General features: G+C 41.4%; 121 protein-coding genes (1 of these 121 running past the window's edge). 13 read left to right on the forward strand and 108 right to left on the reverse strand.

Annotated elements, in window-relative coordinates:
* Positions 1 to 320 precede the first annotated feature (320 nt).
* Complete coding sequence (locus tag MH215_RS04900; protein WP_239288711.1) at positions 321 to 698, forward strand: hypothetical protein; 378 nt, start codon at positions 321 to 323, stop codon at positions 696 to 698.
* 180 nt (positions 699 to 878) lie between these two features.
* Here MH215_RS04900 and MH215_RS04905 read toward each other — a convergent pair whose 3' ends face one another.
* From MH215_RS04905 to MH215_RS04930, 6 genes are all read right to left on the reverse strand, one after another.
* Positions 879 to 2,273 carry an ATP-binding protein gene (locus MH215_RS04905; RefSeq protein WP_239288713.1) on the reverse strand — a complete coding sequence of 465 codons (1,395 nt, stop codon included), beginning with the start codon at positions 2,271 to 2,273 and terminating at the stop codon, positions 879 to 881.
* 196 nt (positions 2,274 to 2,469) lie between these two features.
* Positions 2,470 to 2,685, reverse strand: a complete 216-nt coding sequence (locus tag MH215_RS04910) for a helix-turn-helix domain-containing protein (protein WP_239288715.1) — start codon at positions 2,683 to 2,685, stop codon at positions 2,470 to 2,472.
* 11 nt (positions 2,686 to 2,696) lie between these two features.
* Entirely contained in the window at positions 2,697 to 3,173 is a 477-nt protein-coding gene (locus MH215_RS04915) for a DUF2975 domain-containing protein (RefSeq protein ID WP_239288716.1), read from the reverse strand.
* 187 nt (positions 3,174 to 3,360) lie between these two features.
* Positions 3,361 to 5,418: a beta-galactosidase gene (locus tag MH215_RS04920; protein ID WP_239288717.1), complete on the reverse strand. Its 2,058-nt coding sequence runs from the start codon at positions 5,416 to 5,418 to the stop codon at positions 3,361 to 3,363.
* A gap of 140 nt (positions 5,419 to 5,558) precedes the next feature.
* Entirely contained in the window at positions 5,559 to 7,079 is a 1,521-nt protein-coding gene (locus MH215_RS04925) for a response regulator (RefSeq protein ID WP_239288721.1), read from the reverse strand.
* A 19-nt stretch (positions 7,080 to 7,098) separates the two neighbouring features.
* Positions 7,099 to 8,868, reverse strand: coding sequence for a sensor histidine kinase (locus MH215_RS04930; RefSeq protein ID WP_343224521.1), 1,770 nt, complete (start codon positions 8,866 to 8,868; stop codon positions 7,099 to 7,101).
* 200 nt (positions 8,869 to 9,068) lie between these two features.
* Here MH215_RS04930 and MH215_RS04935 point away from each other — a divergent pair, with 200 nt between their 5' ends.
* The 3 genes from MH215_RS04935 to MH215_RS04945 all read left to right on the forward strand — a co-directional run bounded on the left by MH215_RS04935 (position 9,069) and on the right by MH215_RS04945 (position 12,177).
* Positions 9,069 to 10,379 (forward strand): ABC transporter substrate-binding protein, encoded by a 1,311-nt coding sequence (locus MH215_RS04935; protein WP_239288723.1) that lies wholly within the window; start codon positions 9,069 to 9,071, stop codon positions 10,377 to 10,379.
* A gap of 93 nt (positions 10,380 to 10,472) precedes the next feature.
* On the forward strand, positions 10,473 to 11,345 hold the full coding sequence (locus MH215_RS04940) for a carbohydrate ABC transporter permease (protein WP_239288724.1): 873 nt from the start codon (positions 10,473 to 10,475) through the stop codon (positions 11,343 to 11,345).
* A 1-nt stretch (position 11,346) separates the two neighbouring features.
* Positions 11,347 to 12,177, forward strand: a complete 831-nt coding sequence (locus tag MH215_RS04945; protein ID WP_056691626.1) for a carbohydrate ABC transporter permease — start codon at positions 11,347 to 11,349, stop codon at positions 12,175 to 12,177.
* An 87-nt stretch (positions 12,178 to 12,264) separates the two neighbouring features.
* Here MH215_RS04945 and MH215_RS04950 read toward each other — a convergent pair whose 3' ends face one another.
* The 6 genes from MH215_RS04950 to MH215_RS04975 form a co-directional block, all read right to left on the reverse strand.
* A complete protein-coding gene (locus tag MH215_RS04950; protein WP_239288725.1) occupies positions 12,265 to 12,900 on the reverse strand; it encodes a hypothetical protein in 636 nt (211 codons plus the stop codon).
* A 139-nt stretch (positions 12,901 to 13,039) separates the two neighbouring features.
* Complete coding sequence (locus MH215_RS04955; RefSeq protein ID WP_239288727.1) at positions 13,040 to 13,687, reverse strand: hypothetical protein; 648 nt, start codon at positions 13,685 to 13,687, stop codon at positions 13,040 to 13,042.
* Between the two features lie 87 nt (positions 13,688 to 13,774).
* Positions 13,775 to 14,503, reverse strand: a complete 729-nt coding sequence (locus MH215_RS04960; protein ID WP_239288729.1) for an amino acid ABC transporter ATP-binding protein — start codon at positions 14,501 to 14,503, stop codon at positions 13,775 to 13,777.
* Positions 14,496 to 15,947, reverse strand: a complete 1,452-nt coding sequence (locus MH215_RS04965) for an amino acid ABC transporter substrate-binding protein/permease (RefSeq protein ID WP_239288731.1) — start codon at positions 15,945 to 15,947, stop codon at positions 14,496 to 14,498. Before MH215_RS04965 ends, MH215_RS04960 begins: the two co-directional genes overlap by 8 nt.
* Before the next feature lie 476 nt (positions 15,948 to 16,423).
* A complete protein-coding gene (locus MH215_RS04970) occupies positions 16,424 to 17,110 on the reverse strand; it encodes a hypothetical protein (protein WP_239288733.1) in 687 nt (228 codons plus the stop codon).
* Positions 17,111 to 17,469: 359 nt separating this feature from the next.
* On the reverse strand, positions 17,470 to 17,886 hold the full coding sequence (locus MH215_RS04975) for a hypothetical protein (RefSeq protein ID WP_239288735.1): 417 nt from the start codon (positions 17,884 to 17,886) through the stop codon (positions 17,470 to 17,472).
* 81 nt (positions 17,887 to 17,967) lie between these two features.
* Between MH215_RS04975 and MH215_RS04980 the strand changes: the two genes are divergently transcribed.
* Positions 17,968 to 18,609, forward strand: a complete 642-nt coding sequence (locus tag MH215_RS04980; RefSeq protein ID WP_239288737.1) for a hypothetical protein — start codon at positions 17,968 to 17,970, stop codon at positions 18,607 to 18,609.
* Between the two features lie 72 nt (positions 18,610 to 18,681).
* Here MH215_RS04980 and MH215_RS04985 read toward each other — a convergent pair whose 3' ends face one another.
* The 4 genes from MH215_RS04985 to MH215_RS05000 all read right to left on the reverse strand — a co-directional run bounded on the left by MH215_RS04985 (position 18,682) and on the right by MH215_RS05000 (position 23,719).
* On the reverse strand, positions 18,682 to 22,350 hold the full coding sequence (locus MH215_RS04985; protein WP_239288741.1) for a multicopper oxidase domain-containing protein: 3,669 nt from the start codon (positions 22,348 to 22,350) through the stop codon (positions 18,682 to 18,684).
* A 10-nt stretch (positions 22,351 to 22,360) separates the two neighbouring features.
* Positions 22,361 to 22,645, reverse strand: coding sequence for a hypothetical protein (locus tag MH215_RS04990; protein ID WP_239288743.1), 285 nt, complete (start codon positions 22,643 to 22,645; stop codon positions 22,361 to 22,363).
* Between the two features lie 15 nt (positions 22,646 to 22,660).
* Positions 22,661 to 22,981, reverse strand: a complete 321-nt coding sequence (locus MH215_RS04995; RefSeq protein WP_239288745.1) for a hypothetical protein — start codon at positions 22,979 to 22,981, stop codon at positions 22,661 to 22,663.
* A gap of 75 nt (positions 22,982 to 23,056) precedes the next feature.
* Positions 23,057 to 23,719: a hypothetical protein gene (locus MH215_RS05000; protein ID WP_239288747.1), complete on the reverse strand. Its 663-nt coding sequence runs from the start codon at positions 23,717 to 23,719 to the stop codon at positions 23,057 to 23,059.
* Between the two features lie 176 nt (positions 23,720 to 23,895).
* Between MH215_RS05000 and MH215_RS05005 the strand changes: the two genes are divergently transcribed.
* Positions 23,896 to 24,408, forward strand: coding sequence for a hypothetical protein (locus MH215_RS05005; protein ID WP_239288749.1), 513 nt, complete (start codon positions 23,896 to 23,898; stop codon positions 24,406 to 24,408).
* A 170-nt stretch (positions 24,409 to 24,578) separates the two neighbouring features.
* On the opposite strand, the gene MH215_RS05010 is transcribed toward MH215_RS05005, so the two are convergent.
* From MH215_RS05010 to MH215_RS05050, 9 genes are all read right to left on the reverse strand, one after another.
* The gene (locus MH215_RS05010) at positions 24,579 to 25,121 is read right to left on the reverse strand and encodes a TlpA family protein disulfide reductase (RefSeq protein ID WP_239288754.1); all 543 of its coding nucleotides are present in this window, start codon (positions 25,119 to 25,121) and stop codon (positions 24,579 to 24,581) included.
* A gap of 12 nt (positions 25,122 to 25,133) precedes the next feature.
* A complete protein-coding gene (gene ccmA / locus MH215_RS05015; protein WP_239288755.1) occupies positions 25,134 to 25,847 on the reverse strand; it encodes a heme ABC exporter ATP-binding protein CcmA in 714 nt (237 codons plus the stop codon).
* On the reverse strand, positions 25,840 to 26,661 hold the full coding sequence (locus MH215_RS05020; protein WP_239288757.1) for an ABC transporter permease: 822 nt from the start codon (positions 26,659 to 26,661) through the stop codon (positions 25,840 to 25,842). The genes ccmA and MH215_RS05020 overlap by 8 nt, the downstream gene beginning before the upstream one ends.
* A gap of 28 nt (positions 26,662 to 26,689) precedes the next feature.
* On the reverse strand, positions 26,690 to 27,259 hold the full coding sequence (locus MH215_RS05025; RefSeq protein WP_239288759.1) for a nitrous oxide reductase accessory protein NosL: 570 nt from the start codon (positions 27,257 to 27,259) through the stop codon (positions 26,690 to 26,692).
* On the reverse strand, positions 27,256 to 28,719 hold the full coding sequence (locus MH215_RS05030) for a right-handed parallel beta-helix repeat-containing protein (protein WP_239288761.1): 1,464 nt from the start codon (positions 28,717 to 28,719) through the stop codon (positions 27,256 to 27,258). Before MH215_RS05030 ends, MH215_RS05025 begins: the two co-directional genes overlap by 4 nt.
* A gap of 247 nt (positions 28,720 to 28,966) precedes the next feature.
* Entirely contained in the window at positions 28,967 to 29,623 is a 657-nt protein-coding gene (locus MH215_RS05035) for a response regulator (RefSeq protein ID WP_239288762.1), read from the reverse strand.
* Positions 29,620 to 30,465: a sensor histidine kinase gene (locus tag MH215_RS05040; RefSeq protein WP_239288764.1), complete on the reverse strand. Its 846-nt coding sequence runs from the start codon at positions 30,463 to 30,465 to the stop codon at positions 29,620 to 29,622. The genes MH215_RS05035 and MH215_RS05040 overlap by 4 nt, the downstream gene beginning before the upstream one ends.
* 172 nt (positions 30,466 to 30,637) lie before the next feature.
* Complete coding sequence (locus MH215_RS05045) at positions 30,638 to 31,870, reverse strand: beta propeller repeat protein (RefSeq protein ID WP_239288766.1); 1,233 nt, start codon at positions 31,868 to 31,870, stop codon at positions 30,638 to 30,640.
* A 19-nt stretch (positions 31,871 to 31,889) separates the two neighbouring features.
* The gene (locus tag MH215_RS05050) at positions 31,890 to 32,258 is read right to left on the reverse strand and encodes a hypothetical protein (RefSeq protein WP_239288768.1); all 369 of its coding nucleotides are present in this window, start codon (positions 32,256 to 32,258) and stop codon (positions 31,890 to 31,892) included.
* Positions 32,259 to 32,415: 157 nt separating this feature from the next.
* On the opposite strand from MH215_RS05050, the gene MH215_RS05055 reads away from it, so the two are divergent.
* Complete coding sequence (locus MH215_RS05055; protein ID WP_239288770.1) at positions 32,416 to 33,195, forward strand: DUF817 domain-containing protein; 780 nt, start codon at positions 32,416 to 32,418, stop codon at positions 33,193 to 33,195.
* Positions 33,196 to 33,418: 223 nt separating this feature from the next.
* Here the strand turns inward: MH215_RS05055 and MH215_RS05060 are convergent, their stop codons facing one another.
* From MH215_RS05060 to MH215_RS05115, 12 genes are all read right to left on the reverse strand, one after another.
* Positions 33,419 to 33,898, reverse strand: a complete 480-nt coding sequence (locus MH215_RS05060) for a GNAT family N-acetyltransferase (RefSeq protein ID WP_239288772.1) — start codon at positions 33,896 to 33,898, stop codon at positions 33,419 to 33,421.
* 101 nt (positions 33,899 to 33,999) lie between these two features.
* Positions 34,000 to 35,187, reverse strand: a complete 1,188-nt coding sequence (locus MH215_RS05065; RefSeq protein WP_239288774.1) for an aminotransferase-like domain-containing protein — start codon at positions 35,185 to 35,187, stop codon at positions 34,000 to 34,002.
* A 182-nt stretch (positions 35,188 to 35,369) separates the two neighbouring features.
* Entirely contained in the window at positions 35,370 to 35,705 is a 336-nt protein-coding gene (locus MH215_RS05070) for an antibiotic biosynthesis monooxygenase (protein ID WP_239288776.1), read from the reverse strand.
* 156 nt (positions 35,706 to 35,861) lie between these two features.
* On the reverse strand, positions 35,862 to 36,302 hold the full coding sequence (gene aac(6') / locus MH215_RS05075; protein ID WP_239288778.1) for an aminoglycoside 6'-N-acetyltransferase: 441 nt from the start codon (positions 36,300 to 36,302) through the stop codon (positions 35,862 to 35,864).
* Positions 36,303 to 36,361: 59 nt separating this feature from the next.
* Positions 36,362 to 36,844: an NUDIX domain-containing protein gene (locus MH215_RS05080; protein WP_239288780.1), complete on the reverse strand. Its 483-nt coding sequence runs from the start codon at positions 36,842 to 36,844 to the stop codon at positions 36,362 to 36,364.
* A 67-nt stretch (positions 36,845 to 36,911) separates the two neighbouring features.
* Positions 36,912 to 37,433, reverse strand: coding sequence for a DNA topology modulation protein (locus tag MH215_RS05085; RefSeq protein ID WP_239288782.1), 522 nt, complete (start codon positions 37,431 to 37,433; stop codon positions 36,912 to 36,914).
* A gap of 65 nt (positions 37,434 to 37,498) precedes the next feature.
* The gene (locus MH215_RS05090) at positions 37,499 to 38,047 is read right to left on the reverse strand and encodes a GNAT family N-acetyltransferase (RefSeq protein ID WP_239288784.1); all 549 of its coding nucleotides are present in this window, start codon (positions 38,045 to 38,047) and stop codon (positions 37,499 to 37,501) included.
* A 4-nt stretch (positions 38,048 to 38,051) separates the two neighbouring features.
* Complete coding sequence (locus MH215_RS05095) at positions 38,052 to 38,513, reverse strand: VOC family protein (protein ID WP_239288789.1); 462 nt, start codon at positions 38,511 to 38,513, stop codon at positions 38,052 to 38,054.
* A 20-nt stretch (positions 38,514 to 38,533) separates the two neighbouring features.
* Positions 38,534 to 39,526 carry a phosphotransferase enzyme family protein gene (locus MH215_RS05100; protein WP_239288791.1) on the reverse strand — a complete coding sequence of 331 codons (993 nt, stop codon included), beginning with the start codon at positions 39,524 to 39,526 and terminating at the stop codon, positions 38,534 to 38,536.
* 65 nt (positions 39,527 to 39,591) lie between these two features.
* Positions 39,592 to 40,488, reverse strand: coding sequence for a PhzF family phenazine biosynthesis isomerase (locus tag MH215_RS05105; RefSeq protein WP_239288797.1), 897 nt, complete (start codon positions 40,486 to 40,488; stop codon positions 39,592 to 39,594).
* Between the two features lie 252 nt (positions 40,489 to 40,740).
* Positions 40,741 to 42,216 carry a DUF4179 domain-containing protein gene (locus MH215_RS05110; RefSeq protein ID WP_239288799.1) on the reverse strand — a complete coding sequence of 492 codons (1,476 nt, stop codon included), beginning with the start codon at positions 42,214 to 42,216 and terminating at the stop codon, positions 40,741 to 40,743.
* On the reverse strand, positions 42,203 to 42,730 hold the full coding sequence (locus MH215_RS05115; RefSeq protein ID WP_239288801.1) for an RNA polymerase sigma factor: 528 nt from the start codon (positions 42,728 to 42,730) through the stop codon (positions 42,203 to 42,205). Before MH215_RS05115 ends, MH215_RS05110 begins: the two co-directional genes overlap by 14 nt.
* Positions 42,731 to 42,894: 164 nt before the next feature.
* Here MH215_RS05115 and MH215_RS05120 point away from each other — a divergent pair, with 164 nt between their 5' ends.
* Positions 42,895 to 43,461 (forward strand): cysteine hydrolase family protein, encoded by a 567-nt coding sequence (locus MH215_RS05120; protein ID WP_239288803.1) that lies wholly within the window; start codon positions 42,895 to 42,897, stop codon positions 43,459 to 43,461.
* Between the two features lie 250 nt (positions 43,462 to 43,711).
* Here the strand turns inward: MH215_RS05120 and MH215_RS05125 are convergent, their stop codons facing one another.
* From MH215_RS05125 to MH215_RS05200, 16 genes are all read right to left on the reverse strand, one after another.
* Positions 43,712 to 44,137, reverse strand: a complete 426-nt coding sequence (locus MH215_RS05125) for a MarR family winged helix-turn-helix transcriptional regulator (RefSeq protein ID WP_239288805.1) — start codon at positions 44,135 to 44,137, stop codon at positions 43,712 to 43,714.
* 70 nt (positions 44,138 to 44,207) lie between these two features.
* Positions 44,208 to 44,552, reverse strand: coding sequence for a DoxX family protein (locus MH215_RS05130; RefSeq protein ID WP_239288807.1), 345 nt, complete (start codon positions 44,550 to 44,552; stop codon positions 44,208 to 44,210).
* A gap of 453 nt (positions 44,553 to 45,005) precedes the next feature.
* On the reverse strand, positions 45,006 to 45,680 hold the full coding sequence (bshB2, locus tag MH215_RS05135; RefSeq protein ID WP_239288809.1) for a bacillithiol biosynthesis deacetylase BshB2: 675 nt from the start codon (positions 45,678 to 45,680) through the stop codon (positions 45,006 to 45,008).
* Between the two features lie 19 nt (positions 45,681 to 45,699).
* A complete protein-coding gene (locus MH215_RS05140) occupies positions 45,700 to 46,044 on the reverse strand; it encodes a YojF family protein (RefSeq protein ID WP_056691728.1) in 345 nt (114 codons plus the stop codon).
* A gap of 110 nt (positions 46,045 to 46,154) precedes the next feature.
* Positions 46,155 to 46,406 carry a type II toxin-antitoxin system HicB family antitoxin gene (locus MH215_RS05145; RefSeq protein WP_239288811.1) on the reverse strand — a complete coding sequence of 84 codons (252 nt, stop codon included), beginning with the start codon at positions 46,404 to 46,406 and terminating at the stop codon, positions 46,155 to 46,157.
* Positions 46,406 to 47,320 (reverse strand): hypothetical protein, encoded by a 915-nt coding sequence (locus tag MH215_RS05150; RefSeq protein ID WP_239288812.1) that lies wholly within the window; start codon positions 47,318 to 47,320, stop codon positions 46,406 to 46,408. The genes MH215_RS05145 and MH215_RS05150 overlap by 1 nt, the downstream gene beginning before the upstream one ends.
* Positions 47,321 to 47,418: 98 nt before the next feature.
* On the reverse strand, positions 47,419 to 48,057 hold the full coding sequence (locus tag MH215_RS05155) for an NAD(P)-dependent oxidoreductase (protein WP_239288813.1): 639 nt from the start codon (positions 48,055 to 48,057) through the stop codon (positions 47,419 to 47,421).
* A gap of 98 nt (positions 48,058 to 48,155) precedes the next feature.
* A complete protein-coding gene (locus MH215_RS05160; RefSeq protein ID WP_239288814.1) occupies positions 48,156 to 48,464 on the reverse strand; it encodes a hypothetical protein in 309 nt (102 codons plus the stop codon).
* 168 nt (positions 48,465 to 48,632) lie between these two features.
* Positions 48,633 to 49,418 (reverse strand): copper amine oxidase N-terminal domain-containing protein, encoded by a 786-nt coding sequence (locus MH215_RS05165; RefSeq protein WP_239288815.1) that lies wholly within the window; start codon positions 49,416 to 49,418, stop codon positions 48,633 to 48,635.
* Between the two features lie 633 nt (positions 49,419 to 50,051).
* A complete protein-coding gene (locus MH215_RS05170; RefSeq protein WP_239288816.1) occupies positions 50,052 to 51,455 on the reverse strand; it encodes an outer membrane protein assembly factor BamB family protein in 1,404 nt (467 codons plus the stop codon).
* Between the two features lie 157 nt (positions 51,456 to 51,612).
* Positions 51,613 to 52,071: a hypothetical protein gene (locus MH215_RS05175; protein ID WP_239288817.1), complete on the reverse strand. Its 459-nt coding sequence runs from the start codon at positions 52,069 to 52,071 to the stop codon at positions 51,613 to 51,615.
* Positions 52,072 to 52,116: 45 nt separating this feature from the next.
* Positions 52,117 to 52,452, reverse strand: coding sequence for an HIT family protein (locus MH215_RS05180; protein WP_239288818.1), 336 nt, complete (start codon positions 52,450 to 52,452; stop codon positions 52,117 to 52,119).
* 60 nt (positions 52,453 to 52,512) lie between these two features.
* Positions 52,513 to 53,238: a DUF1361 domain-containing protein gene (locus MH215_RS05185; protein WP_239288824.1), complete on the reverse strand. Its 726-nt coding sequence runs from the start codon at positions 53,236 to 53,238 to the stop codon at positions 52,513 to 52,515.
* 70 nt (positions 53,239 to 53,308) lie between these two features.
* Positions 53,309 to 53,929: a histidine phosphatase family protein gene (locus tag MH215_RS05190; protein WP_239288825.1), complete on the reverse strand. Its 621-nt coding sequence runs from the start codon at positions 53,927 to 53,929 to the stop codon at positions 53,309 to 53,311.
* A 250-nt stretch (positions 53,930 to 54,179) separates the two neighbouring features.
* The gene (locus MH215_RS05195) at positions 54,180 to 55,178 is read right to left on the reverse strand and encodes a Gfo/Idh/MocA family protein (RefSeq protein WP_239288826.1); all 999 of its coding nucleotides are present in this window, start codon (positions 55,176 to 55,178) and stop codon (positions 54,180 to 54,182) included.
* A 1-nt stretch (position 55,179) separates the two neighbouring features.
* Positions 55,180 to 56,199 carry a Gfo/Idh/MocA family oxidoreductase gene (locus MH215_RS05200; RefSeq protein ID WP_239288827.1) on the reverse strand — a complete coding sequence of 340 codons (1,020 nt, stop codon included), beginning with the start codon at positions 56,197 to 56,199 and terminating at the stop codon, positions 55,180 to 55,182.
* Between the two features lie 179 nt (positions 56,200 to 56,378).
* Here MH215_RS05200 and MH215_RS05205 point away from each other — a divergent pair, with 179 nt between their 5' ends.
* Positions 56,379 to 57,245, forward strand: coding sequence for a MurR/RpiR family transcriptional regulator (locus MH215_RS05205; protein WP_239288828.1), 867 nt, complete (start codon positions 56,379 to 56,381; stop codon positions 57,243 to 57,245).
* Between the two features lie 93 nt (positions 57,246 to 57,338).
* On the opposite strand, the gene MH215_RS05210 is transcribed toward MH215_RS05205, so the two are convergent.
* Together MH215_RS05210 and MH215_RS05215 are read right to left on the reverse strand one after the other, a co-directional pair.
* Complete coding sequence (locus MH215_RS05210; RefSeq protein ID WP_239288830.1) at positions 57,339 to 57,938, reverse strand: hypothetical protein; 600 nt, start codon at positions 57,936 to 57,938, stop codon at positions 57,339 to 57,341.
* 271 nt (positions 57,939 to 58,209) lie between these two features.
* Entirely contained in the window at positions 58,210 to 59,151 is a 942-nt protein-coding gene (locus tag MH215_RS05215; RefSeq protein ID WP_239288832.1) for a helix-turn-helix transcriptional regulator, read from the reverse strand.
* 122 nt (positions 59,152 to 59,273) lie between these two features.
* Here MH215_RS05215 and MH215_RS05220 point away from each other — a divergent pair, with 122 nt between their 5' ends.
* Entirely contained in the window at positions 59,274 to 59,729 is a 456-nt protein-coding gene (locus MH215_RS05220; protein WP_239288834.1) for a VOC family protein, read from the forward strand.
* A gap of 523 nt (positions 59,730 to 60,252) precedes the next feature.
* Here the strand turns inward: MH215_RS05220 and MH215_RS05225 are convergent.
* From MH215_RS05225 to MH215_RS05260, 8 genes are all read right to left on the reverse strand, one after another.
* Positions 60,253 to 61,287: a phosphotransferase enzyme family protein gene (locus MH215_RS05225; RefSeq protein ID WP_239288839.1), complete on the reverse strand. Its 1,035-nt coding sequence runs from the start codon at positions 61,285 to 61,287 to the stop codon at positions 60,253 to 60,255.
* 449 nt (positions 61,288 to 61,736) lie between these two features.
* Positions 61,737 to 63,107 carry a sensor histidine kinase gene (locus MH215_RS05230; RefSeq protein ID WP_239288841.1) on the reverse strand — a complete coding sequence of 457 codons (1,371 nt, stop codon included), beginning with the start codon at positions 63,105 to 63,107 and terminating at the stop codon, positions 61,737 to 61,739.
* Complete coding sequence (locus MH215_RS05235; RefSeq protein ID WP_239288843.1) at positions 63,104 to 63,778, reverse strand: response regulator transcription factor; 675 nt, start codon at positions 63,776 to 63,778, stop codon at positions 63,104 to 63,106. Before MH215_RS05235 ends, MH215_RS05230 begins: the two co-directional genes overlap by 4 nt.
* Before the next feature lie 222 nt (positions 63,779 to 64,000).
* The gene (locus MH215_RS05240; RefSeq protein ID WP_239288845.1) at positions 64,001 to 64,861 is read right to left on the reverse strand and encodes an amidohydrolase family protein; all 861 of its coding nucleotides are present in this window, start codon (positions 64,859 to 64,861) and stop codon (positions 64,001 to 64,003) included.
* On the reverse strand, positions 64,858 to 67,992 hold the full coding sequence (locus tag MH215_RS05245; RefSeq protein WP_239288847.1) for a GNAT family N-acetyltransferase: 3,135 nt from the start codon (positions 67,990 to 67,992) through the stop codon (positions 64,858 to 64,860). Before MH215_RS05245 ends, MH215_RS05240 begins: the two co-directional genes overlap by 4 nt.
* Before the next feature lie 175 nt (positions 67,993 to 68,167).
* Entirely contained in the window at positions 68,168 to 69,322 is a 1,155-nt protein-coding gene (locus MH215_RS05250) for an NAD(P)/FAD-dependent oxidoreductase (RefSeq protein WP_239288849.1), read from the reverse strand.
* Positions 69,323 to 69,473: 151 nt separating this feature from the next.
* Positions 69,474 to 70,205 (reverse strand): SAM-dependent methyltransferase, encoded by a 732-nt coding sequence (locus MH215_RS05255; protein WP_239288851.1) that lies wholly within the window; start codon positions 70,203 to 70,205, stop codon positions 69,474 to 69,476.
* Positions 70,192 to 71,352: a type III polyketide synthase gene (locus tag MH215_RS05260; RefSeq protein ID WP_239288853.1), complete on the reverse strand. Its 1,161-nt coding sequence runs from the start codon at positions 71,350 to 71,352 to the stop codon at positions 70,192 to 70,194. Before MH215_RS05260 ends, MH215_RS05255 begins: the two co-directional genes overlap by 14 nt.
* A 286-nt stretch (positions 71,353 to 71,638) precedes the next feature.
* Here MH215_RS05260 and MH215_RS05265 point away from each other — a divergent pair, with 286 nt between their 5' ends.
* Positions 71,639 to 72,913, forward strand: a complete 1,275-nt coding sequence (locus MH215_RS05265) for a stalk domain-containing protein (protein ID WP_239288858.1) — start codon at positions 71,639 to 71,641, stop codon at positions 72,911 to 72,913.
* Positions 72,914 to 73,042: 129 nt separating this feature from the next.
* On the opposite strand, the gene MH215_RS05270 is transcribed toward MH215_RS05265, so the two are convergent.
* The 24 genes from MH215_RS05270 to MH215_RS05385 form a co-directional block, all read right to left on the reverse strand.
* A complete protein-coding gene (locus MH215_RS05270) occupies positions 73,043 to 73,414 on the reverse strand; it encodes a DUF7674 family protein (RefSeq protein WP_239288859.1) in 372 nt (123 codons plus the stop codon).
* Between the two features lie 306 nt (positions 73,415 to 73,720).
* A complete protein-coding gene (locus tag MH215_RS05275) occupies positions 73,721 to 74,101 on the reverse strand; it encodes a hypothetical protein (RefSeq protein ID WP_239288861.1) in 381 nt (126 codons plus the stop codon).
* Between the two features lie 682 nt (positions 74,102 to 74,783).
* Positions 74,784 to 75,026, reverse strand: coding sequence for an Imm3 family immunity protein (locus MH215_RS05280; protein ID WP_239288863.1), 243 nt, complete (start codon positions 75,024 to 75,026; stop codon positions 74,784 to 74,786).
* Positions 75,027 to 75,113: 87 nt separating this feature from the next.
* Positions 75,114 to 75,596 (reverse strand): hypothetical protein, encoded by a 483-nt coding sequence (locus MH215_RS05285; RefSeq protein WP_239288864.1) that lies wholly within the window; start codon positions 75,594 to 75,596, stop codon positions 75,114 to 75,116.
* 15 nt (positions 75,597 to 75,611) lie between these two features.
* Positions 75,612 to 75,812 (reverse strand): hypothetical protein, encoded by a 201-nt coding sequence (locus MH215_RS05290; protein WP_239288865.1) that lies wholly within the window; start codon positions 75,810 to 75,812, stop codon positions 75,612 to 75,614.
* 253 nt (positions 75,813 to 76,065) lie between these two features.
* Entirely contained in the window at positions 76,066 to 76,554 is a 489-nt protein-coding gene (locus MH215_RS05295; protein ID WP_239288866.1) for a hypothetical protein, read from the reverse strand.
* Positions 76,555 to 76,904: 350 nt separating this feature from the next.
* Positions 76,905 to 77,588 (reverse strand): Imm3 family immunity protein, encoded by a 684-nt coding sequence (locus MH215_RS05300; RefSeq protein ID WP_239288867.1) that lies wholly within the window; start codon positions 77,586 to 77,588, stop codon positions 76,905 to 76,907.
* Positions 77,589 to 77,593: 5 nt separating this feature from the next.
* Positions 77,594 to 78,031, reverse strand: coding sequence for a deaminase domain-containing protein (locus tag MH215_RS05305; protein WP_239288868.1), 438 nt, complete (start codon positions 78,029 to 78,031; stop codon positions 77,594 to 77,596).
* A gap of 101 nt (positions 78,032 to 78,132) precedes the next feature.
* Positions 78,133 to 78,435 (reverse strand): hypothetical protein, encoded by a 303-nt coding sequence (locus MH215_RS05310; protein WP_239288869.1) that lies wholly within the window; start codon positions 78,433 to 78,435, stop codon positions 78,133 to 78,135.
* 475 nt (positions 78,436 to 78,910) lie between these two features.
* Positions 78,911 to 79,438 carry a hypothetical protein gene (locus tag MH215_RS05315; protein WP_239288870.1) on the reverse strand — a complete coding sequence of 176 codons (528 nt, stop codon included), beginning with the start codon at positions 79,436 to 79,438 and terminating at the stop codon, positions 78,911 to 78,913.
* 315 nt (positions 79,439 to 79,753) lie between these two features.
* Complete coding sequence (locus MH215_RS05320) at positions 79,754 to 80,278, reverse strand: hypothetical protein (protein ID WP_239288871.1); 525 nt, start codon at positions 80,276 to 80,278, stop codon at positions 79,754 to 79,756.
* Positions 80,268 to 80,459 (reverse strand): hypothetical protein, encoded by a 192-nt coding sequence (locus MH215_RS05325; RefSeq protein WP_239288873.1) that lies wholly within the window; start codon positions 80,457 to 80,459, stop codon positions 80,268 to 80,270. Before MH215_RS05325 ends, MH215_RS05320 begins: the two co-directional genes overlap by 11 nt.
* Complete coding sequence (locus MH215_RS05330) at positions 80,459 to 80,902, reverse strand: hypothetical protein (RefSeq protein ID WP_239288875.1); 444 nt, start codon at positions 80,900 to 80,902, stop codon at positions 80,459 to 80,461. The genes MH215_RS05325 and MH215_RS05330 overlap by 1 nt, the downstream gene beginning before the upstream one ends.
* Positions 80,839 to 81,195, reverse strand: coding sequence for a hypothetical protein (locus MH215_RS05335; protein WP_239288876.1), 357 nt, complete (start codon positions 81,193 to 81,195; stop codon positions 80,839 to 80,841). Before MH215_RS05335 ends, MH215_RS05330 begins: the two co-directional genes overlap by 64 nt.
* Before the next feature lie 533 nt (positions 81,196 to 81,728).
* Positions 81,729 to 82,223: a SitI3 family protein gene (locus MH215_RS05340; protein WP_239288877.1), complete on the reverse strand. Its 495-nt coding sequence runs from the start codon at positions 82,221 to 82,223 to the stop codon at positions 81,729 to 81,731.
* Positions 82,224 to 82,240: 17 nt separating this feature from the next.
* Entirely contained in the window at positions 82,241 to 83,119 is an 879-nt protein-coding gene (locus tag MH215_RS05345; RefSeq protein ID WP_239288878.1) for a CdiA C-terminal domain-containing protein, read from the reverse strand.
* Between the two features lie 382 nt (positions 83,120 to 83,501).
* On the reverse strand, positions 83,502 to 84,323 hold the full coding sequence (locus MH215_RS05350) for a hypothetical protein (protein ID WP_239288879.1): 822 nt from the start codon (positions 84,321 to 84,323) through the stop codon (positions 83,502 to 83,504).
* 24 nt (positions 84,324 to 84,347) lie between these two features.
* Positions 84,348 to 86,972, reverse strand: coding sequence for a hypothetical protein (locus MH215_RS05355; RefSeq protein WP_239288880.1), 2,625 nt, complete (start codon positions 86,970 to 86,972; stop codon positions 84,348 to 84,350).
* Between the two features lie 256 nt (positions 86,973 to 87,228).
* A complete protein-coding gene (locus MH215_RS05360) occupies positions 87,229 to 87,717 on the reverse strand; it encodes a hypothetical protein (protein ID WP_239288881.1) in 489 nt (162 codons plus the stop codon).
* A gap of 16 nt (positions 87,718 to 87,733) precedes the next feature.
* Positions 87,734 to 91,030: a phage late control D family protein gene (locus tag MH215_RS05365; RefSeq protein ID WP_239288882.1), complete on the reverse strand. Its 3,297-nt coding sequence runs from the start codon at positions 91,028 to 91,030 to the stop codon at positions 87,734 to 87,736.
* A 22-nt stretch (positions 91,031 to 91,052) separates the two neighbouring features.
* Positions 91,053 to 91,754 (reverse strand): PAAR-like protein, encoded by a 702-nt coding sequence (locus MH215_RS05370; RefSeq protein ID WP_239288883.1) that lies wholly within the window; start codon positions 91,752 to 91,754, stop codon positions 91,053 to 91,055.
* Positions 91,726 to 92,268, reverse strand: coding sequence for a hypothetical protein (locus MH215_RS05375; RefSeq protein WP_239288884.1), 543 nt, complete (start codon positions 92,266 to 92,268; stop codon positions 91,726 to 91,728). The genes MH215_RS05370 and MH215_RS05375 overlap by 29 nt, the downstream gene beginning before the upstream one ends.
* A gap of 11 nt (positions 92,269 to 92,279) precedes the next feature.
* Positions 92,280 to 93,419 (reverse strand): pentapeptide repeat-containing protein, encoded by a 1,140-nt coding sequence (locus MH215_RS05380; protein ID WP_239288886.1) that lies wholly within the window; start codon positions 93,417 to 93,419, stop codon positions 92,280 to 92,282.
* Between the two features lie 19 nt (positions 93,420 to 93,438).
* Positions 93,439 to 95,016, reverse strand: a complete 1,578-nt coding sequence (locus MH215_RS05385; protein WP_239288888.1) for a contractile injection system protein, VgrG/Pvc8 family — start codon at positions 95,014 to 95,016, stop codon at positions 93,439 to 93,441.
* A gap of 343 nt (positions 95,017 to 95,359) precedes the next feature.
* On the opposite strand from MH215_RS05385, the gene MH215_RS05390 reads away from it, so the two are divergent.
* Positions 95,360 to 95,707 (forward strand): MmcQ/YjbR family DNA-binding protein, encoded by a 348-nt coding sequence (locus MH215_RS05390; RefSeq protein WP_239288890.1) that lies wholly within the window; start codon positions 95,360 to 95,362, stop codon positions 95,705 to 95,707.
* A gap of 15 nt (positions 95,708 to 95,722) precedes the next feature.
* Here MH215_RS05390 and MH215_RS05395 read toward each other — a convergent pair whose 3' ends face one another.
* The 11 genes from MH215_RS05395 to MH215_RS05445 all read right to left on the reverse strand — a co-directional run bounded on the left by MH215_RS05395 (position 95,723) and on the right by MH215_RS05445 (position 105,140).
* Entirely contained in the window at positions 95,723 to 95,941 is a 219-nt protein-coding gene (locus MH215_RS05395; RefSeq protein ID WP_239288892.1) for a hypothetical protein, read from the reverse strand.
* 51 nt (positions 95,942 to 95,992) lie between these two features.
* Entirely contained in the window at positions 95,993 to 97,168 is a 1,176-nt protein-coding gene (locus MH215_RS05400; protein ID WP_239288893.1) for a Ger(x)C family spore germination protein, read from the reverse strand.
* Positions 97,156 to 98,298: a GerAB/ArcD/ProY family transporter gene (locus tag MH215_RS05405; protein ID WP_239288894.1), complete on the reverse strand. Its 1,143-nt coding sequence runs from the start codon at positions 98,296 to 98,298 to the stop codon at positions 97,156 to 97,158. Before MH215_RS05405 ends, MH215_RS05400 begins: the two co-directional genes overlap by 13 nt.
* A 38-nt stretch (positions 98,299 to 98,336) precedes the next feature.
* A complete protein-coding gene (locus tag MH215_RS05410; RefSeq protein ID WP_239288896.1) occupies positions 98,337 to 99,740 on the reverse strand; it encodes a spore germination protein in 1,404 nt (467 codons plus the stop codon).
* A 204-nt stretch (positions 99,741 to 99,944) separates the two neighbouring features.
* A complete protein-coding gene (locus MH215_RS05415; RefSeq protein WP_239288898.1) occupies positions 99,945 to 100,772 on the reverse strand; it encodes an SPL family radical SAM protein in 828 nt (275 codons plus the stop codon).
* A gap of 15 nt (positions 100,773 to 100,787) precedes the next feature.
* Positions 100,788 to 101,693: a protein-ADP-ribose hydrolase gene (locus MH215_RS05420; RefSeq protein ID WP_239288900.1), complete on the reverse strand. Its 906-nt coding sequence runs from the start codon at positions 101,691 to 101,693 to the stop codon at positions 100,788 to 100,790.
* 46 nt (positions 101,694 to 101,739) lie between these two features.
* On the reverse strand, positions 101,740 to 102,585 hold the full coding sequence (locus tag MH215_RS05425) for an SIR2 family NAD-dependent protein deacylase (RefSeq protein ID WP_239288902.1): 846 nt from the start codon (positions 102,583 to 102,585) through the stop codon (positions 101,740 to 101,742).
* A gap of 97 nt (positions 102,586 to 102,682) precedes the next feature.
* On the reverse strand, positions 102,683 to 103,099 hold the full coding sequence (locus tag MH215_RS29015) for a MarR family winged helix-turn-helix transcriptional regulator (RefSeq protein ID WP_275446010.1): 417 nt from the start codon (positions 103,097 to 103,099) through the stop codon (positions 102,683 to 102,685).
* Between the two features lie 351 nt (positions 103,100 to 103,450).
* Positions 103,451 to 104,017: a TetR/AcrR family transcriptional regulator gene (locus MH215_RS05435; RefSeq protein WP_239288904.1), complete on the reverse strand. Its 567-nt coding sequence runs from the start codon at positions 104,015 to 104,017 to the stop codon at positions 103,451 to 103,453.
* A 79-nt stretch (positions 104,018 to 104,096) separates the two neighbouring features.
* Positions 104,097 to 104,705, reverse strand: a complete 609-nt coding sequence (locus MH215_RS05440; RefSeq protein ID WP_239288906.1) for a GNAT family N-acetyltransferase — start codon at positions 104,703 to 104,705, stop codon at positions 104,097 to 104,099.
* Between the two features lie 84 nt (positions 104,706 to 104,789).
* Positions 104,790 to 105,140: an Asp23/Gls24 family envelope stress response protein gene (locus tag MH215_RS05445; RefSeq protein WP_239288908.1), complete on the reverse strand. Its 351-nt coding sequence runs from the start codon at positions 105,138 to 105,140 to the stop codon at positions 104,790 to 104,792.
* A gap of 223 nt (positions 105,141 to 105,363) precedes the next feature.
* On the opposite strand from MH215_RS05445, the gene MH215_RS05450 reads away from it, so the two are divergent.
* A complete protein-coding gene (locus tag MH215_RS05450; RefSeq protein ID WP_239288911.1) occupies positions 105,364 to 105,897 on the forward strand; it encodes a 2'-5' RNA ligase family protein in 534 nt (177 codons plus the stop codon).
* Positions 105,898 to 106,015: 118 nt separating this feature from the next.
* Here MH215_RS05450 and MH215_RS05455 read toward each other — a convergent pair whose 3' ends face one another.
* The 10 genes from MH215_RS05455 to MH215_RS05500 form a co-directional block, all read right to left on the reverse strand.
* Positions 106,016 to 106,909: an alpha/beta hydrolase gene (locus MH215_RS05455; protein WP_239288912.1), complete on the reverse strand. Its 894-nt coding sequence runs from the start codon at positions 106,907 to 106,909 to the stop codon at positions 106,016 to 106,018.
* A gap of 33 nt (positions 106,910 to 106,942) precedes the next feature.
* Positions 106,943 to 107,530 carry a sugar O-acetyltransferase gene (locus tag MH215_RS05460; RefSeq protein ID WP_239288919.1) on the reverse strand — a complete coding sequence of 196 codons (588 nt, stop codon included), beginning with the start codon at positions 107,528 to 107,530 and terminating at the stop codon, positions 106,943 to 106,945.
* Positions 107,531 to 107,705: 175 nt separating this feature from the next.
* Complete coding sequence (locus tag MH215_RS05465) at positions 107,706 to 108,686, reverse strand: aldo/keto reductase (RefSeq protein ID WP_239288921.1); 981 nt, start codon at positions 108,684 to 108,686, stop codon at positions 107,706 to 107,708.
* Between the two features lie 297 nt (positions 108,687 to 108,983).
* Entirely contained in the window at positions 108,984 to 109,403 is a 420-nt protein-coding gene (locus MH215_RS05470) for an organic hydroperoxide resistance protein (RefSeq protein ID WP_056691897.1), read from the reverse strand.
* A 219-nt stretch (positions 109,404 to 109,622) separates the two neighbouring features.
* On the reverse strand, positions 109,623 to 110,075 hold the full coding sequence (locus MH215_RS05475; RefSeq protein ID WP_239288922.1) for a hypothetical protein: 453 nt from the start codon (positions 110,073 to 110,075) through the stop codon (positions 109,623 to 109,625).
* A 276-nt stretch (positions 110,076 to 110,351) separates the two neighbouring features.
* A complete protein-coding gene (locus tag MH215_RS05480) occupies positions 110,352 to 110,756 on the reverse strand; it encodes a DUF2752 domain-containing protein (protein WP_239288923.1) in 405 nt (134 codons plus the stop codon).
* Positions 110,731 to 111,087: a DUF4234 domain-containing protein gene (locus MH215_RS05485; RefSeq protein ID WP_239288924.1), complete on the reverse strand. Its 357-nt coding sequence runs from the start codon at positions 111,085 to 111,087 to the stop codon at positions 110,731 to 110,733. The genes MH215_RS05480 and MH215_RS05485 overlap by 26 nt, the downstream gene beginning before the upstream one ends.
* A gap of 317 nt (positions 111,088 to 111,404) precedes the next feature.
* On the reverse strand, positions 111,405 to 113,420 hold the full coding sequence (locus tag MH215_RS05490) for a glycosyl hydrolase 115 family protein (protein WP_239288925.1): 2,016 nt from the start codon (positions 113,418 to 113,420) through the stop codon (positions 111,405 to 111,407).
* 263 nt (positions 113,421 to 113,683) lie between these two features.
* Complete coding sequence (locus MH215_RS05495) at positions 113,684 to 114,610, reverse strand: cation diffusion facilitator family transporter (protein ID WP_239288926.1); 927 nt, start codon at positions 114,608 to 114,610, stop codon at positions 113,684 to 113,686.
* 322 nt (positions 114,611 to 114,932) lie between these two features.
* Positions 114,933 to 115,343, reverse strand: the end of a protein-coding gene (locus MH215_RS05500; RefSeq protein ID WP_239288927.1) for an NADH:flavin oxidoreductase. It continues 630 nt past the right edge of the window; the window shows 411 of its 1,041 coding nt (coding positions 631-1,041); its start codon lies beyond the right edge, outside the window — the gene reads right to left on this strand; the stop codon is at positions 114,933 to 114,935.

Consider the following 115,343-nt stretch of genomic DNA (forward strand, 5'->3'; position numbering starts at 1 on the left):
CTCATGGTGGATTCTCCTTGTGTGAATGTGGTGTAGGAACCTTCATTCTACACGAATCCGGCCATGGGCCCTTTTTTATTTATTTTCAGTAGGTGTCGCACTTCATATTACAATCCGTCATGTATAATAAAAATATTAATAGTAGTTTACATAATAATTATGTTGTTAACAATCACTACTCTAAGTTTATTACTCTATCTTTCTCTATGCTTTTGACAGGTTAGATTCGTCCACGCGTTTGTCATCTCACTTACATAGGATGTCTCATGGCATCTCCTATATCCAGGATGCGTGCCTACTATGTTAAGGAGGTATTCAATATGACTAACAAAAATGCTTCAATCTCTCAGATCATCTATCCCCGCTTAACCGTGTATAGTGAAGAGAATTTCAGGGGATTAAGAAGAGTCTACCGTGGCAACCTTGGCATTCGAGATATTGATTCAGTCCTGACAGGTATTGAGAGTTTGCGCTTCTTCTCTACCAATCCGAACGCAACTCTTGTCTTGTTCGATCGTTCTAGCTTCAGAGATAATTTCGTTGTACTGCGTGGCAACCGCAGCATTCGAGAATTGGATGATTTTCTGCGCAGAGGGGATGTTGAATCTCTAATCGCTTCCAATGAGCGACTGACACTGGCTCAGATTCGCAAAATTAGACGTACAGGCAACTTGCCCCCTGGCTACCGTCTGATCTAAGTTCAGAATCCCATTTTAATAGGTGCAGCCAACTCTCCTATAATTCCGAAAATCACACTCGCTGATCTTAAACGAACACTCTAACTAGCGTCGCAATGAGCCTCATCACCAAACAAAAAGGCAGTTCGTTCTTTAAGAACGACTGCCTTTCCTCTATTAAACTAGTATGGTGGTGCCAGTTCAGAGATCAACCTCAAGATATGCATTGAATTCCGCTGTAAACGTGATTGTGGTACCTGGGATGTCCTTGTGCTCATCTTCTAAGCGTATTTCCCCATTCATCAGCTCGATGATCCGTTTGCAGATCGCTAACCCAAGACCTGTTCCTTCTGTTCGTCGGGTAATACTGTTATCCACTCGGGAAAAAGGTAGAAACAGCTGGCTTCGCTTGTCCTGGGGGATTCCAGTCCCCGTATCCTGTATGGTGACTTGCATTTTAAGCTTGTTGTCATCGGTATTCAGAAGCACAACATCAATGTCGATGCTTCCTGCCGGTGTAAATTTCACGGCATTTCCTAATAAATTCAGCAATACCTGTCTGAATCGACCATCATCTCCAACAACAATCTGCGGAATTCGAGTATCCATGGAAATATTCACTTGAAGATTTTTATCCGAGATGGCGGTATGAAGGATATCTAATGTTTCCTTAACGGATTCACGAGGATTGAAAGGCTCAATCAGTAATTGATCATAGCTAGATTCCAACTTATTAAAATCCAAGATGTCATTTACGATACGAAGTAGAGACTTCCCGCTGCTTTGTATCGTGGTGACATACTCTCTTTGTTCTGCATTCAGATCCGTAGCTGCTAACAATTCCGAGATGCCCAGCAATCCATTCATTGGTGTTCTAATCTCATGATTCATCGTTGTAATGAAATCACTTTTAACTTGGCTAGCCGTTTCAACGGCTTCTTTTTCGATCATCAGATGCTTTTGTTCATCCAACAACTGGCTTTGTACCGATAACGACGGAAAAATAACGTCATCCGAAGCTTTGTAATGATACAGAGGTGACTTCACGAACTCCAGATCTGTCATCATGTATTCATGTTCTCTCATCAATTTAGTCTGTACAGAAGAAGAGATCATTTCCGTATTGTACGCACAGACCGATAACATTCCATAGTCTTGAACAACGCATGTCGTTTGCCGTTCATAGGTGACTAAATTATCTAGAATCTGCTTTTCCGGATGATCTCCCCATGTCATCACATTTGCCCACGTTCGAATAGGTTTGTTTTGCTCCTGTATGTCGCCCATGATATCTTCAAAATGGGAAAGAATGTGTTGGAATTCGAAATTACCATGTTCTCCATAGTATTCTATATTGTTAGCATAATGAAGATATTGAAGCTGATCATGAGGTACACTTCCTATAAGCTTATGCAGAATCTTATGGTATGTGGCAGTTTGCTCAATAAGTAATATATGATGGCCTTGATCGATCCCTGTCATGATGTAAGATACGGCATTATCAACATAACAATTGAAATCCTCAAAAAAATAAATAATATGTCCCCCGTTCGTGACCTCAGTCAACGAATTCAAAGGAATGGCTTGTTTGCTCATATAAGGACTCCTTAATGCTTGTCATTACTATCTACTACTATAGAGGATAAAACAAGATGCGTCTAATTGATTTTCACTTCATTTAGGTGATATATCGCATTTCCATACTAAAAAAAAAGGATGATTCCTAATATTATAGGGATCATCCTCCAAATACTTAAAGCACTATTTTCTATTTTTTATTTGCATACATTTCTCATTCGTCTTCATCAGCTTGGTATTCCAATATATCACCCGGCTGACAATCTAGCGCCTTACAAATGGCTTCTAAAGTGGATAATCGAATCGCTTTTGCCTTACCATTTTTTAAGATAGACATATTAGCCAAGGTAATTTCAACCTTCTCAGAAAGTTCTGTTACGCTCATTTTCCTTTTTGCCAACATGACATCAATGTTGATTATAATGGCCATGCTATTTCACCTCAAATAATTAAGTCATTCTCTGATTTGATCTCGATCGCTTCTTGTAAAAGCATTTGTAGAACTGCAGCAAAAATGGCAATGACCATCGAAGCGAAAATCGGTACCAAGCCCATAATAATGAGTCCTGGAGCATCGTCTTTCTCTGCTACGAGAAAAACGAATGGTAGTATGACGACGTACAATGCGGTAATTATAGTTGCACAAAATTTTATTTTCTTCAAAGCCAGCACAGAGTTGTTCGAGAACGCATTATTTTTATCAATATAAATCAGAAGGCGGAATGCATGATACAACGCTACAAAGAATGGAACTAATGTTACGAACAAGATGATTAAAATAGGATACAGTAACCCGGCATAGACTGGATTCACAGGGTGGTTAGCTAACCAAGGTATGCCTAGTACACATAGAGCAAGCGCCGGCATTCCAATAAAAAAAACAGCAATCTTCAACAAAAAAGTAGATCCTCGTTTCATCTTAAGCACCTCACACAAAATTATATTCTAAATGTAACAGCTAATTTATCGTTTTACAATAAATATTTATTATACATCATTATATTATTGTTGTTATTATCTTATACTCACTATTCACACCAAAACACAAAAAGAGCATTTCTTATCATAAGAAATGCTCTTGATCTGCTTCAAGGTATTAGGATGTTTATTTTTTCAGCACCCATACTCCATAAGGCTCCAGTGTAACCGTCCCCTGAAGCTGGCTGCCTTGAAGCAACTCTTCTGTTGGCATATGGAGTTTAATCTCGGCTTCTTCACTACTGTAATTCAGTAAGAATACGAGTTCTTCCTGATCATCTGCACGTATAGCGACCTCAACCGTATCAGGTAGCTCGCACCAGTTTTTGAGCGGAGACACAATCTGAAGCTCACTTAACAACTGGGCAGCTATGGACAGATCAAAGGCAGCTCCCCAATAATAAACCTTGCCCTCACCAACCTGATTAACCGTTAGTGCTGGTTTACCTTTATAATAACTAGAAGCATACGTACCTAAGACTTTAACTGTATCTGCGTGTACCCGCAGGATATCATTGAAACTTGGAGCGTCAAACAGGTTCGTATGCTGGTTCAGCTGTACACTAACTGGACTAGCTGTGCCGTTAACCATTGTAAAATCCTCAACCTGTATGCCACTAAGTTCTGCAACGGGACCTGGCAACGGCTGCATACGGCAATGACCAGACTCATTTTTATACCCTGTCCGGCAACCAAATACAACCGACCCACCATTCTCTACATATTTCTGAAGCATTGCGGCTGTATCCTCTCGTAAAATAGCAGGATGAGGGTAGATTAACACCTGATATTTGGTAAGATCCTGCAGTTGTTCTGTTTCAGCTCCAGGACGAACGGTCACTACGTCTGTTGGGATATGTGCATATTGAAGCGCTTTAAACCAACTTAACTCGCTTGGTCTCGTTAATGATCCGTGCCATTGATCCAGCTCTCCATCCCATTCGTTGTCATAATCACGCAGCATGGCTACTTGCGCAACATAACGCTTGCCAACAATACGTTCTCCCACCTTTTGCAATTCCTTACCCACAAGCCCAGCTTCTGCAACCCGACGATTCGGCTGATTATGATAGTCATTAATTCCATGCCAATATATTTCGGTTCCAATCGTAGCGGTTCTCCAGCGGAAGTACAATACCATATCAGCACCATGAGCAATACTCTGATACGTCCACAAACGCATTTGCCCTGGATGTGGGGATGGCATTTGCATTCGGTTCACCCAGCCACCAGGACCCGATTGCTGCTCTAGTACAGCAAAATTCGGTGATATATCTCTGACATTGCTCAGGGAAAGGCTCCATTTCCGATCAAGCAATGGCTGTTCTCCCGAATCAGGGTAGATGGTGCTGAATTGCGGATAAGAATCATACGACATGAAATCCAAAATCTCATCGGACATTCGGTGGCTATCTAGATGCCCAAAGAGGCCATTGGTTGTAACCCATTGGTTAGGTGCTTCTGCTCTTAGAATGTCACCTTGGAGTTTTGCAAATGAAATCGTATTATCCGAAATAAAGCGTTTCTCGTCCAATGCCTGATGTGGATTAGGTGAATCGGATACAGTTGGACGAATGAGGTGCACCTGATCCCAATGATCATACGTCTGATTCCAAAAGACTGTACCCCACGCTTGATTCAGGCTTTCCAATGTGCCGTATTTTTGTTGCAGCCACCGCCGAAATGCAAGATGATCCGCTCCTGCATAAAATACGTTTGTCTCACAATTCAGTTCATTATCAATCTGCCATCCAATAATCGCAGGATGATCCTTGTAGTGCTGAGCCATTTCTCTTGTAATCCGCGCGCAAAGCTCTAAATATATAGGACTACTATAATTATAGTGTCTGCGCTGTCCATGATGATATGTAGTGCCTTCCATTGAGACGTTTAACACTTCAGGATACTTATGTGTAAGCCATGCTGGTGGCGTAGCAGTCGGTGTTCCCATAATCACCTTCATATCCAATGTAATCGCTTGCTCAAGAAAGCGGTCGAAGAATTCGAAACTGAACTGCCCTTCCTGTGGCTCAAAAATAGACCATGCAAACTCTCCGATTCGAATCAGATCAAAGCCCATTTCCTTCATTCTTCCTAGATCATCTGCCCATAACGATTCATCCCAATGCTCAGGATAGTAACAAGCTCCCATATAAAATTGTTTTAGATCCAATGCATTTCGCATAATATCAGTCTCCCTTAACCAGGTTGCTATATTTATTAACAAACCATTTAACTATTGAACCTTATTTAATATTAAGGCATTCTATCCAAATTTCAAGGCATTTGGTCACGAAATACTTCTGTGTATTCATCACTGCATTGTCATTCGGGATTTGTGCTAAGCAAGCGTTCCTTATATTCCGTCGGACTAACGCCTGTATATTCCTTGAATACTTTGGAGAAATAATGCTGATCGCTGAACGACAACAGCTCCGATAATTCTTTGAATTTCATGTCGGGTTGACTAGCCATCAATCTGCAAGCTTCCTTCATTCGAAGTTCGGTATAATATTGTACGAAAGTACGTTGTGTGACCTGTTTAATGATCCTACTGATATATGAAGGGCTGACATGAAATTTCATTGAAATATCGCTTATGGATAACGAGGCATAACGATTCGTTTTTACGTATTCATCAATCTGCTCGAACAGCAGCTCACCACTCTTTCGCCCCTGGGATTGCAGCATGTCGAAGCATTGAGCTGTCCATTCAAGTAGCTCACGGCCAAAGTCCTCATACGTCTTCACTTCAAGTAACTGTTTGGCTCTAAGCTCCAAAGCTAATCGCATGCCTGATCCTCGTTCCTCATAGAGATGTGCGAAGGTGTCCACCACAAGTGCTACAAAACGGTCAATTTCTGTCCAATGTACATTCTCCTCAGCCCAACGATTCATCAGTTCAGACAGCTTGAGCGCAAATGCTTCCTTCCGACAAGCTTGCATCATATGAACAAAAGTAGATTCTAACAAGGAGTCCATACAGCTTGTTTCTGATCTTGCCATCGAGACGGGATTTCCCGTATCCAGCGCTAGCCCATGCTTTAATCGCTGCTGGGTCGTTAATATTGAAGTGATCCGGTAATAGAGCTCGGGTAACTGATCCACATCAGCGGACATCAGCTGTCCCCCTATGATTCCATCCAGCCCCTCTTCATACAGATGCCGCCGTAATGATTCAAGACATTCATGCATGGAAGAATACCAATCCAGTGCTCCTCTGTTAGCCAAAATAATATATTGGTACGAAGTTTGTGTGAGTAATATCCGGCATGGCTGAGCACGGAAAAACTCCGCTAAACTTCGCTCTAACGTCTCCGAAGTCCAACGATCCATTCCCAGACTGAAAGGTTGCTTGCGTAGAATGATCATCATATGAGAGTAAAGCGGGAATTCCTCGCCAAACGTAAGTTCAGCATAACATTCTGGGTCAACGATCTCTTGCAACTCTTGTAAGCTTCTGGATATGACCCGATCAAGCTGCTCCACGATCCTTCCCATCACTTCCTCCAATGCCTCTCGCTCTATAGGTTTTAATAAATAGTCGAACACCTGCAGATTCAATGCTTTGCGTGTATACTCAAAATCGCTGTAGCCGCTGATCAACACCACCTTGAGATAGGGGTTCGCAAGCTTGGCTTGCTCAATTAACGATAAGCCATCCATCTTAGGCATTCTAATATCCGTTAACAACAGATGAATCGGTTCCTGCCGAATGATCGCCAGTGCCTCCTCTCCGTTGGTTGCCGTAGCCGTCACTCGAAGCGGTAAGTTCAATGTGTCCAGATGTGTTCTGATATTGCGCAATATCGGTTTACTATCCTCGACAATCATAACGTTATACATTGGTGTCTGCCCTCCCCATTTAATAAAAGTCCTTGGTTAACGAGCCGATGATTTGAATCGTTGCTCCCTTTGCTCCATGCCCTTGATTGTTAAAAATATTAAAAAATAGCCGGTTGCTATACATCAGTTTGAGCCGATTAACGCTATTAACAATACCCATATTGCCAAGTGCGGTCTCTTGGTTATTCATCATGTTGGTTCCCGAGCGGGATTGCTGAATATTCGCGAGAATCTCTTGAATCTTCTCAGGCGTGAAGCCGTCTCCATTGTCTCTGATCTCTAGCGCCCATAAGCCGTTATATTGCTTCACCGTAATCTGGATATGCCATGGCGGAGATGTATGGCAAAAGGCATGTTCAATGCAATTCTCTACAAAAGGCTGGATGACCAGGCGTGGTAAACGGACCTCTTTCGCTAATAGATCCGCATCGATATCCCACTCCAGGTCGTCTTCATATTTTTGCTGAACCAGTGATAGATAATGTCTTGTATGCTCAAGTTCTTCGGATAAGGTCACATGTGCGTAAGGAGAAGATACGATATAACGCAGGCTCTCTGACAGATGCTTACACATATCCGACACCACCTTTGTTTTGCCCTCTTGAGCAGCAATGCTGATCAAATAAAGAACGTTATGGATAAAGTGTGGCGCTATTTGAGCTTGAAGTGCTGAATTTCTTGCTTTTACCTCTTCATGCAACGCTGTTTTCTCACGGTCAATCGATTGTTGTAGCCGTTCCATTAGATCCTGGAATGCTTCATTCAGCAACAGGAGATCATTGTTTTTGGGCCGATCATCAACCTTTAGGTTGAGATTGCTGTAATTGATACGCCAAATTTGACTGCGAAGTTTACGGATTGGAAGCAATAGATTGCGAGTAGATAAGTAAATATAGACGAAAGAAATAAGCATTAATGCTGTAATCAGCATAATCGAGATGGTCTGAACCTTCTGGATCGAACCAAATACCGACTTGCTAGGCGTAACAATATATGTAATCCAACCGGTGCTAGGAGATGTGGAGTACGTGATGTAATTGTTAAGTTCATCTACCTCCAGTCCCTCCTCCAATTGTGGCTTTGTCCATTGCATCCCTTTGGTTCCAATCTCAATACCTGTCATCTGTTCCCCTTGCTGGTTCAAGATATAAACTTCACCGGCTGAGATGCCTTCGGTAAAACTCTGAATCACCCCTTGATCCATCTGGATGCACAGATAACCGTAGACTTTACCATTCTGATCATTTACCGTACGAACAAATGAGATCGTATCTCCTTGGCGGAGTAGAACAAAGCCGCTTCCTACCCACCCTCGTCCAACCTTACTATCTCCCAGCAATGTGTGAATAGATACTGGCGGTTGACCTGAACCTAAGTATGACGTAAGAAGTATACCTTGCTTGTCATATATGGACATGTCCTTAATATTCATACTCGGCCCGATTGCTTGAAAAATAATATCTTTAAGCTTCCGAATTTGTTTCAGCCGCTCGTAATCACTATGTGCTGAAGAACTCTTGTCCATCGTGGCAAAGATGTCTTTGCTGGACAAGATCCGCTGCGAGAGCTGATTCTGTTGATCCATGTACAGATCTACTTGTTCTCTCACTTTAGTCGTAGTCACCAGTGTATCCTGCACTGTTTTTTGTTTCAGCGGGCGAATGACAACGACATTAACATATACAAGAAAACAACATAGAACAAACAAAAGTAATGCCAAAAAAGTTAGAAAAACCTTGGTTTGCAAACTGAATTGCGTGGATCTACGTATGAGTTTTGTCATTTTCATTGCGATTCTCCTTTCACATCTAGATGTCCCTTCATTCGTTCACGCTTAACTGTATCATGGGATTATATGAAATGATAGCGATTTCAAGTTCAGGATATTACACATCAACCTTCAAGCACAGACATGTACCTAGGGGAAGGAAAAATTTATAATCGGGGATGTAAACGGATTCAATCATATGTAATAGAGGGGGATTCACATTGAAGATACTTAAACGAAAAAAGGTAGCTACGATGATGCTGGCTAGTTTACTAACCATCTCTTTAACCGCTTGTGGAGCTGGTGATTCCAGTACGGGAGGTTCGTCAGGTGGGGACAATAAAGCAAAGGTCACACTGGAATTAGCCATTTCCAAGAGCTCTCAGGATTCAGCCTTTATCCAACAAGATATCCTTGATGAGTTCGAGAAGCAGACGAATGTACGCGTCAATCTACAATTAATCCCTGCAGAGCAGACAACTACTGTGCTTCAGACAAAACTTGCGGTAGACGAAACGCCAGATATCATCCAATACAATCTAGCGAGTGCAGTGACCGATCTTAATCTTGAACGCAATTTCGAGATTCTCGATGACGAGCCATGGGCGAGCCGTATTGTAAATAAGGATGTACTTTCGGCTGGTGGTCACATCTACAGCTTCCATGTCAGCCAAGATACGGGGATGCAAGGCGTCGTTTATAACAAACAGATTTTTGAAGAACTTGGTATAACAATCCCAACCACCTATGAGCAGTTTCTCGCGGTCTGCGAAAAAATCAAAGCTAGCGGCATTACACCCGTATTCATGCCGTACAAGGATGCTTGGGCTGCCAACATCTGGCCTGCTGCCGCTTTTGCTGATTTTGTAGCGAAGAATGAACCGACCTTTTTTGATGACCTGAATAGCAACAAGAAGAAGTGGTCTGACATTCCAGAATTCAAGACCTTCTTGGAACAGCAGTACGAAGTGTACACCAAGGGGTACACCAACACCGATGTGCTCAGCGACAGCTATGATATGGCCGTGGGTAAATTCCTGAACAAAGAAGTGGCTATGATGTTTATGGGTGATTGGTTGATTGAAGGCGTTGCTGAGCAGGATCCAAGTATGGAGCTAGGTGTATTCCCGATTCCATCGACTGAGGATGCAAGTCTAGGGGCAAGTCCACTGGGCGGACAGTTATTTATTCCGAAGAAATCCAAACATCTGGAAGAGGCTAAACAGTTCCTCGACTTTATCGCTTCCAAAGATGTAGCTCAACAGATCGTAGATTCCAAAGGCTATGTATCAAACTTCAATGATGTGACAACACCGGAACTGCCGGCATACAAACAAGATATTGTAGACAACTATATTACGCCGAAGAAAACAGTTCTGACGACAGATGCATACATGTTAGTGGATCGCAGCGAACTGTACCGTTTGTTGCAAGATCAATTCGCAGGTGGCTTAACGCCAGAAGAAGTACTGCAATCATGGGATGAGAAATTCAGCCAATTGATGCAGGATAAAGGTGTAGCTGGATTCTAAGAAATACACCATTGTTGAAATATAGGGCAGTATGACAGGGTCGTATGAAACCGATCAGAGGTTATGCTGCCTGGCTATAACGGAGCGTGAGATATGAAAAGAACCAAAAATTTATATTCGTACTACATGATATTTCCCGCACTGATCATTTACTCTATCTTTTTCGTTGTACCTGCCATTGCGGGCTTCTATTATTCGTTCACGGACTGGCGGTTGGATCGATTAGAGCTGACTTTCATCGGCTGGGATAACTTCAAGAAAATTTTCTCTGACAAAACACTTATCCTGGCACTGCAAAATACGGCGATCTTCGCTATTGTTACAGTGGTCGGCAAAAACGTTATTGGTTTGTTGCTCGCAGTAGGTCTTAATATGCGACTGCGGACCAAAAACTTGCTTCGTGCCATCTTCTATTCGCCTTCTATACTCAGCATCCTTGTAATCAGCATTCTGTTTACCCCTATGCTTCGCACCGAAGGTACAATTAATCAGTTGCTAGAGGCTGTCGGGTTGCACTCCTTAAGCCAAGCATGGCTCACGAACCCATCCATTGTGATCTGGACCATTGCGATCGTGTCGATCTGGCAGAGCGCAGGATTCCAGATGGCCATCTATCTGGCCGGTCTTCAGTCTATTTCTCAGGAATACTACGAGGCAGCCAAGATTGATGGGGCTAGCTCATGGAGAAGTTTTTTCAAAATTACACTGCCTCTTCTCCTGCCAGCGATTAACATTAACCTGATGTTAACATTGATTGGTGGTCTGAAAGTGTTCTCCGAGGTATACGTCATGACTGGCGGTGGACCAGGTAATGCGTCACAGGTTGTAGGTACGATCATTCTGCGTGCCTTCGGTGAAGGTAACTGGGGTCTAGGTACCGCAGTGAATACACTGTTATTCGTGGTTGTTACCATTATCGCTATACCGCTATTGATTTTCATGCGGCGTAAGGAGGTTACGGAATAAGATGGGCTATACACGCAAACTTGCCATCCGCAATTATATCGTGGAAGGGTTCCTCATTCTGGCCTCCCTGATCGTATTGTTGCCGCTTGTCATCCTGATCCTCGGATCATTCAAAACCAGCGCTGAAGTGCTCAGCTTCTCTCTGCATTTACCTGACACTTGGCAGTTCTCAAACTATGTTCGAGTCTTCCAAGAAGGCGGTCTATCCAGGGCATTTCTCAACAGTATCTGGATCACAGGTATATCGTCTATCATCAACATCGTGGCCTCTTCGGCAGCAGCATTCATCCTAGCACGTCGGGAAACGAAATTATCGGGTACGCTCTATATGTATTTCTTCATGGGTCTCATAGCTCCGATGTCGATCATTACAACGATTCGAGTGGTTCAGGGATTAGGTTTCTATGGCAGTATCACAAGCGTTATTCTGATCTATGCCGCGCTCAATACAGCCTTTAGTGTATTCTTGTACAGTGGCTTTATCAAAACAATTCCAAGAGCGCTGGACGAGGTAGCGTTTCTGGAAGGAGCAAGTGTGTTCGGTGTGTTCTTTCGCATCGTCACGCCGCTAATCCTACCTGTTAATGCTACGGTTGCTATTATGGTATTTATGTCGGTGTGGAATGATATTACCATTCCTGTATACTTCCTGACAGACAGCTCGACGTGGACGATGCCGCTGTCGATTTATAACTTCTACGGCAAGTACAGCCGAGATTGGAATTTAATTTTTGCTAATCTTGTACTTACGTCACTGCCTGTATTCATCTTGTATCTGTTTGGCCAAAAATATATCGTCAGCGGATTAACGGCTGGTGCAGTTAAAGGTTGACCTCAACGTCATTATGAAATCGAGACTAATTTAATATTCAATCTTTAGTAGGTTATGGAGAGACCATGAATCATCTCATGGTCTCTATTAGTCTATATTCTCAATACCCCATTCACCATCTTGGTTCTTCGTGAAAAAGTACGTGATTCCTGTGTTGTCGATACGTCCATCCGAACTCTTCTGGGCAAAACGCACACCGACTCGAATCTGTTCACGTTCATCGATGTTTACTTTCTCAAGGATATCGAGATCATAAAACATAAATTCTTTCCCTTTTTCACTTTCGTTAATGTAGTAGGAGTGGTACTTATTAGTTGCTGCGGAGTCCTTATTCAGATTCTCCTTGAATTTCTCTGGGTTTTTCTCCACTACAGCTTCGATATTCCCCTTGAATTTGGATATGATCTCATCGTCGAAGAAGCTTTGTTTATACTGATCAAAATCGATGAACACACCTTGCTTGAAATCCTCTACAGTGATGTCACTGATCTCCTTATGCGCTGGATCAATCAATTGCTCCGAATCAGGGATGGCATCCGTGGATGTCGTGATTGCATTCATCGGCTCCTCTTGAGTAGATGGTACCTGATTAGTATTCGGGCTCGATCCATTGATTGCTTCACCGATCGTCGTACGCTCAGGGTCATCTGTATGCCCACATGCTGACAGAAGTACAGCTCCACTTACACAGATAGATAAAATACCATGGGAAAGTTTCTTCATATAATGCGGTTCTCCTTGTACGTTTGGATTCATAATGCTTGTCATATCTCGCCCCTACAAGTAATAAACGCATTGAATCACAGCATAGTTACACGAACTGCTCCAAACGACCATATTTATTCAGTCTGTACAAGTTCAATCATTGCGATCTGGCATATTGTAAGATCGCCTCCGCTGCACGAACACGTATGTTGATATCCTCACTGTCTAAAGCTTGTCTCATCACATGCAGAGCTGCATCAATTGTAGCTTTATTGACCTTCGTAGTCGGAGAGCTCTTTCCTTCCGTTCCCTCCGTTCCTTCCGTTGGTTCACTCATATCTGTGAGATAACGATCTAACTGTGCTTGTGATACTCGATGTTCAAATTGAGCCAGCGGAGCAGCCTGATGAATTAGGGCTTGTACTTTGTCGTTTAAATCCTCCAAGGGTATCCTTCCCAGCCAGGTAACACCTCGCCGGTGGCATATGAAGTCTTCTTCTACTCCCAAGGAATCATCGTAGTAATAATCGCCCAGATCTCCTACATATGCCCACTCATCATCCTTTATAATAACGTAGTCCCCATCTTGCATGGTATGTACAAACGCATGAAGATCCTTCATCACACCTGCTAGCTCTGTGTCTTCTAACCTGTAATGTCCCCTCAACCGCTCATTCCATTCCTCTGGTGACATCTCTTCCAAATCTCCTGTACCAGGCCATGTCATACCAATAAAGTTATCCTCTAAAAATGAAGCTACATGGCTCATACCACGTATAGTTGACTGGATATAAAATAAGTTCATCTGACTTGCGTCCCCCATTCTTCATTATGTTATCTTCATATTAAAAAACCTTCAAGAGCAATGTCTTGAAGGTTAAGCATTATAATATTAGAGCACTTTTTCCAAGAAGCTGATTGTACGTTCATTCTTAGGATTCCCAAACACTTCTTCAGGGCTTCCTTCTTCTACGATGTAACCACCGTCCATGAAGATCACCCGATCGGCTACTTCACGTGCAAATCCCATCTCATGCGTAACGATCATCATCGTCATACCTTCACGAGCGAGATCCTTCATTACACCAAGCACCTCACCAACCATCTCAGGGTCAAGCGCCGAAGTTGGTTCATCGAACAACATCACATCTGGCGTCATAGCAAGCGCACGAGCAATGGCCACACGTTGCTTCTGACCTCCAGAGAGCTGGCTCGGGAAGCTGTTCGCTTTATCTGATAACCCTACACGGTCTAATAATTTTAGCGCCGTATCACGTGCCTGAGCTTCATTTAATAAACCAAGTTCTCTTGGTGCAAACGTAATATTTTTCAGTACATTAAAGTGAGGGAACAAGTTAAAGTGCTGAAATACCATACCGATATTTTCACGCGCCTTATTAATGTTTGTTCTGGAATCATTGAGATCCTGATCATCCACAATCACTCGACCCTCAGTTATTTCTTCTAGCTGGTTAATGCAACGCAAAAACGTACTTTTGCCTGATCCAGAGGGTCCAATGACGCATACAACTTCACCCTCATTGACGGACATATCAATTCCTTTCAGAACATGATTCGTTCCGAAGCTTTTCTTCAATCCTTCAACTCTAATTTTACCCACGGCGAACCCTCACCTCCAGATAGTCAGCAACTTTGGTCAATGTGATAATAACAATCAGATACATAACCGCAACCGTTAACCAGATGTCAAAAGAGGTAAACGTTCTAGCGATAACAATCTTACCCGACTGAGTCAATTCAACAAGACCGATAACAGACAAGATCGACGTATCTTTCAATGTGATTACCATCTGATTGATAAATGAAGGAATCATCACTCGAATTGCTTGTGGAATAACAATCTTCATCATTGCCTTACGATAAGGCAGGCCTAATGAACGAGCTGCTTCCAGCTGTCCTGGATCAATCGATTGAATCCCGCCCCGAATAATTTCGGTTACGTAAGCTCCTGCGTTCAAACTAAGTGTTAGGATGGCTGCCAAGAACAGTGGCATCGTAAAACCGAATGCTTGTGGAATCCCGAAGTAAATAAAGAAAGCCAGAACAATCAATGGAATACCACGGAACACGTCAACAAAAACGGTTGCAATTCCACGAAGGATCTTATTCTGTCCTACCTTCATAAATCCAAAGATCAGACCAATGATAAAGGCAAAGAACAGAGATACAATCGTGTACAATAATGTATTCCCTAACCCCTTGAACAGAGCTGGCAGTGAATTCTGAACATTCTCCCACCGGCTTGTTTCTCCAGCAGTTGGAGCATTGTCACCAACATATTTCTCCAAAATTTGGTCATACTCACCACTTGCTTTGATGTTCACGAGTCCTGCATCAAACATCTGAAGCAATTCTTGGTTCTTACCCTTACTTACCGCAAATCCGTAAGAGTCTCCTTCTTCTTTCTTGGTTACAATTTTCAATCCATTATTTTGTTTAACCCCATAAGCAAGAACAGGCTGATCCTCGAAACATGCAATAGAATTACCTGTTATTACGTCCAGATACATCTGTGCAGAGTCCTCAAAAGGTACAATGGTAAAGCCATACTCGGAGGCGATGGATTCAGCAAAGTTATATCCAGCCGTTCCCGTTTTTACGGCAACCTTTTGTCCCCGAAGATCTTCATAACTTTTCACTGTATCGTTATTCGCGCTAATCCCCATAACGACACCTGATGGATAATAAGCTTCCGAGAAATCAAATACTTTCTTTCTCTCGTCCGTAATGCTCATCCCTGCGATGACGCCATCAACTTGATTCGACTCAAGCGCTTGAACGGCTGCGTTAAATCCGAGAGCCTTGATCTCGTACTTGAAATTCTGATCCTTGGCAATGGCGGCCATTAGATCCATATCAATACCTACAAAATCGCCATTCGAATCCTGGAATTCAAATGGGGCAAATGTAATGTCTGTACCGATGACATAAGTTTTGCCTGAATTCGCTTCTGTTGCGGATGCTCCCCCTGCCCATCCAGATAACCCTGTCACTAGGAGCAAAATCAGGGTAAGTACAAAAAATGAGACCTTCGTTGTTTTCATATGTCCTCCTCTTCTCGGTCTCCTCCGAATCATGTTTATTATTCATTGGAGTTGGTATCAGTGTTACACTTTTTTTGTCAGACGTATTGCCCATTATACATATTATTTTATATTGAGAAAATAAAATTTTAAGTATTTGTTGTTTTCAAAAGCTGATCGTATGTTAACAACTGCATTTCTACATCATGGCTGACCAAATGGTTCAAGTAAAGTTAATCTGACCTATATGAAGGCTTCATATACAGGGAACAATATAAAGTATGAAGGCGTTTAAGTTCGCCTTTTACATTCTCTGATCGCATGGTAAAATTTTGTTAATTGAATTCTCTTAAAGGAGCATAACCCATGCTAAATTTCTTTTCGAAATTGTATTCGGAATATTTAGTCATTCCACGATGCATTCGTTTGTTGATCCTATGGGGATGGATCATTTTGTTTATCGTAACAGGCATACGATTGGGGTGGTTCAGGATCGGTTAAAAATTTATTTCATCTTTGAACTCCACAATCTTTTCAAAATGAGGCCTCATCTCATTTAAAATGATCGATTTGAGCTGCTCCATACTTCTCTCATCCCCCCATTGTAATTGATGATCTGTACTTGTCTTGTATGATGCAAGTGTCTTATCCAATGCACGCAGTTCTTTGGCGATCGATGCAAGTGCAGTTTGGGTAGCCTGAGGAATTAACTTGGGCTTATCCTTCCAATAATGATGACTGATTCCATACATTAATCCATATAGACCACTGCCGTAGGCGAGTTGATACACCTCCTTCTGTTTTGCTGATGTCATAACAGAGTGATCGTATTCGATCATATACCTAGGTTTAGATGTAGATATGTAATTATCACTGAACTCAATAAGTGTTGTTAGATATTGAGTCGCATCCTTCGCCTGCACTTTGGCTTGGTCAAGCAGCTTTTGAACCTTTGCTGGTGGTACCTGATTTGTCACCTGACTAAGTTCTTCAAGGGTTTGTGCGAGTGGCTTGAAGGAGTGGCCATCTTTGAGAAGTGTGATGTAACCACTATTATTTTTGGATTGGTATAGCTCCATTAGCACATCTTCGTTTGCTTTCGCTTCGTTTAATCGGTGCTCATAATACACGATTACCAGTATAGGGATCAGTATGGCGATAAATATCCAGTACCGTTTAATCATTGCTTTATTCATCCTTCATCTGCCATTTCTATTCGTATTCATATACCTTTACTGTGGATAATAATTGGCATATCTGAGAATTGTAGCATATGACCAAAGCAGCTTATACAGGAGATTATTACCAAACAGGCCAATTACAATGCGCTGTGTGACGCTTAATGTCCACCAGATTCTCATATAATAAGCCGTTGATTTTGTTCTAATCAACGGCTTAACAGAATCAATAGATGACATATCTCATAATAGAGACTCTTTATTTTCTTATGAGCGTAATGGCATATCATGCACATAACAAAGCAATATTATATATAACATAAACACGGGAAATTTAATTGAAACAGAGGAATCAAGCAAAGCTATTATACTTTGACCGAAGTACATAGCATGAATATGGCGAAGAAAAACAAAAATATACAGAATATAAGGATAGGTACAGGATGTTGACTATGCATTACGATCATAGGAGACATAAGACCAGCCATGATTCCGCCGGATACGCCGGTAACAATCGTTTGATAATCTACAAGCGCTCCAAAGATCATGCCCACAACCATCGCGAAGATGGTGACAATGATCGTTACCCAAGTTGCATAATAAGGAAATTGTAGGCCCCATAATCCGCCAAAAGCGATGGCACTCACCGTACTAACTGTCATAGAAATGTTCATGCCCAGATGATAGCCAATCAAGTTCCTTAACTTTCTCAAATGCATATATCCTGCAAAAATACCTACACATAACATCACATTCGTTATGATAAATAAGACGATATCCATGACTTTTCCCCCTATCAACTGAATAAGGTACGAGCGCTTCTCATAAGATGGTGTATATCATACATAAGGAGGTGAACACTCATGCTGGATCCAGGCTCAAGCAAGTTCAGCTCACCCGCAAGTCCGCTTCCTGCTCATGAATTGAAAATACTTCAGGAATACATTCATCATCAAAATGTTCAAATCATTGGTGAGATCAATCCTCTTCGTCGTAAAGAGATTATGCTATCTAACTTTTTCAAGTCTCACAAAAATCAAACTGTGAAACTTAAGGTTCATAGTCGCAATCAGTTCACTGAAATGATGGCCAAAACAGAGGCCGTAGGTAGAGATTTTGTCATCTTGACTACTCTCCTAACCAAATATTGGGTTCCCTTTCGCTCAATTGTTACCGCCGAACAACCTTTTGACCAAGTGAATGTTCCACACCAACAACATCAGCAGGTCGTTTATGATGAAGATCTTAAACAAAAAATACTACTTAAATTCGGAAAAACCGTAAGCCAAAAGGATTTTCTCAAACAGCAATTTTTCGAGCAAACTTTAGCTGGTCATATCAAGTCTCTAATGAACGACAAATTAATCGTCGAAACAAGTACCGCTCGAATCCGAAGCAGATTGTTAGATATCAACGCTCAGGAAATCCTTTTGAAAGAGAAAGGCGGCCGATCTTCAGTACCGTGGAGTGATATTCTATGGATTGAAAAGCAACGATTTATCTAGAATAAAAGTCCAATAAGATCATGCGAAGGGGAAGACACCTCATCATGTTATGAGAAGGTGTCTTTTCTATTTTTACTTCTTATTCTGTTTGGGAGGTTTAACATTCAAAGGCGCGAGCTCTGGAGTCTGTTGATCAAGTACTCTTAAAATCCCCCATAGACCGAGTTCAATGTCCCATCTGATATTCCCTGAACGATACAAGTAATCTCCAGGAATGCCAAGCGAGCCACCTGCACCATATAAGAGCAAGAAATCATCTGTATGTCCCACGCTCATCTGGCCTTGAAAGGATACGCTTAATGAGTTCAGATCATCATCACTTCGTAGCCACTGGTGACCGTGCAGTACAAAGGTATGAGCTCTAGCACGATCAGAAATATACATCATTCGGATCACAACAGGGTCGCCTGCGTATGCAAGAAATACAGGTGTTGAAGGATCACCATGAACTTTAGAGCTGAAGACAAGGGAAACATCCGGATTTATCGCAAGTCTATTTTTGAAACGTTCTGCACGGTAATTGAAACCTCGCGATCCTTGATCCTCAAAATCCTCCGTCTCTTCTTCTTCTAGCTCTTGATTTATTGTAATGACAGGTTCAGGGTCTATAATGAGCATACCATCCTGATTATATAATCGAACTCCGTCATGCATAATCACACAATATTCTCTAAGACTTAAACCTCCACTGCTTATAATAACCTGACTTCCTGTGCTTGTAGGTTTTCTTGTAACAGGGTCAAGATAGACGGAGCCTTGAGGTTCTGTGACCAAAAGTCCAAATGCTCCATGATGTCGATGGTTACGAATGTCTGCCATATCGGTAAGTCCTACGCTGCCAATCTGCTGATCAATATACCAGTGATACGTGATGTGTTCTCCAGGAGCGATGGTCTGATCCGGATTGAATCCAACCGTTGCCCCATCTGAACTTAGAACATCATATTCAAGCAGTTGTGCATGTAATGATATTCGTTTGGAGGGTCTATGTTTAAAGTTAACAGGTAATCCAGGGTAGAATTGATCATCTGGAGGAAATTTCAAATGATGCAGCTCATTTGAAAGCCGAACTTCAACGATTTCACCTACATTGCCTCTTATAATCAAAGGCTCTGGATTCATTTTCTTTGTGCGTATATCCTTAACATTTTCTTTCAAAGCAAAAATAATGCTGTACGGATCCTGATCACCAAAGTGATTATAGATCACAGGTGTCTGTATAGCGACAACATCATAACTTCGAATAGGCGCGCCCTTAGGTCCAGGCAACTTACGCTCTATTGCTCTGGGTGGCCTTTCCCCTGTAGGAACAGGCAATGGTTCAGTTCTAGGTTTAGGTGCTTTGCGATCAGGTAAGGGAATTAAGTGAGGTACAAGCTTCTCATAAGAACGCATAATCCCCCAATTCCCTACCCATAGATCATCGATTGAACCATAATGGTACAACAGATCGAAATCTCCTGATCCTTCAACAGCAAATTCCAGTGTGAACGACTCGGAAATGCCAATATGCTGCTGATCGACCAGATCTGATTCAAGGTCTCCCCGTTCCCGTCTCCAACGCTGCCCATGCAGATTAAAGGAGTGGGATTCCTCCTGCGCACCCTGAAGAAGCCGAATTCGCACAGGGTCACCGTTGTAGGTTTGCAGTAGAGGTGTCACTGGATCTCCGTGTACCCATGAACTAAACACATAGGCTGGATCCATGTGAGGTTCCTTTAAGCGAAATTGTAGTGGTTCATTTCTATAGTTGATTCCCATCACCCCTGGATCTTCATGGGAGCTTGGAAAAGGCGGTTGGTTTAATGGATTACCATCCGAATCAAACAAGAGTGCAAAGTCGTGGACAAGCAAAGTAAACTCTCTAAAATCAGGAATAAATGGATTCGTTATTGTCGCTTGTGTTCCCGATCTAATCTCTTCCCCTGTATGTGAAGATAAGTATTTGGAACCTCTCGGTTGTATATTAATTCCCGCAAAAACCCCATGTTGTTGGTGTTGATTGGCAAACAGATGATCATGAAAAAAAGTTGCTTTTAGTTCAGCATCAGCAAACCATTGATATTCAATCGTCTGCCCAGGAAGTATACCTGAATCATAATTCCAGCCTACGTTGGCTCCATCCGATACAAGCGGATCGAATTTCACAAAGTGAACATGAAGTCCTGCCTCATACGTACGATTGACCAATTGAAAAGCATTGCCCCCTATAACTTCAGGGAACTTATTTGTAAATTTAAGCCTGACACAATCTCCGCCGTTGGCACGAATGGTTAGCGGTTCAGGCGCTTTACGTCCAGAGCACACAGCTTCCTCATCTTCAGCCAAGACAAACATTCTACCCTGAGGATCATGCCACCCTTGATTGTTATAGACGATTGGAAGTTGTATCGCTACGATGTGAAACTCTCGTATTGGATTGATTAAAGGGTCACAAGGGTTTACAAACACTGCACCAGGAACAGCATTCGGTGCAAATTGATTTATTTCTAGCGGAGTTGATTCACGCCCACCAATGATGCCAAGCGGAGGTCTAGGCGCTTTTTTGCCAATAATACCAGGAATAAAATTAGGGAATCCTGGCTTTTGTTTGGTCGGCTTCGGAGGAACAGGCTGACCCGGAAGAGGAATCAGAGCATCAATGGGTTTACCGTTAGGATATTTCTGAGTTCCATCCTGTAAGGTATTAAAAATCCGTTGCATTCCCCACATGCCTTCTTCAAAGTGCGGATACAGGTGACAATGAACAATAATATCTCCAAAAGCACCTTGCATGCTCCCTGCTCCATATAGAGGTGAGACTGTATAGGATGCCTGCGGAGAGATGGCTTGCGAATCCTTGATTTCGGAGTCTAGATCCGTCGTCTCAAATAGCCATTGATGCACATGATAATGAAATACATGTGTTTCTTTAACTCCGCCGTGAATAACCCTTATTTTCACAGGGTCTCCTACGTAGGCTCTTAGAATAGGCGTTGCGGGATCACCAAACATCCATGAGTCATGATGTACTTCTTCGCCTTCCGTTTCCGGAGATACCACGCCTTCTAATATGAGACGATGTCGATTCCTCATCGGTTCAGATCTGTAATTGATGGCATGCGTTGCTTCGGGTTGAAACGTATGTGGACTAAAAGGTGTATCTCCTGTCAGGTCTTTAATCTCCATTTCATCGTGAAATACCCAGGCATATTCACGAAATGAAGGCAGGAAAGGATTATGTATGTCAGCGTACACACCAGAAAGTAGTGGCTTTCCTGTCTTAGGATCAGTCCATGTGGAACCTTGGGGCTCCACAATCAGTGCTCCGAATAGCCCATGAACTTGTGTACCGAGCTCACTAGAGAGCGTGTTTCCAAAATCCGTGAAATAACAAATTCCTTCCAGGGTTGTATGCCACCTATACGTTGTGCAATCTCCTGGTTGAACCGTTGTATTAGGATTAAAACCCACTGCCGCTCCATCTGATGTGGTAACGTCATATTCAACATCCTGTATATGAATAGATGAAGGATAATGCAGTTTATTTTCAAACAAAATCTCAATATCGTCTCCTGCGTTGGCACGAATGATTAAAGGCTGTACTAGATCAACCGTAGTAAAAGGATTCTTAGCAATAAGCCTACGAACCTTATCCTCATTCTCTTTCAGTACATACATTTTCCCTTCAGGGTCGTGATCTCCAAAGTCATTTACGACAATACGAACCGAAATAGCTACAACATGAAATTTTCTTTTCACATTTCACCTCTTAAACTCGTATTTCGGGGATCGGGTTCTCCGGTGTCTCTACGAAATAAACTTGAATATTATCAATATGTGTACGAAGTGACGTGTTATCAAATTCGGGAACATTACAGATCTCTACCTGGATCGAAATCGTATCTGCTTCAACTTCAAGAATCCGCCCCACATAAAAGAAGGGATAGGATTCAATAATAACTAGAATACGACTACCTATGGCTGTAGTAAGTTCCGCAATGAGCGCCTCTTGTCTGAGATCGTTGATATTACGAGCATCTTCCCGCTGAAGCATTATTCCTAACCTCCTTTAAGAAAGTGTTAGTCTATTATTCATTGCAAAAGGTGCAAAGATGGCAATGTTCTCAATGGGGAAACATAGCGGTGTCGGAAACTGAAAGTTGGGAGCATTGGGCATTTTGATAATTACTGGATTTAATTGAATAGATCCACCTCTAACGATTTCAAGTCTGCCTGTAAAAATCGGTCTGAATGTCTGTCCCAGTATGTTTAGCTGTGAAGCATCAAGAATGACGATAATTTCTTGACCAAGCAATTCTTCAAAAATCGTATTGCTCTCCCTTAGCTCTGGTGAGTGATAATTTTCACCATAATTATGCAATGAACTCAATGCATTCCCTCCTTGAACATATTTTGTAATACAACATAACCAGTTATATATATGGTAACAAGGAGGGAGAATATGCTATTGCTTTGCAATCGTAATAACTTCAATCTCAGTTAAAGCAATGGTTTCAAGAAGCTGATCCTCATGCTTGCTAAGAGGTTGAATTATTATTTTGTCTTCGGTTGTATTGACTAGGCAACCCATTTTAATGCTTTTTGGCTCATTCATTTGAATGATGATCTTCTGTCCTGCATGTTGTAAGAGAGCTATGCTTAGCGGAATGCCATAGAACCGATTCAGCAACATAACACTTCCTGAAACGGTTTCAGTGAACGTATACAACAGCGCACAATTGAGCTCCTCGCTGCAAAAGATCGGATGAATCTCATGCGTCGGTGCCGCTTCATTCCCATCGGTCGATATGGAAATCAGCTGATCATATTGTATATATCGAAGTCTTGACCTACTCCAAATGGTAATGTAATTCTTTCCTGATTGTAGGAGAAATCCATCCACCGTTTTCAACTTTCCGCGAAATGACATTTCAACCTCAACATATTGGTCTTGGAGTGAGGCTAATTTCAGCTCCAGCTGTCTTGTATTGTTAGGTTGAGGTGGGTTACCCAGGGTTCGGAGAATATGATTGGCTTCGGCTATACACGCTTTTAATTCAATAAATTGTTTTTCAGGTAATGCTGTTGTTGGTGAACTTATTCCAATGCGCTGTTTAGCTTTAATCACGAGACAAATACCTCCAATGAAAGAATATTTAATCTCAGTATATGGGCTGCTATACCTATCGAACTGGTCAAACGCCTATCTTTGTTACATTCCTTGGAAATAGGCTAATGTCTCTGGCACACCTCGTGGTATGGGCATATACATGATATCAAATACCGAAATAAGTGGAGGATCTCATGAATCATAAGAGAGTACTACTCAAAAAGAAGGCTGTTTCCCCGACCCAATCAAGATCAAACAGAACATCAAGAGTACTGCTGAAGAAAGATTGTGACCTCAAAATAAACTACGGAGTTTCTGACGATTGTGCCTGTCATCAGCCGATCTCACAGCATGTTGTCCATCGTGAAAAATGTTTCAAGATCATTCCTGGACAGAAGCCACTAATTAAACTTCGATTAGCTGGAATTAATAACAACCTGAATTTTGAGTTATTCCGCCACAAAGGAAATCGTATCATTATCGAAGTTAGTTCTGGTGAGAAGACTGAAAAAATCAGAGGCGTATTATGTGATGTAGGCACAGATTACGTCGATATCAAAAAGGCAAACGGTAGGGTTGTTACGCTTCTTCAGTCTAATATTATCAAGATTGAGTGGCTGGGACGGAGAAAAAGAGCCCCTCAGGTTGAATACGTAGAAGATGATTATGGGGATGAATATGGATATGATGAGGAGTGCGAAGAATAACATCCGAGGAAATCCAGTATGAAAGATTGGGGGAAGTTAACCCTAATACGATCGGCGGTCTTCTCATTTCAATAAAACTCTGGTCAAAGATATGCCAAAACGCAAGCGATTATATTCAATCGCTTGCGTTTTGGGTATGATCATTTACTATCAAATCTCTAATGCACTAGTTATTTGGCATCCTCCAGCCACTGCGCAAGTGGTGTATCATTCGTGAGCTCACCGTGTAAAATGTGGCTAAACTTGCCTTCCCGATCAATCACCATCGTTGCGGGTAAACCGGTGATACGATACATCGTGGATATTTTGCCAGTCACATCAACAATTACAGGAAAATCAAATTGCTGTTCATTCATAAATTCTTGAATCGTACCCTTGGATTCTCCAACATTAACAAACAGTGTCTCTACATCTTCTTGGTGCATCTCTGCCGTCTGATGCAGCAAAGGCATTTCTCTTACACAAGGTGTGCACCATGAAGCCCAGAAGTTAATCATAACTACCTTACCTCGATAATCGGATAGAGAAACTTGATCACCCACTGAATTGGGAGCCATAAAGTCTGGAGCAGTGGCACCAGCTTCAATTGACCCTACTCGTTGCGTCTGGGACGGTGAGATTCCCTGAAATACAGCCCACACCCCAGCCAGCACTGCAACCGTTCCGATCAAGATGGTGATCATGCGCCTCATATGACGTTTATGTTTTCGCAACAAGTATCACCTTCACTTTATCCCTAGACTTTGATGAAATGCAGCATGAAGCGAACCAAACTGTTCACGAAATTGATGTGTTGTACCACTCCCAACGTTCTGCCCATTGTTCATAAAGACAATATGATCAGCGAGATCATCCGCAATGTCTAACTGATGAGTGGAGAACACAACCATATGACCCTGCTTCTTAATTTCTTTGACAAGCTGTGCAAATTCATGCATCCAGAATGGGTCTAACCCATTCGTTGGCTCGTCCATAACGAGCAATGGTGGCTTCGCCAACAGTGCCTGTGCAAATAGTACACGCTGTCGCATACCCTTAGAGAAGGTTGCGACACGTTTATTTTTTTTGTCCTCCAAACCTACCATCTTCAGCACTTCCTGTACCCTATCTTTGGAAACTCGCCGCAATGCAGCCCAGAACAAGAGCATCTCTTCTGCCGTCAGACTCTGATTAAACTGATAATCATCTGGCATGTACCCGATCTGTTCCGAATACCGTTTACGGTCACTCCTCTGCCCTACCTGGTTCACAAGGATATCTCCTGAAGTAGGACGAAGGATACCTGCTATCATACGTAGTACAGTGCTCTTGCCAGCACCATTGCCTCCACATAAAGCGAGTACGTTACCTGAAGAGATGTGAAAGGAAATCCCCTCTACGATCGATTGTTTTTTTATCGTTTTACATAATTCGTTGATACTTGCCTCCACTTTATCCATGGGAACGTCCCCTTTCCCAGATTCCGTATACCACAAATACAGAACATGTAATCCACAGCAGACAGATCGTTAAGAAAATCCAACTGCCACTCGGTTGCTGCACCCATGTCACCCATTGGTAATATTCCGGTCCGAGTACCGAGCCCCCGCCAAGTTTAATAACGACAAATAAACGTACCAGCTCGGCTGGATTGATGAAAGTTAGCACAACAAGCAATGGTTTGACCCATAAAAAAGGCACAATACCTAAGATCGCAAGCAAGAGCGTAGGCCATCCGATCACTGCAAAGAACCAAACGGATACCGAAATGGTTAACGCTTGCCACCGATTTTTGGATATGGAGCCGATGAACAGTGCAAGCGTTAGGAATAATAGGACTAATCCGCAGGAGAATGCCAGAAATAAGAGATACGTTGTCACGTTTAATGCGCTACCGATCACTCCACTGATAAGACCCATCAAGCCATATCCAAATGCTACAATCGTAATCAGCACCACAGACAAGCCAAGGTATTTTCCAACAATAAAGGACATTGTGCCAATTGGATAAGTAGACAACAGTTGCCAGCTTCCCTCTTCCTTCTCCGAAGTTAGCGAGAAAGAACCTAGAAATAACGTCATTAATGGCAATAAATAGAGAATGAGATTTAACATCGAGCCGGTTGTACCGGAATATCCTTGAACAAAGTTCTGTGAATCAATGAGCAGTAAGCTTAAGCTAAATGTGCAAAAGAGGATTAAAAACGAATACGCCCAGGGATTGCGAAATCCCATCCTCACTTCACGCTTGGCTACCAGTAACATATCTACCATATTCGATCACCCTGATTACTCATCATCACTAGTGACCCGATTCTTCCTTCTTCTCGCCTTCCTCATGCATTCCTTCCTCACTCATTCCCTCTTCCCCATGTCCGTGGTCATGTCCATGATCTCCCATATCCATCATCTCCGTGCTCTGTTTCCAGTCATGGGATGCGAGATCTTCAGCAGTCATGATGGTTCCAATGCCTTGCTCCGCAACAAACGCTTCAGCAGATGCTTTATCCTTGAAATTAAGGATGCCATACGCCATTGGTGTACGCAGAGAAGCATCATAAACATACGTCGCTTTGCTGTATTCAATCCATTCCTTGTCATTATAATCACGTACAAAATCCATACCGATGTTCTCAGTCCCATTTTCTTCTTTCCATTGGTTCATGCACCCGATGTCGTCAAACTTATAGTTCTTACCATCCTTAGTTGTAAGCTGTGTTGCATAGGCATCATCCTTCACCTGCATCTTGCAAATGGCACAAATATCCACGTCTTCATTAATTGGTAATGCCGCATATTTGGTTGACCCGCAAGCCGTTAATACCAACAACCCCAGCATAAGCAGTAATGTCATTGTCCATCGTTTGTTCATTTACGTAATCCTCCCGAATAAATCATAATACAAGCTGAGATACATAATAAAATGACTCCGATAACCCATACCGGTATGGTGTCATTCGTTGTGCCTGGTTGCAGTTGAGGCTCCATTGTCATCGTCATCAGAGGTGATTGATCTGTTGACCAATTCTCTTTGCCTTCTGTAAACAACTCACTCAAAAAGACCATCCCCGGGGATTGAAAGAAAAGCTGATAGGCTGAATTCCTACTAATTAATTGCTCATAGAATGGATTAATTCCATATGCCATTTCACTAATCCCATCACCATTCAGATCAAGTCCCCGGAAGGAGTCCCAATAATTAGATGACATCTCGTTGTCCTGGCTATCTACAGCCGAAGCATCAATCACATTGGATATGAACTGGTTCTGATTGAGTCGGTTGCCTTCTGCAAGTACAAGCTGAAACCCGATGAAATTACGCAGAACCTCATTATCACGAATATCGTTATCTGTGGACTCCGCAATGTTCATTCCGACTCGATTACCTTCCACAATATTGTTCGCTATGGTAGATTGATGAACGTCGTATAACAGGATGCCTTGAGAATGTACATTTTCACTCTGCTTCCGAAATGAATTGCCCGATACCGTGGTATTCTTCACACCCATAATCATGGCACCGGTGATGTTGTCCTCACCTACATTATCCAAGACGTAAGAGTCATCCATATACATGCAATGGATACCATATCTTGTATGTAGTAACGTATTGCCTTTTACAGTAGCTTCACGGCTATTCTCCATATAGATTCCATCGAGCATACCCCTAATTTCATTGCCTTCAATATGGTTGCGATGAGCGTTGTACAGATCAATCCCGTTGCCTTTCTGACTGCTTGAAGCCGTCTCGGAACCCGTCCATGTAATGACGTTATCTTTGAAGATCCCCTCATTAGCGTCACGAGCAAGAATGCCGAAGCCCTGTGTCTGAATATGTATATCCTTGATCTCTGCATGATTGGCTTCAACCTGAATAGCTGCTGTAGGTGTACTATGCTGATGTAGAATAGTAAAACCCTGCAACTTTACGCCATCTGCACGAATGTTGATCGTGGATTCTGGAGAATTCGTAGATGCAGACTGAATTGAGCTTGTATCTGTGCTCACGATCATCACAGAGGAATCTCCCAGAAGGGATATGCTCTTGTCTATAGTCACGGGGCCTAAGTACATACCTGGCTTAAGTGTAAGCTCTTCTCCAGGATTCATCGCGTTAATGATCGGTTGTAGCGGAATGAAGCTCTGTTCTTTTGAAGCGGCGGACGCATTCCCTGACAAGAATAGAAGCTGAATCAGTATACCTATAAACAGCCATAGAGTAAGGGTGCTCCAAGAGGTGACTTTACGGTTGAAGTTGTCTGACATGTTGAGAGGCATGCGAGCATTACGCATGAATTGCCCTGTAGCTAGGCGAACCCTCTGCGATAACATAGGTCAACATGCTGTGTTCATTCCATTCAAAAAAATGTTGAGTTTTACATTCGGTCTTCAATTTCATTCCTCCATCCTTCACTAGCCTTAACACAATACTGCTCATAGTGTACATAAAAACCTAATGTTTCCATATAGCTCAACATGGCTATACTACTTGATTGTTTGTGGCTAAATTGTGAGATACATGAAAATGGTGTTGTCACTCTTCACTTTTTTCAATACTTCTAAGAACAAGAGAAAAAGCTTATCCGGAATAATGAGTATCCGTAATAAGCCCTTGCTCCAATGCATAACGAGTGAGTTGAACTCGGTTTTGCACCTGTAACTTCTGTAGAATATTCTTCAAATGATTCTTAACTGTATATTCTGAAATGTTATATTTCTGTGCGATTTCTTTGTTCGTCCATCCTGCAGCTACTCCATATAAAATGTCCTTTTCTCTAATAGTCAGAGGCACATCCGGCTCTTTTTTCTCTGTTAAGGATACGTCCTTTAAGATCTGATAAGCCACCTCACGGCTCAAGGTCGCCTCTTCTGTAACGATGGAATGGAGATATTCTAACCACATGGAGGGTTCAAGGTTTTTCAACAAATAACCCTGTGCCCCACACTTTAATGCTTCCAGCAAATGAAATACATCATCCGAGACGGTAATCATCACGATTTTCACATAAGGGAACATCAGTTTAATCCGCTTAGTCGCTTCCAATCCGTTCATAATTGGCATCTGAATGTCCATTAGAATGAGATCAGGAAGCCACTGCTCTGTAAAATCAATGGCCTGTTGGCCGTCAGTCACAACCCCAATCACTTCAATAGACGAATCCATAGATAAAATATCACAGATCGCTTCTCTGGCATGCACATGATCATCAACAACAAGCACCCGAATATGACTCATACATGTTCACCATCTTGACTAAATCGTACAACAGTGTGCTCCTGTTCTCGATATAACTTCAAACTCCAGTTCATCGCTTTCAACCTCTCTTTCATAATATGTAGTCCATATCTATCTTTCATTGCAAACGGATCGCCGGCAAAGCCTCTACCATTATCTTTAATCGTTATTAATCGATATCCATTTTTATTCTCACCCGTGATCCAGCCTTGGGATGCTTTGGCATGTTTTTGAATATTTACAACAGCCTCGCGCATACACGCGAGAAGCTCAATCTTCTCTTTAGCAGTAAAGACTTCATCCTCAATGTCCCATTCCAGATTAATGGGGATTGGAGTATCTCCAATCATTCTTCCAATTTGGTTACGGAGTGAGACAGAATCCAGCGTGGGTGATGCTGTCTGGCTCTGAGAGTCATATCTGAGATTAGCTATCGATTGGCGCACATATCGATTCACTTCATGGACGGTTTTCCGAATTGCATATACTTCTTCGAGGTGCTTCTCTTGTTTACGTTTAGATTCCAGACGTTCTACTTGTACGGAAAGTAAAAAGAGAGATTGTGCAATGCCATCATGCAGCTCCTTCGCTAATTTCTCACGAGATTCCAGCACCGCCTTAGCTGCTCGTTCCTTCTCCAATTCCTTTTGGATACGTTCCATATTGCGAAATAGCTTCGTGACGAGCGTAATACTTACAACATAAACCATGACAGGCGTAAGCCAATTACCGAGATCCATAGAGATATAGGGTAAAAGAAATTGGTGGCGTACGTACTCCCATACGCCAACAGTTAAGGTTGGGATGAGCAAGATCATCCACTTGATCTGTTTATAAGACATGCTTTCCCTCCTGGGATTCCTAATCATACGATGAAGCGCATGGATTGATTGCATAGCTATACCTAACTCTAAATAGCATACGTTGTACACATGCAAAAGGCATGACCCCTTAGAGCCATACCATAGGTGATTTAACTTTTAATTGTAAACATTGTTTGAACGATCATGGAATTTACGTTCCGAAATAGACATCTAATTTACCAGTAGGAGGCGTTGTTGCCATCCACACCGCAGCAAGATTGTCCGGAGCAGATGTTTGTGCTGTGATATAATCCCCGATCAGAACTGTCGGTACCGGAGAGATTCCGTTTGGATTAAAGGAAGTGGTCGTCAGACGCCGATTGGTAAAGGTAGCTCCTCCATCAAACGACTCTGCAACAAAAACATCCAGCAGGAATCCATCTATCCGGTTGGAGTAATAGATGACCCTAATCGTGCCAGCGAATGGTGAGACGGTAATAAACGGAAAGAAATTTTGCGTTCCTGGAGGTGCACCCGTAATGCTGACTGGGTCAAACCAGAGCAAGCCATCTGGTGAACGAGAAAGTAGCACATCGGTGTATCCATTACGTGCATCATTCCAAACGGAATATACCGTTCCGCTAAAAGGGCTAATAGAGATATCAGCTCCAAGGCATAAATTGGTCTGCACTCGAAATTGGTAATTGGGCACAGGTAACGGTGAAGGTGCAGGTACAACAGAAGAAATAAATGTAGCCTGTCTCTCGACCGGCGGTTGATAGTTGATCCCGCCATCATAAGATATGCGTAATAATGCAGAGGGGCTCGCTGGGCCGGTAATAATGTATCCTGCATACACCTCTCCAGAGAATCCTACAGCTAGTGCTGCCCGGTCATGTATTCCCCTTGGATTAGATTGTCGGTCAGGGCCTTCCCACGTCAACCCTTGATCAAGCGATCGCTGAGTAAATATGGATGAAGACGTTGTGGCGAGCGGCGTATATCCAACATAGGCATTACCTCTATACGGACTGCCGGGTGAACGATCAACAGCAATAAACGGCTCATCATTATGAATCACCGTGCCATATCCTGCTTGAACGATAACCGGTGGTTGCCAGCTTAATCCATCATCAAATGAGGTATAACTGACAATCGTACCATCATTAATACCGTTAAATACGTGGACTGTCACAATAAAAGTGCTTGGAAATGTATAGTCAATGGTTGGTGCCTCTGCACCCGAATATCCCGGAGGGTTGGGGAATACCGTTGTTGACCAGGTGCTGCCGCCATCTATGGTGCGATACAATCCTGTCAATGTGGGGCCGGTGCTTGTATCTACAGCAACCACACACATAATATTGGGATTAAGCGTATTAACAGCAATCGAAGGTTCGAATTGATTCCCTGCCAATGCTCCAGTAATATTAACTACAACCATGCATATCACCTCATTTCTTCTAAGGAATATTGGTAAATCGGTCTATCAACGACATTTCAGATTGGAGAATTCGCTGGATAAGCTGACCCGTTGAATCAACACCATACACGTTAATCATCGTACTTGTGGCACTGAAATAATCACTTTGTACTTCATAAAAGGATGCGCTGATAAGTGGATATACAAAAGTTCTGCCAGCTTGGGGAGCCAGCTGAAATAAATCATGACCCACCGGAATTCGTACGGTCTGCGTAGAATCCCATCGGAAGACCTCAAGCTCAACATTGACAGCAGCGTTAAGAGAGTCGTTAAGGCAAGTCACGATAACCTGGGTAGACTGCGTCGTTCCCGTAATGGGGTTATAGATAAGACCCGTGCTAAAAGGCACAAGTATTCACTCCCTTCTCCTGCAAACTTTTCTACTTAAGGGGATTTATCGTATAATATGTTGTCCTACTTTCAACGGAACGGCGTTCAACTAAAGATCAAAAAAAGCCACCGATCTCTCTAAGATCAGCAGCCCTTTTGGAGGAGTAAAACGATACATGAAATCCATCATACAGTTATTACATTTTGGCTATCATCAGGCAATGAGTTGTATTTTCCCGGTCGTTATTTTTGGGACATTAGCGCTTTCGAGTGTCATTCCAGTGCCTTTTTTTCATCGTTATGATGCCATCTTAATCATACTTCTTATCGTGCAATATCTGATGTACCGCAGTGGTTTAGAAACGCTTGATGAAATCAAGGTCATCTGTGTATTTCACTTCATTGGCTTGCTACTTGAGATATATAAAGTATGGATGGGCTCATGGTCGTACCCTGAACCTGGATATACTAAACTATTGGGTGTTCCGCTATACAGTGGATTTATGTATGCAAGTGTAGCTAGCTTTATGTGCCAAGTATGGCGTAGACTTCGTATGGACATGACGGGTTGGCCAGGCGGAATATCCTCCGCATTGCTCGGAGCAGCAATCTACCTTAACTTTTTCACACATCACTTTATTCCTGACTTCCGTTGGTGGCTCACAGCACTTGTGTTTGTTGTCTTCTGGAAAACATTTATTATCTACCGTGTACGTTCTACAACTTATCGGATGCCTCTATCTCTCGCTTTTATCATTGTTGGATTCTTTATCTGGACTGCTGAGAACATCGCTACATTCTTTAATGGTTGGAAATATCCTGATCAGCATGAAGCATGGCAGCTCGTAAGCTTCAGTAAAATCAGCTCATGGTTCCTCCTTGTTATTATTAGTGTCATCATCGTTGCACAGCTTAAATATGTGAAAGCCAATCGAACGCGAAACATTCATAATTAAATTTAGGTATTGGTTATTAGGATAATTGTAGACTGATTTAGCAAAGTAAACAGAAAACTCCCCACTCGTTAGGAAGATTATGCCGAGTGGGGAGTTTTACTTAACTATAATGAATTGAAATAGCATTGTTTATCGTAACTTTGGTACTGGGTATAGAACATCATTACTTTTGAAATTAAGTTACGTGTTGTTGAGCGTTGTTCGCTTAATCATAGATAACGTTTCAGAGGCTCGCTGGTTGTTGAACTATATCTTTCTGATAAGCCAACACTTGATCCCAGTCTCCGTGAAAAATAGGAATCCGATAATATCCCATTCGCTCATATAATGCAGCCGCTTCTGGTTGCAGCGGACCTGTCTGTAGCTTCAAATTACGATAGGCAAATTGTATAGCAAGACGTTCAGCCTCAGCTAAAATGGCTTGAGCAACGCCTTTACGCCTATATTCAGAGCGTGTATACATGCGCTTCACTTCCACGGAATTTTCATCAAGGGGTCTAATGGCTCCGCAGCCAACAGGATATCCGTCTAACCGAGCTACAATAAACGCAGATCGTGGAACCTCCACGTCAGAGAGTTGGAATCCTGCCGTTCCGTCACCTCCGTACAACAATCCAAGCTCCTCGCTCAGCTCCTTTATTAATTGCACTGAATCCTCACTTCTTACATCTTCGGCGGCGGCAAGCACGATTATCGACGACATGCGAATCCCCCTTTATCTCATTGGTTTTATTTGTTTACAGGTTGGCGGTATTCAGCGACTCGAGAATAATATAACTCGTAGAATCCATATCGATGTTGTCCTTACTTATAGGAGTCTAACACCTGACCCAAAATTTGAATCCCTTTTACAATCTGTTCATCGGATGGTGTAGAGAAATTCAGCCTAATGGCATTACACGCTTCGCTCTCATCCACGAGGAAAGCTGTACCAGGAACAACCGCAACGCCTTGAGCAGCAGCAGTCTTGGCATATTCGAGCATCGGAACTTGATGTGGTAGATCACACCAGAGGAAAAGTCCTCCTTCGGGTTGAGTGAAGGTAATACGCTCACCCATGTGCTGCTTCAACTGTTCAATCATTAACGCTGATTTTCTATGGTAAATTGTTCGAATGCTGTCGATATGACTGTCGTAGTCATACTCCGCCATGAACTTGTACGCCAAAATCTGTGGAAGCATAGCGGTATGTACATCCTCACCTTGCTTAGCCACAACCATCTTCTGAACAACCTCGTACGGTGCAAGCACATAACCCACACGCAGACCCGCAGATAGAATTTTGGAGAAGGAACCTACATAAATGACAAGACCTTCATCATCCATCGATTTAATGGTTGGAACATCTTGTCCCTTGAATCGAAGCTCACCATATGGATTATCTTCAAGAATCATGACACCATACTTTTTCGCCAAATCATAGATTGCCTTACGCTTCTCTTCACTTGTCGTAATGCCTGTCGGATTCTGGAAGCTTGGAATCACGTAAATCAGCTTCACGTTCTGCTCTGTTTGCAGAGCATGCTCTAGCTTCTCAATATCCATCCCGTCAGTCTCCATAGGCACACCAACTAATTTAGCCCCTGCTGCCCGAAACGTATTCAAGGAACCGATGAAGCTTGGACTCTCACAGATTATCGTGTCACCCTCATTACAGAAAACTTTACAAGCAAGCTCGATACCTTGCTGCGCTCCAGATACGATGAACAATTCATCTGATTCTCGGCCTGTATTGAAGCCTGTTTTCAAATGTGTCGTTAGTGCTTCTCTTAGCGGAGCATATCCTTCTGTAATTCCGTATTGAAGAGCCGTCACCGGATCATGTTCCAGTATGGATTGTGTGAACGTACGTATCGCCTCAATCGGAAACGTCTCCGGTGCAGGATTACCTGCTGAGAACGGGATAACGTTCTGACCTGAAGTTGCTTTTAAAATTTCACGAATGATGGATGGCTGTAATGCAGCAATCCTGTTGGAAAATGAGTAGTCCATCGTAATAATGCCTCCCTATTGTCAGTACATCTATTGGTGTTTGTGTTTATGCTTAACCTCTATTGTCTCCCATTGCTTGTACCACTTACATTCGTTGATTGTATCATAAGTGAATTCATCCGTTCATCCATAAAATAAAAGAAACACGACTAACCGGCTCATGGTCAGTCGTGCTTAGAGTATTATGAATTACTGAAAGAACCGCTGCCTGACTTCACTGTCTGTACCTCATACATGTTAACAGTTGTACTGATCAGATATTCTGGCTTGTCTTGCGATTTTTTCTCACGGTGGCCTTTGATATGTACATCGCTTTTCTCCCAGTTTTTCCATGCTTCTTCTGATTCCCAGCGAATGATGACAAGAACTTCTTCTTGCTCTTTGTTTCGCTTGTTGACCATGACACTGAAATCAATAAGACCCGGCATATCCGTAATTGGTGATGGACCACTCCATCGTTCTACGACCTGATCGCTGTACCCTTTTTGAATAATGATGCTTCTAGTCTGGATTAACATAATTACCTCCTAAATCATCTCAGATTTTTGAATTAAACGAGGTCTAACCAACTTACCTAGCTCCTCTTGCCTAGCTGTCCTCTAATTCTATTTTAATTCAATTGAAAATGATTATCAATGATAATCAGTGTAAAGCTTAAGCTGATTTGAGGTTACTCACTTCAAGTCTTTAATGAAAGCAACACTTCGATTCACTTCTGTGAATCCAATCTTTGCATGAAATGCTTGGCTTGCATGGTTCGTAAGCTCCGTATCTGATGCGATCTGGGTACAACCTGCAGACTTCGCCCATTTCTCTCCTGCTTCAACTAATCGTCTTGAAATACCTTGGTTCCTGTATTCTTGCTCGACAAAAATGCCCTCAACGTACCCCACAGGCGATGAATTAGATCCTTCAACATAATCAGTTCTTATCGATAAGTGAATAAATCCAACGTACCTTTGTTGAGACTTTGCAAGATAGAGTCTGTCTTTCTCTGATTGTAATACATCTTGAAAGTCAGCTCTTAAGTCTTCCCACGAATTCTCGGGCCATAATTTTGAGGCTAATTGTGTCACTTCATCTAGGGTTGTCTCATCTGCCTGTACAATCTCCATCCGTGCACTTCCTCTTCTTAAAATTAGTTTCGCGTCATCAAAGTAAGCCTTGTTACATATCATTTGCTCTTACTTGCAGTAATTGCTATTGCACGGGGTAAACTCGAATTCTTGATCGTTACCGTGTATTTCTTCATTTGCTTATCTGCACATTCATCCCATTTGTCTGAGAACAGATAGAACATATCTCCAAAGTTCATTCCTTCGGGTAAATTATCTTCGAATTTGATCACCGCAATCTCCGAATCAGGCAATTCGTCTAACACCTCTACCTTAGCGTGAAAAACCATGCCCAAACTTCCGTTCCACTTATAAATACCGTAGGGAGTGAGTTCGAATTCTACCGCTCCTGTCTCCTCATACAGCTCTCGACTTGCAGTTTCTAACATCGTTTCCCCTGGTTCTCTATTGCCCCCTGGGATCTCCCAACCTCCTCGTTTGCTATTTTTAATAATTATGAACTTATCTTCAAAGGTTGTGAGCATAATGGCAAACTGTATTGCATCATGATTAATCTCATTAATATCATACCAATAGCTCATGCTATCCTTCTTCCTCATGTTCATTTATGTTTCTCAATAGTCGATATACTGAATAATTGATTTATCATTAAAGGCTTCTATTATTTTCTATTCTGCTTATAAATTCATCTACTTGTTTTCTAGTATTCAAAATAATGACTTGTTTATCTCCCTGCATATGTTCGAGCTTCTTCAGAACGTTCATTCCACTTCTTTTCTTATAATTCCAGACCCATTTCACGAATTCCCAATCCAACTTTTCATTACATCCTTCATTCATATCGGGTCTACTCTTGTTATGGTACATCAATCGCCGTTTGATAATCCGATAGCAGCATAAGAGCCTGGGCATATCCAAAAAGATAATGACATCCGCTCTCTCCATCCTGGTGCTCATTGTTCTTGAATAGTTGCCGTCCATAATCCATTGATCTTGATTAGTAAACTTATCAATCATCTGATCCCACTCATCATTCGGTTTAGGAACCCAGTTTGGATTCCAGAAGTAAGCATCTAAATGAATCACAGGAAGATTAAGCATGTTACCTAACTTTTTGGAAAGCGTTGATTTGCCAGATCCACCTGATCCAATCACCAAAATTCGATTCATTTTGTTCTCCTTCGCAGCAAATGGATTGTTAAGCAACGGGTTTCTTCAGAAAAATAGAAGCAATGTTACTTACTCCAATCACTCGATAACATACTATAAGTCACAATGTTCTCATAATGATCGTACAGCCACTGAGCTTCTCTTGAAGTGCCTTCCTCTACAAAACCAATGCGTTCTGGAATAGATCGACTTCTTAGATTGGTTTCTGCACATTGAATGATTACGCGATTTAACTTCAACTCAGCAAACAAATAATCTAACAATGCCATGATCGATGTTGATATAATTCCGCGGCCTTCGAATGACTCCGACAATAGATACCCAATACTTGTTTCTTTGTTCTCCCAATCAATGTAATGCAGTCCGATCATTCCAACCAACTTATGTTTGTACCATATTCCTGCATCAAATCCGTTTCTCTCTTCAACATTTTGCGCCCACATCGCTATAACAGAATCTAAGTCGGATGGGGATTGACGTTTATCAACCCACAGTAGCCATTTTCGGAGATGCGCTCTATTATTATCAATTAATGTGTACAATTCATCCCGATCTCTCGGTTGTATTATATTGATTGAGATTGATTCATTAACTTGAAAAGGAAACATGGTCATCCCTCTACTCCTCCTTAATCAAATTCTCCCATTCTTCAAATGATAGTTTATCTGTTATTGATTTGAACTTTTCAGGTACAGAAACAAAACACATCAACTCAAGACTATTCCCATCTGGATCGTTAAAGTATACGGAGGCATTCCCTTGGTTTGCACGTACAAAAGGTTCAACTGAACTTCTTCTCCCAAAAGGAACGGGTTCAACATCAATCGTTTTTAGCCAATCCATACTATGCTTAAGTTCCTCATAACTTACTCTAAATGCAATATGTCTTATGGAAGGATGATATGGCAGCCGATGTTCCTCACCTTCCCAAAGACCTAGCCAGCTCTTCTCTTTCTCGATCCAGAAAAAGGCCGTGTCTTCATCTTCCCAGGCAAGCTCCAGTCCTAGTTTTGAATAAAAATCGATCGATCTATTTTTGTTACTTACCGGTAAATGAGCTTCATACAGACCTAGAATCATTTAACTCAACTCCTACGTGGTTATAACTGCAAATCGCATCCATCAAATGCTTTATTCGCCTGAATCAGCGCAACTGCGTCAGTAATGGCATTCTTCTGAGACTCCGTTAGTTTTCCTTCATCCCCATCCCAATCCTTCAGCCACCAGAAGAAAGAGCTGATATTTCTATATTCCATGAATAAAGGAATTCTCTTGATCCATTCATAATCCAAATTATTTTGCTCCAGATAACCTTCTAGAAACGATGTTAAGAAATGCTTGGAGAATTCGTTTTTGGAATGCCACTTCGGATGATCTGAGCCCCACCATACAGCATGTGTAGCTGCTACCCCAATATCCATAGCGTACCAACCATACAATGAATCATCAAAATCAAATACGTTGATTTCACCATGTTCAATCAGAAAATTATAAGGATGAAAATCGTAATGTATTAGCCCATACGCTTTAGGGTTTTTAGATAACGACATCAATTCCTGCTCAATTGCTCTAAGCTTATTTACAAGCACGGCGTAGTTACCTTTATGTAAATGTGGGTTATCGATTTCTAGCGTGCTCCACTTTACTCTCATATGTTGTGAATCCATAGGCTCATATAGTGAGCTGGTTAACTTATGCATACGTCCCATTGTCGCACCCCATCGTTTAAATAAGGGTGAATCCCAAGCTTGTGGATCTGAATCAAAGAACTTACCCGAAGCACCCTCAAACGCAGTAGCAATATAACATTTCTCATCATCACTACAAACGGCCGTCATGCTTCCTTCTATTGTAGATACGGGTATAGAAACACGAACACCGTTCATAGCCAAGAAACGAACCCAGTGAACCTCAGCCTGTATGCTCATCTCGTATTCAATGGATTTTTCGGACAATCGTAGATAATAAATCTGGTTATCATTAATGTATCTATAGACCTCATTTGTTGAATTACTGACAAACTCTAATGAAGTAGGGTTCATTCCAAAAGCTATTGCTGCTTGAGATAGAATGTGTTGATTAACCAAATGCATGTCACGTCCTTCTGAATAGGAGTCGCTTTCCAAACCAACTGTATTGCATTTTAGAGAACCATCAATTAACTAATATATTCAACGTCAAGCTTACGAACATAGACCCCTGTTCCCGAGATATACACGTCTATACGATCTTGCTCACGACTTACATTTACCAACACTTGTCCATCTTTATGCACTTCTGTACCCTGTTCCACGATGAATTCTATGTTAGTTGTTTCTTGATCAAGGTATGTCAAATAATAAGCTCCCATCACGCCAGATGCAGTTCCTGTTATCGCATCTTCGATCGTACCTGAGTACGGTGAAGAAAAGTGCCTAGCATGCATCAATGCCTCTTGCTTAATTGTTTCTAATCCAAAAGGATGCACAGAAGACCTTGGATTCTCGACCAAGATCTCCGGGAACATATCATTATTAGACTTCATTCTACTAAAGCTCTCTAAATTCTTAATAGGTACCAACAACGTCCATGTTCCTGTACTTCCATACACGATGGGCATAGTTGGATCGATCTCTTCTTCCAATAAGCCTAGGCTCTCTGCCAGCTTCTTAGCTGACCCTTGAAATGGAACAAATTGAGGATGATCCTGCTTCATCGTTACCATCAGTTCGTTATTAATATAATTGAACGTTATAGGTAGGATGCCAACATTCGTTTCAATCGTAACAGCACTTTGGGATGCGTCAATGAAACCTCGTGTCTTTAAACAATACATCGAAGCCATCGTTGCATGTCCACATAAGTTGATTTCATGTCCTGGTGTAAAATATCTTAGTCGATAATCCACATGACTGGATTTTAGAACAAATACGGTCTCATTGAATCCAACAGAACGTGCAATGGATTGCATTGCCTTTTCAGACAAATGATCCGCATCCAACACAACTCCCGCCGGGTTTCCCATATTAGGTTCTGAAGAGAATGCATCGTAATGTAGAACTTGTAGTGTAGGCATGTCTATTCCCACTTTCAAAGTTGATTTGCTATAGATATTGCTCATCCGATAGATTCACTACCTACATGATAACCCAGTTAACACCAATTATGAACAATTTTATATGTGGGCTTATGATGAAGCTTAGAGGCGATAATTAATAAAACTGGCGCTAGGATAACAACAAAAAGCTACCATAATGGTAGCTTAACTGCTGTCTATAATTGCTCTCTTACATTTATCTCATCTAAAGTAAAGTTCTATTTCATCGCTTTATTGATTGAGAAGCACTGACCAATTGGGGTCTTGATAACGTTTATCAACGACTTCTCTAATGAGAGTAAGCTGCTCAGGAATATGACTCAAACCCTTAATTTCAAATTGATATGGTTGCTTCATCCCACGATCCCCCATACTAATCAATCCTTCACGCCAATTGTCAGGCAAAGTATGAATAAGAAACGATGCACCTCGGCGTCCTACTTCGTACTCATTACCAAATGTATCGACTGCCTTCCATACATTATTATCAATTTCATTTTCCATCTCTGCATAAAAAGAGATGAACATTTCATCTGTGCCTTTTTCCCTATCCGATTCCTTCAGTGCTGTCCCGACCAATTCGATGTGATCATTCAATACTTGATACCCTTTTGGCTCTACCAATTCAGCGGGATTAAATACAAATTGGCTTCCATCCAGCTCTGCAACGGAGTAGGCATCTAAGACAAAACGGTATGGTTCTTCTTCAGGTAAGTACTTGAATGTGTAACTCCAATGCATTTTCCCATTACCAATGACCGTATGATCAGATGTCATCAAACTATCCATAAAACCCTGTTTTCTCGGATTCACAGCATGAATCTCTTCTTTATCCATCGTCTCAAAATGGAAGCTCAGTAGCTGTTTCTCCCATAAATCTCCCGGTGATCTAGCCATGGCTTCATCACTAAGCTCTGTCTCCAGTTCGAGACGCACGCCCTGTACCATTCTTGTCAGTCGCTTCAACGTCACCGTCATCCCGTGAGGTGTTGTATAGCTTCCGGACAACTCTTCGATGGTCGTCTTGCTATTTGCCTCTTTCATATCCATATCAAAACTAAAGTCCCAGTTTCCTTCAATCTGTGTTTCATTACTCTGACCTAGTTTTTGAATATTCCCTTCAATAGTAATTCGGTCTGTCTGAAGAGGCTCACGTAAGAATGCGACTACGTAATAAAAATCATTCGTGTATCCCATATCGTACATGGTGTCTACCTTATTTCCTTCACTATCCTTAATCGTAATTTGGTTCTCATTGCCAAGGACCAATTTGTCACGATTATGCTTCCCTTTGGGATCAAATAGCTGTAGAGCAATCGTTACCCGCGTTGGATCGGCCACAGCTTCATTGATTACGAGCGTATAACCTTGGTCTTTTACTTTAATATGGGGATTGTGAACTAACCCTAACTCTTGTGCTCGTAATAGTCCGATATCCGGGTTATCTTTAGCGAATAAAGATCGGAGCATCTCAGAAAATATCGGTACAGTCGATACCGAAATCGCACCGAGGAGAATAAAGAAAACAACAGCCGCAGCTACCCATCTCCACCGGTTAATAGGAAATCTCTTCTTCCTCTTCTGCTTAGGAAGAGAAGATAATACATTTTCGACAGCATTCTGAACTGGATCAGGAATGGCTACGTCTTCTGCTTTGGACTTCAACAATGACTTGAGTTCGCGATCAAGTGCATCATGATGATTCATATTTGTCCTCTCCTTCCCCTAGTACAAGCTCAGATAGTTGCTGTCTGGCTCTATACAACCGTGATTTAACTGTCCCTTCGGAAACGTGAAGTAATTTCGCTATTTCCTTGACCGATATGTCCTCAATGTAAAATAACATCACGATAGTCTGGAGCTGTTCATCCAGCTTATCTATGACTTCAAACAATTCGATTTGTCCATAATCCCCCGTATAGGATGTCTGTCTCGTATCGTATGGAACCGGGCTTACTCGCTGCTTTTTCTTAATAATCCGATTACATTCATTAATCAGAATACGTATAATCCATGTTTTAAAATACGTAGGCTCCTTCAGTGTATGTACATTAGAGTAAGCTTTGGCAATGGTCTCCTGCATGGCATCAGCACAGTCTTCATTGTTCTTCACCATGGATCTGGCTATGGCGAATAAGCTTTGCTGAACAGCTCGTATTACATATACAAACGCTTCTTGGTCTCCTTGCCTTGCAAGTGTCACTTTCTCAGATAAATCCACACATGGCTCCCCTTTCTTTTAGGTTCATCTATTCATTAGATCATCGAAGACCTTGTTTGGTTCACAAGCACCGATATTTATTATTGAATGCATTTGCGCAAAACAAAATCAGAGATTAGAATAAAAGTGATTTAATCCCAAAATTAGGATTGGAGGAATTGTCATTGGAGAATCAAAATACAGCTCTAATTATAGTTGATGTTCAAAAGGCTTTTGATGATCCAAAGTGGGGTGAAAGAAACAATCCATCAGCAGAAGTAAATATTAGTAGAATCCTTAGTGCGTGGAGAGACAAAGGGTGGCTCATCATACATATCCAGCATACGTCCGACAAGCCTCATTCTCTATTCCATCCTACAAATGAAGGATTCGGTATTAAAGAGGTCGTTAAACCGAGTGAAGGGGAAATCGTTCTAACGAAGAAGGTGAATAGTAGTTTTATCGGAACACCACTAGAAGAACATTTAAGACAAAATCATATCACACATGTTGTAATAACAGGTTTGACCACCCCTCATTGCGTGTCTACTACCACTCGAATGAGCGGTAACTTAGGATTTAATACAACTCTTATTTCAGATGCAGTAGCCGCATTTGGTTTATATGACCAACATGGCACCTATCATTCTGCGGAGACCATTCATGAGATCTCGCTTGCAACACTACATCATGAATTCGCCACGATTCTAACGACAGAAGAGTTATTACACAGCATGAATGAAATTAGTTAGAGTATATTCTGTATAGAATACAAAAGTAATATATAAGATCTATTCAACATCCGTTACAAAAGGATAATATTTCAGTTTACAACAACAGAAAGCAAAATAAATCGGAATAACCGATCTATTTTGCTTTTGTTAGTCTATCGCTTTAGGAATTCGAGATATAACTTCTACATACTGTTGTGCGTCTTCCTCGATATTAATAATCAATGCTATAGCATGTATTTGATAAGCTTCATGCTCACCTTAAATCCAACTAATCTCCTTGCACATTCGTATATAGTTTCTTTAATATAACTTTTAACTGATCAAGTTCCTCCGGTTCTAAACCTCTCGTGACGTAGTTATGAGCGTCTTTGACCGTTAACAACAACCCTTGTTTTACTTCTTCTCCTTTTGGAGACAAATATAAATGATGGGAACGCTTATCTTGATCATTAACGATACGTCGAACCATTCCTTTACGTTCTAATGAATGTATCATTCTCACGACAGTGGTTTGATCCCGATCAATTGCCTCTGCCAACTCTTTTTGCGTCATAGCTTTGTCTATATCCAGATAGGAAATAATACTCCATTGTTCAGGTGTGACCTCATAAGGTTTCAACTGTTTGGTAAAATAGTTGGTAAGCTTGACATCTGTCCTATGGATCAAAAATCCAGTCACATTGTATAAGTCCATTGCAGTACCCTCATTCGTCATTTTCTTACACCAATTATAGGTGATCTGAATGAATGTTACAAACTAGGTTTTAGAAGAAATGATACATTGATACAATCAAGCTAAGAACAAACAATACGATTGCTGGAATAGCTTTTTGTATTGGATCTTTAGCTAAAACCAACAAGGTGAATGCTCCAGCAAGCATCGTTCCACCTAGAAGTAATCCCGCCCAAAATGCAGCAATAGGCATCCATATCCCAACGATCATACCTATGGCTCCCACAATCTCAAACGAACCGGTTAAGATATTAAAGAAAGAGGGCAATCCAAAACGTTTGAATTCTTCGGCCATCTTACCCGAAATAATTTTGCTACCCGTAAATAAGAAAAAGATACCTAATAGAACCTGTAAAACCGTAATAAAAATCAACATATCTACCCTTCTTTCAATTTGTTTTGCATATAGAATTAAAACAACATGCTATAGCATGTATCCGAGCTGCATCGTTATGTAATTGCACCGAATTATACATTTCGCTGATAACTCACACTTATATTTCATTACTATATGCTATAGCATATATTTTGTTTGATTTTAACCACTTTGTCAACCTCTATAGAAAACTTTGTAGGTAATTTTCTTTGTTTCATAATGATTAACGAGCTAGACTCACTTCCCATAAACCTGACTCCCATGAGATATAGTGAAGTATTCTTCTTGTAATTAAAGTAGCTCGTATGCATCATATTACGTTCTTGTTCATTAACTTAATCTTCGCTATAAAAACATAAAAGTCGCCTCAAAGGCGACTTTTATGACCACTTAGATCTGTATCTGGGACAGATCTAATATTAAAATATAATTTTACCGCTTGATCCACAGCGCTTATTCAAATCGATACGTCCAGAACACTTCGGTTCCGAAGCGTTTCTGAATTTCCTTATCATTCAGTTCGTTTTTACCGACAAGCTCAGCTGCTTGGAACTGTGAACGGTGTGCGCGGATCGATGCCATTTTCTTCGCAAGTAACGCCTTTACATCCATGAGGACGTCTGGTTTTCCAATAGCCTGCTCATAGTTTTTGGCGAATGCGATACAATGCACAACCGGACGGTTCTGTGCTGGCATTCGGCTAATTGTGCGGATAACAGCAGCACCCGTCGCATCATGATCGGGATGCACACTATAACCTGGATAGAACGTGATGACGAGCGACGGATTCAACTCATCAATCAACTCCATAAGCCGGGCATCCAACAGATCCGGGTCTTCAAATTCAATCATTTTATCATGAAAACCTAGCATTCTTAAGTCCTGGATACCAATCGCGTGGGCGGATTCAATCAATTCCTGCTTACGGATGGCTGGTAACGTTACTCGATTGGCAAATGGAGGTATCCCCATATTTCGTCCCATTTCCCCAAGGGTTAGGCAAGCATACGTGACGTGAGCACCGTCTTCTATGTATTTAGCCAACGTTCCCGAAACTCCGAATGCCTCATCATCTGGATGAGGGAATACAACTAAAATGCGCTGATGTTTGTATTGTTCATTATTCATGCTTGCTCCTCCACTTCCATCAGAACATTTCTCTGCTGAGTTGTAATGCTACAACCAATTTTCCTTGAGTATCATGTCCAGCCAAAATTAAGCGATCCTTGTCCTGCTCATCAACATGTGTAAGGCCTTCAGCATAGATCCATCCCTGCGTTGTCTTTAAGCCAACTCGGTATGGGCTCGTCGCGGAGATAGATCCCTGCGTATATCGAATGACCGCATTGGAAATAAATGCCGACGCCGGATGTCTTGTGCTGTCCAAGTGCTGAGCATACGCACCTGTCGTTAATTCAAGGTGTACGTATACATCTTGATCAGCAAGTTCGCTGATTCTATTTTGAATGTCTTGAGGCTGTATCGGCTCCATATTGGCCTCCTTATTTAATATAAATGTTAGTACAAATCCCATTTTAACATATGTTGCGCGAGAATATACATAAAATGACGTAGAACCCTAATGCGACTCTGTCTGGCGCATCAATCCGTATGATTCGCTTCAATCAGATACACTCTATCTTTATCGTCAGTTAACTCGGGCATCTCGCTAGCTAGTGCTGGGAGTTCCGCTATAGGCTCACCTTTGATATACAACTCAAGCGCTTCTTTTGCCATGTATAAAGCTTCATCTAATGTATAACCACACGTCACACATCCAGGTAGTTCAGGAAAAGTAACATTAATGCCATCAGCAGCAAAATTGAATATAGCATAAGCTCTATATATTCTCATCAAGGATATACCAGCCTCTCGACCTCCACTACATCATCCATGCCCTCAACCCACATGTAGTACCGTGTTCGATCTTTGTAGATCCTCACCTTTTTAGGTGTTATCGAGTAAGATTGAATTGAATAATATCTAGGTTCAACCTGTTCCCAATACTCATCATTACTCAAAGCATAAACATTGCCTATTTTGTATCCATCAAAGTACGGTATCTCAGTTTCGATATAATCACTCACATGAGTACGTAGATAGTCTAGATATTTAGGCACAGTTTGACTAGTATTCTGGTCGCTTAATTGGTCATATGGTACGGTAACATCAATGAATCCTTCGGCTGCTTCTGCCACAGTAGTCGGATGGAAACGTACTATAATCCCTTTATTGTAGTAATAAAATTCAGACACATAATACGATGGAATTTCATAAATACGCTTCTCCATAATCTGAACACCCTTATCATACTTCAACTGAAGACTCTGAGAAATGATCGACATTAGATTAGTTCTTTTGAATTCTGTACCAACTATATCGTTTAGGGTCATACGATTACCTGTTGTAAGATCAAAATTGTACGTTGAAGATATGTAGGTTCCTACGTTATCATCCGTGTAATTTATCCCATCTGTATACACGACCGACAATAACTTTTGATTATTGTACATCGTTTTAACACTTGTTTTATACCAGGCTGAGTTATTGTTCTGTTGCATTGCACGGTTTGTGTGAACTACTTTTACTGTATGTTCCTTTAAAATTGAATTGATCGACTTCGTGATTGCTGGGTTGCCACCGCTAACCTGAATATAAGGCTGGCCTTTGTACATATGTACAGCCGTTTTAATTGTTGTAACAGCCTTGGCTGCTCCTGTTAGGACTGGCGGAGAAAATCCATAGATGATACAAATGCATAATAACACTACACTAATTCTTCTCACTTCACACCTCAACTTCGTTCGATATTCATGCAAGAAATCACGTTGCCATTTAGGCCGTTCGATTTCAATATAGGGAATACTTACTCGGTGACAAAAACCTCTTTACGGTCATAAGTATGGTCATCCGCTAACTTCAGCATAAAGTCAGCCAAATTGGCTCGTGACATTTTCAACTTACGTGACTTATCGAGTTGAATGTGCACCTCATGCACATACTTTCCGGAATATGGCTCAACTGTTAGAATGGGTGGCTGTACGAGCACCCAGTTTAGACTACTTTTCTTGATTATCGCATCCTTCTCTCGATGGTCATGAAGCAAGTTTTTCATCACATTAGGGACAATTAGCTTATACAACAAACCTAACTTACCAGCATCTGATCGCACACCAGCGAAGGAGATATGAATGAACTTGCCTACACCGTTCTGCTCAGATGCTTTGATCATATGATGCATGGCTTGAATGAGTAAGGGTTCGCGTTTAAACATCCCTTTAGAACCTATCGCTGAATAAGCCACATCATAATATTGGGCTTTGGTGACTCTATCAACGTCTTCCATATTCGTAATCTCTCCGGTATGGACATGAAGATTGGGATGAGTCATGTTCAGCTTGGACGGATTGCGAACAAATGCGGTAACCTGATGCCCATTCTTCAGTGCTCCTGCTACGATATCGCGGCCGGTTTTGCCAGTGGCTCCAAAAACAATAATGTTCATAACCTTACTCCTGTCGCTCAAAATAACTACCTTTTATTCTCTATAATTGCATCGCGGTCTCGCTATCCTCTTAACTGGTATGTTGTTCAATCACCATTCTATCCCTCAATGATATCGGCGCGCAGATCGGTTGCGATCTCAATCATTTTGGGAACGACCGCTTCATTGGAGATTGCCACATACAGATCTCCCGAGAATAATCGAAATGGAATTTCGTTCCCCTCATGTGACCACATGAAAAAATCTCCGTCAATCGACATGATACTCTCAGGCCCTTTTACATGTAAAACGGCAGAGTACGCAAATTCATCTTTGTCCGCAAAATACTGCTTACATTCCTCCAAAGTGATCGCTTGTTCCGCGTTATTCTCCTGCATAGTTCGTGTAATACGATACCGTTGATTCATTTATAGACCTCCTATATATAGCTTTCTTATCTGGGAACAGTTCCCTCATATCCATTTCTCACAACACAACATTTTCTCATTCTCTGAATCTAATGTCAAAAAAACGACGACATACGCCAAAGTTCTGGCAGATGCAGCCGTTTTTCGCTAAGCTAGCTTTTCATTTTATTAGAAATACGTGTATTTAAAATCAATTCGGCTGATCTTCCAGCGATCATCCACATACTCAAACTCCAACGTCCGAGTGACCCAGGTGTGGAGCGCAAAGTAAGAGAGCTGAGTCATTACAGCTTCGGAATGGTAGACATTCGGATAGGTGACTGCACTTTGATGTTTGGAATCAAATTGGATTCGAAAAGGCAAACCTTTATTCCATAGGATCTTACCTAGCAATTTATCCGTAAAATAAGGTTTAAGATGTACTTTAGCATATTTCACATCTGTAATCACCGCAGCCTCATTAGCTGCCTTGGACAGACTATCAACCTGTTTATCAGTCAGATCGGGAATCCGTTTAATTTCCGTGTATATTAATATGATTTGATCTTCCCATAGCACTTGCGCTACCTTGAAGGTCGAATTCCAACTGACGTTGGCTCCAAACACATCAATCAGAAATTTCAAAGGAACATAGGTAACCCCGTTGTATACCTGCGCGGGCACTTCAAGCGTAACCTTCTGATCGTTCAAGCTCACTTCGTTAGAATTTATTTTCATACGGATCATAGTATCCTCGCCAAGGATCGTAACAATCTTGGCTTCTTGATTCCAATGTACCTGATACCCGAAATGGGTAGAAACCACCTTAATTGGAATTAACGTTCTACCACTAATAATCTTGCCGTTATTAATAATGATAGGCAATTCTTTCAACTCAGATGCTGAAACGGCTGCTGAGAATCCAACGGTATGAATGAATAGAAAAATGATAAGTACTGAAAGAATCTTGTTCATAATGTCTGCTCTCCCAAGGATGTAATATGTAGGTCTAGAATTATATATAGCGACTCGTTTAAATACAATTTCTAAATATTGGTACAATCTTCGTTACTACTTATCGATGAACAAAACCGCAGCACTGAATGCTCCAGAGCTACGGCTTTGTTCCTTACATCACTTTTAAGCGAGCAAGAACGTAAATTAAGTTTTAGGAATATACATTTCATATAAAGCACTAAATGTTAGTGTAGATATAAATGGTGATATGACTAGAAGGAATCTAGTTTCATGAAATGCACTATGCACAAGATAAAATATAACACTTACAATTCCGGCAATTACAACATGATATACGATGAAATTCGTAGTGCGCCTTCTCTTTAGTAACCTATCTCTGAGCCAAACTAGAACCGTACTGAACAATACGAATACGACAAATACGGGTACGCTGATATAAGCAAAATAAAATATAATACTGACACGATCACTCATATCTACGCCGGCTTGAGGATCTATGAGCATACATCCACCATATATGCCAACGGCGATTAGCGTGACAATCATATTAGAGATTAAGAAACGCGAGAAAAATGGTACTCCCTCACTGGTTCGATTCAAACCATATACCCACCTTTTTTGGCTCAGAGCTTATTTCAGAGCTGCTGGTAATTTCACGCCGAGAATCTTGCCTTCAGTCTGAATGATGAGCATACCGTCCGTTTTTAGCGTTCTATGATGCAGATCTCCTCCGGTTGCTACCCGGAAAAGAGGCTTTGCCGACAGCATATCGATGCCAAGTAAGGTACCGTTGCGCTGTGCTCGATACATGCCTTTACCATAGACATCAATCTGGGAAATAGGTGCATCCCCTAACCATTTGACCTCCTGACCATTCGCCAGCTTAATACCTGTCAGTTCCCCTGTCGCATAATTTTTATAGATCAGGCGTTCTTGAACGATGCCGATCAACTCTAGATTGTCACCATGAGGTCGCTGTAATGTTCGCAGGGGAGCACTTCCTTTTATATAAGCGTTTAGCGAATACTCTGCTATTTTATCCCCCTGTTCAATGTACAAGTTATCTTGGTTCGCCAATATACTGCCTCGACCATTGACATACGGTGGTTCGCCAGCCATTTTCCACGAATACTCTTGACTGCCTTTCAACACACCCGTCTTCAAATTGTACACATTGACCTTCCAGGTTCGATTAGGGTTTGAATCGTATTCTTCCAGCATTGGCGAGTAATAGTCGATCGAATATATAAGACCATTTTTAATTTGCAGAGCTTCCCCCTGACCGAATTCACTCCATAGCTTCTTGCCTGTTTTCTTGTCATACGCATTAAGTTGAATCGATGAAAGTGCACCTTGCACATTGTAAATTCGCAGTACAACCCCATCAGACTCCTCTAGATACGCAGTGCCGTTTCCTTCACCCAACGGTTCATTCGCCTTCCAGCGTAGCTTGCCTGACTTCATATCAAATGCAAAAGTTGTACTTCCATTAATCACATAGAATGTATCTGTCTTAGGAATTAAGGCTTCGGTACGCAGCATTGCATCTATACTCGTGGATGTGCCAGACTGCCACTTCACCTTACCTGTCTTTGCAGTCAGTGCATAAGGTTTGTGATCAGCACTTAATCCGTAGAGAGTCCCATCCTTGTAAGTGATGAATGGTGTTAGTTTTTTGCCATACGTCCATAACTGTTTCCCCGTTTTGGCATCGAGTGCAACCAATTTCGAGCCTACAAATGTAAATACCTTACCCTCTTCGGCAATAGCACTACTTTCTAAGTAAGCTTCGTTCATCTTAAGGTAATTATCTACTTTGGCACTCCATGATACTTTTACCTCAGGTACGGAGTAGCTATTATATGAATGCCAGTTGCGCACCGAAATATCAGATGCTTCTGCTTGGGCTTGAGTTGGTAATACGCCAAGCACACCATAAGCTGCAAACATAGCAGCCGTAACGCCTGCCATGACAGGCTTAATTAATCTGGTTTGGCGAAATGAGTTCATTGGGTGATTCTGTTTGTTGGACATGTTAGATATACCTCCTAGACTAAATACTTCCATATGTGACCACATAGACATAACGCGATGATCAATGATAAAGTTGCAAATTTTGTAATTAACTAAACAAAATCTAAAAAAAGCCACCATTAGGTGACTTCTTGAGTTCATGAGCTGTTTATTCGATTTAGTTTGCATCATTCGTTGCTCTGCGCTTATAAAAAATGCCTTGGATGGCTAGTTGAACGAACAGAAAAATCATTGCACCCAAAATTGAAATGGTAATGAAAAATAAGACGGATTCCACTCTACGAAAGAAGATCGAGACGATTATTCCACTAACCACACCCAGCAACAGATAAGCGACTATGAACGTTAATAATCCTTTTACACCCTTAGAGTGGAATTTATTAAATATCATTGTATCGACAAATGGAGACACTATTAAGCCTAATATGATAAATACAAAGAATAACGGAACGACTTGGATCGCGAATATTCCACCGAAAGAGTAATAACCTACGTCAGATACTCGATCAGGTTCGGGTGTATAGGCTCTCCAAGATCCATACAAACTCAAGATCAGCGTTGAGACGAAAATCGCTATGATCTTCATCCCAATATATCGGTAATCCTTCGCATACATATATCCTCACCTCCACAACACTGGGGTTATCCTCAGTTATATGTATTAATCTCTTATTATATCTCCGTACACAACATGCCAATGTAGATGTTTGGAATCCTGGTAGTTTCCTATATTAGTCACAATTTTGCTCGCCCCGTACTCGGAGATTAATCTTGTAGAAACCTGTGAAACAACCTCCATCAGCTCAATTAACAACAGATGGTCTCGCTCTTCCATAAGACTTATTAACGAGTCAATATGTTTCTTGGGAATGACAACAATATGAACTTCATAGAACGGACGAGTGTGATAATACGCTAAGACATTCTCTGTTTCCATTACGGTCGTTACTTTTGTTTTACCGTTCAATACCTCGTCACAATAAAAATCGTTCGTCATCTACTCACGCTCCTAATTCAAGTTTATCAGTTACTGCAATACCGTTTGCCAAATATTATACTAGTGATTAATGGTTCTCACTTCTTGCTTACTCGATCTCGCAGTCAACAAACCTACAATCACGTATCCAAAAACTTGGATCAGAAATAGAATAGCAACAAATTCTAATAATATACCTCGTCCCGAGCTTATATCTGTCATGAGGTCTCTTAGAATTTGCTCAGGTTGTGATAATAGATCCCAGCTATTCCACCGGTTGAATCGCCCGATATATACGCCTAAACTACTCAACAGAATAATTACAGCAATAATCAACATGCTACTCACTCTGCTCATCATTCGATTTAATAATCGGTGGACTTGATGTATGGAACATATGGAGAGAAACAGACCTAAGATGGCTACTCCAAAGGTTACCGTCAGACTATACCAAAAGTCCATTTGGAACCAAAATCTTGCCTCCCCTTGTGCATCCAAATATCGAAATGAATGTAGAATTTCAGTAAACAGATACGCAGAATTCGGAAGGAAGAAAAGCCAAACAACACTCAGCAGCCCTATGCCAATAAGGCTAAGCTTCGTTATCTTTTTACTAGATACATATCTGATGATACTCGATAGAATGAATGGAACCCAAGCTAAGAAGACATCCCAGCTCAGGAAGTTAAACATATTCTTGTCTGATTGGAAACGTAAATAATGAGCCAGCCCAAGACAACATAGAGTTGCCAGAACCAACACACTAATTAATCTTAGATTTTCAATAGGTGTCTTGTTATTGTCCATAAATACTCCTTAACCAAGGTTGCTTGAAACGCTGTGTGTAGTGTGAAATAGAACGCTGTAGCATTGGAATTTATGTTTCATTCAAATGATTTCTTATATTCATTTCACTCATTTTCCATCCTTCATTTGCTTTCGTTACAGTATGGATGCTTGTATGATCGATGGGATAGAATGAACTTTGGTTAGTCCACTCCTGCCCGCTCAGCACATAGTACAACATATTAATTACACCGCCATGGGTAACTAACAACACGTTCGACGCAAGTTCCTGATCTTCGATTCTCCTGCATAATTCACGAAAGGATTGATTAATCCGATCGTAGAAATGCCGCGGTGATTCCCCACCTGGGAATTCACTATCCATATGTAAAGTGTTAAAGTATACACCTGCGTAGTGCACCTCAGCCTGTGCATGAGGCATTCCAGCTAACACACCATTATTCATCTCTCTCCATTCCTTGTTGGCAATGCTACTTAGGCCTAGCTTTAGCTCCAATTCTTGCGTTGTTTGAACTGCTCTTGGAAGATCACTGCTAATGATCGTGTTGATGCTATATTCATTTGGATTGGCTTGAAGGTACTCACCTAGTTTCTGAGATTCAACAATCCCCTCTTTAACTAAACCACGTTGGCTCCAGCCACCGCGATATCCTTCCTCATCTGCGCCATGTCTTACTAAATATATCTTCAAGATAATCCAACCCTTTCTGCATATCATCGTAAGTTTATTTCACCTTAAGAGATCTAGCTCCTTGCCTTTCCAATATTATACAACCTCTAATATAACCTAGAGATGAAGGTTTGCGAAGTGAAATATGGATCAGATATCAACATTCCACTCCTCTGTTTACACTGTTACTTCCAAAAAAACAAAGACCGCTCCCGGTAACATACCAGGATACGGTCAAGTCGTCTGAATCTATTGTTTGCTCTGTTGCTCTTTAATTATGGCGTAATCGATCTGGACCAAAAACAAGATTGGCTGATTGCTTGGCCTGCTCTACAACCTGCATCACTCTTTCACTATGCTCAAGCATTTGAGCTGCTTTGTTCCAATCTAGCTCACGAATGATTCGATCGAATTCCACGAATTCATCATACATACGATGAGCATGATCTTTTTGATCCACACGGATCGTCTCTTGCTTATTAAGGACATAATTATAGCTGTCGACGATATTCGCAGAACTTGCCATATGAATATACCCTTTGTTTCCTTGAATGTTTACGGAATTAGGAGCTGTGCTGTCTTTAGAACCTATACAGACACACTTGAAATCACCGTAATCTAGAAACAAAATGCCTGATGTATCAATGTCTCGCTCCATGTTAGGCCAGTATTCTACTCTCTCAGGACTGCCGAACAGGCCTACAACGAGATGAATGTTATATAAGTTAATATCCATCAATGCCCCGCCAGACATCTCTGGATTAAATGCTGGCAAGACCTCCCCTGCCTGGAAAGCAGCATACCGCGATGAGTATTGTGAATAATTACATTCGACAATTTTGATATCTCCCAATTTAGGGATGTGATCCTTCATGGACAGGTAGTTTTTTAAATATTGATTGGTAATCGCTTCTACCAGAATTAACTGTTTCTTCTCAGCTAACTCTTTTAGTTCCAGGAACTCAGACAGATTCGATGTAAAAGGTTTCTCGCAAATGACATGTTTACCATGTAACAACGCTTCTTTGGCATAGTCGTAATGGAGATGATTCGGCAATCCGATATACACTGTATCCACGTCAGGATCGCTTAACATCTCACTATAGTTAGAATACACTTGCTCAATGCTATATTGTTGCTGCAGCAAACGTAATTTTTCCTCATGAGTTGGTCTAGAGCTTATTGCTTGCAAGGTTATAGTAGGAATGTCCTTAATAAAACTCAATAGATCCTGAACAATCATACCTGCTCCAACGATTCCTAGTTTCATCTCAGCTACATCCTTTCATGCCATTCTCTAAGATTTCCATAGCTAATATGGTTTCTTCGTCACGGATTACTTTGTCTCGGCCATGTACGATGGCTTGATAAATATCGTCATACACGCAAGCATAATCGCCTTTTTCGGAAATCACTTTTTCCTCATGGTACGTTCCATCATCATCCACATACGTAAGCATGCCATAGTGCTGAGGCAGATCAATCCCAAAGTCATCATGCCCTTTAGGAAGATAAAATAATTTCAAATGCTCCTCTTGGCGATCCTCTGTTTGCTTCACAAAGATACCCTTCTTACCATATACCACAAAGCTTGGCCTTGGTTTCAGACGGAAAAAGCTTGATTTCACAGATACTTTGAGTGAATTGTAATAGAAGTCCAGATCAAAATAATCATTCATTCTGCCGGGGCCTAACAACTGACGAACATCATAATGGATACGGTCTGGTTTACCGAAATAAGAGAGGACTTGATCAATCGTGTGCACCCCATGTCCATATAGATAACTATTGTATTTGGAGAACTGGGAGACTGCGTTAGGTATTTCAGGTCGATAATAATCGTAATGCATTTCAACTTCCAGGAGATCCCCAAGCTTGCCGGATTCAATCACTTTCTTAGTTGTCAGGAAGTCTGAGTCATATCGTCTATTTTGATAACATTGAATGACCAGATTCTTTTCTTTTGCATATTGGAAAATAGACACGGCTTCTTCTTTTGTTAACATAAAAGGCTTCTCAACGAGTACATGTTTGCCATGATCCAGTGCCATTTTGGCATAACTGTAATGTGACTCTGTGTGGGTACAGATGACAATTAATTGAATGTCTTGGTCGTTCATCAGAGATAAAATGTCATCCGTATACTGAACACCTGGTACTCTCTCCCATTCCGCTTTCTCCAAGCTGCGTGCATAAATGGTTTTGACGTTCAGTTCATCCCGGTTCAGTGAGAACGGAAGATGATATCGATTCGTGCTTTTTCCATTACCGATGTATCCAATGTTCAACATAAAGTTTCCTCCTCAGAGTCTTTTCATTTATTATAGAATAAGACGGTCTTGCGTAAAGACTTTGACGCGATAACGGTACTTTCGATCATTATGTACAAGCTACACGGGTAGTTTTCTGAACAAAATGTTTATTCTTTAATCTTGATTCACGTTAATTTACAGAAGCTGGAGTGATCCTGTTGAACATCCTAATGCAGTTATCCGAAATGCAGAACTTTACACCAAATGAACAAAGCATCGCATCCTACATATTGAAGCACAAAGAGCAGGTTCTCCAACTAAGCATTCAAGAGCTTGCCAAAGCAACATATACATCTCACTCGGCTATCCATCGCCTAACGCAGAAGCTCGGGCTTACGGGATTCAAAGAGTTCACCATTACGCTTGCCCGAGAGTTCCAACAGAGCACTCAGCCCATCTCCAATGTAAATCCTAACTATCCATTTGGCTCAAGCGAATCTTCACTGCAGGTGGCACAAGAGATTGCAGAGCTAATGAAGGAAACCATTGAAAAAAACGTTGCATATATGGACGACGAGCTCTTATCACAGACAGCACATCTGCTGAATAGTGCCAATCGTATCTTCATCTATGCACAGGGGGATTCACAAATCCGGGCAAAAAGTTTTCAAAATAAATGTTTTAAAATTAATAAGTATGTCGTCATTGCGACAGAGCTATCGGAATGGATTTATCACACCATCAATTTAACTTCGGAGGATTGTGCTATTTTCCTAACGTATCATGGGATCTCACCGAATTATGTTCAAGTGGCGCAGCACTTCAACCGCGAGAATATCCCGTTCATCACCATTACAGCAAGTAACCAGAGTGAGTTAGCCAAACTCAGTACGTATTGTATTCGTGTTCCTAATGATGAGGAAAAGCTCGCTAAGATCGGTACGTTCTCATCACAGATTGCTTTTGAATACGTGTTGAACGTGCTTTACTCTTGTCTCTACAAGATTGAATACTTGAAGAATATGCATACAACAACGGAGTCACTTAAGAAGTTTCAAATCAACAACTTGATGAAGGATATTTAATTGATGATCTCACTAGACTAACTGAGCACATATCTCATCAAATAAAATAAGGCCATCCCGTTAATCGAGATAGCCTTGTTGGCATAGTCTTCATTACATTCCTGCAGCAGATTTAATCTGCTGTCTTTGCGTGACAATTAGTTCATTTAATCGCTGGGTACCAAAGGCTCCTGCTGAAAAGGCGTTCGCTTTTGGATAATACACCATACGCATAGATGTACCATCTTGAAGGTACACACGTAGGAAGATTACATTGTCATGTTTAGCTTTTTTATATACTTCATCGAAGCCGACATACGGTAAAGGTAATAACTCGTTTACAAATTCCGATGTTGCTTCCACAGTGAAATCACCGATTATACTTCCATCATTCCCACTCTCCAAGCTGATTTTCTCTACCTTCGAAGCGATGTCCATCAGATCGCCCATCGTTTCAGCGTTAGGATTGTTATTAACCTGATAGATTCTACCATTTGCTACTATGCGAAATTGCGGTTGATATCCCTTTAATTCATACACAGATGTGCCGGATGGAAGTAATGCAGCATCTCCATTTTGTACAACATGATCTGAACAAGCCTGTTCACTCAGCGTGAATTTAACTTCACCGATACTGTCCCCAATAAGCTCTGGTGTAATTGGAATTACATCTGACTCTCGATCAGTTAAAATGTAAGTAATATCATTAATCATTAGAAAATCCACCAAGTTTATGTTCCCTGCTACACACGGCGTTGATGAAGTGCCTGAACTGTCTGAAGCGCCTAATGACGACCTTTCCCCATCGTTCTTGAAGCTACAGCTTGTTAACATTATGGATATAAGAAATACAAAAACTAATTTAGCCCCATATTTAAACGACCTCATTCTCTCACCTCAGTCTATATGACGGAAGTTCCATTGCCAAAGTTACAAGAAATGAGAACAATGTTATCTAGAAACATGTCATCTATCCGCTTACTTATTAAAGACTTCGGTAATGACTCATAAGATTCTCCATCTGTTGTACCATGATCTTTTTGAGCGAGTTGGGTTTCACAGCAATGATGGAACTGCCAAACCTCATGAAATAATTCGTAATAAAGCTCTCTTCCCCAGGGTTATAGTATCCTCTAACTATCGTCTTCGCCCCATGCTCTATGCTCATGGATGGATAATTTTCTTTATAAAACATATCTTTAGCCTGTTCTGTGATCTCGACCTCATACTCGATGCTATTCGCAGACTGATATGCGTCTAATGAACGGAGAAGTAAATCATCAATGGAGTATGGTGTCTCACTATTCTCTTCTTGGAGTGAAGTAATTCGATCACAGCGAAAAACCTTCGTTTGCTGAGTCTTTATGTCGATGCCACTAGCATACCATTGCCCAAATTTTGCTGATATTTTGAAAAATTGAACATGATAGCCCGTTACCTGCTGACCTTTCACATATTGAATCATACAAGTGCTCTTGTGAAGAATACTCTTCAGAATTCGATCTAAATATTGACTTACATGGTGATGCTTGCTCACTTCGAATTGCAGGACTTTTTTCATCAAGTGGATCTGCTGTAGTTGCTTCTGAGATAGACAGGCTTCGAACTTCTCGTTCAGCTGCTTCACACTTAGGTGAAAGGGTGTGGATTGATATGACTTAAGCGTGAGCATGGCAAAGTAAAGTGCATATATTTCATCCATTGTGAATAGGATTGGCGCTAACAACTGGTGCTGCAGTATTCCGTATCGTCCATACCTGCCATGCTCTGCATAGATTGGCACACCTAACTGCTCTAACGATTCAATATCACGAAGGGCTGTACTCTTGGAAATATCATATTTCTCCATCAGATCATACAAATTAAAAAACTCACGATCATTTAAGAATCTAAGCATGTCATTAAGTCGTTCTGATTTTTTCATCATTATCTCCCTATAAAGGTTTCATGTTTTGACACCTTTATCTAGCATAGTGAGGTCAAGGAGATATTTCAAATCGATCTGATCATATCTACCTGAGTTTACTGATATATAAGGAGATGCATACGATGAGTGCAACATTAGAGGTAGCTATTTTTCTATCCATGAACGGGAATGCACAGGAGGCCATTCACTTCTACAAAACACATTTTGGCGCAGAAGAACGATTCCGGGTAACGTATCAAGACATGGCCGAACGCGATCACACGATACAACTTACGGATGACAACAGAAATTATATTTCTCATTCCGTCTTAATGATAGGTAGTACCAAAATCATGATTGCGGAAGATCCCATGAATATCAATGAGACATATCACGTAGGAAATAACACTTCATTATGTATTCAAAGTGCTGATTTAGAAGAAATCGAGCAATTCTATCATAGCCTTGTATCCGATCAGCGGGTGCAAATCATTGCCCCGTTATCCAGTAATGTATTTAGCCAGGCATATGGCGTTGTGGAAGATCCCTTCGGAATTCAGATTCAACTGATGTATGATCAACGATTGAAATCCTTTTAAACAAGTGACCTAGGAAACAAAATAGAATTAATTAAATCAGAAATTCATTCATTATCCCCTCTATCTTCCATATCTTGTGTTATACTGGTAGACTCGTAGAGTTGGCTAAGTTGATCCATTGAATAAAAGATACAAGATAACAAAGAAAGGTAGTACTCGTTCGGCTTGAAGAGATCCGAATGGGCTATTGGGTATCGTTGATGAAGAAAAAATTAACTACTCTCGGACTATGCATCATTGCGGTTACTACAACCAAAGTGTTGTATCACTTGTTCCGAGGTACACTTGACAACGTAAACTGGATTGAATTTTTAGTTTATATTTTGACGATAGTGGCTATCTTCGCAGTAATGAGTTTATTAGATCTAATCGATCGTAGAAGAAATCTCTAGATTAGACGAACCTCAATTAGACTTCAAAAATAGTAATAGTTATTAACTAAAATGCTAACAGCTGTGATTCATAGCTAATAAGAGAAAAATCGCCCATGCGGCGATTTTTTTTCGTCCTATAGACATGCAACTTAACTAGATTTACATTCCTCTATACTCACCGGTTCAACCCCTTCAAACAAAAACGAGGCACCACTTAAGTACTCTCTAATATAAGCTTGAGCGTAGGGTTGCTCACCAATTAAGTTCACGATTTCAGATTCATTGGGCGCATGATGGCAGTAATTCGAGATTAGATTCATGATGAAGAAACACTCCACATCTTGTAAATCGCCCTTTTTCAACGGTCTCACGTGCTCATAACCTTCAATAAATGAAATTCGCTGGGGTACATGAAGTCCTAGTAATGTGCTCGCAACATCATAAAGATAATGCCCATATCCACATCTGCCAAAATCAATCGGCTGAGGTTGATCATTGTGAATGATCATATTCCCGATATGTAAGTCACCGTGAATCATACCATAATTCGCTCTACTTCGAGGCATTCTAACGAGGGTAGAGACGACCTGCTCCGCCGCATCTTGGTATCTCCTCCACGCCTCACTTGTAAGAAAACGAGGATAGTATGGCTCTAACGTGAAGAATTCCTCCTGAAACCGATCTGCACCCCAGCTCGGGCGGGTAAATTCAGCTGATGGCTTAAATTGAGCGAGTGCATGATGAAGTTTCCCCGTCATTACACCCATCTGATAAGCCACGTTCTCCGTAATGTGCTGATTTAGATGCTCACCTTCAACCCACCGCATTAATGTAACATAAGGATGCTGATAACCTTCCTCGGTTTGAATCTGTTCAATACATGAAGCATCAGAGATTTTGACCCCTTCAGGGACATGTAAATCCTGTAGTTGATTGAGTGCTTGAAGCAACTCAAGTTCCGAAACTATTTCTTCTCTACTCCAACGATTAGGATGTATACGAAGCAGAAACTTCTCTTCCGCTGAAGTCACAATCTTATACGTGATCGCATCAGACCATTGGATAAATTGAATCTGTTCCCACACCAGCCCATACCGCTGTATTGCAGTTAAAGCGACATTTCTTGCTCGAACGAGAACGGAGTTCCTCGGTTCTCCTATGTCATAACTGAAAAAATCCTTCACTGTATTCCTCCTACAAAATTGATTAGATAACCTGATTTATGTATTGGATTATACGGATCATACGATCACAAAACTATATAACAGTTCATTCCAAGCTGTTCTTTACCTACAAGTGCGTGTTCAAAAAGGACGGTTTTCAGTACCGAGAAGATGGGGTGAAGATCGAAATGGAGTAGCGGAGCGTAGGCAAAACTACGTCAGCAACTACATGTTTCCTACAGAAACAAGCTTCGTAAGCATCATACTTAGTTCGGCTGAATTCCATATTCGAAGTTGATGATGCCTCTAGGCATCTATCGTAATCAAAAGCGGACTTTTTGAACAACCTCTACAAACTAAAAAAATGCTACAACTCCCACACAAGCAAGCTTGTATAGGAGCCATAACATGTACCAATCTGTCCTCTATTGGCTGAACGATATGCAATTCATTTGTATATGAAAATAAATCTAATGATCCACAGTGGTTGCCACTGGTAGTGTAACAATGAAACTCGTTCCTTGATCAGGTACACTTTCAACTCGAATGTCACCTTGATGAAGCGATACAATCTGTTTGGTGATCGCGAGTCCCATACCACTACCTTCATATTTACGACTATGGGAGCGATCTGCTTTGAAGAAGCGTTCGAATATACGTTTTTGGTCTTCAAGAGAAATGCCAATTCCCGCATCGGATATCCTCACAGTCACTTGATCGCTATCTTGTTGCATATGAACATGGATTGCACCGCCATCACTAGAGAATTTGATGCCATTACCAATGATATTAGTCCATACTTGATCTAATTGATCATGATCAGCCATGACTTGGACAGGCTCTAATTCGAGTTCAAAATGAATATTACGAGCTGACCACTGAGGTTGAAGCGCCACAATTACCCTGCGAATCTGCTCATCAAGACTAAACGTACGAAGTCGCAAATGCTGTGATTGTGATTCAAGCATACTCAGCTTAAGCAAACTATCACTCATTTTGGACATGCGCTTCGCTTCCGAAATAATAATATTCAGGTACCGCGTGCGTTCGTGCTCTTCGAGGCTTACATTCTTAAGTGCTTGTGCGTAGCCAGAAATTGAAGTGAGCGGGGATTGAACCTCATGTGAGACGTTGGCAACAAACTCCCTCCGCATCTGTTCTAACTGCTGGAGGTCATGCGTCATTTCTTCAAAACTACGCGCCAGTGTACCGAGTTCACCACTTTGCTTAATGTTCAACTTGAGATTGAAATCTCCTGCTGCAATCCGTTTTGTTGCTTTTGTCAGCTTATTAATCGGTCTGACTATAAACACCGAAGCAATCAGGATCAACAAACTGCCCGTGATTAAAGATGTCATTGCGAAAATTAATCCCCACGAAATGACAAAAGCAGCCGAAGGCGGTGCAAGTGTTTCAAAGAACAATGCCTTGGTTCCCATATCCGTTTTCACTGGCAATCCGATGAGAGCCGTAGCAATTCCATTTCGTGTATCTTGCACAGCGCCTCCATTTAACACAGTCTGTAGTTGCTCCGACGTTATCTTAGCCGATTTATGTCGGTCAGAATGTCCATATGACGTAAACTCGCCTGTGGCTTCATATATCCGTATATAATAGGATTCAAGCTGCTTCATTTGACTAACGAATAAGTCAGCTTCTGATGACGGAAGCCTCTCATAGATCTGCACGACATCTTGACCAAAGTTACGCAAATTAATATTTGCATTCTCATTGAGTTGCTCCTGGAAGATCCATATTGATACAAAAAAAGAGATAACTGTGCCTGCAATGACTGAGATGAGAAAGGTAAGAACTACACGTATATATAAAGAACGAATCATTCGTTGACCTCAAGGCGGTATCCTAGCCCACGCACCGTTTCAATACGAAAATCAGTTGTCGTCGCGAATCGTTCACGCAAGCGTTTAATATGTACATCTATCGTTCGATCATCTCCGACATAATCAATACCCCAGATCTGATCAATTAACTGCTCTCGTGTGTAGACTTGCCCGGGTGTTCCCGCGAGCTTATATAACAATTCGAATTCCTTGAGTGGCAATGTTAGTGATTCTGTACCTCGTGTCACTTTATACGTCTGCCGGTCTAATACGACATTGCCAAACTGAATCATCTGTGTTGAGCCAATCTTATAACGTTTCAGTAATGCTCTCACACGTACAGTGAGCTCCAGGGGGTCAAATGGTTTGGTCAGATAATCATCTGTACCAAGTTCAAATCCCTTCACCTTCTCCCATGTCTCTCCTCTGGCGGTTAGCATTAATAACGGAAGATCTGGATTGGCTCTTCGAAGCTCCTTGCACAGTGTCCAGCCATCCATGATCGGCATCATAATATCAAGCACGACAAGATCTACTTGTGCTGAGCCGTACACCTTGAGGGCTTCCTGACCATCTTCTGCTTCAAGTGTTGTGAAACCATCATTCCGTAAAAATAAACAGACAAGTTCGCGGATATTCGCATCATCATCCGCAACCAATATTGTAGGCATCGTTCTCTATCCCCTTATGTAACATCTTATAATTCAATTAAATATGATTATACTATACCTAACATTATTGCCCTCGACAAACCTCGACATTTACAAACACACTCTTCTACCCCATTCGAATTCACATATGTACAGTAAAAAGCCGCCATTTGGCGGCTTCCTATCTTCTGAGTGTTTCTCATCATGCCTATCTGTTCACCTAGTACATACTAATTGCTACAGTTATCCAATTAAATGCGCTAGTTTCGGAAATACACGCAGAGCATTGTTGTAGAATACATCCTCCCAATGAGCTTCAGGAATCAGATGCTTAACAAATTGTATATACGGCTCTATTTGAACCAGCGGCCAATCAGTACCAAACACTAGCCGGTCATATTTCTCGGCGAATACAATGGCGCGCCGGAAATGATCTGTATAGGTCTGCTCCGTTAACAGGCGTTCAACCTTCGTTGCATCCCCCACAATCCACCCGGATAGATCGGTGTAGAGATTAGGGTTTTTCTCCAGTAATGCCGCTGTGTCCATTACCCAGGGATCACCCAAATGACATAACATAAACGTCAGATCACGATGCTTCAGAAATGTCTCTTCCATGGAGAGCGGGTGTGAATACTTCAAGAGACCTCGATCTGAATACGTCAGCCCTCCGTGAATGACAATCGGCATGTGGTACATTGAAGCCAGCTTGTATATCGGATCATATATCTCATCTCCAACATTAAAGTGATAATAGCCTGCATATAGCTTGATACCGACCACATGCTCTGAGCGCAGCGATTGTTCTATTGCTTCAAGCTGACCCTCCAAATGCAGAGTTAACGGATTAATACCTATACAAGTATAGAGATTGTCAGGAAGCTCTTCACTGAGATCAAGCATCATTGGGTTGAGCGCATTCGCATCGGGAAAGGCGTCTGGAATAGTCTCGGTAACGCCCATGCCAACCCCAGCAATAACACCAGTCTTATTGAATTCATGCAGCAGCCCTTTTTCACTATAATCAATAGCCGCTAAAGTCTCAGCAGTCTCTTTGAAAGCTGCAATATTAGAATAATGAACATGTGCATCTATTATCTTCATGGTATTATCCTTTCTCCTCTCATAGGATCAAAACGAACATGTCGTAAGTCCTGATATGCTTCCTCAGGAGCCCTTTGATCTGAAATGATATAGAACTGTGGTTTACTAAAGTGCTGCTCGCCATCACGTAGCTCAAGTTCTTCCACAACAACTGACGAAGCAATATGGTTATTAACCCGCAAGTAAACTCCGTCCATTTCAGGGTGTGCCACAAAGGTAAGACGTTCTTTTCGTTCTGGAGAGCCATATTGAATTATTCCGCTTGTAACATCTATCCCGTATTGCACCCTTCCAGCCTTGTAGGTAATAGGTTCACCAGCATCATTTTTCACATATATTCTCATATCGGTAAGTTCATTGCTTGCCCGGTAGAAGGACTGTGTCGCATGAATGAACGGTTGCTGCGGCACACCCGTATTCTGCTCTATACGAGTGGTCGTTGCAAGCACTGGTACCCCTGGCAGTGTTACATAATAGTAATGAATCACTAATCCTCTTAATTTGGCATTCTCTTGAATCGTGATACTCATTCTAATGCCTGACCAGACATTGCCTAGGTTGTCCTCAAGCTCGATGAAACTTGCCTCACGTGCTTCTCCAAGGAGGCTTGTAGCCGATAACCCTTGTATTTCGCTAGAGATGCCACCGAGCCAAGGATTCCACCATGATTTTGGCCCAGGTTCAGGATAAGACGTATCAAGCCATTCCACTCCATGATATTTCAGGGAAAATAAAGCTGGTGCAAAGGTATTACTCGCTTGAAATTGGAGGATTCCATTGCTTACCGTAAGAACGTCACCATGCTCTGTCTGATGCAACTGATGATTGATCCGTTGTTTCGAACCGGGAAAGATTAACCGAGAACGAGCTATCTCATACGTTTCCATATTCAAGTGCAGTGACATCAGATCCGCTTCTTGCCCATACTGCCAACTCATAGGTGTTACGATGCGATTCAACGCTTGATCTATAGATACACGCTGCTTCTGTATTAACGCACTGCCTTTTTCAGTGGAGAGTGTAATCTCACCTTCGAGAAATGCATTTTTTTGCTCCGTAATCTCGACCTCGAGCTTGCCATGTAAAAAGGGATTCCCTTGATTCACCTTTGTCTGAAGTTGAGGGATAGACGCTAACTCTTCCGTAGCTTCATGACTCTGTGCAAAAGCGCGGAAATCACGCCAATTTTTCCATGTACCTAGCGCAATATGAAGGGGTTTCGTCTCTATGCGTCCTCCGGCTGGGAGATCATGAAGTTCATGTTCAACTCCGAAGGATCTGCCATCCACAATAAGCTTCAAGTCTTTTGGCCAAGTAATGCCCCGCGTAGATTCTCCAACATCGGTGAAAATCCAATTTTCGGTCACGTTGTCCAGTTGCCAGTAATCCGCGTTTGAGGCGTCTGGTCCTTGTCTTACATCGACGTATTGATCCTCATAGGGAATAACACTAATCCCAAATCCAAAATGAAATCCTTCTTTCAGAAATAAAGGTTCGTCACGAGCGGTCTTGGACTTGTTCTCTACGATATGATGACGACTTATCGTTCCATTGCTATATAATTGGATGACCTGAACAAGTGTTACCGCACTGGATGCAAGATCATACTCAGCTTCAAGTACCATCCCCTGCTCTTGGCGGTATGTTACACGTGTTGCACGCGTCTTCTTGAACTCAGTTACATAAGGAAGACCCAATTGAGGGAAATTCAAATGGAATGTGCTTTCTTTCCCCTCATAGATCGATATATTATTGTTTATTTTGTTAAGATGAACCGAATATCTCCCATTTGCAATGACCCAATTCTGCTCTGTTTCCCCTCCAAAGGCTGATTGAATTCCAGGGAAAACAAGACTGGACTCCTGTGAAAGGATTAAGGAACGTTCCTCACCTAATACTTGGTATACGTCGAAGTGATGATGCCAGATGCCATAGCTTAACAATTCAGCAGCAACGGACACGGTTCGCCGACTCTTCGCTGGAACCTGAATTTGAACATCGGGTTGGCTAAATGATAGGACATCATCACTTGGTAATTGAAATGCAAATACAGTATCCTCGTCGTACTCGTTTTCTATCGTGAAGTCCAGTTCGATTGTATCACCGATATACAATGATTGTTCCGGAGCATATGCCTTAACCTTTACAGGAAATTTCGGTTCAATCCCTAGCTTGAAGGTAGCTGCTCGTCCATTGATGAGCACTTGAGCTTCAACCACAGGGTGTGTCTGAAAAGCATCCTGTTCTTCTTGAATCGGATAAATCAGAAAGCTACCCTCAATTCGTTCTTCTACATCTATAGAACGTACTTCTTGTAGATTAAAATGAATATCTGTGTTGCTTATGCCCTTCACTTCAATAGTGAGGGGCTTGCCGCTCTTATTTACAGCCTCATACAGAATGTGGTATGTCGCACCAAACGGAAGTTTGTGTTCATGTGGAATCGTAGCTTGGATGAGATAATCATCCGTTTCAATAAGTCTTAAACCACGGCCTGTGCGCTCGTACTCCATTTTCAGGTTAATATCTGCCTTACGCCATTCATATGTAAAATAATCAAAACCACGCTCTTGTCGTCCATCTGGCTCAACGAGAATTTCGCGTACACTATCCGCATACCAATCGAGTTGCTCGAAGTATGATCTCACCGCATCTGTTTGTAATACCGAAGGGATGAGGTTCATCAGATGTGTGGTATCGTCTCTTTTCTCCCAGAAAAACCCACTCTTCTTATACGTAGGGACTGCTTTGATATTGCCCGGCCATGTATACAGATCAAGCCTTGGGTATCCGAGCTTCAACGTCTGTTCAATGGCACGTAACACAAGTCTTTTACCAATTTTGTATCCATGATAATCCGGTCTAACATTTAATAGTGGAATATACAACGCACCTTGATCCTCTTTATAATGAGAGAAGCTGCAATACCCAACGACCTCCTCACCAACAAGTGCCAAAAACACATGAAGATGCGTGCTATGGTGATGTTCTTGAAGGATAGCTTGTTCCGTTTGAAGGGAGTTATCTCCACCCCAACTCTCTGAACTAGCATTCCACATATCCGCGATAGAACGGGCATATCGTGGCTCATATTCTACGATGGATATCGTCAAATCTTGCATTTTGCTCATCAGTATCCCCTCCATGATCCACATGTCTGAAAAATTAGAATTATTTTCTATATCTTCTGTTGTATTCTATCATTTATGGTTTTCGTGTTCAATTTGCAAGATTCGCATAATGTCTTGAAGAGTTGTCTTGTATGAAAAAAGAGGCTGGCTTAAGCCACCCTCATGTTAATGACTATTATCTGTTCGTCGTATTCATATGCGGTAAACGTGTGGCTTGCACGATATAGGATGCCAAGCTAGGCATCATCTGCACAAGTTTAGGATAGTACACGTTAACTTTAGCAAAGGCCAGTTTTTGAATGGTTCTAGTCCGTTTAAGCAGTTGAGTGAATTCCTGATTCGCTGCCAAAATATACTCACTTGCCCACGCTTTATCATCCAGCTCACCTCGGAGATAACGGTCTGTGTACTGCGCACACAACAATGAAGAACGAAGTGCGATGGACATGCCATCTCCACTTAGAGGCGGAATCATCATCATTGCATCACCGATATGCGGATATTGTGACCATGGCTCTGGTATGTTAGAAAGGTTCAGCGGTGCTATGGATACTTGCGTACCGGGAACAGCCTCTCCTTCAGCGAGCCGCTCTGCTAATCTGTTGTTGGTTAGCGATGCTGCATGTAATATATCAGGCACCGATGTCCCGCTTCCCTGTACCGTTTCCAGTGTCAACAATGCCGCCACATTGGTTTTCCCATTTTCAATCGGAGAGATGCCAACATATCCACCTTCGCAGAAGTACAACTCCACTCTAGGTGGGATCGTGATGCCAGTAAAATGAGATTTTATTCCTACATAAACCGTTTCATCTCGTAGATCCTCATCAGAAGGAATGACTCCCCTTGGCTTCTTGGTTCCATGTGCTCCAATGACAGCTTTGGCGCGATATTGAACAAGCTCTCCTGCTTGCTTGAACTGCACTTCGTAAAAGCCATCTTGCAGCTCATGAATTTTCGTCACGGTTGATTTGGTTAATATCGTCGCTCCTGCTTCCAATGCAGCTTGATGCAAAATGCGATCCAGCTCATAACGACTAATTCCGTAGGCGTTGCCTGGTAAAGGAGCTTCGATCTCGCCTCCGTCAGGCATAATAATCTGCGCATGATCCATCGTTGTTGGCTGAAGCTTCTGTTCTAGCAAATGGATATCCAGGTATTCCAGCATCTCTTTGGTCTCAGGAGACATGAACTCACCACATGTTTTGTGACGGGGAAATTCTTGACTATCCATCAAAATCACTTCATGTCCTTGCTTCGCAAGCTGCAGTGCGCACGTACTGCCTGCAATCCCTGCTCCAATGATGATGACGTCAACTTGTTTGGACACGATTACACCTGCCCTTCCTACTTAGAGTTCTACTTCCTCTAATCCAAAGACAGACATCTAGAGGATGTTGTCAATATAGCTTCCGATTAGAACATGATAAGAGAACACTTCTCAGTTCAGTTTAATAACAACTAGCCTTATCATTTTTTTCCTAGGATAACGTCTTAACCGCATCATTCGGAATAACAACAGAATAACGAAACAGAGGTTTCCAAGTGTAACTCATCGTATGATGGTTGAGCTTCTGCTTCAGATCCTGCCAATCCTTGCCTGTGAAGCCTTTAGCAACGGATAGTGGACCATCGTGACGAATATAGCGATTGCGTGAGATTAAGCGTGTTGTAATCCACACAGCCGTATAGGACACCGGATGGCGATGTATATCATTAATAACAACACCATTTCTGGAGATACGCAGCATCTGGGAGACAATATCAATCAATTGTTGGCCGTCGAAATGATGCACGAATTGAGATCCGGTTACGATGTCAGCAGAACCATCAGGTAGATCCATGACATCTGCACGTTGCACACTGACTCTCGGTTCATTTTGAAACAGTCGTCTTGCCTCCACACATGCCTCTTCAGTCATGTCGATCAGTGTAATTTTCATTTTAACGCCTTTTTTATCCGACCAGCGGAGTAAATTCTCATTTACATCCCCTGAACCGGCGCCAACATCCATAATGTGCAACTGATCAGGGCATCCGATCTCTTTCCATAGTTTCTCGACACCAGATAAGGTGGGACCAGGAGCAGCGAATATTTTGTTCAGTCGCCTCAAGTGTTTGAGTGCTTCCCTTAAATCGTCACCACCCATAGAGAAATCATCCATAAGTTCATCCTCGCGTGCTCTGATGGACAATGTTCTAAAGAAGGGCATGATCCTTTTCCTCCTTAACGGCTGGAGAGAACGCAGGTACATAGGTGAACTTCATAAGCTCGGCGGTTAGACCTGGTCCAAATGCCATCGCAACCCCATCGGTAGAAGGTTTCTGCCCGGCTGCCATCTCTGCACGCATTGCTTTTAGCACAAACAGAATTGTGTTGGAAGACAGATTGCCGACCGTTCTAAGAATATCCCGGCTATACTTCGTTTGTTCATCTTCCAGATTCATCACATTCTGCACAGCGTCCACGATACCTCTTCCTCCGGGGTGAATAGCCCAGAGCTCAGGTAAATCTTCGCTCTGAAGTAACTGTCTAAGTTCTTCCTCCAGATGAACGCCTAGTAGTTTAGGGATGCGAGGGGACAAATACAGATCATATCCGTGGTTGCCTACCTCCCAAGTCATATCCTCTGTGGAGTCTGGCAGAAGAACAGAATATCCCGTTCCCAGATCAAGATAGTGCGTCTCCTCGGACTGTGGTTCACCTACGATACAGGCTGAAGCCCCATCGCCGAATAACGATGCCGAGAACAACGACTCTCTCTCTTTCACCGGCTGAAAATGTAATGTACACAATTCCACACAGACGATTAACACTTGTGATCCGGGTGCGCCTTGCACAATATCCCGAGCCATTTGAATTGCCTTCAAACCAGCTGCACATCCATGAAAAATAAGAGGCATCCGATTAACACGAGGCGATAATCCTAGTTGTGGAATCAGCAAAACGTCCAGACCCGGTGAATACTGTCCTGTACAACTGACCGTGATCAGATGTGTGATTTCATCTGGAGACATATTCGCATCCTGCAATGCTTTCTGGGCAGCCTCAATGCCTAACGGAAGAGCTTCCTGTTTATATGTATTCATTCGTTCTTTGGTTGTGGGAATATGAGATTCATCGGTGGAGGGAAGATAACGACAATGTTCAAGTGTGCCCAAGTAGCTGGGTTCAACAGTGTAACGCGTGTCTACCCCGCAAGATTTAAATACCCGTTTCGCAAAACGAGCAAGATCTGGTCGATCATGAAGAGAAGAAGCAATAAGCTCTGCTATATCAGTCTGTGATACAGAATGAACGGGCAATGCCGTTCCCATTCCCAGGATAGCTGCACTGGATAAGTTCATGGAATGATTCATGAGGAACCCCCTTCTATTGGAAGAAATACATCCTTTTATCAGTACCTATTACCCATTCCCAAGGTGCTGTAATCTTGAACCTATACCAGCTACTTTATTCCTTTTCCTCATATTCCATTCCGTTTTAATAGATAATCATCTGGAGTTATATGAATTACGTCATATATCGGCTCGTATGGAATTGGAACTCTATGCAATTTTTGCTATACTACGGTAAACTAGATTTCTAGATTTTGTTAATGTATGTAGTTACGATTAATGTGAGAGTTGGAGGTAATAATCAATCATGCTTTATAAGAAAATAATGAAAACGACCGCGGCAACCGTGCTTGCCTTCTCGTTACTTGGCACTCTTCCGAATCTATCAAACATCTCTGCTGCACCAGCAATCACCGTCAAACTAGATAATATCGCTCTGAAGTTTGATGCAGCACCCCGTATAGAAAAAGGCGTCACCTACGTTCCGTTCCGGACAGTCGGGGAATCGCTAGGTATTGGTATCGAGTGGAATAGTAAGACACAGACGGTCAAAGCCGTTGGCAAGGTAAAAGGACAGACAACCGAGGTATTGCTTCAGGTAGGTAGTTCCACGGCAACGGTTAATGGCAAAAAAGTTAAACTCGCTGCTGCACCCGTCCAAAGAGAAGGTCGTGTACTCATCCCGTTAAGCTCATTCAGCAGTCAATTCGGAGTTGGTGTAAAATGGGATCAATCCACACGAACCGTATCTCTTGTTTCTCCGCAGCGCGAGATGCATTTAAGAGCGTTCTATGCCGTGAGAGCTTTCCATGAAATAGATCTAGTGTCATCCATGAACTCCGTTGTGTTTGGCTGGAGTCGAATTGATCGTGAAGGACAATTCACCCTTCAGGGGGATGAGTACAACTTCCCTGCTGCGGCCGGTGACATTACACCACAATCCATTGTTGCAGATGCGGCAGATCAGGATATTAAACCTTATCTCATGGTTTATGCTCTAGATGGTAACGGTGAGTTAACGAAGGTATTAAGTGACAGTAGTTTGCGCAAGAAGTCGATTGAAGGGATTAGTACGGCGGTTGCGGAGAATGGATTCGGCGGAGTTGTCCTCGACTTTGAAGGATTGGGCTTCAAATTAGATCCTGTACAGCAGCAGAAGTTGCTGAATAATTATGTTAAAGAATTGAAGGCGTCCCTCGGAGCAGACATCTCCCTATCATTAGCGGTGCCTCCATTAAATAGTGCATATAAGGGTTATGATTACAAAACACTCGCTGCCACAGCCGATGATCTGATCATCATGGCTTATCAGTTCAATCCTGTGGGTACCACTGCCCAGGTACCTGAACCTAACAGCCTTGTGCAGCAAGCGATTGAGTTAGCACTTCAAGCAGGTATCTCGAAGGAAAAACTGTTGCTAGGTATCAGCTTAAATAGTGAAACCCCATCTTCTGTTGATGATAAGCTCGGACTCGCAAAACGTTATGATCTGAAAGGCGCAGCGTTCTGGCGTCTAGGTTTGTTCCGTCTCTATAACGATCAGATGGAAGATGCTGTGGGTGCTTCTGTTGTTAAAGAATAAGATCCTTGCGTAATATTAGATAAATAGTAATATTGAACATTGGTGAGCATCTCTTTTTTACGAGGGATGCTCTCTTTGTGTAGTATTACCTTCGTGAGTTCGTGGATATCATAGAAGCATCTATCGACCTTAGACGCTCCTACCGATGTCTCTATCAGCTTCAATTTGAAGTTGTGTCGTTGTAGGTCCCATGTATTTCTGTGCAGTTGCTAGAATCGATCTATCGTTACCAAGTACTTCTAATGCCGTAATTGATAAAAGATTTATCAAATGAGCATCTCCACAAGTAGATACTTCTTCAAAATAGTCAAAAATACGTTCAATCAGATCAATGTTATTTTCCTCTTTTAACAGTTTCAAAATCTTGGGCATGAAGATGTCCTCAATAATTATAGTTTCAAGTACCTCACCGTATGTAGCAATTGATTCTCTATATGCAGCATCTGATGATGGTAAGAAATCTATCATTTTTCTAAAGAATTCTTCTGATTTCACATTCATAGTTACCAATTCCTTTACTAAAATAGTAGGATGACCCTTTGGCATTTGCTGGGCGTTTATACGAGGGTAAAAGGACATTTATCTCCTGGGGTTTGGCATTTTTTGTCGCTTTGTTCATTTCTTGCAGGATTAAATTCCTGTTATTTCGCTGTCCTTACGATGTGTTCATGCAGTTCATGTATCTGTATGCTTTCGTAATTCAGAATCATATATCGTTAATATTAAATGGCTCGTTTTGTGAACGGCTTAACCAATTTCGAACTGGAAAAGATCCTACATTAGTAACATCAATAAAACCTGACCTAACTAAAAATGCGCGCCCTTCTCGAATAATCTTAATATTGGTTCATAAATATCTAAATATTTTTGAACATCTTTAATTTCATCTGATATTACTGACAATTTTAAATATGATTTAATCAGATAATTTGCATACATGTTATTATTCACATATTCAAGCATTTCTCTAGAATAAAACTTCTCTGTATCCATGTTGTTATGAAAACCCAATTCATTGGCAATATCAATGACGAAAGGATTTTGAGGCATAATGTTATGGGATACAGAAAAAATAGCCATCCTTCTCAAATACTCTGCCATTAGTTTCGAATCTTCTCGTGTACCTGCTGTACCAAGAGTTGTCCAATTTACTTTATTCAATCTTTCTATTGCAATTTTACTATACATAATTCTTAACCACCCTACTTATTTTTATGTTAATAGGCATCTGAGTTTTTTAATGCTCTGTTAAAGCTGAATTCTGGATCATTCATAATCCCTGAAAGGAACCGGCTGTGCTGGTACTGCAAAATGAGCGCTCTTACTGGGATCAGGTTGAGAACGCCTGAAATAGAATCATAAGTGGAATTTTCATATTAATAACTTCTAGTTCTGTTACTCGTGTATTTTTTCAACAGTAACTCAGGTTATTCAGTTTCTGGACATTCACGACAATCATCGTTACATCTATAGCTGCATCTGCAGTAGCTAGTGCATACAGAGAGAGTACGTCTAATGGGATCCCGGATATGATGAAGGTTAAGATACTGATTTATTTATTTGTTTCATCATCTGTGCGTCGGTATTTCAATACCATTTAAGCTTATCCGATTGGTTTCTTAACTCTGGCTAACTGGTTCTAATTGTCTCATATTCTTCTTGTAACTGTGCCGTTAATCATGTCCTCTGCTGTCAATAACTTTTCATTTTTTGTTGGTTTCGTCTTCAATAATTTTTAAGCATATGTATAAGCTCATTTCTACTCATAAAATAAGTTCGGAAGAGGTTTTGAAAGTTTACTATGTGTTTTAATTGTTTGTTTTGTGAATCTTTATTAAACAATCTTGTTGTAGGGCTTAATTATATTTTGCTAACATGAATTTAGTACTTCAATTATTCTCTCCTTTGCTTTATAAAATATTTTCGAATGTGATAATGAGATTCGTCCTTCGGCAATATGAACTACAGCCTTGTCCATCTCTCCCCTATTCTGTACACCTAAATATGCATAATATGTCCTCGCAAGAGCCTCAGCATCACTCATCTTTTGACATTTAAAATCAAAATATGTTTCATAAAAAGCACCAAATAAAGCCTCGTAATTCTGTTTCATACGTATCTACACCTCTTTGAGGCAAAGTTAAAAGAACCACAATACGGGCAAATATCTCATATTACGTTGTTAATGATCTTTCCAGTATTATAGATGGTTTATGTCGCGTGGTTCAGCATCAACAAATCTTTCAAACCAGTTGTTGAAGGGATAGTATCCTTCATTCTTGATTTCTAGCCCAGCATTATTCATGAAGAACTCGCCACCACATTCTAATAAATTTATTAAAGGTTCATACACGCTTAAATACTGACTCGCTTCAGGACACTTGTCTGAATATCTCGCAAGCTGTAAGTACCATAAGACTATATTTCTTATACTTTGATTATCCTCAAAAATCCTTAGTATATCCGCACTGAAATAAGTGGAAATATCCATATCCCACTCAATATCTCCTAAAAAACGAGGTAAATTAGCAAAAGCCGGTGATTTAGCTTTCAGTTGTTTATTCTTGTAAAACTGAGATAATCTTCTCAAATACTCAAAACCAAAGTACCTCTCCTGAGTAAAATTACCTATATTTCCCCAATTGATACTGTTTATTTTCGAGACAGCTGCTTCTAAACGCATTTCTTTCACCTCAAGTTAATAATTATGAATAGAATCATCTGAATAAGTATCCCAATCTTTATAAGAATCATAGTCTGGGAAACTTCGAGGATTAGGATCTGTTAAATTTGCTTTATCATGTGCATTTTTTTCAGGATCTTTATTGAAGGTGTTACCGTTCCAAGTAGATCGATCCATTAATGGAATTCCGCTATCCATTAACTTTTTTTCTTTCAATTCATGATATGCCAGCTGTTTAAACCAGTCTTTTTCCTTAGCTGTAAGTTCTCATTTTTGTGCTAATCTCCGCCCGCTTAATAGACGATGCGTGGTGCATTGGGGACGATGTAAAAACGTAATACAGGTATTACATGGGTGAAGTGTGTTATTGGTTGAATGAAGAGTTCATTCGACCAATGGGTAGCCCCACCTTCCCTAACTAATAGCCCTTCAAACATATTGAGATTATTGAATTCTAAAATTAGGATAATTACAAATTACTTGTGTCGTAGGGTACAGTTGATACAAACCTATCATACCACCCATTTAATGGTATATACATAACGTTTTGTATGTCTAATTCCTGTGGTCTAAGGACAAAAAAGCCCCCTCTTTCAATGATTCTGATTAATGGTTCATATACATTTAGATACTCAGTATATTTAGGATTTCTATCAACGTATATTGATAATTGTATATAAAACTCAAATATTTTTTTTATATATTGGTAATTAGCAACAAACTCTAAAACCGTTGGATTGCAATACTTCGATATAAGTACTTCATTTTCAGTATCACCAAGTAATTTTGCTATATTAGAAAACATAGGTGGTTGTGGACTCAGACATTCATTTTTATAAAACAATGCCAACCTCCTTAAAAATTCACAACCCAAATCTGCATCTTTATTTGAAACAATTGCACCAATCATATCCCATTTAATTCCATTAATTCTCGATACTGCATTATTTAGGTACATATTTCTCACCTCAGAATTTAATAGTCAATTTTTTTATTATTATTTAGGTCATACTCTTTGTATTTATCATAACCTGGAAAATCATCATCTGGTTGTGTATCAGTTAAATTTCTTAATTGCTCGTGTGGCATTAGTGCAGGTTGATCTATAGCCAATTTTTATATCAACGACTTATCATGGATTACTATAATACAAAAAAGCTCACTCCTACTTACACTTCAAGCGGGAATAAGCTTTTAGAAATTTATAGTTTATAAATAATTTGGATTTGTATATTTGCAATTTGACTATTTTTATCGAGTTGTTAACACATTTATTTCAAATGCTCGACAGAGTTGTAAGGAGAGTTATTATTGTTCTATTAAACTATTTATTCGTTGAACAAGATCTGTTTTTTCTTCTAAAACAAGTTCATCACAAACTGTATTTATATTAAAGCTGTGTATTTCGTTAAGTAATTTTTCAGGAAACGGCTGATCGTTTCTTACTAAAAATTCAGCCAGTGTTACATATACTGTAATTTTTGTACTAACAGTACGATCACAACTTCTTTTATATCGACACAATACTTGTTTTATGATCTCCTCTCCATTTATATTGTTGGCAACAAGCTCTAAACATGAATCTCTAACTGAATTTGTAATTTCTGTATAATACCATCTCGCCTGGTTGGATAAATCAAGAGGCATTAGTTTTACTTTTTGTAGTACCTTATATTTACGATTTAATAATTCTTCGAACTGCTCGTGAGTTAGTTGTTCACCTTCTATTTGTCTTTCAATTTTCTCAAAGTTAATTGATTCTAATGCATGTACAAGAATTTCTTTTGTTTCACCATAAATCCTGGGATTCTGTAATGAAAGCTCAACATACACGATAAATATGAGTGCTTTTTCCATTTCGTCAACAATACTTTCAGAGTAGAATTCATTAAAAGTCATGTTTATCGCTTCGTCGTGACTATAGTATTCATTTTTGTACCTTTCAACATCTCCATTGAACTCATCTATTAAATCTTGATATTGCCATGCCATAAAGATCACCTCGTAATTTTTTGAACTTTAGTTCCACCATTATGAATAACCTCAATTATTATGCCTGGATAATCTTTTTGAAAATCACTTATGTTTTTATTGCAACTTATACACGTATCATTTTCTGTGATTTTTCCTTTAATATCTGGATTTGGCGGGCCAAGTTGTTTAGCTAAATCATTTATTATTTTATGCTCTGTATCACTATTTCTCGCTATAACTCTACCTAAACTATTAGGGGCATCCTCTGCTGGATACCTCACTTCGCCCAGTGGTTTATAAGAAAATCCATCATAATTAAACTCAGGCTGATGCGGTGGTGATGCTCCGTCTACTTGGCTGTGTGCATAGAATTCTTTTTTCACTCCTGGAATATCAACTTCTGCATAGCCAAAGTTTGCTCCACTTTTATTCAAAGCGCCGTTAGATAATCTACTTTTCAACTCTGACACCCTATGGAGAATATGACCTTCTGTCTCTTGATCAATAACTCTTGTTGGGAACCAACTTCAACCTTCCCCCGTCTCCCCATCCAGTTTCCTCGCTAAATCTCCTTACCTGCCTCCGTCTCTTTCCAGAAGTTCTGTTGTCGGCTATTTTGAGGCAAAGGCTTGGTAGGTTTGCTGAAGGATACATGAGGTGAGCCATCCATGGCGAGCTTTGAACCGGGAAGGCGATTCTTCGCACGATTCAGCGCATCAGAAGCAACATCCGTGATGTTACCGGCTGTTTTATTCAAGTTCGTCTTCGCTTGTTGTTTCCACGCCGTCCAGTTACTATCTAGTGCCGACATGTTCTTGCTATTGATCAGCTTATCTGCGGCTTTATTCAACCCATGTTTGGCCAAGATCGCCAGATTGAGGTTCGCTAATATGAAGGCCATTAAGAATAGGTGATTTTGTGAGCTTTTCGTTTCTTAAAACTGTATTAATCCCTCAAATTTGTAAATTATTTAGTATATTCCCTTTTAGGTTCAATATCTCTAGTTCTATTATAACTATAGATAAGCGATTTACAGTTTTCAAAGATATTGAGAAATGTTCACGAAAAAAAGGACGATTATGGTGATATCTGACCATAATCGTCCTGCCCCAGTGTAACAGAATAGCTTTATTGAGGCTTTGAAACTAAAGCATTAGATGCCATACAACCCAATTAATTGAATATCGGGTTCATTCGGCACAGGGTGATATATTCTAATAGCCAGAACTTGCGTAAATTATCATTATAGTATTAGCGGTGGATAAAATGAAACCAAACATGTTGGTTATCTCGCATTCTGACGTTAATGGTAGGAAACTTACTCTGAACTAATAAAAAAATTACTGTAAAGTTGTCTCAAACCAATCATTATCTAGTAAATCCAAAGCAGTATCACTAATATCTTCTGGCTCAACTGCACTCATTTCTAATGGTATAATCCTAGCCCGAGCGGCCCAACCATAAACTAACTCACCATTATGATACCTTATCCGTCCTCCCCTGCTGAATAATTTTATAATAGGCATATATAAATCTTGGAATGTAAGTGCAACCGATTCGTTCTCGCCAGATAAATACGCCCATTCTAAGTAACTTTTACAAGCTGATTTGACCAGCGACTCATCTTTTATTTCATTTAATTCATCGCAGTAATCATAAATATCAATTGGTAACTTCATGTCACACATATCTGCAGCGCTAAAAATTGCCAATCTTTTTCTAGGTTCTTGATTTATAAAATCATAAAATTGAGAAGATCTTCTCAAGAACTCATATATCAATATCCCGTGCGAAGGTCTATTCGGTTCTTCTTTTTCCCAATTAATACTTTTAATTATCGTTCTTGCTTCATCGAATAACAGACTCAATTAGACATCCTCCTTCTTATGAATAAATTTGTAATTCTACAATAATGTTTCATAAAACTTGAAATCCGGAAATTCTTTGGGAGCTGGTGGAGCAAGTTCATGTGCCCTCTGATTGGACGGCCTTCCAGTAATCTCAATGGTTAAGAATATTGTTATTTGTTACTTTCAAGTGTGCTACTATGTTCTGTATAAAAACATTATAAAAGGCGGATTATATTTTGCCTTAATCCGCCTTTTCAACGTTTATTAAGTTAATCTTTCAACATATACCTCAACCAAAATATTAGCAGTAATGTGTCTCTTATGAGAAAAATATTAATTTTCCATTATGCTATCGACATTATCTAAATATGAATCGCTAATATCAATTGGTTCATTTTTTGAGTACCTTTCCACCCATTCACCAAGTAGTAAAGTAGTCCCTCCGGTCTCAAGATACACTCCCTTATCAATCCTTAGCGAGCCGCCTCTTTCTAAGAATCTAATTATAGGTTCATAAATATCTTGATATTTCATTGCTGTTGTTATTCGAATGTCTAGCAAGTAAGCCAATTCTATATAACGCAAACACATTATCCTTGAGATAGGGTTATAGGGAATGTCTTCTGTAGGAAATATCTGTTCACTTATTCTCTCAAGGTCAAGTTCAATATTTGTCCCCAAAACCTTAATAGGACTAAAGAAAAAATTTGAACTAGTGAAAGTGTTAGATACTAAAAATGCCGATGTTCTCCTCAAGAATTCCGATACTAGACAATCATTAGACTTTTTATTCTCTACCTCTAGAGACCAATCTATTCGCTGTACTCTTTCTATAGCGGATATGAAATTATAACTCATCCCACTCTTCACCTACTTTTATGCCATAGCCATAATATTTATTCAAACCAGTTGTATAACCTGGAAATGTACCAAACTTTGGTTTTTCTGGGGCTAATACATGAGCCCCAGGGGGATCGGGATTAAAACCATCCTTGCCATTCCAAGCACTAGGATTACGATAATCCTTGCCCATTTCCATTAATTTTTTTCTTCTAGTTCATGGTCTTTCAATTTATTAAACCATTTCTTTTGATCCCAAGTTAACTCCCCTTCAACCGCCTTATGAAAAGCGAATACTACTTCAGAATCAGGTGTTAACTTAGATTTATAGTAGTAAAGCCCCTTATCATCATACCAGGGTAAATCATATTCCTTTAAAAACATATGCGACAAAAGATCGTTAGCCTCCTGTAAATTCAATCCAATATTATGAGAAAAATCTTGGACATCTTTAGCACTCCAGTTCCTGACTTCATTAGCTTTCTCTTCTGTTTTTAAATCAATTTTTAATTTACTTACAACTGGAGGCTCCCCATATCTTTTAGGAATATCCCCCGTTCCCCCATCCAGTTTCCTCGCTAAATCTCCTTTACCTGCCTCTGTCTCTTTCCAGAAGTTCTGCTGTCGGCTATTTTGCGGCAAGGCTTGGAAGGTTTACTGAACGATACATGAGGTGAGCCATCCATGGCAAGCTTTGAACCGGGAAGGCCATTCTTCGCCCGATTCAGCGTATCGGAAGCAACATCCGTGATGTTACCCGCTGTTTTATTCAGGTTTGTCTTCGCTTGTTGTTTCCACGATGTCCAGTTACTATCTAGTGCCGACATGTTTTTACTATTAATCAGCTTATCCGCGGCTTTATTCAATTCATGTTGGCCAAGATCGCCAGATTGACGAACATCAGAGCGACATGAGATCGCGAATATAATGGTCACAACAACAAAATTATATTAAATTAGGCGATCAGCATCTCGGAATCTATAATCAACACCTAAAAGCATACCTTCTTTTGATTTTTTTTTGGCTTTCTTTAATAATATATCGTTATTTTGGATGGGGTACTGAAGTTAGTTTTAGATTCAACAATAGACCTGATTCAAGCATTTACGAGTCCCGGTGATCTCCATACACATTTCACTTACCTTTTTTATAATAGTTTAACGTCCTTCAAATCGACTGTAGTTCAGTAGGAAGGGACTAGTCAAGTTTACCCTACCTATTTTACGAAAACTCTATTCTAGTGCATTTCTATTAAGAAGCATTTTCTACAGTTCAATAAAATTGTAGATACTTAAAGAAAGCAGACGTAAAAAACAGATCAATTATGGTAGTGGCCATAATGAATCTATTTAGTGGATGAAATTGGGTTATTTAGGTTATTTAGGTTATTTCATTTACACAAAAATCTTTAAGCTGCCAATCGTTGTGTATGCCTGATTAATGCAGTAGGCTATAGTGTCAATATATTTCAGATTATTTCATTAGTGTTCAATAAGACAAATTTTCTATGTTCAATAAATCGTTTGAAGTTCTCATTATCCCAAAAAGAAGTGTTATTATTGACATATATTACTTCATTTTTCTTCACCAAATAAATCGTATCGCCATTAAATTCAAAAATACAGTTAGAGTAAACATTATCTATTAATTCAAAAACAATAGTTAATATGTTAATCATTGCCTTTTCCCAGTCATAAAACTTGTTTAATCTAAAACTTAAATCTTGTTGATCCTTAAATTCATTTATAAAATACTCTGATTCATAACCAAAGTAAGAATCAGAGGTGTCCAATAGTGCCAATGTAAAACCAAGTATTTCATTTGTCTCTGTTATCTGAATCCCCTTTGTCATTTTTTCTATTTTGTTTATGTCTAGTTTTACACCCAATTTCCCTAATTCAGTAATGAGATCATCATTGGATAACTGTATTTTTTCTAAGATAAATGAATATTCTAAAGCCATTCTTATGAACCTCCCACTTAAGGTATTAAATGAATTACATTTTTATCTTTAGTTACTACAATGACTTCGTCTAAATTCATTATTGGCCATTCAGTAAATTGTTGTTTCAATTCATTTATATCTCCATTCCAGTCTCCAAGATTGAGCACAATTCTTCTTGTTTGACCTTTTTTTATTTTCTTCTTTTCTAATTGTGAAGCAATACCACGCGAGCTTGTTTCACCTTGAGGTGAATAGAAGTCAAAAATAGTACCATTTATTAAATAGTCAGGATCTTTATTAGTGTCTAAAATTTTTGGATTTTGTTCAACATCGTAACCATTTCTAGATAAAATCTCTGCTGCTTCATTCTCTCGAAATAATGAACGTTTAGTCTCTTCATCCATATTTTCCCTTATTGTAGTTTTGTATCCTCGTGCCTGGGCATTTGAATCTGAAGGATTTACTGGCATGGTTATCTGTCCTGGATTCCCCCAATGTCCTCCACCTTCTGCTTGGCTAGGAGTAAAACTTTCTTCACCCGTTCCCCCATCTAGTTTCCTCGCTAAATCTCCTTTACCTGCCTCCGTCTCTTTCCAGAAGTTCTGCTGTCGGCTATTTTGCGGCAAAGGCTTGGTAGGTTTGCTGAAGGACACATGAGGTGAGCCATCCATGGCGAGCTTTGAACCGGGAAGGCGATTCTTTGCCCGATTCAGCGTATCGGAAGCAACATCCGTGATGTTACCCGCTGTCTTATTCAGGTTCGTCTTCGCTTGTTGTTTCCACGCCGTCCAGTTACTATCTAGTGCCGACATGTTCTTGCTATTGATCAGCTTATCAGCGGCTTTATTCAATCCATGTTTGGCCAAGATCGCCAGATTGACGAACATCAGAGCGACACCGAGATCATCCAGCATCTCTGATCCATCCCAAGAAACGTGGGATTGGTATATGCGTTTCCGTTCTTCAGGTCATTCAGTTTCTGGACATTCGCGAATCCCTAGAAAATAATAAAACAGATCAATCACCTTTTGATTGATCTGCTAAATATATCCTTAAATATGAATATTTATTTCATTAAAAAAAACGAAAATTCTGTTTTTTCTGTAATCACTAATCCAATCACAATAAAATAATAATTTGGGGAAATTTTATTCTTACTCAACAATTTTTTAAGCTTACCATTAACAAGTTCTAATTTGAACATTAATTTGTCTCATGTTCTTTTTTTGAGCTATCCTAAGGTGCTAAACTCTATACAATGTAATAATACCTAGAATAATTGACTTATATGCAAAACTAGCCTTTATCTAATCGAGATAGTAGTTGTTTGATTCGGATACTTAAGTCTTTTTTCTCCAATTCAGGTAGCAATACGTTTAAATCATTTATATTGAATTGTTCAAGTTTAGATTTCACCTTATCTAGGTGAACATATGAATTAATTGAATTATTTAATAATACTTCGCCAAGTGCCGTAAGAATAATAGCCATATTAGAAAATGAATGATTACTATTTTTTAATTGTTCCAGAATGATTTCGGCAACTTCTTCTTCTTTGTAATTTTCTATATCTATTAGCTCCAAATAACTATTATTAAAAAATTGTTTATAATGCCATCCATTATCTACTTCATCTAAAAGTTCATCACTATAACATCGCAAAGGATTATTCTCTAAAATGAGTGCAGAATTTCGTGGCCATCCATACTTCCCACTAATTAACTCGTTGTTATGATAGCTTATTCTACCTCCCCGTTCATACAATTTAATTATAGGATCATATAATTCTTTAAATTTTAGTGAGGCAGGGAAATTCTGATCAATTAAAAATGACCACTCCAAGTAAAAAGTACTTATCATCTTAGCCCAACCGTCTTTTATCTCATTCAACTCTATACATTCAGACTTAGCATCTATTGGCAATTCAATTTCACAAATCTTAGTTGCACTAAAGATAGCTCGTCTATTATTGGGATCATAATTACAATAATCCATAAATAGATTTCCATGTGTTATGAATTCAGATACTAGAATAGCATGTGAAGGTTTGCTTGGTTCCTTATAACTCCAATTAATTTTTTGTATCCTCTCTCTGGCTTTTTCAAAGAAATGGTTCATTTTTTTCACCCCAATAAATATTGTTTAAATCTCGACTTCCATTCCTGGATATAATTCATCTGGAGGAGGTGGTGCTAGATCGTGAGCTCCTGGAGGATCCCCTGTCATTCCATTCTTTGGATGCCACGAACCCACTTTACGATATACCATCCCTTCTTGCATTAATTTACTCTCAGCCAGTTCGTGATCTGCTAGTTCTCGGAACCATTGCTTTTCGATAGGTGGTAATTCTTCCTTTAGAGCCTTTTCCCACCCATATGCAATACCGATTTCGGGATCAAAATATCCTTCATAATAATATTTCCCTCCAGCATAATCTGGTAGATTTATATGTTTTGTCAAAAACAAATGTTCTTTTAATTTGATTGATTCATCAACACTAAGTCCTGTATTTCTTGCAAAGGTCTTAATTTCCTCAAGGTCTAATCCTGAAGCTCTTAGTTTTTCATATGTCTTTAAGGCAATCTCTTCTTGTTTAAATGCAGGGATAAATATTAATGGTTCGCCCCTTGGTTCAACAGGTTTTATAGTAGGAGCTTTACCCGCTCCCCCATCCAGTTTCCTCGCTAAATCCCCCTTACCTGCCTCCGTCTCTTTCCAGAAGTTCTGCTGTCGGCTATTTTGCGGCAAAGGCTTGGTAGGTTTGCTGAAGGATACATGAGGTGAGCCATCCATGGCGAGCTTTGAACCGGAAAGGCGATTCTTCGCACGATTCAGCGCATCAGAAGCAACATCCGTGATGTTACCCGCTGTTTTATTCAAGTTCGTCTTCGCTTGCTGTTTCCACGCCGTCCAGTTACTATCTAGTGCCGACATGTTCTTGCTATTGATCAGCTTATCGGCGGCTTTATTCAACCCATGTTTGGCCAAGATCGCCAGATTGACGAACATCAGAGCGACACCGAGATCATCCAGCATCTTCTGATCCATTCCAAGAAACGTAGGATTGGTGTACGCGTTTCCGTTCTTCAGGTCATTCAGTTTCTGGACATTCACAACAATCATCGTTGCACCTATAGCTGCATCTGCAGCAGCTAGGACATACAGAGAGAGCCCGCCTGATGGGATCGCGGATATGATGGCCACAACGCCAAAAATAATATTGAATTGGGCAATCATCATCTGGGGATCTACTATCAACACTTGGAACGTATACCTGGATAAGTATACCTTTTTTTGCGTTTGTTTGCTTAAATAATCCGGTTTTTGCGGAATGACATGTTCCAGCTCCATCTGATCGAGCCATGGACGGATAGTTTTAAAGGCATCTCCAAGACCGGTGGACTCCATGAACTGCTCACCCAGACTCTTTTTCCCACTGGAAGATCCTTGCCCAGAAGAGCGCTGTCCACTTAGTACCGGAGGTGCGGGTAGCATCGCTTGGATTTGCGCTTCCGTTTTCCCTGCTCTTTCTCCTGTTGCCCGAATCTCTTTCGATTGTTGCTGCCAATTGTAAATCTTCGTACGGTTTTGATTCATCTCCTTGTAGTCCTGTTGCTGCTGCGCCAGTTCCACTTGTTTATGCTCTTTGCTTTTCTTTTCAGGTTCAGCGGCAGGTTGATTCACGTACTTGTTCTGATAGACCGTTTTCTGTTCATCCGGCGTTTTACTGCTCATCCAGTCCTTCGCCTGATTCGCTAGTCCAGGATCACTCTGAGCTGTCTGTGCAACCTGACTGCGAATATCAGCGCGCTGTGCATCTGTTAACTGTACTGCCGTCTTCAAATTCATCGACAGATCTATTTCCTGCTTCATGATTTCGCCATCTGCCAGCATATCCAGATACAGCTCTTCCAGTTCTTGATCGGTCAGCATTTCCGCGAAATCGACTTCGATCTTCTGGAAATCCACCTTTTTGCTCTGAATGCCCACCCGGTTGCCACTAAGGACGACATATTGATCCACATTCGTCTGCAAGACAATCTGCTGCTCTGCTTGAATTTTGAATGATTCCAGCATGCCCTTGTCGTTACCTGAACCCGCCTCAATCTGACTACTCGCCACCACGAGCAGATCTTCCGTCGCGTTCAGGCTAATGTTTCCCGCATCCAGATGCAGACTGACGCTTCCTTTCTTGAACAATATGCCATCGTCGCCAAGCTGCATACGCGCTTCGCCTGGCATCTCGAACACTTTGGTTGCTGGCTTATGGAATACAGTCCGGCTTTTCATATCGTCGCTACCACCGCGAACAGAATTAATAGCCATAGACTGTTTCTCTGTCCCACTGGGGAAATATACTTTGATGCGTGCCCCTTCATCTGGCAAACAGTGAAAGATGTTGTTGCCTTCCCCCGAGTACGGAAACCACCAGTTGCCTTGCTCATCATGTTGGTTGTCGATGTCCAGATGCACTTTCACCATGTTATTCGCCCGTTTCACGACACGCCCTTCCAGCGATCTACCCTGAAGTTGCTCATTCCGTCGGGATTTTCGTCGTAGGCTTCGTCTTTGGACGAACAGGTATTCATATCTAAGTCTGCCTGCGTTATAGCTAATGACCGATTCGGACACGACCCAGATCTGCCCTTTGAAAGAGACATCATCGCCTACTTGGCAGAATTGTTCACTTGTCACACGGTAACGGACAAAGTCAGACTCAGTTACCTTCTTCGCATCGTCACCTTCCGCATGTGCCTTCATTTTCATACTGTGCTCGAACTTTCATTGGCTTTCTATAGCGCAATTCCTTTTCTAATTCCTGATTGATTTTCAATAATTCTAGTACCACTGTCTGTTCATATTTTGGACAAGCAATAAAAAAAGCTCATTCCTCCTCATCGTTCAAGTTGGAATAAGCTTATGAAAGCTTTTCAAGTTATTAGTTTAAAGGTTGTATTTAATTATTGTATTACACTAGATTATATAGTTGAATAATAAATCTCTACACATTCTTATAGACATACTAAAGATCACTTATGTCCATTGGTTCTTTATCAATAAACCTTTCAAACCATCCACTTAAAGGATAATAGGCTCTCTTTTCTATTTCTAGCTCATTATGCTTAAGATAAAAACAACCTCCTCGTTCTAAGACTCTAATCAAAAGCTCATATATATGTAGATACTGGCTCGCATCAGGGAAATCATCAGCATACTTTGCCAATTGTAAATAATAATCAATTGTTTTTCGTGTGTACAAACTTTTATTCAAAAACTCCACTGCATCCAAATTACAATAAGCTGAAACAGTTACTTCACCTTCAAAATCTCCAAGCAACCTTGCAATGTTTGCCATAGCTGGTGGCACAGGTTGTAACTGATTCTTTTTAAAAAATTGAGCCAATTCTCTCAAAAATTCATAGCCTAAATCTTCATCTCCTTCATTAACAAGTGTCCCTACTAAATTCCATTTTATATCATTTATTCTAGAAACCGCTATTTCAATATGCATTTTGTTCACCTCGTGATTAGTAGTTATCTTTAGCATCAGAAAAGTATCTATCAAAATCTTTTTGATAGTCAAAATCTGGAATACTCTTAGGGTTAGGGTCAGTAATATTTGCTTTATCATGTGCATTTTTTTCAGGATCAGGATTAAATCTTTCGGTTTTGGGATTCCATGTAGAATGATCCATTAATGGCATCCCGTTTTCCATTAATTCTTTCTCCTTCAATTCATGATTAGCTAGTTTTCTAAACCATTCTTTTTCTACAGTGTTAAGTTCTCTAGTTTGAGCTACCTCCCAAATATGTGCAACATCTGGATCAGCTTTAAAGTAGAGTTTTTTATAAGTAGCACCTTCTATTGATAGCGGATGTGTGTCAAGAAATAAATGTTTTTTCACAGCACTTATTTCTGGCTCAGATAAACCAGAATTCTTTGCCACTACAGACACGTCCTCTAAACCTATTTTCCTTATTTTGATATACTTCCTTTCCAAAAATGCATCAAAGCCATCTTTCGGAGGTATGATATATGGCTTCATCTCTGCTGGATCAGTTATATAATGTGTTCCTTGAGAGTTACCCGTTCCCCCATCCAGTTTCCTCGCTAAATCCCCCTTACCTGCCTCCGTCTCTTTCCAGAAGTTCTGCTGTCTGCTATTTTGCGGCAAAGGCTCGGTAGGTTTACTGAAGGATACATGAGGTGAGCCATCCATGGCGAGCTTTGAACCGGGAAGGCGATTCTTCGCCCGATTCAGCGCATCAGAAGCAACATCCGTGATGTTACCCGCTGTTTTATTCAAGTTCGTCTTCGCTTGTTGTTTCCACGCCGTCCAGTTACTATCTAATGCCGACATGTTTTTACTATTGATCAGCTTATCCGCGGCTTTATTGAGCCCATGTTTGGCCAAGATCGCCAGATTGACAAACATCAGAGCGACACCGAGATCATCCAGCATCTTCTGATCCATTCCAAGAAACGTGGGATTGGTATACGCGTTTCCGTTCTTCAGGTCATTCAGTTTCTGGACATTCACGACAATCATCGTTGCACCTATAGCTGCATCTGCAGCAGCTAGAACATACAGAGAGAGCCCGCCTGATGGGATCGCAGATATGATGGCCACCACGCCAAAAATAATATTGAATTGGGCAATCATCATCTGGGGATCTACTATCAACACTTGGAACGTATACCTGGATAAGTATACCGTTTTTTGCGTTTGTTTGCTTAAATAATCCGGTTTTTGCGGAATGACATGGTCCAGCTCCATCTGATCGAGCCATGGACGGATAGATTTAAAGGCATCTCCAAGACCGGTGGATTCCATGAACTGCTCTCCCAGACTCTTTTTCCCACTTGAAGATCCATGCCCAGAAGAGCGCTGTCCGCTTAGTACCGGAGGTGCGGGTAGCATCGCTTGGATTTGCGCTTCCGTTTTCCCTGCCCGTTCTCCTGTTGCCCGAATCTCCTTCGATTGTTGCTGCCAATTGTAAATCTTCGTACGGTTCTGATTCATCTCCTTGTATTCCTGTTGCTGCTGCGCCAGTTCCACTTGTTTTTGCTCTTTGCTTTTCTTTTCGTGTTCAGCGGCAGGTTGATTCACGTACTTGTTCTGATAGACCGTTTTCTGTTCATCCGGCGTTTTACTGCTCATCCAGTCCTTCGCCTGATTCGCTAGTCCAGGATCACTCTGAGCCGTCTGTGCAACCTGGCTGCGAATATCAGCGCGCTGTGCATCGGTTAACTGTACTGCCGTCTTCAAATTCATCGACAGATCTATTTCCTGCTTCATAATTTCGCCATCTGCCAGCATATCCAGATACAGCTCTTCCAGTTCTTCATCGGTCAGCAATTCCGCAAAATCGACTTCGATCTTCTGGAAATCCACCTTTTTGCTCTGAATGCCCACCCGGTTGCCACTAAGGACGACATATTGATCCACATTCGTCTGCAAGACAATCTGCTGCTCTGCTTGGATTTTGAATGATTCCAGCATGCCCTTGTCGTTACCTGAACCCGCCTCAATCTGACTACTCGCCACCACGAGCAGATCTTCCGTCGCGTTCAGGCTAATGTTTCCCGCATCCAGATGCAGACTGACGCTTCCCTTCTTGAACAATACGCCATCGTCGCCAAGCTGCATACGCGCTTCGCCTGGCATCTCGAACGCTTTGGTTGCTGGCTTATGGAATACAGTCCGGCTTTTCATATCGTCGCTACCACCGCGCACAGAATTAATAGCCATAGACTGTTTCTCTGTCCCACTGGGGAAATATACTTTGATGCGTGCCCCTTCATCTGGCAAACAGTGAAAGATGTTGTTGCCTTCCCCCGAGTACGGAAACCACCAGTTGCCTTGCTCATCATGTTGGTCGTCGATGTCCAGATGCACTTTCACCATGTTATTCGCCCGTTTCACGACACGCCCTTCCAGCGATCTACCCTGAAGTTGCTCATTCCGTCGGGATTTTCGTCGTAGGCTTCGTCTTTGGACGAACAAGTATTCATATCTAAGTCTGCCTGCGTTATAGCTAATGACCGATTCGGACACGACCCAGATCTGACCTTTGAAAGAGACATCATCGCCTACTTGGCAGAATTGTTCACTTGTCACGCGGTAACGGACAAAGTCAGACTCAGTTACCTTCTTCGCATCATCACCTTCCGTATGTGCCTTCAGTTGCTCATACTGTGCTCGATCTTTCATTGCCGTGTAACGAATAGCCTTGATCTCCTGCCCCCACGATAAGTCCGGGACTCCGAAGAATATACGAGGGGCATCCATCGTAACATCCGGCAAGATGACGGTACCCACACGGGCTGCGAGTCGCTTCATGAATTGCCAGTCCGTCTCCTCATATTGCACAAGCAAGGCTCCGATCGATGCCTGATCACTGGTCGCCATGTTCTGGGCATCTCCTCCATGGTACTTTCCAGCCAACTGGCGCACAGCATCAGTATATGTCAGACGTTTGTTCTGATAGGAACGGCTTTGGGGTGTCATATCCATCACGTAGCTACGCGAGAGTGCATGTACCTCTACAAGCGGGATGCCATCCTCCATCTGGATGTCTACTTTGATAATCCCCCCAGCAAACCAGCTTTCCGGTCTTGCATCCGTAATCTTTTGTATAATTAAACTATCCTCAAAGCTGCTATGTATCAAGCATTGCTCTGCTTCCTCTTCGCTCATGCGAGCTATAAATACACATTTGGCATGCGTGTTAAAAGCTCTTTCAATTCGAAAACTACGCAGCTCCTTGATGTTATATGGCCACGTTAACTCATAGCCATCTCCTTGATAAGTTACTTCCATATCTCATCTCCCCCTTTAGAAGCTACCTGGCTGAAAATTGAGGGGGAGCTGGATCCATGCCATTGGTAAGTAAGCTGATTTTCCCACCGCATTTGCAATACAAGCAAGACTTGCTCGTTAACGCGGGTACCCCTTGAATAGATACATTGGAACTCCCATTTGTCCACTTTGTCGTTGCTCCAGTCAATGCATCCAATAATGAATTAGACATGGGTAGTGAGACCAAAGCGCTAAGTTGGGCTGTAGCTTGAGCGGTAAACGGGGCTTGTGCTGGTGCAGATGCTGAAGCTGTAGGCATCAAATCTGGTGCACATGGAAATACAGCCTTACCGAATGTTGGTTCTAATGGATCTGGATCAATGATATGTGGAAGGGCAGCGTAGTCTCCAATTAGCTTTTCCGCTGTCTTCATGGGATGTAGCTCACTTCTACAGTATCCGAACGAATACAGATTCCCATCAATGTTTTCTCCCATCTTGGTACAAGGCACGCCGTGCATAACTCTTGGCTCCGATGTGGACGTCACGCAGTCGTCCACTGTTAGCATTGGGCTCCCATTGATATACACACCATTAGGCTCCAGCTTGTTAAGCACATCCTCATGTGTTCCTAAGGTACAATACATATAGGCACCTGCGGTTACATAGGTATCCTCACTTCTCCAAGGTGAGCTTAGCAACTCACCTAGCGTACCTTTATCTAGTACCGTATCTATAATCCCCATCTAGTTCTCCTCCTGTTATCTGAATCGGTCTCACAATTAACCCATATATTCCTGCTTTTAATAACTTCTCGGCTACTTCAAGTCCTACGATCGTCAGATATGAGCGGTAATACGGGACGCACCATATGGAGCTCTCGCTCAACCCTTGATGTCCAAGATCTATACCGTTCACTTGTCCGGCTTGAACCTGAACTGCCTCGGGTGCCATCCAGCTCACTTGTGGTAACTCGATCCATTCATAGAACGTCTGGTTCTGCTGCTCCAGATTCATGACAACTATGCGTTTGTGATGAAGATCTGATTCCATTTTGAGCATGATGCGAGATAGCTCTTCCACATACAGTTGTATAGGATAGTGGTTAACGATACATGGGGATGTAAACACTTCACCTTGTTTTACATACACCATTTCTTCATCTGCTGTCTGTTCATACCCCCGAAGCATCCGTTCCGTCCATTGAATAGCCCCTTGCTGCGGGAGACGGCGGTCATATTCGATGATATAGTACTCCATGCGCTAGCCTCCTAAGCCTCAATCCATTCTACGGAAGCTCGTTGCTCAGAGGTCAGTTCAAGCCGGAACCGATCCTGTGCAAGCATCCGGCTACCCGATAGATCTGCTCCTGTGAAATTCACCTGCTCTAGTTCTGCGCCCGTAAAATCACCAGCGATTCTAGCGTACCTAAATGTGGCATGGCTTAGATTCGCTCCCTGAAACCGAAGTCCCTGAATACCATAGATCAGTCCATGCGTCTCTATGAATGTACCCCGTTCACTCCATGCACCATCGAAGCTGGCACCTGTGAGGTTACAATCTCGAAAGTCTGTATCAAGAAGTAGTGTTTGACCGTAGTTGGACTGTGTACATTGACAACGTTCAAATCGTGTGCCTAGTAGACTTGCACCTTCAAAGCTGCTTCCACTCAACTCCACTTCCTCGAATCTCGCATGATTGAAATCTAGTTCTGCATAATTTCCGTTACAGAGATTAACACCAGCGATATGTTCATAGATATATTCATTCGGTAGCCTGCTTTCTAACCAACCTTTGCACGCAATAGAGCTTCTCTGTAATCCGTTGAAACGATATACCGATTCCGTTACTTCGTGATCCTGATACTCTCCCACACGAACTTCGAACTGTACCTCTTTTCTGATCGCTTCAAAAGAATCCATTGTACGGATCGTATCCATAGCATGACGAACAGCAATAACCATATAAACGTGAAAAGGATAGAGCTGACCTGCTTGCCATGCCTCTAATGCAGCCTGATCAATCCGATTCATATAACGTCTGCGACCATCCTCGCATTCCTCAATCCATTGATCCATAAAGCTGTAGATCCAGCTCGCATCATATAAGAATCCACTGACAGGCACTTCACTTTCTTGACGTCTGTCACTCGCGTGCAGCATGTAGGCAGGATCGCCTTGAATGAGCCTTGTCCGCATCAACGATACGTGTATGGTACTGCACGACTGAAGCTCTCCGCGCTCTTGCTGGTGCAAGATTTGTTCGCACAGTGCCCCGAATAACGGAACGAACCCTTGCACGATCTCTGATTTATTCGCAATATAAAATTCATGAAGCTTATGTACTTTGGCGTTTCGCAGCGGCAATGCCTCTTGTTCCAGAAACTGTTGCCATAGTTCCAACTGATGCATGAGCCCATCCTCCGCTTTTTTACTGATTCATTAATATTTCGATTCCTTTGATAACGACCTGTCCTTGATCGATGGTTAAACCGCCATTACCGTCTTTGGTAGACATATCAATCTGATTCGCCTGAAGGGTCACCGTCTCTGCTACTAATTCCACTTGTTTACTAGCCTGTAGCGTGATCTTGTTCTCGCAATTTAGAATAATCGTTCCAGCACTGGTCAAGGTCAGCGTTGCCCCTCCGGTCGAGCCGGTAATCGTGATCCGATCCTCTTCAAAGGTAATCTTCTGACCCGTCGGTGTTAGAAGGAACTTCGTATTGGGATTGGCCATCAGATCTTCTTTCAGATCCTTATCAAAATTCACAACCGGCTGCAGCTGTTGCTGCTGTACAACCGTTGTCGTTCCTCCACCTGCCCCGCTACTCCCTCCACTTCCACCTGTTTGCGATGATGCTCCAGACCCTGATGGTGCCGCACTTGCCGGACTTTCTTCTGCAGGTAGTTTTTGACGAACAGAACTGAGCGCAATGCCCTCAGTTTCTCTAGCATTGGGAAAATAGAGCCTTATACTGTCACCTTTTTCAGGCATGCAATACCAGCCAGTCTGATCATCCGATGCATACATCGTGGAGTATGGGAACAGATAGGCTGTCGCCAGGCTCCACTCCTGATCGCTATCTAGATGAACCTGAACCTCGTCTCTCACCACCCCCATGATATTTCCGGAGATGGACGCACCCACCAAACGGGAGTTGTAACGCTTGCGGCGATATGCAGATGCTTTGTGGCCAAGCACATAATGATGTAAAAGCAACCCCTTTTTCATCTCAGTCCGAATTTCGAACACATATAGTGAATGTCCTTTGAACTGCACTTGATCCCCAAGCTGGAGCACCCGATCACGTACCTGTACTTCATAACGGATATAATCCTTCTCATTGATATCACTCGTCTCCAGCTTAGCTTCTTTCTGATAAGCGAGCATATCTTTATACATTCGGTAGTGAGTCGCTTCCAGCTTCCCTGCATCACGTTGTTCAGGCAGCCCAAGATAAATACGAATGCGTTCCTCCGTTGATACGGGAACAAGAACCGTATGATAATGTGACGCAAGTCGCTTCAAGAATTCCCAATCCGTTTCTTGATATTGAAGTGTATACGCACCCAGCTTTTTTTTCTCTATGAAGGTGTTGAAGACTTGTCCATCCGGATAGTACCCACTAATCTTCTGCATAACGTCAGGAATTAACATACCTATATTCTGATAGGATCGTGTTTTGCGCCGAAGATCCATAGCATGTGAATGGGACACAGCCTCCGCTTCAAGCCAGTACACCTTGTTCTCCACCTTCACATGTAGCTTCAAAATAATTCCGTGAAATAAACGTTGCTTTTGACCCTGCTCATCCGTATAGAACAATTCAACTGGTGTACTCTCGTCCGCCATACGTACATACTGTTCTTCCTTCTCTTCCGGAATCACTCCAGTGAAAGTAAGCTTGCCATGATCATGAACTTTCATGAGTAATGTTACTTCATGGATTCGGATATCAAACGGCTGAATTTGCAATTGTTCATAACTAATTGTTACTAGAGACATACTCCTCAATCACCACCTATTTTCTTAGATGTATTAATTTTCTATTTATCGACTTTATAAGTAAAATATTTAATGGATTTTGTTAATTTTCATTAAAAAGGATAAAAATAAGACTTTATATACATATCATGCATTCGTATCCGCGCACAAAAATGAAGCAGTATCGCTACTGCCCCTTCTTCTTGCCCATTTAATTATTTTCGTCTTTAACCAGCCTACTTAGCACTTTTATCCCAGTCTTCACACCCGTTAATTCATCGTAGATGAGCATCTGTTATACTATGGATAATCAGTTTTAGCTTGAACCTAATACACGATGCCTATAAAGGAGATCTATAGTTACATGAACAATATCATTGAATACTGCCTTACGAAGAAGGGTGCGGTGAAGGACTTTCCTTTTGGGCCAGACATCCTTGTGATCAAGGTTGCTGGGAAAATGTTTGCACTCATTTTTGAAAGCAGAAATACGATAAACCTCAAATGTGATCCGGTTATTGCGGAAAATTTGAGAGAACAGCATGAGAATGTGCAGCCTGGATATCATATGAACAAAAAACACTGGAACACCGTTCTGATCAATGAATCTTTGGATGAGTCTGATGCGCTTCCTATGATTGATCATTCTTACGATCTGGTCTTCGGTAAACTTCCCAAAAGTACTCGAGAAGCGATCATGATGAGGATTTAGTCCTCTCTGCGAAGTTCATTTCATGAACTTATCTACCTTCCCGAACAAAAGTTTGATCCACTGCGTCGGGCCAGGCAGACTGGGAAGAAACAACAAAGTTAGAGCAAGCATCGCTGACAGTAGTGTAATGCCTCCTGCAACGATTCTTGCTTTTTTCTGTGCGCTACTGCGCCACTCCCCATACACCATAGCTGCTGTCATAAGACAGATTCCTAGGACAGATACGAATTTCATTCGCTCTATTCCTCCCTATACTTCTTATCAGTACAATCAGATCATCCAAGGCTAGTCTGTGCCCTGCTCCGGTATGCCTTGAGGACCTATGGACTTCCCTGTACGCGTCACGAGCGCCTCCACCTTCACCTGAACATCCATGGTAGAAAAAAGTTCGTCCCAGTTTTTTTGCTGCGCGTTCCATTGTTTGGGATAATGTCTGCGGAATTCAGTTGCAAACTGGAAAAAATCCGTCTTTAGCTGTTTCTGTGCCATGACTAAAGCTTTCTCCGCTAGCTCTTTTAAATGTTCTGACCATGCTTGATCTAATTCATTTAACAAAGTCGGATCAGTTAAGTTCGCATCGGTAGTGTTAAGTACGACTTCCCCTTTGGACTTCACTTGAACCTGCATACGCCATTCATTGTTGATAATTTGAGGGATTAAGGCCGTATGCATTTCAATCGGCATGATGGAGAAGGAGCCCTCCATATTCTTCAACTGGACTGGCATAATAATATTCTCCAGCTCGTTTGCAAGTAACAGAATGCCCACACTCATCGGTTCCGTAACGGTTTTAATATAATGATCATTTTTATATAGGCTTAACCCTTTAATATACGGAGTAGAATCATATCGATCTTTCCCCGGATCTGGTGGTAACATTAACATTCGTGACAGTGTAGCGGAACGGCTTGGTCCTTCAACGGACTGGGCGAGTTCAAGTACCGTCACCCGTGTACCCAGCTTCATATTGGCCATTTCACGCAAGGATTCTGCTGAGCTTCTTTCGAGGGGATCAAGCAAAGCAAGAATATCTTTAGCAGAATCGCTAGTGGAGAAGACATAGGCATGTTCGCGGAATTGAGGGTATCGAAGCAGAAAATCGATGTATTGGCGTAAGCCCTGTTTGCCAGCATGTTCACTAATAACAATGACCTCGCAGTGTCCCCAGAACATATTACGAGGCACTTTCCTTTGTAATCGATTTAGAGCTTCGGCCACTGTACGTCCCTCCGCTGTTCGAATCATCGTCACTCCGCTTGGGCTTCCCTCACTGCCTCCCGATGATCCCCCGCCCGCCTTTCGTGGAATAAAAATCTGGGAAGTTAGTTGATACCGCTCATCCTCATAGTCGATGCCTGTCGCGAGCACAATCGCCAAATCGTTAACTTCAATCCGATCCCAGCATCCGGACAGCACGCTACTGCTAAGAAGTATAGCGATTATAGATATCACTTTCCGCATTCTCTTCCCCCCGAACCTGCCTTAGCTCCATCTCCGCGGTTGCGTTTCCACAGCTTTTTAAACAAGGCTATACCATACAATATCGCTGGAAAAACCAACAATAGCACCAAGGTATATACATTCGCTGAAGAGCTGACAAGATTGGCAGCACTTGCACTATCGGATACAATCCAATATGCAAAAACCATACATAAAAATGCGAGTGGTACTACAACAGGTTTATAGTCATTCAACCCAAACCATTCTGCTGTGGATGTTGCAAAAATATACAGAAAGACAGAGATTTTAACGAAAATCCCAAAGATCCATATCGCAATAATAATAGACTCAATATGCTGGAGAAAGTCAGCAATCGTAATATATCGTGCAGCAACCATGACCGGATACGCAAAACTATCGGTTAAGTCTCCGATCAGAAATAAGCAGATGAGATTGGTCACCGTCATGGCAACCGTTGTAAATAGAAGCGAGAACAGCATTGTTCTGGTTAAACCCTTTTTACGATTCACGTAAGGTAACATAAACGCCAATACAATATATTCACTGAACCAAGCAGCAGGCGCAACAGCCCCTTTTAGACTTGGCACTATTCCTCTTTCCATAAAAGGCAGCATTTCTTCTGGCCTCAGTTCCTTGGTCAGCAGGACAAAGATTATGCATAAAAGCACAACAACCAACGTTACAAATACTTGAGAGGTACGACCCACCACTTCGATACCCAATCTAACATTGATCATACAGACCACAACCATCGTACCCATAATTACGAACAAGGGTGTCTTAGGCAGAGCGTTACTTGCAATAAACTCACCATATCCACGAATAATTAAGCCTGTTAAGTGTGGCAGAAAACCAAGATACATCAGCCCTAATAATTTGCCTGGGAACCATCCTATGATGAGTGTTGAAGACTGCATGATTGTTTTACCGGGATATAACCGTTCAAGCCCAAGCGATATTCCTATGGTCGCAAGGCCAACGAATGATCCCCAGATGGGCGAGATCCACATGTCATGTCCTGCATAATGCATCGTTATACCAGGGACGGATAAGATGGATGTGGCCAGAATGGCGGGAAAAATCATGAATGCTAATTGAGTGACAGATATTTTCCCTTTCTCGGTCAACATTGCACGTCGCCTCCCCCTGTTGTGTAATCCATTCCAGTCTAACGGGATTTGTTCTCTTGCGTTGGTCGCCACCATACATCCTTGAGCTTCTGGGCTGACGTTGGTGTTGCAGGAGATAGATACGGTGTACCAAAGGAGCGTAAACTGCTGAGGTGAATCACAATCAGGATGACCCCGAGCATTACACCGATTAAGCCAAGTGTGCCAGCCATCAGCATAATCGGAAAGCGCAATAGACGTGCCGCAATGCTGGCAGCATATCTAGGGATCATAAACGACGCAATTCCTGTAATCGCGACAATAATGATCATTGGAGCTGAGACAATTCCCGCAGTTGTAGCCGCTTGGCCGATAATTAATGCCCCAACGATACTCACAGCCGCACCCACCTGTTTAGGCAGCCGGATGCCAGCCTCCCTTAATGCTTCGAACGATATTTCCATAATGAGTGCCTCGACAAGTGCAGGAAAAGGAATCTCTTCCCGTGCTTTTGCAATACTAAGCAGCAGAACGGTTGGAACCATTTCTTGATGGAATGTGGTTATTGCTACATAAGCCGAAGGTAGCAGCAGAGACAATGCATAGAAAATGTAGCGCAGCCAGCGAACAAATACACTCATGAACATATTTTGATAATAATCCTCAGGGGACTGCAGCATGGAAAACAAAGTGACCGGGGCTATTAAACTAAATGGAGTACCATCGATAAGCAGTGCAAACTTTCCTTCTAACAGATTAGCAGTGACCACATCCGGTCGCTCCGTTGCAATCATCTGTGGAAAGGGCGAGAAGCGCTGATCGATGATTCCCTCCTCTATGTATTGGCTTTCTAACACGTCTTGTACTTTTAACTGTGCCAAACGAGCTTCTACTTCTTGCAATAATTTAGGATCTATGATGCCTTCCAGATAAGCAAGTGTAACCTGCGTGCCCGTATACTCCCCCATGGTTCGCATCTGTAGCTTAAGTGCTGGTGTTTTGATTCTCATTCGAAGCAAGGATAGATTCGTACTCAATGATTCGGTAAAACCATCCCGTGAACCTCGTACCGTAGATTCCGCTGCTGGCTCCTCCGGCGTTCGGCTGGGAACTTGGTACAAGGGATAAAGTGTGCCCGGTACTTCGCCATCGATCAGGATAAGGGCTTGTCCTTCCATCACCGCCTGGACAGCTTGGCTTAAGGCAAGAATGGTCTTAGATGAAGCCATCGGAACTTGCGTAGGCTCTGCATTTCTTTTCATTTCCATAAGCGGCTCTAACACATGACGTTCAAGCCGATCCGTATCACATAGCCCAACACAGTACACGCAGAGCGCAGTAGTCTGACAGGCCGTACGGAACGAATGAAATATAACATCGGAACAACCTGCAAATGTGGTGCGCAGAGTAGCTTCATCTTCTATTAATTTACCGGTCAGTAATGTTTTCTCTAACGTGCTCATGGTGTGTCCTCCAGATGCGTGACGTGATTCAAATATTCATAGTTAACGACAGCATGTCCTTCTGAAAACACATTTATACGCTTCTATTTCTCCTCACTACGCTCTCTATGTTTGAATAAGATGTTGAATAATTGCTATATGTTCTTCCAAATGCATAACAGAAAAAAGCCGCCACATGGCGGCAGTTCAATCTATAAAACTCGACTAACCTAAGAAGGCTTCTTCCTTCGAAACACGAACCATCTCTTCTGGGAAAACAGTCTTGAAATACTTCTCCACACTCCGATGAATGTTCGGACGATACCATTTCTCCAGATCGTGTTCCTTAAAAAGTTCAGGCATACCGAGCGACTTGGAACGTCTACCGCTTGCACCATCGCCAATATTCAACGTATCAATCCAGATATGATCAACGATACCTAGTAGCTTCTTAGGGAAATCTGGCGTAAACGGTAATACGGGCGAGATAGAAGCCTGCGTAGGTATCCCAGCTTGATGCATCTCCTGCAAAGCCTTCATTCGTAGTCGAATCCCGGGTGCATAGGGTGCAAATATTTGTTTTACATCCTCTCGGTCGGTCTCCACGGTCATCGAAACGATAACATGGCTTCGCTTCGTTAGTTCCTTAATCAGATCAATATCACGTGTAACCAATGGACTGCGTGTCTGGATCTGAAGGTGATCCGGGGGACATTCCATCATCGCTTCCAGCACACCACGTGTAATTTCGGCTTGGCGTTCAATTGGCTGGTAAGGGTCTGTTGCTGAAGACATAAACAAATGAATTGGTTTGTTCTTGGCACGTAGCTTCTTCCATTCTTTTGCATAGTTCTCAGCTGCATTTATTTTCACATCGACCCATTCACCCCAAGGAATGTCCTTAAACCTCTGAATGGGCATCTCTCGAACATAACAATATTGACATGAGAAGGCACAACCACTATATGGATTAAGTGAATGCGTGAATCCCACGTTTAAGTAGCCTTTTGCTTCCGTCAATATCTGTTTAGCTAAGATTTCCGTGGTTTTCACGATCTGTTCCCCCTCTTATTGAGCTTGGAATACTCGCATGTACTGTTTATAATCGTCCTGACTAAACACGTTAAAAATGATCTGCTCAAAGTGATGATCCGGATGAGCATCTAACCACTGCTGTACAGTTGTAACTGCAATATTGGAAGCCTCGGCTTTGGGAAAACCAAATACTCCTGTAGATATCGAGCATAACGCTACCGTTCTGATATCATCTATTTCATGCGCAAGCTCTAGACAGGACAGGTAGCAGGAAGCAAGTTCCTCCTGTTGCTGTATAGTCAGCGTTGTTCCTTGAGGAACAATAGGACCCACCGTGTGCAGAATGTATGTTGCAGGCAAATGATACGCTCGCGTAATTTTAGCTCCACCCGTTGCTTCCGTCTCATTTTGGATGGTCATGATTCGATTGCAGTCCTCTCTTAGCAAAGGACCTGCCGCGGAATGAATGGCATTATCGATACAAGCATGTAACGGCTGAAAGCAGCCCAGCATATATTCATTTGCTGCATTCACAATAGCGTCTACCTGGAGCTGCGTGATGTCCCCTTGCCAAACATAGAGTTGATCCGCATGTTCAATAGAAGACTCGGGAAACAGATACGATATCGGGTTAAGCTGATCGCTCCGAACAATCTCTTTCTCTCCAAGCTCCTTTTGCAAAAGGGAATCCATTTCTCTCTGGAATGCAACTGGAACTGGCACTGGTTTTCTTAAGTTCATAAGTCCTCTGAGCAATTCCCTCTTCTCTGCATATTCGGATGGAATAGACACATGCTGAAGATTACTGAATTCCTCAAGAAGATGCGTTAATAACGTATCGACGATTTCCTCTTTTGACGCTTCGGTTGGAGGATAGGGTACATATGTGCTTTCTAACTGAATTTCATGTGCATATGCGCTCAAAGGCAATTGAATCATCTATATTCCTTCTTCCTATGTCCCTTTCATGGGGAAAAACATACATTTATGTACGGATCAATTGAAATACTTGATTCATATCCTCCGTAAAGGCGATGGTCTTATGTTGGTTCTCGGCTAATCCTGCTGGTTCAGCTTGGTTAAAACGAATCAATGTAGCAAGCTCATTATGGTACGTCATTCGTTCAAACGGATACCGGATAATACCTGGCGTATTAAACCCAACACCAAGTTCCATGTAGACTACGTTCTGGTTTTCAGAGTCTTGTATAAAGCTACGATACATTCTCTCAGACATATGCCATTGCTCATCTTGAACAAAATATTCGTTAATTCGTAGGTTCACATCCATACTTCCCCCACAGACAGGACATTTAGGCACAAGGTTTGTTGGTATCTTACAATCGACCGTCTGCTCTACCATCTTCTTCACTAGCTCTTCATTATCATACAGTGTATCATGGCATCCCTTTTCGCATTGCAGATACCCATAATTACCCTGAATCTCAAATATAGAGCTGGAAGCAAACCCTGCCTTCTCGAATTGGCTCTCAACATTAGTAGAAATCACAAAATGCTTTTTGTTTTTCACTAGCTCATACAAATCCAGATAGAGTTGTGTTGTACCTGTGTCGTAACGATTCAGTTGGATATGTCGCGCCCAGTAAGCCCACTTGTCTTCCTGCGTCTCAAAAGGATAAAATCCAGAGCTATACAGATCCGTGAATCCGTACTTATCAATGAAGTCACCAAAGTGATCTGTAAATCTCTTCCCATTAAAAGTTATGCCAGCAGCAGCCGATAGACCCGCTCCTCCTCCCAGCAAAATATAATCTGCCTCTTGCATAGCAGCTTTAGCAAGATCTATCCGTTGTTGATAATTGGTATTCATTATAAGCTCTCCCTCTATCAAGTCTGTCGTATGCTCTCCTAGCACACACCCATTATAGTTTTATATCAAACAAATATAGTGAAGATAGTTCAACCCATTAAAATTCAATCTTCTGAAGTAAGCTTATCACGGTCTTCTTTTCATCTAATGAGAACTTCTCATAGATCTTCTTAATAAGATGATGGGATATCTCTTCAAACTCTTCCCGCAGATCATGTCCTTTCGCTGTAAGAGATAAACGATAGATCCGCGTATCCTTCAGATCCTTCTCTTTATGGATGTATCCTCTTTTCACCAGTTTATCGACCAGAACCGTTACGGTTGACTTGTCTCGATCAATTAACTTGGACAGCTCTTGCATCGTAAGACTATCCTGCTGATATAAACGAAACAGAATATCACCATGAGATGGTGCAATATCGTTAATATTCCTTTTCCTTAATTCACTCTCAATAAAACGATTACCATGACGATGTATCCGACCAACCAGGGACAGTATGTAATTTTCATTCATTTGTCTATTTTAGTTTTATATAAAACTATAGTCAAGACAACTACCTAACATGGAAGATTATTTCCACATTCATATAAAAAGTGATACGAATAGCCTCATGAATGTTGTAATATTTCCGAATGATGTGATCCAGGTATTCAATGAGATGTCGCACAATAAACACAATAATCAGGATGAAGTTACGGGCACTTACCACATGGTAAAGAAGATCAATACTCAACTCTTCGTCGATTCATTCAATTCGTAATATCAAAAATAACCTCTGATTGATGATTGCTCATCTTCAGAGGTTATTGCGCTTGGAATCACTGACGTATTGCTCTACTGTATTACATCGAATGAGAGTTTGCTTCATCGAGCTTTAAAGCCGTTGTAGAACGTATCCACCACGAGCGCTGCAGCCGATTTTCTAGCGATATGTCCATCAACAACTTGCTGCCAGGTAAGAAAAAGAATCGAATACAACACATCAATAATCCAATTACAATTCACATCCTGACGGAAATATCCTCTTTGTTGCAGCATACTAACCGCTTCCAAGACAGGCTCTCTTAGCTTCTGATCTGCACCTTCAATGTCCGGATTATAGTTTACAGAAGAATCATGTCCCAGGAAATAAATCTTATCTCCAAGTGGAATGAGGGCTTCAATTAAGTTCGGGAAATAATCCTCACAGTTCTCTTCACTCAGCGGGAACTCCCGAATCTTCTCACTAACAACTTCAATGGCACGGAATCCCAGATGAATCATGAGCTGTTCCCTGCTCTCCACATACCGATGCAATGTCGCAATTCCGATGCCAGCTGCATCAGCAATATCATTCATGGAGGCGTTGGGCTTCTCAATAAGCAGCTTGGTTGCTTCATCAAGTATGGAGTTCAGCCGTGTTTGTTTCATGGATGACATTTCTTTTTTCATGTTCGTACACCTCAAGGGAAATATGCTTATTAATGTGTCGCATCTCATTGCCCAGTATACCATAATCTAGAGCTATTCATTATTTCAGCTTTTTCACCATTCTGTATAAGGATACCGCGGGTTTATTCACTTCGGATGTGACCTCATAACCAAGTCTGGCATAAAGTTTGGCCGCTAGATGATTTTCTTTTTTCACAGTGAGCGAACATAGGCTGAATCCCTGCTTGATTGCTTGTGTTTCCGCATGATGAATAAGCTGTGATCCGATCCCCATCCCTCTGCTCTCCGGCATAGCAGCAAGTGTGGCAATATGGAACTCTCCTGCGAATCCTTCCTTTAAAGTAATCGTAGATAATAATGCTCTTGGATGTAACAAGCTATAACCAATTAGAGCTAGTTTTCGATGAGCAAACAGTTGTTTTACCGTAGAACTGACCAGCTTATCCAGAACCGTTATTGGTAAACAGGTAATCATTCCAAGTGTTGAATCACCCATTTTCGCTTCATAAGCATATTCATGACTAAAACGATTATTTCTAGACTTCCATAACTTACGGAAGGTAGCATCAACGACGCTCTGCCTGCTCGACCCCGCTATGGTATGGGCAATATCCCCCACAGCCATTAAATTAAGCTTAGCTCCTGCAAGTGAGTGCGGGTTGGCTTGTACGATGGAAATGTTGGTCATATTAATCACTCCTATGATCATTAATGATAAGGATATCATTCGGTTGCGAATGCTCGCGCTGCTATGCTATGTGCTATTCACCATCTATTTAGTACCAAGATCTATACCTTCAATTTTGATATGAATTGTACTAATCGGTAATCCTGTGAAATTCTCTACGGCTGCTCTCACATTCTCCTGCAGATCTCTGCACACTTCCTGCATTCGGATCCCATACCGCACAATTACACTTAATTGAATATCTAATCCTGTGTCCTGTTCTCTTAGCTCGATGCCGTTATATATACGTTTACCAGTCAATTTTTGTGCAAGTGACTCCACAATTCCGGTAGACAACGATCCAATACCCTCGGTCATACTTACTGTTTTACCAATAATTTTGGATACAACCTCTTTAGAAAAAGTTGTTTTGCCCAGTACGTTTTGAATCAACATCGTCTCCATCCCCTTTATAAAACTTTTCGTACTACATGCATTTTAGAGGTGATGCTTGAACTTCCTTTAAATTTTTGATAGTTATTACTATCATTTGATTATATAATATTTCATTTTTATATATGAAGTCAACTTTCCTTTTAGGAATACTAGAGCGATTAGCAGACGATGAGGTGGTATGATTGCATCATACCCCTATAAAAACTAGAAAGATGGTGCCAACGTGCAGTATTTTATCGCGATCGTTCCGCCTGACGATTACAAAGATCAGATCACTTCGTTTCGTAATCGTTGGGAACATCATCGGCTTAACGAAGTTGCCGAGCCTCACATCACAGTGAAGGCACAAGGTGGGCTTACAGCGGATCTAACCTGGCTTGATAAAGTAAAAGTACTATGCTCGTCCGTACAACATTTTCAGTTAACATTTACAGAGCCATCAGCGTTCGGAAATGAGGTTGTTTTTCTTGGCGTACGTTCCAAAGAAATATTTGAATTCCACAAATTACTGGTAGGAACCGTAGTCCCTCCGTCTGAACTTATCAAACAATATTTTGAATTGGATGAGTTCCATCCTCATTTAACGTTGGGTCAAACCCATTGGGGAATGCATGAATCAGAAGTTGAAGAAATGAAGCTCACATCAAAACATGCATTAGCCCCTTTTCCAACCTTTATGGTAACGCACGTTCGAGTGTACCAAGAAGTTGAACCTAACCAATACGTTCCATTTGAGGACATCCCACTCGCTCGTTGACCGCCATAATGAAGGACATGGCTAACTTGGTCAATCATTATAATTACATAGCCGAAACAGAAAAAAACAGACGTGAATTAGCTTCACGTCTGTTAATTTCGAATCAATATATTATGGCCTATTCTGGGTCGACACTTGAAAATGCATCTTTCAACTTATCACACATCAGATACCAAGCATCTTCTGCGATGGCTATATCTCCATGATGTGTGAATCCATGTGGCACGTCTTCATACTGTTTGAAATGTACCTTCACACCTTGCTGCTTAAGTCTATCTGCATAGTCTCTTGCTTCGGCAGCGAGTGAATCCTTGCTCGCAGTAATAATTAGAGCCTCCGGCAAACCCTCAAGAGACTCGGCGAACACAGGTGAAGCCAAAGGATTCTGAGCATCGGCTGAATTCTCCAGATACATTGCGTTAAACATTCTAGCCACTTCCGCAGGAATCGCTTCGGGGAAGTTTGGTTTAAGTGCAGGATCGGTGTGTAAATCAAGTGGCGGATAGTCCAGTATCTGCAATACAAATGGCAGTTGATTCCTACGCTGCTTGTTCAACAAACACACAGCCGCTGCTAGGTTCCCTCCAGCACTATGTCCTCCAATGGCCAGTTTCGCTGAATGAATTCCGAAGTCTTCTGGGTGCTCATGCACCCACACAGCTACGTCATAACATTCATGAACTGCTGTAGGAAACTTATGCTCAGGAGCCAATCGGTAATCAATGTTGATAACGACACAATGAGCTTCATGTGCAATGAGCGGGCACCAAGGATCATCTCCTTCAGCATCCCCAGCGATAAAACCACCCCCATGCATATTAATAAATGCAGGTAAGGGTTCGCCTGGATCGGGCTCAGGAGTATAAATCAAGACACGAGTTTCACCAACAGAGGTAGGAATGAATACTTCTTGACGTTGTACAGAGAAACTGGAGCTTGGTTTCAGCCCTGAATCAGTATCAACCGGATTCTCACGTATTTGAGTTATCATTTCTTGCTGTTCTTCATTCATGGTCTTCACTCCATTCATTATTCATGGGGTTAATCACTCTGAATCAGACTGCACTTCGATTTCCTTAATAATTCGAGCCGGATTGCCACCAACGACTACATTATCTGGGACATCCTTTGTCACAACCGCACCTGAAGCGATAACGACATTATGACCAATGTTCACGCCAGGGTTGATAATAGCTCTACCCCCAATCCAGACATTGTTGCCGATGGTAACAGGTTTACCATACTCCGGTCCGGCTGCACGTTGAACAGGATCCAGTGGGTGTGTTGCCGTATAGATATGTACATCTGGTCCCATTAAGCAATGATCTCCGATTCGCACTTCACAGACATCGAGAATGGTGCAGTTAAAATTGGTATAGAAGTGGTTGCCAACATGGATGTTATAGCCATAATCAAAATGAATATTTGGCTCCATATACAGAAAGTCTCCCGTTGACCCCAGCATTTCTTTTAACATCTTAACACGAATTTCTCCATCAGACTCTGTCGTTTGATTGTACAACCGTGTCATTCTCCGGATCTGTTCTCTTTCTTGGCTCAGCTGAGGATCTGCAGCATTGTATAGCTCGCCATCCAGCATTTTCTGTTTTTCTGTCTTAGAGATGGATTCCATAGTTATAATAGCTCCTTCACTTGCGTAAAATTTTATATTTATAATACTTTTTAAATGTATTTTAATTATAGGCTGAATATGGAATAAATCAAGTCTTCCATCCTTGAAATAGAAAAGGCCGCCATGTTGGCGGCCCTTTCATGCGATATAATATATTGATTCTCAAGTTGAGAATTTATACTGCACCTACGACGGCATGTGGCACATACGGTTCTTCCAAGAATGAAATTTCTTCAGAGGTCAGTTTCACTGACAATGCTCCAACGGCATTATCTAGATGCGAAATTTTTGTCGCACCGATAATCGGAGCCGCAACTGGTTGTTTCTGTAGTAACCATGCTAGCGCAATCTGTGCCCGAGGGACTTCATATCTGTTTGCAAGTTCTGCAACACGTTCCACAATAACACGATCCGTTTCGATGGTTGCGTCATATTTGGATTTCTGAATGTGATCTGACTCGGATCGTTCAGTTGTTGTCTCAGGATCTCTAGTCAGTCTCCCTGATGCAAGTGGGCTGTAAGGAATGACACCAATCTTCTCATCCCTACATAGTGGAAGCATCTCTCTTTCTTCTTCGCGATATAGAAGGTTGAGATGATTTTGCATGGAAACAAAACGAGTCCATCCATGTACTTCAGCCACATGCAATGCTTTCAAGAACTGCCACGCGTACATTGCGGAAGCCCCAATATATCTCACTTTTCCAGCCTTCACCACATCATGCAGTGCCTCCATCGTTTCTTCAATGGGAGTATTGTAGTCCCAGCGATGAATCTGGTACAGGTCGACGTAATCCGTGCCCAATCGTTTAAGACTTTTATCTAATTCACTGATAATGGCCTTACGTGATAGTCCTCCACCGTTAGGTCCTTCATGCATACGTCCATGGACTTTCGTAGCTATAACGATCTCATCTCGATTAGCAAAATCTTGGAGTGCTCGTCCAAGAATCTCTTCGCTTGCTCCAATGGAATATATATTGGCCGTGTCAAAAAAGTTAATCCCCATCTCAACGGCCTTCTGAATGATTGGCCGGCTATTGGCTTCATCAAGCACCCAGGAATGTATCCATTTGTTTGCATCCCCAAATCCCATACAACCAAGGCATAATCTCGAAACATCCATTCCCGTATTCCCAAGTTTCACGTATTCCATTGTTCATTCACTCCTTCAATTGGATGTGTTACCCGTTCATGTCTTTTATTATGTACCAAAAGTGAAGTTGAACGTTATCTCATTTATATCAAATGATTGCCTAATCCTCTTATAAGGATTAATTACAATAACAAAACACCTTCAAGAAGGATCCCTTATCTTACGACAAGGATTCATTCACCTGAAGGTGTTATGTGTTCTCACGCTATAGTTAAAGGTTAGTACCTTGGTTCAGGTATAACTCTTGTATCGTATTTTTGACAATGATATTACTCAATCACCGAATCTGACTAAGGCTTAGTCCAGGTTTACAGTCACATTCACATTGCCTTTGATGGCTTTGGAATATGGACAGTAGTCATGGGCAAGTTTTACGAATTTTTGAGCTTGCTCCTCATCCAATCCGTCAATTCTCACTTCAAGCTCAACTTCCAGCTTAACACCGTTATCTGAAGGATCGGTCTGAAGCATTACAGTTGCAGTCACTGTGCTTTTCTCAATGCTTACATTGTGTTTCTTCAATTGATATTCCAAGGCTGAATTGAAGCATGCACTATACCCAGCAGCAAACAATTGCTCCGGATTCGTAGCCGTAGTCACTTTACCGCCAAGCTCAGGTGGTGCAGCCACATCAAGCATAAACACAGTATCTGGAGATTGAACGACACCTTGACGTCCACCGGTATTAATCACTGAAGTTTCATATAAAGTTTTCATTGTAATAAGCTCCTCTGCAAATGTTTTAGTTTTTTAATCATTCATAATACTTTTGCTTACAATTGAATTGTACACAATTAAATTGTTGTTGTAAAGCTTTTATTTTCTTTTTTTTGGATCGTATTTTTAGCTCAACTCACATGGCCTATGATGTAGGATTCTCATGACACAAATAAAAAGAAGATACCTCATAAGAGATATCCTCTAAACACCATAATATTAAAATTGTCGAGCACTGATCGACATATCAATTTTATGACCTGTTGAACTGTAGGTATAAACTTTGACGCTTGTTGTACCTATAACACCGATTCTTATTATATTTTGTTTCCCTTTCTCAAAAGGAACAACAAGTGGTGAAAGACTACCCACAGTAACTTTTGCATAAATGGTATCCGAGCTAGTGTTATGAATCCATAGATCAGCATCTTCTCCGTTTTCAGGATTAAATGTAAATGATCTCTCATATGCACTGTAACCACTGAAAGTATCTGGTTCTATAGTTTGTAACTCCATAGGAGTAATAACCGAATCGTCAAGTTGCTCCAAAGCGGTTGAAGGATTGGTATACGTCTCTTTTACACGATCTTCTAATGCACCAATAGTAACTGAATTGGCAGATAGTATTACAGCCAACGCTACAACAGCACCTAACATTTTATTGAATAACAAAAAGTAATTCCTCCTCTAAGGTAGTATGTATTTGTGCTCAAATTACTTATACAATACTATTACCAAAACATGGAATCGTATATAGGACAAAAGTACAAATGTTAATTAATAACATTTATACTGAGTATATAAAATTTTTCAAGTCTTAAGGCCTATGCTGGAGGCTACTCGATATACAAAAACAAGGCAACCAACAGTGGCTACCTTGTTCTGTAAACGTTATTTGGATAAGTGAGGATACACATAAACGATTGTTTACTCGCTTATTCGCTTTATCTATGTGAAACTGATCGGCTCCATCCAACTGAATATCGGGATATTACGAAGGATACCAAATGATATGGTTAGGCCTAACATACTGTACAACAGCCCATTTTTCAGGTTGACCCAATCTTTCTTCGCAGCCAGCATATACAACAGATATAGCGGAGCTAATATAAAAATAAGCATATTGTATCGAAAGGCTTCGTGAATATCGAGTCTTAATATAGCCCCGAGTGAACGAGTAATACCACACCCTGGGCAGTAAAGCCCCGTAACTTCATGGAATACACATGGAATGCCAATTCCTGTTAGAGGCAGCCATACTTTTAAATACAGATATCCGGCTCCACCGATCAATATCGTCCCAAGCACCTTTTTACGAACAGAAGAATTAGTAGTGATGAGGCGCATGCGCATATTTGTTAATCTCAGATTGAGCCAAAGCGTAAGTAATAATGCCCATACCAAAAAGCATCAGAACCAGGTACAGAACCGAGTGATCCTGACTGTATTGTTTCCGTTGGTAATGAACAACTTCTAAATGTTTACCTAATTGATATGACCATATGTAACTCCAGATTCCACAAGTCACGAGTGTTAATAACAGATGTTTCAATCCAACGAAATCCCGATCTCCACTAAGTTTGCTCACATCTTCTGTTATCGTATAGAACCAATAAATCCCATACAACCCGCACGTGATAATCGTAAATACAATGGATAAAGCTATACTTCTATTCGTAACCACTCTATTAATCCTCCCCATGCTGTGTAATGAATGTATACTTTAATTTTATTCTTCACATGGTGGACTATGACTGACACACGCAAAGATGAACACAATTTCACCCCCTTATTCGGTAATACTCTCTAGCTTAATTCATACTTTAACTCTACAACCCATAGGAATCATTATGGATATATTCCAGTATATTCATATTAGATCTAGCTGTACACTATTTGTTGAAAAAACAAAAGAAGCAAACAAAGACTTCCGGAAGAGATCTAATTCTACTTCCTTCAGAACACATCCAAGAGTCTTTGCTTGCTTTAGCAGATATTCACCTATATATTAGAATGTTTCTTCTTCATTGCCTCATATAACTCCTCATTGGTCAGGTGATTCTCGAAATTCGTGATCAATATGACCTTTTTGTCCTCGGGCGCATATAACACTTCTCGCTGCCACATGAAGAAATGTGGACCGTCACCGATATTTCTAACTACACCCATAAGTATGCCTAACCAATAGGCGGTTTGCTTCACATCCGTCAGGCAGTCATTTTGATAGAATCCTTGCCACTTGCCATGTTCTCGGTCGATCATGCTCTGGTGTGCAGATTCATAAGCTTCCCTGGCTCTACCTAGTTGATAAAATGCATTCATATAATCTTGTTGCTCATAGTGAGTGTAAGCTTCACAGAACGCAAGTCCACCCTCAGCAAAGTCAGCATACATCTGGTACTGCAAACCGATGCTGTCATCTAGCAGGACTTTTGCCGTAATTTCGTTTCTGACATCAGCAGTCTTACGCAACATACGACGATAACTCTCAAGCGCTTCTCTACATTTTCCCGCATACCACTGAATTTGCTTCGCAAAGTTGTCCTCATCACACGCCCAATTCATACCTTGCACGGGAGATAAGGTATCCGCCTTCAACCATTGTGACACGAACTGGCGTGTACTGTAATTGTAAAACTGATCTCCACAACCCTCATCCGCATGTTTCCCATACCTTGGGGCACAATCAGCATATTTACGATAAAGTTCTGCGATCCCCTGATGCTCTCCCTCATAATAGGCACTTACATAACGCTCTGGATAGGTTGAATGATCTAAGTCTCCGTTAGACCATATCTCAGCGATCGCTTGCAAGACATATACATGTGGCTTAACGTTGGAACAATTCACGATCAGGAAGTCATTGACACCTCGTTCTTGTGCATGAACAAGCTCATCCCTAACCATTGTTAATGAATTCGGTAACATCGTCATATGACTTGCTGCCTGTAGATCATAGAATGAGGCATGATAATACACACCGTGAGAATCGTGCTTCTTGTCTTCAGCGGGAAGTGCCTCAGTTCGTGAGTCAACCGCATGTTGTCTTCTGGCAACCATTTTACCGTACCCATTGTCTCCCCATATTTTGATGGTGTCCTCAGGAATGGTTAGATAGCCCTTCTGGTATAAATCAACCATTTCGCCATATAAATTCGTACAAAACACAGGATTGTCCACCGATTTCCTCACGATAGTGCGCTGTTCTTCCATGATTGAAGCAATCAATCGTCCTCTGCTCTCATCCGTCTCGTAACGTTCATCATCTAACCAAAATGGTCGATCTCCCTGCCCCCGGAAACCAATGTTCCATATCACCTTCTTGTCAGCCTGCTTCTGTACCCCTTGCTCCCACAGCGCTCGGAACAGATCGGGATGTTCATCAAAGGAAGGATTCAGATCCGGGTAAGCTCTTAGGAACATGTCTGCGCCCAGGGGTTCTGCGTGATGATGTGTAATCCATAGTCCCATATCTGTGGCCAGTTCACTGTACTTCTTCGAATTATGATCCGTATCCGGAATAACCATGTTACCACCCAGGCGTAACAATGCTTCCATGACCATGACCCACGGTTCCTCTGTACTTCCATTCAGTGTCCAATGATTAATCAACACCTCATCGTTAACAAACCACCCGCGGTAACGATAAGCAGCTGGGGTCGATTCAATGGTGGATGTCTCGATCTCTATGTAAGGCACTTGTTGCAACACTTGATCATTCCAAAACCAGAACGGCTGAATTCCGAGGAATGTATAGCTCAATTCATTCAGTGCATAGATACAGCCTAAGCTATCAGAGGCTTGAATGCTGAGCGTGTCGTGATCAATATCAATAATATAAGCTTCCTCTTGTACGTTACTGTTGTGCTTCAAATAGATGTCACCCGTCGTAATGACTATATCCTGCGTTGTACTTAATGTAAGTTCAAGATCACGATAGAACCTCTGAATTGCAAGCTGAATCGGTTTCGTATTTAACTCTGAATGAATCTTGGTATCCGATGATAAAATAAACATAAGTACCCTCCAGTATAGAATGAATAACATTTCGTAATAACGCTTTCATTTCTCTGGTTCATGAATCTGATTCATACATCTGCTTCACATCTCATACTATCGTTTCCCCATCAAACCATCAACTAGGACATATCAATAATTTCAATTAGAAGTTCTTAGGACATGCTCACTATAAATGAAAAAAGTCGCCATAAGGCGACTCTCACTACATGTTGAAGAACGATACTCCGTTTCATAAAAGCTTAGGTGAAGCCGTATCCTTACTACCCGTTTGCTTCTTTTGAATAATGATATCCCGTATTCTCTTTGCCAGAGTCATCTAGTCCTGGCTCAACATGAACATGAACAGTGTACACATCGTATTCTCTAAACATTTCATCCTCTACATTCGTTGAGATGTCATGTGCTGTCTGAATATCCATGTCCGCTCGAACGACGATAACCACATCCACCACCGCGTTGTTTCCATAGTTACGTGCTCGCAAATCTCTAACTTCGTCTACACCATCTACATTCGAAATCGTATCTCGATAAGCAACAATCAACGCTTCGTCGAATCCATCTGTCAGATGATGTGTGGCTTCACGGAAGATTCCCCATGCCGTTTTGCAGATAAGCAGGCCTACAAGTACAGCCGTCAAAGGATCAAGCCATGGCAAGCCAAACTGAGAACCAACAATACCGATCACCGTTCCAACACTGACCCACGCATCCGAGATATTATCCTTCGCTGCCGCCATGACAGCCTGACTCTTGATTTTCAGCGCTAGTCTCTTATTGTACCTGTAGACAAAATACATCACCGCAGCACATATGATGCCTGTCCAAGCGGCAATGAGATCAGGAGATTCGCTTTTCCCTTCGAATATGGAGGATGCTGCTTCGTACAACACCTGAAGACCTACAACCATCATGATAAATGAGGCCACTAGCGAGGCTACGGTCTCAGCTTTCCAGTGACCATACGTATGATCATTATCTGCCGGCCGCTGAGCCAGTCTCAATCCGACCAGCACGGCTATAGAGGCAACAATATCTGTGGCATTATTTAAACCATCGGCTTTCAGAGCCTCAGAGTTAGATGTATATCCAATAACCATCTTGATTGCAGTCAGACATATGTAAGCAATAATACTGATGATTGCGCCCTTTTCTCCCAATTTTAAATTGTCATACTTCACCTGATCCATCTTTTTTGAATCCTCCTGTTTCCGCATCTTCTCGTTCGCTGTATGATCTTATCACTCGCATATTGTGTGGGTCTAGAGAAACGTTTTGAATCGAGTGAAACTTAATCTGACTGCCGAAAAATTGTGATAGAGGTCAAAATAAATTGGACGAGGTCAACTTTTAACGAACTATTGATCCTGGATATTGAACTTCTTTAGTAAGAAATAAAAAAGCAGTGGTAAACCACGTCTGTGGTCTGCCACTACTTGATAAGAACTTTTTTTCGTACAAAAGATAGTGATTAGATTAGTCAATTAGAAAGTTATAATTACAAAATTCCAATTAAGACAGGTCAGTCAAAGATTCTCTTGTGAAGGGGATCAGATCATCTATACGGCCTTCTTGGATTTTCTTAGCCCATGCAGGATCAACCAGAAGCGCACGTCCAACAGCAACCAAGTCGAACTCATTGTTCTGAAGGCGTTGAACTAAACCATCGATACCGACGTTGCCAGCTCCCTTGCCTTCTGTGAACAAACTTGTGAAATCCCCGTCCAGACCAATCGATCCCACGGTAATAGTTGGTTTTCCAGTGAGCTTTTTCGTCCATCCAGCAAAATTCAGTTCAGAACCTTCGAATTCTGGCTCCCAGAAACGACGTGTAGAGCAGTGGAAAATATCAACACCAGCTTGAACTAGCGGTGCTAGAAGCTGCTCCAGCAATGCGGGAGTTTCAGCAAGCTTCGCTTGATA

Origin of the sequence: Paenibacillus sp. ACRSA (assembly GCF_022346845.1) — a bacterium.
Lineage (GTDB): Bacteria > Bacillota > Bacilli > Paenibacillales > Paenibacillaceae > Paenibacillus.

Excerpts from the sequence above, each read along its gene's own strand:
- MH215_RS04900 (WP_239288711.1), top strand. The coding sequence starts at position 321 with ATGACTAACAAAAATGCTTCAATCTCTCAGATCATCTATCCCCGCTTA.
- MH215_RS04905 (WP_239288713.1), bottom strand. The coding sequence starts at position 2,273 with ATGAGCAAACAAGCCATTCCTTTGAATTCGTTGACTGAGGTCACGAAC.
- MH215_RS04910 (WP_239288715.1), bottom strand. The coding sequence starts at position 2,685 with ATGGCCATTATAATCAACATTGATGTCATGTTGGCAAAAAGGAAAATG.
- MH215_RS04915 (WP_239288716.1), bottom strand. The coding sequence starts at position 3,173 with ATGAAACGAGGATCTACTTTTTTGTTGAAGATTGCTGTTTTTTTTATT.
- MH215_RS04920 (WP_239288717.1), bottom strand. The coding sequence starts at position 5,418 with ATGCGAAATGCATTGGATCTAAAACAATTTTATATGGGAGCTTGTTAC.
- MH215_RS04925 (WP_239288721.1), bottom strand. The coding sequence starts at position 7,079 with ATGTATAACGTTATGATTGTCGAGGATAGTAAACCGATATTGCGCAAT.
- MH215_RS04930 (WP_343224521.1), bottom strand. The coding sequence starts at position 8,868 with ATGAAAATGACAAAACTCATACGTAGATCCACGCAATTCAGTTTGCAA.
- MH215_RS04940 (WP_239288724.1), top strand. The coding sequence starts at position 10,473 with ATGAAAAGAACCAAAAATTTATATTCGTACTACATGATATTTCCCGCA.
- MH215_RS04945 (WP_056691626.1), top strand. The coding sequence starts at position 11,347 with ATGGGCTATACACGCAAACTTGCCATCCGCAATTATATCGTGGAAGGG.
- MH215_RS04950 (WP_239288725.1), bottom strand. The coding sequence starts at position 12,900 with ATGAAGAAACTTTCCCATGGTATTTTATCTATCTGTGTAAGTGGAGCT.
- MH215_RS04955 (WP_239288727.1), bottom strand. The coding sequence starts at position 13,687 with ATGAACTTATTTTATATCCAGTCAACTATACGTGGTATGAGCCATGTA.
- MH215_RS04965 (WP_239288731.1), bottom strand. The coding sequence starts at position 15,947 with ATGAAAACAACGAAGGTCTCATTTTTTGTACTTACCCTGATTTTGCTC.
- MH215_RS04970 (WP_239288733.1), bottom strand. The coding sequence starts at position 17,110 with ATGATTAAACGGTACTGGATATTTATCGCCATACTGATCCCTATACTG.
- MH215_RS04975 (WP_239288735.1), bottom strand. The coding sequence starts at position 17,886 with ATGGATATCGTCTTATTTATCATAACGAATGTGATGTTATGTGTAGGT.
- MH215_RS04980 (WP_239288737.1), top strand. The coding sequence starts at position 17,968 with ATGCTGGATCCAGGCTCAAGCAAGTTCAGCTCACCCGCAAGTCCGCTT.
- MH215_RS04990 (WP_239288743.1), bottom strand. The coding sequence starts at position 22,645 with ATGCTTCAGCGGGAAGATGCTCGTAATATCAACGATCTCAGACAAGAG.
- MH215_RS05005 (WP_239288749.1), top strand. The coding sequence starts at position 23,896 with ATGAATCATAAGAGAGTACTACTCAAAAAGAAGGCTGTTTCCCCGACC.
- ccmA (WP_239288755.1), bottom strand. The coding sequence starts at position 25,847 with ATGGATAAAGTGGAGGCAAGTATCAACGAATTATGTAAAACGATAAAA.
- MH215_RS05020 (WP_239288757.1), bottom strand. The coding sequence starts at position 26,661 with ATGGTAGATATGTTACTGGTAGCCAAGCGTGAAGTGAGGATGGGATTT.
- MH215_RS05025 (WP_239288759.1), bottom strand. The coding sequence starts at position 27,259 with ATGAACAAACGATGGACAATGACATTACTGCTTATGCTGGGGTTGTTG.
- MH215_RS05030 (WP_239288761.1), bottom strand. The coding sequence starts at position 28,719 with ATGTTATCGCAGAGGGTTCGCCTAGCTACAGGGCAATTCATGCGTAAT.
- MH215_RS05035 (WP_239288762.1), bottom strand. The coding sequence starts at position 29,623 with ATGAGTCATATTCGGGTGCTTGTTGTTGATGATCATGTGCATGCCAGA.
- MH215_RS05040 (WP_239288764.1), bottom strand. The coding sequence starts at position 30,465 with ATGTCTTATAAACAGATCAAGTGGATGATCTTGCTCATCCCAACCTTA.
- MH215_RS05045 (WP_239288766.1), bottom strand. The coding sequence starts at position 31,870 with ATGGTTGTAGTTAATATTACTGGAGCATTGGCAGGGAATCAATTCGAA.
- MH215_RS05055 (WP_239288770.1), top strand. The coding sequence starts at position 32,416 with ATGAAATCCATCATACAGTTATTACATTTTGGCTATCATCAGGCAATG.
- MH215_RS05060 (WP_239288772.1), bottom strand. The coding sequence starts at position 33,898 with ATGTCGTCGATAATCGTGCTTGCCGCCGCCGAAGATGTAAGAAGTGAG.
- MH215_RS05065 (WP_239288774.1), bottom strand. The coding sequence starts at position 35,187 with ATGGACTACTCATTTTCCAACAGGATTGCTGCATTACAGCCATCCATC.
- MH215_RS05070 (WP_239288776.1), bottom strand. The coding sequence starts at position 35,705 with ATGTTAATCCAGACTAGAAGCATCATTATTCAAAAAGGGTACAGCGAT.
- MH215_RS05080 (WP_239288780.1), bottom strand. The coding sequence starts at position 36,844 with ATGAGCTATTGGTATGATATTAATGAGATTAATCATGATGCAATACAG.
- MH215_RS05085 (WP_239288782.1), bottom strand. The coding sequence starts at position 37,433 with ATGAATCGAATTTTGGTGATTGGATCAGGTGGATCTGGCAAATCAACG.
- MH215_RS05090 (WP_239288784.1), bottom strand. The coding sequence starts at position 38,047 with ATGACCATGTTTCCTTTTCAAGTTAATGAATCAATCTCAATCAATATA.
- MH215_RS05095 (WP_239288789.1), bottom strand. The coding sequence starts at position 38,513 with ATGATTCTAGGTCTGTATGAAGCTCATTTACCGGTAAGTAACAAAAAT.
- MH215_RS05100 (WP_239288791.1), bottom strand. The coding sequence starts at position 39,526 with ATGCATTTGGTTAATCAACACATTCTATCTCAAGCAGCAATAGCTTTT.
- MH215_RS05105 (WP_239288797.1), bottom strand. The coding sequence starts at position 40,488 with ATGCCTACACTACAAGTTCTACATTACGATGCATTCTCTTCAGAACCT.
- MH215_RS05110 (WP_239288799.1), bottom strand. The coding sequence starts at position 42,216 with ATGAATCATCATGATGCACTTGATCGCGAACTCAAGTCATTGTTGAAG.
- MH215_RS05125 (WP_239288805.1), bottom strand. The coding sequence starts at position 44,137 with ATGGACTTATACAATGTGACTGGATTTTTGATCCATAGGACAGATGTC.
- MH215_RS05130 (WP_239288807.1), bottom strand. The coding sequence starts at position 44,552 with ATGTTGATTTTTATTACGGTTTTACAGGTTCTATTAGGTATCTTTTTC.
- bshB2 (WP_239288809.1), bottom strand. The coding sequence starts at position 45,680 with ATGAATAATGAACAATACAAACATCAGCGCATTTTAGTTGTATTCCCT.
- MH215_RS05140 (WP_056691728.1), bottom strand. The coding sequence starts at position 46,044 with ATGGAGCCGATACAGCCTCAAGACATTCAAAATAGAATCAGCGAACTT.
- MH215_RS05145 (WP_239288811.1), bottom strand. The coding sequence starts at position 46,406 with ATGAGAATATATAGAGCTTATGCTATATTCAATTTTGCTGCTGATGGC.
- MH215_RS05155 (WP_239288813.1), bottom strand. The coding sequence starts at position 48,057 with ATGAACATTATTGTTTTTGGAGCCACTGGCAAAACCGGCCGCGATATC.
- MH215_RS05160 (WP_239288814.1), bottom strand. The coding sequence starts at position 48,464 with ATGAATCAACGGTATCGTATTACACGAACTATGCAGGAGAATAACGCG.
- MH215_RS05165 (WP_239288815.1), bottom strand. The coding sequence starts at position 49,418 with ATGAACAAGATTCTTTCAGTACTTATCATTTTTCTATTCATTCATACC.
- MH215_RS05170 (WP_239288816.1), bottom strand. The coding sequence starts at position 51,455 with ATGTCCAACAAACAGAATCACCCAATGAACTCATTTCGCCAAACCAGA.
- MH215_RS05175 (WP_239288817.1), bottom strand. The coding sequence starts at position 52,071 with ATGTATGCGAAGGATTACCGATATATTGGGATGAAGATCATAGCGATT.
- MH215_RS05180 (WP_239288818.1), bottom strand. The coding sequence starts at position 52,452 with ATGACGAACGATTTTTATTGTGACGAGGTATTGAACGGTAAAACAAAA.
- MH215_RS05185 (WP_239288824.1), bottom strand. The coding sequence starts at position 53,238 with ATGGACAATAACAAGACACCTATTGAAAATCTAAGATTAATTAGTGTG.
- MH215_RS05195 (WP_239288826.1), bottom strand. The coding sequence starts at position 55,178 with ATGAAACTAGGAATCGTTGGAGCAGGTATGATTGTTCAGGATCTATTG.
- MH215_RS05200 (WP_239288827.1), bottom strand. The coding sequence starts at position 56,199 with ATGTTGAACATTGGATACATCGGTAATGGAAAAAGCACGAATCGATAT.
- MH215_RS05210 (WP_239288830.1), bottom strand. The coding sequence starts at position 57,938 with ATGATTAATGATATTACTTACATTTTAACTGATCGAGAGTCAGATGTA.
- MH215_RS05215 (WP_239288832.1), bottom strand. The coding sequence starts at position 59,151 with ATGATGAAAAAATCAGAACGACTTAATGACATGCTTAGATTCTTAAAT.
- MH215_RS05220 (WP_239288834.1), top strand. The coding sequence starts at position 59,274 with ATGAGTGCAACATTAGAGGTAGCTATTTTTCTATCCATGAACGGGAAT.
- MH215_RS05230 (WP_239288841.1), bottom strand. The coding sequence starts at position 63,107 with ATGATTCGTTCTTTATATATACGTGTAGTTCTTACCTTTCTCATCTCA.
- MH215_RS05235 (WP_239288843.1), bottom strand. The coding sequence starts at position 63,778 with ATGCCTACAATATTGGTTGCGGATGATGATGCGAATATCCGCGAACTT.
- MH215_RS05240 (WP_239288845.1), bottom strand. The coding sequence starts at position 64,861 with ATGAAGATAATAGATGCACATGTTCATTATTCTAATATTGCAGCTTTC.
- MH215_RS05245 (WP_239288847.1), bottom strand. The coding sequence starts at position 67,992 with ATGAGCAAAATGCAAGATTTGACGATATCCATCGTAGAATATGAGCCA.
- MH215_RS05255 (WP_239288851.1), bottom strand. The coding sequence starts at position 70,205 with ATGCCCTTCTTTAGAACATTGTCCATCAGAGCACGCGAGGATGAACTT.
- MH215_RS05260 (WP_239288853.1), bottom strand. The coding sequence starts at position 71,352 with ATGAATCATTCCATGAACTTATCCAGTGCAGCTATCCTGGGAATGGGA.
- MH215_RS05265 (WP_239288858.1), top strand. The coding sequence starts at position 71,639 with ATGCTTTATAAGAAAATAATGAAAACGACCGCGGCAACCGTGCTTGCC.
- MH215_RS05270 (WP_239288859.1), bottom strand. The coding sequence starts at position 73,414 with ATGAATGTGAAATCAGAAGAATTCTTTAGAAAAATGATAGATTTCTTA.
- MH215_RS05275 (WP_239288861.1), bottom strand. The coding sequence starts at position 74,101 with ATGTATAGTAAAATTGCAATAGAAAGATTGAATAAAGTAAATTGGACA.
- MH215_RS05280 (WP_239288863.1), bottom strand. The coding sequence starts at position 75,026 with ATGAAACAGAATTACGAGGCTTTATTTGGTGCTTTTTATGAAACATAT.
- MH215_RS05285 (WP_239288864.1), bottom strand. The coding sequence starts at position 75,596 with ATGCGTTTAGAAGCAGCTGTCTCGAAAATAAACAGTATCAATTGGGGA.
- MH215_RS05295 (WP_239288866.1), bottom strand. The coding sequence starts at position 76,554 with ATGTACCTAAATAATGCAGTATCGAGAATTAATGGAATTAAATGGGAT.
- MH215_RS05300 (WP_239288867.1), bottom strand. The coding sequence starts at position 77,588 with ATGGCATGGCAATATCAAGATTTAATAGATGAGTTCAATGGAGATGTT.
- MH215_RS05320 (WP_239288871.1), bottom strand. The coding sequence starts at position 80,278 with ATGAGTTATAATTTCATATCCGCTATAGAAAGAGTACAGCGAATAGAT.
- MH215_RS05325 (WP_239288873.1), bottom strand. The coding sequence starts at position 80,459 with ATGGAAATGGGCAAGGATTATCGTAATCCTAGTGCTTGGAATGGCAAG.
- MH215_RS05340 (WP_239288877.1), bottom strand. The coding sequence starts at position 82,223 with ATGGCTTTAGAATATTCATTTATCTTAGAAAAAATACAGTTATCCAAT.
- MH215_RS05345 (WP_239288878.1), bottom strand. The coding sequence starts at position 83,119 with ATGCTGGATGATCTCGGTGTCGCTCTGATGTTCGTCAATCTGGCGATC.
- MH215_RS05350 (WP_239288879.1), bottom strand. The coding sequence starts at position 84,323 with ATGAACCATTTCTTTGAAAAAGCCAGAGAGAGGATACAAAAAATTAAT.
- MH215_RS05355 (WP_239288880.1), bottom strand. The coding sequence starts at position 86,972 with ATGAAAATGAAGGCACATGCGGAAGGTGACGATGCGAAGAAGGTAACT.
- MH215_RS05360 (WP_239288881.1), bottom strand. The coding sequence starts at position 87,717 with ATGCATATTGAAATAGCGGTTTCTAGAATAAATGATATAAAATGGAAT.
- MH215_RS05365 (WP_239288882.1), bottom strand. The coding sequence starts at position 91,030 with ATGGAAGTAACTTATCAAGGAGATGGCTATGAGTTAACGTGGCCATAT.
- MH215_RS05370 (WP_239288883.1), bottom strand. The coding sequence starts at position 91,754 with ATGGGGATTATAGATACGGTACTAGATAAAGGTACGCTAGGTGAGTTG.
- MH215_RS05375 (WP_239288884.1), bottom strand. The coding sequence starts at position 92,268 with ATGGAGTACTATATCATCGAATATGACCGCCGTCTCCCGCAGCAAGGG.
- MH215_RS05380 (WP_239288886.1), bottom strand. The coding sequence starts at position 93,419 with ATGCATCAGTTGGAACTATGGCAACAGTTTCTGGAACAAGAGGCATTG.
- MH215_RS05385 (WP_239288888.1), bottom strand. The coding sequence starts at position 95,016 with ATGTCTCTAGTAACAATTAGTTATGAACAATTGCAAATTCAGCCGTTT.
- MH215_RS05390 (WP_239288890.1), top strand. The coding sequence starts at position 95,360 with ATGAACAATATCATTGAATACTGCCTTACGAAGAAGGGTGCGGTGAAG.
- MH215_RS05395 (WP_239288892.1), bottom strand. The coding sequence starts at position 95,941 with ATGAAATTCGTATCTGTCCTAGGAATCTGTCTTATGACAGCAGCTATG.
- MH215_RS05400 (WP_239288893.1), bottom strand. The coding sequence starts at position 97,168 with ATGCGGAAAGTGATATCTATAATCGCTATACTTCTTAGCAGTAGCGTG.
- MH215_RS05405 (WP_239288894.1), bottom strand. The coding sequence starts at position 98,298 with ATGTTGACCGAGAAAGGGAAAATATCTGTCACTCAATTAGCATTCATG.
- MH215_RS05410 (WP_239288896.1), bottom strand. The coding sequence starts at position 99,740 with ATGAGCACGTTAGAGAAAACATTACTGACCGGTAAATTAATAGAAGAT.
- MH215_RS05420 (WP_239288900.1), bottom strand. The coding sequence starts at position 101,693 with ATGATTCAATTGCCTTTGAGCGCATATGCACATGAAATTCAGTTAGAA.
- MH215_RS05425 (WP_239288902.1), bottom strand. The coding sequence starts at position 102,585 with ATGAATACCAATTATCAACAACGGATAGATCTTGCTAAAGCTGCTATG.
- MH215_RS29015 (WP_275446010.1), bottom strand. The coding sequence starts at position 103,099 with ATGAATGAAAATTACATACTGTCCCTGGTTGGTCGGATACATCGTCAT.
- MH215_RS05435 (WP_239288904.1), bottom strand. The coding sequence starts at position 104,017 with ATGAAAAAAGAAATGTCATCCATGAAACAAACACGGCTGAACTCCATA.
- MH215_RS05440 (WP_239288906.1), bottom strand. The coding sequence starts at position 104,705 with ATGACCAACATTTCCATCGTACAAGCCAACCCGCACTCACTTGCAGGA.
- MH215_RS05445 (WP_239288908.1), bottom strand. The coding sequence starts at position 105,140 with ATGTTGATTCAAAACGTACTGGGCAAAACAACTTTTTCTAAAGAGGTT.
- MH215_RS05455 (WP_239288912.1), bottom strand. The coding sequence starts at position 106,909 with ATGAATGAAGAACAGCAAGAAATGATAACTCAAATACGTGAGAATCCG.
- MH215_RS05460 (WP_239288919.1), bottom strand. The coding sequence starts at position 107,530 with ATGGAATCCATCTCTAAGACAGAAAAACAGAAAATGCTGGATGGCGAG.
- MH215_RS05465 (WP_239288921.1), bottom strand. The coding sequence starts at position 108,686 with ATGGAATACGTGAAACTTGGGAATACGGGAATGGATGTTTCGAGATTA.
- MH215_RS05470 (WP_056691897.1), bottom strand. The coding sequence starts at position 109,403 with ATGAAAACTTTATATGAAACTTCAGTGATTAATACCGGTGGACGTCAA.
- MH215_RS05480 (WP_239288923.1), bottom strand. The coding sequence starts at position 110,756 with ATGCGCATGCGCCTCATCACTACTAATTCTTCTGTTCGTAAAAAGGTG.
- MH215_RS05490 (WP_239288925.1), bottom strand. The coding sequence starts at position 113,420 with ATGTTTATTTTATCATCGGATACCAAGATTCATTCAGAGTTAAATACG.
- MH215_RS05495 (WP_239288926.1), bottom strand. The coding sequence starts at position 114,610 with ATGGATCAGGTGAAGTATGACAATTTAAAATTGGGAGAAAAGGGCGCA.